103 protein-coding genes, 1 tRNA gene and 1 riboswitch (2 of these 105 running past the window's edge) are annotated in these 113,644 nt (G+C 63.0%); of the genes, 66 read left to right on the forward strand and 38 right to left on the reverse strand.

Going from position 1 to position 113,644, the window contains the following annotated elements; translation table 11 throughout:
* Positions 1-513 carry the 5' end (the start) of an efflux RND transporter periplasmic adaptor subunit gene (locus tag ACNKU3_RS04670; protein ID WP_418258254.1) on the reverse strand. It extends 582 nt beyond the left edge of the window, so only the first 513 of its 1,095 coding nucleotides appear in the window; the start codon lies at positions 511-513; the stop codon falls past the left edge of the window.
* A gap of 180 nt (positions 514-693) precedes the next feature.
* Here ACNKU3_RS04670 and ACNKU3_RS04675 point away from each other — a divergent pair, with 180 nt between their 5' ends.
* The gene (locus ACNKU3_RS04675) at positions 694-2,058 is read left to right on the forward strand and encodes a DUF2868 domain-containing protein (protein WP_418258255.1); all 1,365 of its coding nucleotides are present in this window, start codon (positions 694-696) and stop codon (positions 2,056-2,058) included.
* Positions 2,055-3,467: a DUF3482 domain-containing protein gene (locus tag ACNKU3_RS04680; protein WP_418258256.1), complete on the forward strand. Its 1,413-nt coding sequence runs from the start codon at positions 2,055-2,057 to the stop codon at positions 3,465-3,467. The genes ACNKU3_RS04675 and ACNKU3_RS04680 overlap by 4 nt, the downstream gene beginning before the upstream one ends.
* A gap of 8 nt (positions 3,468-3,475) precedes the next feature.
* On the opposite strand, the gene ACNKU3_RS04685 is transcribed toward ACNKU3_RS04680, so the two are convergent.
* The 3 genes from ACNKU3_RS04685 to ACNKU3_RS04695 form a co-directional block, all read right to left on the reverse strand.
* Positions 3,476-4,435: a YheT family hydrolase gene (locus tag ACNKU3_RS04685; protein ID WP_418258257.1), complete on the reverse strand. Its 960-nt coding sequence runs from the start codon at positions 4,433-4,435 to the stop codon at positions 3,476-3,478.
* Complete coding sequence (locus tag ACNKU3_RS04690) at positions 4,435-5,982, reverse strand: sodium:solute symporter family transporter (RefSeq protein WP_418258258.1); 1,548 nt, start codon at positions 5,980-5,982, stop codon at positions 4,435-4,437. Before ACNKU3_RS04690 ends, ACNKU3_RS04685 begins: the two co-directional genes overlap by 1 nt.
* Before the next feature lie 76 nt (positions 5,983-6,058).
* Positions 6,059-6,376: a DUF4124 domain-containing protein gene (locus ACNKU3_RS04695; RefSeq protein ID WP_418258259.1), complete on the reverse strand. Its 318-nt coding sequence runs from the start codon at positions 6,374-6,376 to the stop codon at positions 6,059-6,061.
* A 166-nt stretch (positions 6,377-6,542) separates the two neighbouring features.
* On the opposite strand from ACNKU3_RS04695, the gene ACNKU3_RS04700 reads away from it, so the two are divergent.
* The 7 genes from ACNKU3_RS04700 to ACNKU3_RS04730 all read left to right on the forward strand — a co-directional run bounded on the left by ACNKU3_RS04700 (position 6,543) and on the right by ACNKU3_RS04730 (position 12,081).
* On the forward strand, positions 6,543-7,205 hold the full coding sequence (locus ACNKU3_RS04700) for a RimK/LysX family protein (RefSeq protein ID WP_418258260.1): 663 nt from the start codon (positions 6,543-6,545) through the stop codon (positions 7,203-7,205).
* A gap of 10 nt (positions 7,206-7,215) precedes the next feature.
* Positions 7,216-8,745, forward strand: coding sequence for an inactive transglutaminase family protein (locus tag ACNKU3_RS04705; RefSeq protein WP_418258261.1), 1,530 nt, complete (start codon positions 7,216-7,218; stop codon positions 8,743-8,745).
* The gene (locus ACNKU3_RS04710; protein WP_418258262.1) at positions 8,742-9,695 is read left to right on the forward strand and encodes an alpha-L-glutamate ligase-like protein; all 954 of its coding nucleotides are present in this window, start codon (positions 8,742-8,744) and stop codon (positions 9,693-9,695) included. Before ACNKU3_RS04705 ends, ACNKU3_RS04710 begins: the two co-directional genes overlap by 4 nt.
* Positions 9,695-10,111, forward strand: a complete 417-nt coding sequence (locus ACNKU3_RS04715; RefSeq protein WP_418258263.1) for a PGPGW domain-containing protein — start codon at positions 9,695-9,697, stop codon at positions 10,109-10,111. The genes ACNKU3_RS04710 and ACNKU3_RS04715 overlap by 1 nt, the downstream gene beginning before the upstream one ends.
* Positions 10,112-10,270: 159 nt before the next feature.
* Entirely contained in the window at positions 10,271-10,624 is a 354-nt protein-coding gene (locus tag ACNKU3_RS04720) for a hypothetical protein (RefSeq protein WP_418258264.1), read from the forward strand.
* A 20-nt stretch (positions 10,625-10,644) separates the two neighbouring features.
* Complete coding sequence (locus ACNKU3_RS04725) at positions 10,645-11,934, forward strand: acetyl-CoA hydrolase/transferase family protein (RefSeq protein WP_418258265.1); 1,290 nt, start codon at positions 10,645-10,647, stop codon at positions 11,932-11,934.
* Between the two features lie 70 nt (positions 11,935-12,004).
* Positions 12,005-12,081: transfer RNA gene (locus ACNKU3_RS04730), tRNA-Arg, on the forward strand.
* Between the two features lie 401 nt (positions 12,082-12,482).
* Here ACNKU3_RS04730 and ACNKU3_RS04735 read toward each other — a convergent pair.
* From ACNKU3_RS04735 to ACNKU3_RS04770, 8 genes are all read right to left on the reverse strand, one after another.
* Positions 12,483-14,021: an arylsulfatase gene (locus ACNKU3_RS04735; protein ID WP_418258266.1), complete on the reverse strand. Its 1,539-nt coding sequence runs from the start codon at positions 14,019-14,021 to the stop codon at positions 12,483-12,485.
* A gap of 767 nt (positions 14,022-14,788) precedes the next feature.
* Positions 14,789-15,901, reverse strand: a complete 1,113-nt coding sequence (locus ACNKU3_RS04740; protein WP_418258267.1) for a hypothetical protein — start codon at positions 15,899-15,901, stop codon at positions 14,789-14,791.
* Positions 15,902-15,980: 79 nt separating this feature from the next.
* Positions 15,981-16,175, reverse strand: a complete 195-nt coding sequence (locus ACNKU3_RS04745; protein ID WP_418258268.1) for a hypothetical protein — start codon at positions 16,173-16,175, stop codon at positions 15,981-15,983.
* Between the two features lie 130 nt (positions 16,176-16,305).
* Positions 16,306-17,151, reverse strand: coding sequence for a cupin domain-containing protein (locus ACNKU3_RS04750; RefSeq protein WP_418258269.1), 846 nt, complete (start codon positions 17,149-17,151; stop codon positions 16,306-16,308).
* A gap of 194 nt (positions 17,152-17,345) precedes the next feature.
* Positions 17,346-18,173: a class I SAM-dependent methyltransferase gene (locus ACNKU3_RS04755; RefSeq protein WP_418258270.1), complete on the reverse strand. Its 828-nt coding sequence runs from the start codon at positions 18,171-18,173 to the stop codon at positions 17,346-17,348.
* Positions 18,173-19,210, reverse strand: a complete 1,038-nt coding sequence (locus ACNKU3_RS04760) for a phospholipase A (protein WP_418258271.1) — start codon at positions 19,208-19,210, stop codon at positions 18,173-18,175. The genes ACNKU3_RS04755 and ACNKU3_RS04760 overlap by 1 nt, the downstream gene beginning before the upstream one ends.
* A 188-nt stretch (positions 19,211-19,398) precedes the next feature.
* Positions 19,399-20,844 (reverse strand): alpha/beta hydrolase, encoded by a 1,446-nt coding sequence (locus ACNKU3_RS04765; RefSeq protein WP_418258272.1) that lies wholly within the window; start codon positions 20,842-20,844, stop codon positions 19,399-19,401.
* A gap of 195 nt (positions 20,845-21,039) precedes the next feature.
* Positions 21,040-21,978, reverse strand: a complete 939-nt coding sequence (locus tag ACNKU3_RS04770; protein WP_418258273.1) for a M14 family metallopeptidase — start codon at positions 21,976-21,978, stop codon at positions 21,040-21,042.
* A 193-nt stretch (positions 21,979-22,171) separates the two neighbouring features.
* Between ACNKU3_RS04770 and ACNKU3_RS04775 the strand changes: the two genes are divergently transcribed.
* The 3 genes from ACNKU3_RS04775 to ACNKU3_RS04785 are packed head-to-tail and all read left to right on the forward strand — an operon-like array spanning position 22,172 to position 25,565.
* Positions 22,172-23,350, forward strand: a complete 1,179-nt coding sequence (locus ACNKU3_RS04775) for a DUF1214 domain-containing protein (protein ID WP_418258274.1) — start codon at positions 22,172-22,174, stop codon at positions 23,348-23,350.
* Positions 23,351-23,364: 14 nt separating this feature from the next.
* On the forward strand, positions 23,365-24,546 hold the full coding sequence (locus ACNKU3_RS04780) for a sulfotransferase family protein (protein WP_418258275.1): 1,182 nt from the start codon (positions 23,365-23,367) through the stop codon (positions 24,544-24,546).
* A gap of 11 nt (positions 24,547-24,557) precedes the next feature.
* Complete coding sequence (locus ACNKU3_RS04785) at positions 24,558-25,565, forward strand: alcohol dehydrogenase catalytic domain-containing protein (RefSeq protein ID WP_418258276.1); 1,008 nt, start codon at positions 24,558-24,560, stop codon at positions 25,563-25,565.
* 35 nt (positions 25,566-25,600) lie between these two features.
* Here the strand turns inward: ACNKU3_RS04785 and ACNKU3_RS04790 are convergent, their stop codons facing one another.
* Positions 25,601-27,757 (reverse strand): patatin-like phospholipase family protein, encoded by a 2,157-nt coding sequence (locus ACNKU3_RS04790; protein ID WP_418258277.1) that lies wholly within the window; start codon positions 27,755-27,757, stop codon positions 25,601-25,603.
* A 316-nt stretch (positions 27,758-28,073) separates the two neighbouring features.
* On the opposite strand from ACNKU3_RS04790, the gene gnd reads away from it, so the two are divergent.
* From gnd to ACNKU3_RS04805, 3 genes are all read left to right on the forward strand, one after another.
* Complete coding sequence (gnd, locus tag ACNKU3_RS04795; RefSeq protein WP_418258278.1) at positions 28,074-29,543, forward strand: decarboxylating NADP(+)-dependent phosphogluconate dehydrogenase; 1,470 nt, start codon at positions 28,074-28,076, stop codon at positions 29,541-29,543.
* 54 nt (positions 29,544-29,597) lie between these two features.
* The gene (locus ACNKU3_RS04800) at positions 29,598-30,368 is read left to right on the forward strand and encodes an SDR family NAD(P)-dependent oxidoreductase (RefSeq protein WP_418258279.1); all 771 of its coding nucleotides are present in this window, start codon (positions 29,598-29,600) and stop codon (positions 30,366-30,368) included.
* A gap of 223 nt (positions 30,369-30,591) precedes the next feature.
* Positions 30,592-31,887 (forward strand): cation:proton antiporter, encoded by a 1,296-nt coding sequence (locus tag ACNKU3_RS04805; RefSeq protein WP_418258280.1) that lies wholly within the window; start codon positions 30,592-30,594, stop codon positions 31,885-31,887.
* Between the two features lie 77 nt (positions 31,888-31,964).
* On the opposite strand, the gene ACNKU3_RS04810 is transcribed toward ACNKU3_RS04805, so the two are convergent.
* Complete coding sequence (locus ACNKU3_RS04810) at positions 31,965-32,438, reverse strand: NADAR family protein (RefSeq protein ID WP_418258281.1); 474 nt, start codon at positions 32,436-32,438, stop codon at positions 31,965-31,967.
* A 199-nt stretch (positions 32,439-32,637) separates the two neighbouring features.
* On the opposite strand from ACNKU3_RS04810, the gene ACNKU3_RS04815 reads away from it, so the two are divergent.
* Positions 32,638-32,844 (forward strand): DUF2061 domain-containing protein, encoded by a 207-nt coding sequence (locus ACNKU3_RS04815; protein ID WP_418258282.1) that lies wholly within the window; start codon positions 32,638-32,640, stop codon positions 32,842-32,844.
* 10 nt (positions 32,845-32,854) lie between these two features.
* On the opposite strand, the gene ACNKU3_RS04820 is transcribed toward ACNKU3_RS04815, so the two are convergent.
* Positions 32,855-34,132 (reverse strand): MFS transporter, encoded by a 1,278-nt coding sequence (locus tag ACNKU3_RS04820; protein ID WP_418258283.1) that lies wholly within the window; start codon positions 34,130-34,132, stop codon positions 32,855-32,857.
* Positions 34,133-34,346: 214 nt separating this feature from the next.
* Here ACNKU3_RS04820 and cyoA point away from each other — a divergent pair, with 214 nt between their 5' ends.
* The 7 genes from cyoA to ACNKU3_RS04855 all read left to right on the forward strand — a co-directional run bounded on the left by cyoA (position 34,347) and on the right by ACNKU3_RS04855 (position 41,037).
* Positions 34,347-35,336: a ubiquinol oxidase subunit II gene (gene cyoA, locus ACNKU3_RS04825; protein ID WP_418258284.1), complete on the forward strand. Its 990-nt coding sequence runs from the start codon at positions 34,347-34,349 to the stop codon at positions 35,334-35,336.
* Positions 35,337-35,344: 8 nt separating this feature from the next.
* Positions 35,345-37,339 carry a cytochrome o ubiquinol oxidase subunit I gene (gene cyoB, locus ACNKU3_RS04830; protein WP_418258285.1) on the forward strand — a complete coding sequence of 665 codons (1,995 nt, stop codon included), beginning with the start codon at positions 35,345-35,347 and terminating at the stop codon, positions 37,337-37,339.
* Entirely contained in the window at positions 37,339-37,959 is a 621-nt protein-coding gene (gene cyoC / locus ACNKU3_RS04835; RefSeq protein ID WP_418258286.1) for a cytochrome o ubiquinol oxidase subunit III, read from the forward strand. Before cyoB ends, cyoC begins: the two co-directional genes overlap by 1 nt.
* Positions 37,956-38,315 (forward strand): cytochrome o ubiquinol oxidase subunit IV, encoded by a 360-nt coding sequence (gene cyoD, locus ACNKU3_RS04840; protein WP_418258287.1) that lies wholly within the window; start codon positions 37,956-37,958, stop codon positions 38,313-38,315. The genes cyoC and cyoD overlap by 4 nt, the downstream gene beginning before the upstream one ends.
* A 5-nt stretch (positions 38,316-38,320) precedes the next feature.
* Positions 38,321-39,064, forward strand: coding sequence for an SURF1 family protein (locus tag ACNKU3_RS04845; RefSeq protein ID WP_418258288.1), 744 nt, complete (start codon positions 38,321-38,323; stop codon positions 39,062-39,064).
* A gap of 105 nt (positions 39,065-39,169) precedes the next feature.
* Positions 39,170-40,492, forward strand: coding sequence for an ATP-binding protein (locus ACNKU3_RS04850; protein WP_418258289.1), 1,323 nt, complete (start codon positions 39,170-39,172; stop codon positions 40,490-40,492).
* Entirely contained in the window at positions 40,489-41,037 is a 549-nt protein-coding gene (locus ACNKU3_RS04855) for a response regulator transcription factor (protein WP_418258290.1), read from the forward strand. The genes ACNKU3_RS04850 and ACNKU3_RS04855 overlap by 4 nt, the downstream gene beginning before the upstream one ends.
* A 48-nt stretch (positions 41,038-41,085) precedes the next feature.
* Here ACNKU3_RS04855 and ACNKU3_RS04860 read toward each other — a convergent pair whose 3' ends face one another.
* The gene (locus ACNKU3_RS04860; protein WP_418258291.1) at positions 41,086-42,135 is read right to left on the reverse strand and encodes an aldo/keto reductase; all 1,050 of its coding nucleotides are present in this window, start codon (positions 42,133-42,135) and stop codon (positions 41,086-41,088) included.
* 175 nt (positions 42,136-42,310) lie between these two features.
* Here ACNKU3_RS04860 and ACNKU3_RS04865 point away from each other — a divergent pair, with 175 nt between their 5' ends.
* Positions 42,311-42,718, forward strand: coding sequence for a hypothetical protein (locus ACNKU3_RS04865; protein ID WP_418258292.1), 408 nt, complete (start codon positions 42,311-42,313; stop codon positions 42,716-42,718).
* A gap of 1 nt (position 42,719) precedes the next feature.
* Here the strand turns inward: ACNKU3_RS04865 and ACNKU3_RS04870 are convergent, their stop codons facing one another.
* Both ACNKU3_RS04870 and ACNKU3_RS04875 read right to left on the reverse strand, forming a co-directional pair.
* Entirely contained in the window at positions 42,720-43,490 is a 771-nt protein-coding gene (locus ACNKU3_RS04870) for a hypothetical protein (RefSeq protein WP_418258293.1), read from the reverse strand.
* Positions 43,490-44,395 carry an NAD-dependent epimerase/dehydratase family protein gene (locus ACNKU3_RS04875; RefSeq protein ID WP_418258294.1) on the reverse strand — a complete coding sequence of 302 codons (906 nt, stop codon included), beginning with the start codon at positions 44,393-44,395 and terminating at the stop codon, positions 43,490-43,492. Before ACNKU3_RS04875 ends, ACNKU3_RS04870 begins: the two co-directional genes overlap by 1 nt.
* 112 nt (positions 44,396-44,507) lie before the next feature.
* Between ACNKU3_RS04875 and ACNKU3_RS04880 the strand changes: the two genes are divergently transcribed.
* The 6 genes from ACNKU3_RS04880 to ACNKU3_RS04905 all read left to right on the forward strand — a co-directional run bounded on the left by ACNKU3_RS04880 (position 44,508) and on the right by ACNKU3_RS04905 (position 53,269).
* Positions 44,508-44,984 (forward strand): nuclear transport factor 2 family protein, encoded by a 477-nt coding sequence (locus tag ACNKU3_RS04880; RefSeq protein WP_418258295.1) that lies wholly within the window; start codon positions 44,508-44,510, stop codon positions 44,982-44,984.
* A gap of 322 nt (positions 44,985-45,306) precedes the next feature.
* Complete coding sequence (locus ACNKU3_RS04885) at positions 45,307-47,658, forward strand: TonB-dependent receptor (protein WP_418258296.1); 2,352 nt, start codon at positions 45,307-45,309, stop codon at positions 47,656-47,658.
* A gap of 264 nt (positions 47,659-47,922) precedes the next feature.
* A complete protein-coding gene (locus ACNKU3_RS04890; RefSeq protein WP_418258297.1) occupies positions 47,923-50,322 on the forward strand; it encodes a TonB-dependent receptor in 2,400 nt (799 codons plus the stop codon).
* Positions 50,323-50,473: 151 nt separating this feature from the next.
* On the forward strand, positions 50,474-51,715 hold the full coding sequence (locus ACNKU3_RS04895) for a cytochrome P450 (protein WP_418258298.1): 1,242 nt from the start codon (positions 50,474-50,476) through the stop codon (positions 51,713-51,715).
* A 117-nt stretch (positions 51,716-51,832) separates the two neighbouring features.
* Positions 51,833-52,417, forward strand: a complete 585-nt coding sequence (locus tag ACNKU3_RS04900; RefSeq protein ID WP_418258299.1) for a TetR/AcrR family transcriptional regulator — start codon at positions 51,833-51,835, stop codon at positions 52,415-52,417.
* Between the two features lie 192 nt (positions 52,418-52,609).
* Positions 52,610-53,269 (forward strand): TetR/AcrR family transcriptional regulator, encoded by a 660-nt coding sequence (locus tag ACNKU3_RS04905; RefSeq protein ID WP_418258300.1) that lies wholly within the window; start codon positions 52,610-52,612, stop codon positions 53,267-53,269.
* Here ACNKU3_RS04905 and ACNKU3_RS04910 read toward each other — a convergent pair.
* Complete coding sequence (locus ACNKU3_RS04910; RefSeq protein ID WP_418258301.1) at positions 53,266-55,080, reverse strand: cation:proton antiporter; 1,815 nt, start codon at positions 55,078-55,080, stop codon at positions 53,266-53,268. The genes ACNKU3_RS04905 and ACNKU3_RS04910 overlap by 4 nt on opposite strands.
* Before the next feature lie 164 nt (positions 55,081-55,244).
* Positions 55,245-55,385, reverse strand: a complete 141-nt coding sequence (locus ACNKU3_RS04915) for a hypothetical protein (RefSeq protein WP_418258302.1) — start codon at positions 55,383-55,385, stop codon at positions 55,245-55,247.
* 198 nt (positions 55,386-55,583) lie between these two features.
* Between ACNKU3_RS04915 and ACNKU3_RS04920 the strand changes: the two genes are divergently transcribed.
* From ACNKU3_RS04920 to pnuC, 3 genes are all read left to right on the forward strand, one after another.
* Positions 55,584-56,090 (forward strand): DUF4124 domain-containing protein, encoded by a 507-nt coding sequence (locus ACNKU3_RS04920; RefSeq protein ID WP_418258303.1) that lies wholly within the window; start codon positions 55,584-55,586, stop codon positions 56,088-56,090.
* 62 nt (positions 56,091-56,152) lie between these two features.
* Positions 56,153-56,257: riboswitch (TPP riboswitch) on the forward strand.
* 67 nt (positions 56,258-56,324) lie between these two features.
* Complete coding sequence (locus ACNKU3_RS04925) at positions 56,325-58,463, forward strand: TonB-dependent receptor (protein ID WP_418258304.1); 2,139 nt, start codon at positions 56,325-56,327, stop codon at positions 58,461-58,463.
* Between the two features lie 8 nt (positions 58,464-58,471).
* Entirely contained in the window at positions 58,472-59,068 is a 597-nt protein-coding gene (gene pnuC, locus ACNKU3_RS04930; RefSeq protein ID WP_418258305.1) for a nicotinamide riboside transporter PnuC, read from the forward strand.
* Here the strand turns inward: pnuC and ACNKU3_RS04935 are convergent.
* Complete coding sequence (locus ACNKU3_RS04935) at positions 59,065-60,378, reverse strand: MFS transporter (RefSeq protein ID WP_418258306.1); 1,314 nt, start codon at positions 60,376-60,378, stop codon at positions 59,065-59,067. The genes pnuC and ACNKU3_RS04935 overlap by 4 nt on opposite strands.
* A gap of 75 nt (positions 60,379-60,453) precedes the next feature.
* Between ACNKU3_RS04935 and ACNKU3_RS04940 the strand changes: the two genes are divergently transcribed.
* Complete coding sequence (locus ACNKU3_RS04940; RefSeq protein WP_418258307.1) at positions 60,454-61,281, forward strand: glycerophosphodiester phosphodiesterase; 828 nt, start codon at positions 60,454-60,456, stop codon at positions 61,279-61,281.
* Here ACNKU3_RS04940 and ACNKU3_RS04945 read toward each other — a convergent pair.
* Positions 61,248-62,012 (reverse strand): endonuclease/exonuclease/phosphatase family protein, encoded by a 765-nt coding sequence (locus ACNKU3_RS04945; RefSeq protein WP_418258308.1) that lies wholly within the window; start codon positions 62,010-62,012, stop codon positions 61,248-61,250. The two genes, ACNKU3_RS04940 and ACNKU3_RS04945, sit on opposite strands and share 34 nt — an antisense overlap.
* A gap of 427 nt (positions 62,013-62,439) precedes the next feature.
* Between ACNKU3_RS04945 and ACNKU3_RS04950 the strand changes: the two genes are divergently transcribed.
* The 4 genes from ACNKU3_RS04950 (at position 62,440) to ACNKU3_RS04965 (ending at position 67,881) form a co-directional block, all read left to right on the forward strand.
* Positions 62,440-63,462, forward strand: a complete 1,023-nt coding sequence (locus ACNKU3_RS04950; RefSeq protein ID WP_418258309.1) for a glyceraldehyde 3-phosphate dehydrogenase NAD-binding domain-containing protein — start codon at positions 62,440-62,442, stop codon at positions 63,460-63,462.
* Positions 63,462-64,460, forward strand: coding sequence for a type I glyceraldehyde-3-phosphate dehydrogenase (gene gap, locus ACNKU3_RS04955; protein WP_418258310.1), 999 nt, complete (start codon positions 63,462-63,464; stop codon positions 64,458-64,460). Before ACNKU3_RS04950 ends, gap begins: the two co-directional genes overlap by 1 nt.
* A 2-nt stretch (positions 64,461-64,462) precedes the next feature.
* The gene (gene ppc / locus ACNKU3_RS04960) at positions 64,463-67,093 is read left to right on the forward strand and encodes a phosphoenolpyruvate carboxylase (RefSeq protein ID WP_418259021.1); all 2,631 of its coding nucleotides are present in this window, start codon (positions 64,463-64,465) and stop codon (positions 67,091-67,093) included.
* Between the two features lie 221 nt (positions 67,094-67,314).
* Positions 67,315-67,881: a YSC84-related protein gene (locus ACNKU3_RS04965; protein ID WP_418258311.1), complete on the forward strand. Its 567-nt coding sequence runs from the start codon at positions 67,315-67,317 to the stop codon at positions 67,879-67,881.
* A 4-nt stretch (positions 67,882-67,885) separates the two neighbouring features.
* On the opposite strand, the gene ACNKU3_RS04970 is transcribed toward ACNKU3_RS04965, so the two are convergent.
* From ACNKU3_RS04970 to ACNKU3_RS04990, 5 genes are all read right to left on the reverse strand, one after another.
* Positions 67,886-68,608 (reverse strand): LutC/YkgG family protein, encoded by a 723-nt coding sequence (locus ACNKU3_RS04970; protein ID WP_418258312.1) that lies wholly within the window; start codon positions 68,606-68,608, stop codon positions 67,886-67,888.
* The gene (locus ACNKU3_RS04975; RefSeq protein ID WP_418258313.1) at positions 68,598-70,034 is read right to left on the reverse strand and encodes a lactate utilization protein B; all 1,437 of its coding nucleotides are present in this window, start codon (positions 70,032-70,034) and stop codon (positions 68,598-68,600) included. The genes ACNKU3_RS04970 and ACNKU3_RS04975 overlap by 11 nt, the downstream gene beginning before the upstream one ends.
* Positions 70,031-70,804, reverse strand: a complete 774-nt coding sequence (locus ACNKU3_RS04980; protein ID WP_418258314.1) for a (Fe-S)-binding protein — start codon at positions 70,802-70,804, stop codon at positions 70,031-70,033. Before ACNKU3_RS04980 ends, ACNKU3_RS04975 begins: the two co-directional genes overlap by 4 nt.
* A 37-nt stretch (positions 70,805-70,841) precedes the next feature.
* Positions 70,842-73,199 carry a hypothetical protein gene (locus ACNKU3_RS04985; RefSeq protein WP_418258315.1) on the reverse strand — a complete coding sequence of 786 codons (2,358 nt, stop codon included), beginning with the start codon at positions 73,197-73,199 and terminating at the stop codon, positions 70,842-70,844.
* A gap of 109 nt (positions 73,200-73,308) precedes the next feature.
* Positions 73,309-74,832: a peptide MFS transporter gene (locus ACNKU3_RS04990; RefSeq protein WP_418259022.1), complete on the reverse strand. Its 1,524-nt coding sequence runs from the start codon at positions 74,830-74,832 to the stop codon at positions 73,309-73,311.
* 267 nt (positions 74,833-75,099) lie between these two features.
* Here ACNKU3_RS04990 and ACNKU3_RS04995 point away from each other — a divergent pair, with 267 nt between their 5' ends.
* From ACNKU3_RS04995 to ACNKU3_RS05015, 5 genes are all read left to right on the forward strand, one after another.
* Positions 75,100-75,555, forward strand: a complete 456-nt coding sequence (locus tag ACNKU3_RS04995; protein WP_418258316.1) for a hypothetical protein — start codon at positions 75,100-75,102, stop codon at positions 75,553-75,555.
* Between the two features lie 98 nt (positions 75,556-75,653).
* Complete coding sequence (locus ACNKU3_RS05000; RefSeq protein ID WP_418258317.1) at positions 75,654-75,911, forward strand: OadG family protein; 258 nt, start codon at positions 75,654-75,656, stop codon at positions 75,909-75,911.
* A gap of 30 nt (positions 75,912-75,941) precedes the next feature.
* Positions 75,942-77,762 carry a sodium-extruding oxaloacetate decarboxylase subunit alpha gene (oadA, locus tag ACNKU3_RS05005; protein WP_418258318.1) on the forward strand — a complete coding sequence of 607 codons (1,821 nt, stop codon included), beginning with the start codon at positions 75,942-75,944 and terminating at the stop codon, positions 77,760-77,762.
* A gap of 1 nt (position 77,763) precedes the next feature.
* The gene (locus ACNKU3_RS05010) at positions 77,764-79,068 is read left to right on the forward strand and encodes a sodium ion-translocating decarboxylase subunit beta (protein WP_418258319.1); all 1,305 of its coding nucleotides are present in this window, start codon (positions 77,764-77,766) and stop codon (positions 79,066-79,068) included.
* Positions 79,069-79,102: 34 nt separating this feature from the next.
* The gene (locus ACNKU3_RS05015; RefSeq protein WP_418258320.1) at positions 79,103-79,492 is read left to right on the forward strand and encodes an acyl-CoA thioesterase; all 390 of its coding nucleotides are present in this window, start codon (positions 79,103-79,105) and stop codon (positions 79,490-79,492) included.
* 36 nt (positions 79,493-79,528) lie between these two features.
* Here ACNKU3_RS05015 and ACNKU3_RS05020 read toward each other — a convergent pair whose 3' ends face one another.
* From ACNKU3_RS05020 to ACNKU3_RS05030, 3 genes are read right to left on the reverse strand one after another with little or no spacing between them, the layout of a single operon-like run.
* Positions 79,529-80,293 carry a pyridoxine 5'-phosphate synthase gene (locus ACNKU3_RS05020; RefSeq protein WP_418258321.1) on the reverse strand — a complete coding sequence of 255 codons (765 nt, stop codon included), beginning with the start codon at positions 80,291-80,293 and terminating at the stop codon, positions 79,529-79,531.
* A 4-nt stretch (positions 80,294-80,297) separates the two neighbouring features.
* Positions 80,298-80,861 (reverse strand): peptidylprolyl isomerase, encoded by a 564-nt coding sequence (locus ACNKU3_RS05025; RefSeq protein ID WP_418258322.1) that lies wholly within the window; start codon positions 80,859-80,861, stop codon positions 80,298-80,300.
* Positions 80,862-80,900: 39 nt separating this feature from the next.
* Positions 80,901-81,569 (reverse strand): TIGR04211 family SH3 domain-containing protein, encoded by a 669-nt coding sequence (locus tag ACNKU3_RS05030; RefSeq protein WP_418258323.1) that lies wholly within the window; start codon positions 81,567-81,569, stop codon positions 80,901-80,903.
* A 193-nt stretch (positions 81,570-81,762) separates the two neighbouring features.
* Here ACNKU3_RS05030 and ACNKU3_RS05035 point away from each other — a divergent pair, with 193 nt between their 5' ends.
* Complete coding sequence (locus ACNKU3_RS05035) at positions 81,763-83,553, forward strand: acyl-CoA dehydrogenase (RefSeq protein WP_418258324.1); 1,791 nt, start codon at positions 81,763-81,765, stop codon at positions 83,551-83,553.
* Between the two features lie 13 nt (positions 83,554-83,566).
* Here ACNKU3_RS05035 and ACNKU3_RS05040 read toward each other — a convergent pair whose 3' ends face one another.
* On the reverse strand, positions 83,567-84,145 hold the full coding sequence (locus ACNKU3_RS05040; RefSeq protein ID WP_418258325.1) for a septation protein A: 579 nt from the start codon (positions 84,143-84,145) through the stop codon (positions 83,567-83,569).
* 189 nt (positions 84,146-84,334) lie between these two features.
* On the opposite strand from ACNKU3_RS05040, the gene ACNKU3_RS05045 reads away from it, so the two are divergent.
* From ACNKU3_RS05045 to rluB, 5 genes are all read left to right on the forward strand, one after another.
* Entirely contained in the window at positions 84,335-85,180 is an 846-nt protein-coding gene (locus tag ACNKU3_RS05045; protein ID WP_418258326.1) for a PHP domain-containing protein, read from the forward strand.
* On the forward strand, positions 85,177-85,800 hold the full coding sequence (locus tag ACNKU3_RS05050) for an L-threonylcarbamoyladenylate synthase (protein WP_418258327.1): 624 nt from the start codon (positions 85,177-85,179) through the stop codon (positions 85,798-85,800). The genes ACNKU3_RS05045 and ACNKU3_RS05050 overlap by 4 nt, the downstream gene beginning before the upstream one ends.
* Before the next feature lie 99 nt (positions 85,801-85,899).
* Entirely contained in the window at positions 85,900-86,772 is an 873-nt protein-coding gene (locus ACNKU3_RS05055) for a segregation and condensation protein A (RefSeq protein WP_418258328.1), read from the forward strand.
* Between the two features lie 11 nt (positions 86,773-86,783).
* Positions 86,784-87,782 carry an SMC-Scp complex subunit ScpB gene (scpB, locus tag ACNKU3_RS05060; RefSeq protein WP_418258329.1) on the forward strand — a complete coding sequence of 333 codons (999 nt, stop codon included), beginning with the start codon at positions 86,784-86,786 and terminating at the stop codon, positions 87,780-87,782.
* 9 nt (positions 87,783-87,791) lie between these two features.
* Complete coding sequence (gene rluB / locus ACNKU3_RS05065; RefSeq protein WP_418258330.1) at positions 87,792-88,715, forward strand: 23S rRNA pseudouridine(2605) synthase RluB; 924 nt, start codon at positions 87,792-87,794, stop codon at positions 88,713-88,715.
* Positions 88,716-88,754: 39 nt separating this feature from the next.
* Here the strand turns inward: rluB and ACNKU3_RS05070 are convergent, their stop codons facing one another.
* From ACNKU3_RS05070 to ACNKU3_RS05085, 4 genes are read right to left on the reverse strand one after another with little or no spacing between them, the layout of a single operon-like run.
* On the reverse strand, positions 88,755-89,513 hold the full coding sequence (locus ACNKU3_RS05070; RefSeq protein ID WP_418258331.1) for a YciK family oxidoreductase: 759 nt from the start codon (positions 89,511-89,513) through the stop codon (positions 88,755-88,757).
* A gap of 7 nt (positions 89,514-89,520) precedes the next feature.
* Complete coding sequence (locus tag ACNKU3_RS05075) at positions 89,521-90,201, reverse strand: HAD family hydrolase (RefSeq protein ID WP_418258332.1); 681 nt, start codon at positions 90,199-90,201, stop codon at positions 89,521-89,523.
* On the reverse strand, positions 90,198-90,908 hold the full coding sequence (gene ubiG, locus ACNKU3_RS05080) for a bifunctional 2-polyprenyl-6-hydroxyphenol methylase/3-demethylubiquinol 3-O-methyltransferase UbiG (protein WP_418258333.1): 711 nt from the start codon (positions 90,906-90,908) through the stop codon (positions 90,198-90,200). The genes ACNKU3_RS05075 and ubiG overlap by 4 nt, the downstream gene beginning before the upstream one ends.
* Before the next feature lie 6 nt (positions 90,909-90,914).
* Entirely contained in the window at positions 90,915-92,234 is a 1,320-nt protein-coding gene (locus ACNKU3_RS05085) for a TRZ/ATZ family hydrolase (protein WP_418258334.1), read from the reverse strand.
* 205 nt (positions 92,235-92,439) lie between these two features.
* On the opposite strand from ACNKU3_RS05085, the gene gyrA reads away from it, so the two are divergent.
* From gyrA to ACNKU3_RS05160, 15 genes are all read left to right on the forward strand, one after another.
* Positions 92,440-95,076 carry a DNA gyrase subunit A gene (gene gyrA, locus ACNKU3_RS05090; protein WP_418258335.1) on the forward strand — a complete coding sequence of 879 codons (2,637 nt, stop codon included), beginning with the start codon at positions 92,440-92,442 and terminating at the stop codon, positions 95,074-95,076.
* Positions 95,073-96,152 carry a 3-phosphoserine/phosphohydroxythreonine transaminase gene (gene serC, locus ACNKU3_RS05095; RefSeq protein ID WP_418258336.1) on the forward strand — a complete coding sequence of 360 codons (1,080 nt, stop codon included), beginning with the start codon at positions 95,073-95,075 and terminating at the stop codon, positions 96,150-96,152. The genes gyrA and serC overlap by 4 nt, the downstream gene beginning before the upstream one ends.
* A 3-nt stretch (positions 96,153-96,155) precedes the next feature.
* The gene (gene pheA, locus ACNKU3_RS05100; protein ID WP_418258337.1) at positions 96,156-97,283 is read left to right on the forward strand and encodes a prephenate dehydratase; all 1,128 of its coding nucleotides are present in this window, start codon (positions 96,156-96,158) and stop codon (positions 97,281-97,283) included.
* Between the two features lie 11 nt (positions 97,284-97,294).
* Positions 97,295-98,203, forward strand: coding sequence for a prephenate dehydrogenase/arogenate dehydrogenase family protein (locus tag ACNKU3_RS05105; protein WP_418258338.1), 909 nt, complete (start codon positions 97,295-97,297; stop codon positions 98,201-98,203).
* 74 nt (positions 98,204-98,277) lie between these two features.
* On the forward strand, positions 98,278-99,588 hold the full coding sequence (aroA, locus tag ACNKU3_RS05110) for a 3-phosphoshikimate 1-carboxyvinyltransferase (RefSeq protein WP_418258339.1): 1,311 nt from the start codon (positions 98,278-98,280) through the stop codon (positions 99,586-99,588).
* Entirely contained in the window at positions 99,585-100,271 is a 687-nt protein-coding gene (gene cmk, locus ACNKU3_RS05115; RefSeq protein WP_418258340.1) for a (d)CMP kinase, read from the forward strand. The genes aroA and cmk overlap by 4 nt, the downstream gene beginning before the upstream one ends.
* Before the next feature lie 139 nt (positions 100,272-100,410).
* Positions 100,411-102,084, forward strand: coding sequence for a 30S ribosomal protein S1 (gene rpsA, locus ACNKU3_RS05120; protein ID WP_418258341.1), 1,674 nt, complete (start codon positions 100,411-100,413; stop codon positions 102,082-102,084).
* Between the two features lie 284 nt (positions 102,085-102,368).
* A complete protein-coding gene (ihfB, locus tag ACNKU3_RS05125; protein ID WP_418258342.1) occupies positions 102,369-102,665 on the forward strand; it encodes an integration host factor subunit beta in 297 nt (98 codons plus the stop codon).
* A 72-nt stretch (positions 102,666-102,737) separates the two neighbouring features.
* Positions 102,738-103,043, forward strand: coding sequence for a lipopolysaccharide assembly protein LapA domain-containing protein (locus tag ACNKU3_RS05130; protein WP_418258343.1), 306 nt, complete (start codon positions 102,738-102,740; stop codon positions 103,041-103,043).
* Positions 103,036-104,229, forward strand: a complete 1,194-nt coding sequence (lapB, locus tag ACNKU3_RS05135; RefSeq protein ID WP_418258344.1) for a lipopolysaccharide assembly protein LapB — start codon at positions 103,036-103,038, stop codon at positions 104,227-104,229. The genes ACNKU3_RS05130 and lapB overlap by 8 nt, the downstream gene beginning before the upstream one ends.
* Before the next feature lie 28 nt (positions 104,230-104,257).
* Complete coding sequence (gene pyrF / locus ACNKU3_RS05140) at positions 104,258-104,959, forward strand: orotidine-5'-phosphate decarboxylase (protein WP_418258345.1); 702 nt, start codon at positions 104,258-104,260, stop codon at positions 104,957-104,959.
* Positions 104,960-105,063: 104 nt separating this feature from the next.
* Positions 105,064-105,405 carry a ComEA family DNA-binding protein gene (locus ACNKU3_RS05145; RefSeq protein WP_418258346.1) on the forward strand — a complete coding sequence of 114 codons (342 nt, stop codon included), beginning with the start codon at positions 105,064-105,066 and terminating at the stop codon, positions 105,403-105,405.
* A 56-nt stretch (positions 105,406-105,461) separates the two neighbouring features.
* A complete protein-coding gene (locus tag ACNKU3_RS05150) occupies positions 105,462-106,391 on the forward strand; it encodes an NAD-dependent epimerase/dehydratase family protein (RefSeq protein ID WP_418258347.1) in 930 nt (309 codons plus the stop codon).
* Positions 106,385-107,371 (forward strand): glycosyl transferase family 4, encoded by a 987-nt coding sequence (locus tag ACNKU3_RS05155; RefSeq protein WP_418258348.1) that lies wholly within the window; start codon positions 106,385-106,387, stop codon positions 107,369-107,371. The genes ACNKU3_RS05150 and ACNKU3_RS05155 overlap by 7 nt, the downstream gene beginning before the upstream one ends.
* Positions 107,372-107,449: 78 nt before the next feature.
* Positions 107,450-109,477, forward strand: a complete 2,028-nt coding sequence (locus ACNKU3_RS05160; RefSeq protein ID WP_418258349.1) for a polysaccharide biosynthesis protein — start codon at positions 107,450-107,452, stop codon at positions 109,475-109,477.
* A gap of 2 nt (positions 109,478-109,479) precedes the next feature.
* On the opposite strand, the gene ACNKU3_RS05165 is transcribed toward ACNKU3_RS05160, so the two are convergent.
* Positions 109,480-109,890, reverse strand: coding sequence for a DUF6524 family protein (locus tag ACNKU3_RS05165; RefSeq protein WP_418258350.1), 411 nt, complete (start codon positions 109,888-109,890; stop codon positions 109,480-109,482).
* A gap of 187 nt (positions 109,891-110,077) precedes the next feature.
* On the opposite strand from ACNKU3_RS05165, the gene ACNKU3_RS05170 reads away from it, so the two are divergent.
* Positions 110,078-111,694, forward strand: coding sequence for an EAL domain-containing protein (locus ACNKU3_RS05170; protein ID WP_418258351.1), 1,617 nt, complete (start codon positions 110,078-110,080; stop codon positions 111,692-111,694).
* Between the two features lie 40 nt (positions 111,695-111,734).
* On the opposite strand, the gene ACNKU3_RS05175 is transcribed toward ACNKU3_RS05170, so the two are convergent.
* Complete coding sequence (locus tag ACNKU3_RS05175) at positions 111,735-112,646, reverse strand: TIGR03619 family F420-dependent LLM class oxidoreductase (RefSeq protein WP_418258352.1); 912 nt, start codon at positions 112,644-112,646, stop codon at positions 111,735-111,737.
* A 192-nt stretch (positions 112,647-112,838) separates the two neighbouring features.
* Here ACNKU3_RS05175 and arfB point away from each other — a divergent pair, with 192 nt between their 5' ends.
* On the forward strand, positions 112,839-113,258 hold the full coding sequence (gene arfB / locus ACNKU3_RS05180) for an alternative ribosome rescue aminoacyl-tRNA hydrolase ArfB (protein WP_418258353.1): 420 nt from the start codon (positions 112,839-112,841) through the stop codon (positions 113,256-113,258).
* Between the two features lie 37 nt (positions 113,259-113,295).
* Here arfB and ACNKU3_RS05185 read toward each other — a convergent pair whose 3' ends face one another.
* Positions 113,296-113,644: the 3' end of an OmpP1/FadL family transporter gene (locus ACNKU3_RS05185; RefSeq protein WP_418259023.1), read on the reverse strand. It continues 875 nt past the right edge of the window; the window shows 349 of its 1,224 coding nt (coding positions 876-1,224); its start codon lies off the right edge, out of view — the gene reads right to left on this strand; its stop codon occupies positions 113,296-113,298.

Consider the following 113,644-nt stretch of genomic DNA (forward strand, 5'->3'; position numbering starts at 1 on the left):
GCTGTGGCGTTCGAGCAGGGCGTGCTGGTAGCCCGCGTCCGCGCTGGCCCGGTCGAGTGCGGCCTGGTCCTGGGCGACTTCGGCTTCCAGCGAGCGTACCGCGGTCTCGGCGATACTCTGTTGCGGCGCGAGGCGCTGGGCTTCGCGCAGGCGCCGCTCGGCATCGGCCAGTTCGCTGGCAACCTGCTTGCGCTGGGCTTCCGCGGCGCGCCACAGGTACTCGGCGGGTTCGCTGTCCAGTTCCAGCAGCAGGTCGCCGGCTTCCACCTGGCTGCCTTCGTCGACCAGCAGGCGCATCACCAGGCCACTGGTCGCCGGGGACAGCTGCGCAACATGGGGCGAGGTGACACTGCCGGTTACCCGTACTTCGCGGAATATGGCCTGTTGCCTGACGCTGTCGACAGCGACCGGAACGCCGTCGTCGGCGCTGCCGGCTGCAGGCAAGCCGAACAGGGCAAACAACAGGGCTGATGAGAAAAGCAGGCGGGACAGGCGGGAAGGAAAGGTGCTCATGCGGATGGCGACGGCCCGGTTATTGGAATTGGTCGGTCGACTACTTTAGCAGTGATAAGCGGCGCGTTGGAACCGGGTCGGTCCTGTTGCGCAGGGGATTTCGCCGATGTTCGACGGGTTGATTGCAGTTTGTCGCGACAGGCGACACTATTGTGGCCAACCTGGAAACGAGTGAGACGAATGTCCGCGAGTGCGCGTCCTCCGACACTGGATGACCTGCTTCACATCAGCCGCCGCCTGGAGGCGGACCGGTCGCTGAGTCCCGCAGTACTGCGCCAGCGTGACCATGCGATCGGCCAGCAGTGCCAGCAGCGCAAGCCTCTCGACGCGTTGCTGTTCTGGCTGGACAATGTCGACGACCGCACGGCACCGGAGCCACCGGCGCTCCACCTGCGGGAAAAGCAGTGGGCGCTGCTGTTCCGCCTGCTGGCGCTGGCCCTCGGCGCCAGTGGCATGGCCGGATTCCTGCTGGCCAGCGAACGGGCCCTGGTCAACGTACCCCTGTTTCTCCTGGTGTTCGTGCTGCTGCAATTCCTGCTCTGCCTGGTGGCGGTGTGGATGACATTCACCACCCTGCGCGGTCGACCCCTGCAGGGGCTGCCGTTCAACCCGGCACGGCTGCTATCGCGCAAGGCCCTGCCGCAAGGGCGGATACTGCGTGAAGCGGGCAGTGTGACCCGCCTGCTGGCGCTGCGTTACGGGCAGGAGTTGGGCGCGCTGTTTGCCGCCGGGGCGGTTGCGGCTTTGCTGCTGTTGCTGGCGGTGACCGACTTCAGTTTTGTCTGGGGTTCGACGTTCAGTATCAGTGACCAGGCGGTCGCCGGGCTGACCCGGGCGCTCGCAACCCCCTGGGCGCAGGTATTCCCCGAGGCCGTGGTGTCACCACAGCTGATCGCCGACACCCGTTTTCACCCCGCTCAGGCCGACCTCGGCGCGATGGCTGCGGCCAGCCGGCGCGGCTGGTGGCCCTTCCTGTTTGCCTGCCTGCTGTTCTATACCCTGCTGCCGCGGGTGCTGCTCTGGCTCGTCTGCCTGTGGGGATTTCGCCGCCAGTTGCGCGCCAGCCTGCTCGCCTGGCCCGGCGCCTCCTCGGTGCTGGCGCGGATGCGGGCGCCAGTCGTGGAGACGCGTGCCGAGGCCCCGGTTCACGGCGCGCATCCGCCGCCGCATTTCGACAATGCAGTTGTGATCGACTGGGCGGGGGCGCTGGAAAACGCGGGACCTGAAGTGCTGGCGGACCTTCCCCTCGCGGGCGCCCAGGTGGCCGGTCTGGGCTCGCCGGCGGAGGATGTCGCGGCAGTCAGCGCGGTGAACGGCTCCGGCGCACAAAAACTGCTGGTGGCCGTGCGCGGCTGGGAGCCGCCGATGGCCGACCTCGCCGATGTGCTGCGCGAAGTGACCGGCATCGACGATTGCACCCTGTTGCTGGTCAACCTGCCCGGTCGAACGCTCAGCGCGGCGCAGCTTGCCGACTGGCAGCGTTTTTCCAGTAGCCTGCCATTCTCCCGGAATACTGCGGAGCAACTCGACGAGGTCGCGGCGTGACCCGGCGAGAGTCCATCCCGGCCTTCGCCGTGGTCGGGCGGCCCAACAAGGGCAAGTCATCAGTGGTCGCGACACTGGCGCGGGACGACTCGGTGCACATTGCGGCGGCCGCCGGTTCGACCCGCGAGGTCCGCCGCTTTCCCATGCGGGTGGACGGGGAGACCCTCTATGAACTGGTCGACACGCCCGGAATCCAGCGTGCGCGCCAGGTGCTGGCGTGGTTGCGCGAACACTGCGGCGACGCCTCGGAGCGGCCCGCGACAGTGCGCGATTTCCTGCAGCAGCACGCAAAGGACCCGCAGTACAGCGACGAGGTGCAGGCTCTCGGGCCGCTGGTCGAGGGCGCCGGAATCATCTATGTAGTCGACGGATCGGTGCCCTTCGGCGCCGATTACGAGGCGGAAATGGAAATCCTGCGCTGGACCGGGCGACCCAGCCTGGCCCTGGTCAATCCCATCGAGAACAGCGATTTTGTCGAGCAGTGGACTGCGGGGCTCGGCCAGTACTTCCAGACGGTCCGGGTGTTCGACGCCCACCGCGCGGAGCACCGCAAGCAGCTGGAGCTGCTGACACTGTTCGGACACCTCGACCCCGAGTGGCAGCAGCCCCTGCAGCGCGCCGTCGAGGTGCTCGAGGCGGATCGCCAGCGCCAGCACCTCGAGGCCGCGGAGGCCATCTGCGAGCTGATCATCGACGGCATCACCTACAGCGTCAGCCAGGCGCTGCCGGACGGCGCTCCGGAGGCGCCAGTAAGGACCCTGCTGTTCAATCGCTACCAGCGCCACCTGATCCGCCGCGAACGGGAATGCCGGTCGCGGGTCGAGGAGCTGTTCTACTATCGCGACCTGAAAACCGCGGAGACCGGCATGGCATTCGACGAGGAGGAGCTGTTCGCCCAGGAAAACTGGTACCTGTGGGGCCTGTCCCAGCGGCAGCTGTTGCTGGCGGCGGGGGCCGCCGGGGGCATTGCCGGAGGCGGCGCGGGGGCGGTGGTGGACGGCATGACCGCCGGCTTGTCCCACGGGCTGGGAACCCTGTTGGGCGGTATCGGCGGCGCTGTCGCCTCGGCCCGGGGCGTGCTGAAACGCGGCGACGATATCGCCCGCTGGAAACTCAGTGGCGTCCCCACGGGGGGACACAAGCTGGTCTACGGCCCCTCGCGCAACCTCAATTTCCCCTTCGTGCTGCTGGGCCGCGCGCTACAGCATCACCGCATGGTGAGCCAGCGAACCCACGCCGTGCGCGGCACCCTTAAGCTCGCCGAGCCGGCGCTGGACTGGCTGGACGAGGCGGGCAGGCGCCAGCTCGCGGTGATCTTCGAGGACCTGCGCCGCGGGCGGAAGCTGGAGCAGCGCCGCGCCCAACTGGTGGGCCTGGTGCAGGGCTGGTGTACGGCGGTGGACAGCTGAGGCCTGGCTCAGGCCATCAACTCCCGCAGGCGCTGGTCGATCCAGCCGGTAAAGCGCCAGTTCTGGATAAACCCGCAATGTCCGCCGTGTTGCGGCGTCTCCAGCGTCAGGCAGGGCGACTGGGCCAGCTTGGGCAGGTCGACAGCGGGGATCATCGGGTCGTCCAGGCTGAGGATGATATGGGTGGGTACGGCGAGACCGGCCAGGGTGTCACCGGTTACCGCGTAGGCGTCGAAATAGCGGTCGACTGCGGCAAACTCGGTAAAACGCGGCACGAAGTAGTTGTTCATTGCCTCCAGGCTGTGCAGTTTGAGCAGGTCGCTGCCGTAGCCCAGGTCGGGGAAGTGCTGCAGTTTGAGGCTCAGGGACTTTTTCCAGCGGCGCAGGAAGTACTGGTGATAGATGAAACTGCCTTCCATCAGGCGCTGCATGGTATGGGCGGGTTCCAGCACCGGACAGATCGTCACGACCCGCTCCAGGGAGATACCGGCCGCGGGAGCCCGGGCGGCGACCCTCAGCGCAAAGTTGCCGCCGAGGGAATGGCCGGCCAGGAAGGTGCGTTCGTGGGGGAAGCGGCGCTGGATTTCCGCGACTGCATCGACCACTTCCTGCAGGCGCGCCGAGTGGTACAGCTCGCGGTTCAGCGCGTGGCTGGGGCCGTGATCGCGCAGGTGCAGGCGAAACACGGAGAACCCGGCGTTATACAGGGTCTGTGCGTTTGACAGGAGGTAGGGCGAGTTGCCGCTGCCTTCCCAGCCGTGCAGCAGGATGGCCAGCTTTTCGCCGCCCCGCGGGTTGAAGAAGCCGTGCAGGCGGACATCACCGCTGCAATCGAGAACGACATCCCCGGCGGCGGCGCGAAAGCCGCGGGTACGCCACAGCAGCGGCAGTTTGCGCGGTGCGGTGCTGGCCAGCAGGGTCTGGGCATGGGGATTGCGCAACAGCGCAGGCGGTGTGAAAGCGGACATCAGGCGAACTGGAGCAAGGTACAGACCAGCAATATCAAAACCGTCATCGCCGCCAATTGCAAGCCCTGTCGCCGGGGTACCCACAGCGGGAAGCCGGCGCTGGGCAGGATCAGCCTGCCCAGTCCCACTGCCACGGCGCAGAGCCACCCGGCGAGGAAGCCGCTGACGTTCCACCACAGCCATGAAACCTGGGGAAGCTGTGCCCAGATCAGCAGGTTGCAGGCGAGTCCGCCGAGAAAGCCCGCGATGGCGGCGCGCTGGCCGAGGGCCGGCCACAGGATCGCCAGGGTGAACAGCATCAGCAGGGGACCGTTGGCCATCGAGCCGACCTTGTTGATCGCCTCCAGCACGGTGGGGGCGATGCGCTCTACCTGGAAGGAAAAGGCCACCGCGAACAGGCCCCAGCCGAGGGTGGCGAGCTTGGACAGCAGGAACAGGCGCTTCTCCGGCAGTGGGCGGAAGCGGGCGATGAAATCCTCCACGGTGCCGGCGGACAGGCTGTTGAGCGCGGAGTCGATAGAGGACATGGCGGCTGCGAACAGGCCGACAATGGCGAGACCGGCGAGGCCCGCGGGGAAGTTGGCGGCGACGAAAGCCGGGAACACCAGGTTCAGGTTGGGGCTGCCGGCAGCGGTGTGCGGCAGCGCGGCGACAAAACCGGGGTGCTCCACGGCGTAGGCCGCCAGCCCGAGTCCGACCAGGCAGTAGGCCAGTACCAGCGGAAAGCGCAGGACCCCGTTGAGGACGAGAATCCGGTAGAGCTGGGACTCGTCGCGGGCGCTCTGCAGGCGCTGGGCCTGGCTCTGGTCGCAACCGTAATAGGCGGTGTACAGGAACAGTCCGCCCAGCAGCATCGGCCAGAAACCGTAGTTGTTGCCGGAGCTGAGACCCCAGTCGTCCAACAGGGGGCGGGTGCGGTCGGCCAGGCTGTGCCAGTGCAGGGACAGTGGCTCCGCCAGCCAGAACAGGGCCAGGAACACCGCCGCCAGCAGCAGTGCCATCTGCAGGACATCGGAGATCACCACCGCGCGCATACCGCCCAGCACGTCGTAGGTGATGGTAATCCCCATCAGGAGCAGGACCGCCGCAGTGAAGGGAATTCCGGTAATCAGGCCGATGACCGCGGCGACACCGTATACGGTGACCCCGGTCGCGACACCGCGAAAAAACAGGAAGCAGGCGCTGGCCAGCAGGCGGGCCTGCAGCCCGAGGCGCTTTTCCAGGTAGGCGTAGATGGAAATGGAGCGGCTGCGATAAATGGGCAGGAACAGTGCGCACAGCAGCAACATGGCCAGCGGCACCGCCAGTTCGTACTGCAACCAGAGCAGGCCACCGCCTGCCGAGAAACCGACGAACGCTGGCGCGCCGAGCAGGGAGTTGGTGGAGCACTGGGTGGCGATGATCGAACCCGCCAGCGCCCAGCCGGGGAGGCGGTGGCCGCCGAGGTAATAGTCTTCGCGTGAGGTCTGGCGCTGGCCCAGGTAAAAGGCCAGCGCCAGCATACCGGCGAGATAGGCGCCGAGCACTGTCCAGTCAAGGAATTGCATAGGGACAGTCTAGCGCAGAAAAGGTCCCCTTTGCCCGCCCGGGCACTGCCGCGGTGTTATACCCGGCGCTGGCAGCTCAATTCTGTTGCGGCAGGTAGCCGGTGGACTTGGCGGATTGCAGGCGGCGCTGGTTGGCGGAGGCGTAGTCGCTGCCGTCCTTGCTGGTGTCGCGGTCGCTGTTCCAGGTGCCGGTCTGTCGGGCTGTTGCGCCGCGATTGAAATTGACCGGGTCGACGCGGACTTTCTCGCCGGGAGCTGCGTCCGGGCAGGCCTTGTCGGTAAAGGTCTTTTTCCCGGTCTGGGGGTCGACACAGATAAACACGCCGGCGTGGGAGGCCAGTGGCAGGGCCAGTAGCGTTGCCAGGGCGATAAGAGTGATCCTGGGATAGCGCATCGGATAATCCCCATTTGTTGTAGACTTTGCAGCCACAGTAGGCCCGATTGTGCATACCGGTCCACCAAAAGACCGAGAAATATCCAGAAAGTTTGAAGCGGATCACTTACACTGGTCGATTAGCCTGCATATATACTTTGCCCGGTCGATTCATTACCCTGCAGCCATGAAAATTGCCCGCTACCCCCTGATTGGCCTGAGCCTGCTGGCCGTCAGCGCCTGTACCACCCTGACCACCGAAGCGCCGGTCGAGGGTGCCGCCACCTGTCCGGTTCCGGAAGTACTTTGCCCGGTGTGTGTCGAACCCCCGGAACCCGAGGTCTGTTCCACCGAGGTGGTCGAGCGCATCGTGGAGGTGCCGGCACCGCTGCCGCCCATGGCGACCACTGCCGGCAAGTTACACCTGCCGATTATCGGCGCCATCGAGAACGTCCTGGTGGAACCCGCCGGCCTGCTGGTCGAGGCGCGCATCGACACCGGCATGGAAACCACGGTGCTCCAGGTCGAGGACCTGAAGCTGGTCGAGAAGGAGGGCAAGCGCTACGTACGCTTCGACCTGGTCGGCGGCGACGACAGCCGGCAGTCCCAGGAGATGCCCCTGCGGCGGCGCGATACCCTGCATCTCGCCGGCGGTGAAACCATGCAGTGCCATGTCGTCCGTATGTGGTTGTCACTCGGCGAGATGCGCTCGCGCATCAATGTCTGCCTGAGCGACCACGCCGGCGACGGCGACCGCCTGTTGCTGGGGCGCAATTTCCTGCTGGATTCGGCAATAGTCGATGTCAGCCGGCACCACACCCAGCCGGACCCGGAACTTCCTTCACCCTGAGAACGCACACATGCTCTCAACCCGCCTTCGTATCGAACTGATTGCCGGTATCCTGATCCTCACCGGCGTCGGCCTGATGCTCTACAAGGTATTCACCATGGGCTTTCCGCTCCTGCCCGGCGAATCCCGCCAGGTGTGGACCATCGAGTCGAAAATCAGCTTTCGCCCGATGCCGGACCACGGGCCGGTGGAGATCGAACTGAAATTGCCCGAGCCGATGGGCGGCTGGCAGGTGCTGGATGAGCACTTTGCCTCGTCCGGCTTCGGTTTCTCGATCACCGAACGGCAGGGCGAGCGCTGGGCTGTGTGGACGCGGCAGGAATTACTGGAAGCGACCACGTTGTACTACAAATCCCAGGTGTTCCGGCCCAACCCCCGCGAACTCGCGGAACAAACGATCCCGTCGATCGATAAGGTCATGCTGGAAAAGGACCAGCAGACGGCCATGGACCGCATGATTGCCAGCCTGCGCGAGCGCTCCACCGGCCCGCGCACCTTTACCGCCCTGTTGATCCAGGCGCTGAACGGCAGTGTCCAGGACCCCGACGCCGAGTTCCTGCTGAGCACCTGGGAAGACGAAACCTCCCCGGTCCTGCTGGCCGCGCTGGCGCGGGCCGAGATTCCCGCCCGCGCCCTGCGCGGTATCCGCCTCGAGGACGGCCGCCGCCGCCAGACCCTGTCCTGGCTGGTGGAGGTCTACAACGGGATGGAGTGGCTGGTGTTCGACCCCGAGACCGCCCAGCGCGGGCTGCCCGACAATTTCTTCGTCTGGGAGCGCAGTGACGGGGAGATCCTCAACGTGATCGGCGCCCAGGATTCGCGCCTGGAATTTGCCCTGGTCAGCAACAGCCTGCCGGCGAAAACCGTTGCGGTGATGGACGAGCGGGTCAGGAAGTATGCGCTGCTGGACTTCTCCATCTATTCACTGCCGGTGGAACAGCAGGGTGTGTTCAAGGGCCTGCTGCTGATCCCGGTGGCGGCGCTGGTGGTGGTGATTGTGCGCCTGCTGGTGGGCCTGAAGACCTCCGGTACCTTCATGCCGATCCTGATCGCCCTGGCGTTCATGCAGACCACCCTGTGGGTGGGCCTGGCCATGTTCATCGTCCTGGTGAGTTTTGGCCTGTGGATCCGCTCCTGGCTCAGCCACATGAACCTGCTGCTGGTATCGCGGATCTCCGCGGTGGTCATCGTGGTGATTTTCCTGATGGCGGCGCTGGCCATCGCCAGTTACAAGCTGGGCTTCGACAAGGTGCTCACGGTGACCTTCTTCCCCACCATCATTCTCTCCTGGACTATCGAGCGGATGTCGGTGCTGTGGGAAGAAGAGGGCCCCCACGAAGTCCTCGTACAGGGTGGCGGCAGCCTGTTGGTGGCGGTCCTGGCGTATCTCGCCATGTCCAATACCCTGGTGGCGCACCTTACTTTCAATTTCCCGGAACTGATGCTGAGCCTGCTCGGCGTGATCCTGTTGCTGGGGAAATATACCGGTTACCGGCTCAGTGAGCTGTACCGCTTCCGCGCGCTGGGTGAGCCGAAGTGAAACTGTTTGCCTCGCCGTCGATGCTGCGGCGCAACGGCATCCTCGGCATGAACGAGCGCAATATCGGCCTGATCGGCAAATTCAACCCGCGGCGCAATTTCCCGCTGGTGGACGACAAGCTGAAAACCAAGCAGGCGGCCCAGGAGCAGGGCATCCATACGCCGGAACTCTACGGCGTCGTCGAGTACCAGTACGAGGTACGCGACCTGGTGCGCCGCCTGGAGCCCCTCGATGGCTTTGTCATCAAACCGACCCAGGGCAGTGGCGGCAAGGGCATCCTGGTGATTACCGGTCGCGACGGGCCGAATTACGTCAAGTCCAGCGGTGCGGTGGTGGATGAATCCTACGTGCGCCGGCATGTCTCCAATGTCCTGGCGGGGCTGCACAGCCTCGGCGGGCGCAACGACAAGGCCATGGTGGAGGCGCTGATCGACTTCGATCCCTACCTCGCCAATTACAGCTTCGAGGGCGTCCCGGATATTCGCGTCATCGTCCTCAAGGGCGTGCCGGTAATGGCCATGATGCGCTGCGCCACCCACGCCTCCGATGGCAAGGCCAACCTGCACCAGGGCGCGGTCGGCGTCGGCCTCGATATCGCCACCGGTAGTGCGGTCAGCGCCGTACAGCACGGCAGCCTCTGCGACCATCACCCGGACACCGGGGCGTCCTTCGAGGCCCTGCAGATCCCGTTGTGGGATGACATCCTGCACCTTGCATCGCGCTGCGTGGAAATGACCGGGATGGACTATATCGGCGCGGATATCGTCCTCGACCGGCAGTTCGGCGCTACCTTGCTGGAGCTCAACGCGCGGCCCGGCCTGTCGATCCAGGTGGCCAACCAGGCGGGCCTGCGCCACCGGCTGGTCACCGCCAACCGCATTGCCGAGTCCACTGACGACCTGGCGGAAAAGGTGGCGCTGGCACAGCAGGCGTTTGCCGTCAAACGCTGATGTCCTGGCTGGAACAGCATATCCCGGACATCGTGCTCTGGGTTACGCTGTTATCCGTGCTTACCCTGGTCGGCGCGATCGTGGCCGTCCCCTGGGTCATCGGTCGCCTGCCCGTGGACTATTTCACGACGCAGGAGCGCCAGGCCCTGTACCACCAGCGGGGCATTTCCAGCCTGCTTCTCGGCCTGCTGAAAAACATCCTGGGCCTGGCGCTCCTGCTGCTCGGCCTGCTGATGCTGTTTACGCCGGGGCAGGGACTGCTGACCATGTTGCTCGGCGTGCTGTTGATGAACTTTCCCGGGAAATATCATCTGGAGCGGGCCGTGGCCCGGCGCCGGGGCGTCATGAAGGCCCTCAACTGGATGCGCCAGCGGCGCAACCTGCCGCCCCTCGAAGCGCCGGATTCCACTACCTGACTGTCCCCGGCACAGCGCAGGCTCTATACTTCCCGCAGGTTTGCGATATCGCATTAATCAATCGTCCCGAAGTGAGTTTCGGGGTTGCATGGGAGTAAATTGACTGTGAAATGCCTGAGCAAAACGCTGGTCCCGCTGCTGTTTGCAGGTTCACTAGGAGTGCTTGCCCAGGAGGGCACCTCACTGTCCAGTGACTGGATCGACCTGGTCAAGGGCGAGCGAGAAAGCAGCATGGGCGTGCAACTCCGGGATATCCAGCCGGGCGAGGTCGAGGGAACGAGTACGGTGACCCTGGCCGTGCCGAAGAGCGCAGTCGCCAATCCGGATAACATCGAGGAGGTGATCGTCGTGGGCCAGAAGCCCTCGAAACCCGATGCGCCGGAGCCGCTGGACATCAAGTACAAGTGGGTGCGCGACTACGATGCGGACAACTACGGCCTGGTCATCACCATCGGGGAAGGTAACTGGCCGATCCGCCTGTACGTCAACTCTCGCCCCGGGTATATCAACTAGGCAGCAGTCCCGGGGGGACAATGATTCGCTATACGGATTCCGCCCTGGCCGCGGTCGCACCGGTCGGCAGTGGTGAGACCCTGTGGTGCCATTCGATGGCCGCCACGCCCACCGTCCTGCTCGAAGCCCTCGCCAGCCATGTGCAGTCGGCCGGCCTGCACGACCTGACCCTGATGCAATTGCACCTGGAGCACGCCGACGCAGTGGCGGTGCCCGAACTGGACGGACGCCTGCGCAATCGCTGCTTTTTCGCCGGCAAGACCACCCGGGGCCTGATCAACCAGGGCAGGGCGGACTACGTGCCGATCTTCCTGTCGGAAATCCCCAAGCTGCTGCGCAGCCACGAGCAACGCGTGGATACCGCGCTGGTCCAGGTTTCACCGCCGGACCGTCACGGCAACTGCTCGCTGGGTATCTCCGTGGAAGTCACCCGCGCCGCCTGCGAGGTGGCGGGGCGCATCATCGCGCACATCAACCCCAATATGCCGCGCACCCATGGCGAGAGCTTCCTGCACGTCCGCGACATCGACTTCGCCTTCGAGCACGCGGCGCCGCTGATTTGCCCCGAGCAGCGCGTCATTGGCGATGTGGAGCGGCAGATCGGCGAAAAGGTAGCCGGTTTGATCGAGGACGGTGCCTGCCTGCAGATGGGCATCGGCAGCATCCCCGACGCGACCCTGGGATTCCTGAAGGATCGCCGCGACCTCGGTATCCACACGGAGATGTTCTCCGACGGGGTGCTGGAACTGATCGAGACCGGGGTCATCACCAACGCGCGCAAGAAAATCAGCCGGGGCAGGACTGTGACCGGTTTCGTCATGGGTAGCGAGCGGCTCTACCGCTTCGTCGACGACAACCCGGAAGTGGTGTTCCTGGACATCGAATTCGTCAACAACCCGGTGGTAATCGCCAAGAACCCCCAGGTCACCTCCATCAACAGCGCCATCCAGATCGACCTGACCGGCCAGGTCTGCGCCGACTCACTGGGCCACAAGATCTATTCCGGGGTGGGCGGGCAGGTGGACTTCGTCCTTGGCGCCACGTTCTCCGAACGCGGCAAGTCGATTATCGCACTGCCCAGTACCGCCTCGGGCGGCCGCTACTCGCGCCTGGTGCCGATACTGGCCGAGGGCGCCGGGGTGGTGACAACCCGCGCCCAGGTCGACTACGTGGTGACCGAATACGGGGTCGCAGAACTGCGCGGACGCTCCCTCACCGAGCGCGCCCGCGACCTGATCAACATCGCCCATCCGGCGTTTCGCGAGGAACTGGCCCGCGAAGCCCGCGACAAGCTGGGGCTGCCTGTGTAATTGGTAAATTTTCACTGCTAAGCCCTTGACTCAAAAAGGCTTCATCCCTATAGTACGCGACCTCAACAACGCGCCTGTAGCTCAGCTGGATAGAGTACCTGGCTACGAACCAGGCGGTCGCACGTTCGAATCGTGCCAGGCGCGCCATCTATTCTCCCGGTTTGTATGACCTTTCTGGTTTCCTTACAAAACCTCCGCTCATAAGTGGCGGGTGATTCCGTAAAAATTTCCGAAAATCCATGGCTCAAGGCTCTACGGCTCGGCTCTACCCCATAAACGGGGGACGGGCACCCATGTCTACCCGATTGACAATACCATCCCATCCAAAGTTGGTCAGTACCCTCAACCGGTTAATGGGTATTCATTTGTCGTTGAAGCTATTGCACATCAAGAAAATCGTTTGAAAAGGCTCTTGGACTAGAGAGACCGCTTCCACCTGATAGTGGTCGTTTATGCAGAATCGATAATCCTGCTCTGATAGAAGGTTCTTTCAACTGTGCCAGGCCTTAAGCCAACCAAAAGAGCCTCCTATCGCGCGCCAGTCCTCCCTACTGCATGGATTTGTTGATGAACTCATCAACGACATTCGACATATCGAAAGACTTGCCACCCTGCACCGGCGGGTACTCCGCCAGAGACTTGAGGTGGGCGCCCATCAATTCGCCCATAGGCTGGATCAGCCAGGAGACTTTCTGCATCAGGTGGCCGTAGGAGTCGGGGCTGTCGTAGCTTTCATATGGGTCCATACGGATATTGAACACCAGCGGTACTGTGCGCGGGACCACGTTGGCGTAGTAGTTTTCCTTGGTGGAGAAATGGAATTTCCACGGGCCCATGCGCACGGCGGTCAGCCTGCTCTCGTAGTAGTGGAAAATATGGTTGCGGCTGGACGCATCCGCCTTGCCCATCCAGTAGTCGAGGTTGTTGACGCCATCGATGTACTGTTTTTTCTCTTTCATCATGCGCTCGGCGACGTCCGGTACGCCCGCTGCTGCAGCCAGAGTAGTGAACAGGTCCTGGTGACCCTGAATACCGTTGAGCTTGCTGCCGGCGGGAATCTTGCCAGGCCAGCGCGCCATCATCGGAACCCGCACTCCACCTTCATAGGTTGTCATCTTTTCGCCGCGGAACGGGGTCGTCGCGCCGTGTGGCCAGGAAGAGTGCTCGGGGCCGTTGTCAGTCGAGTACACCACGATGGTATTTGCGGCGAGACCGTTCTTGTCGAGCCAGTCCAGCACAATGCCCAGGTCGTGGTCGTGCTGCAGCATGCCGGCACCGTGGTAGTCCGCCTCGCTGGTAATGGTCTCAACCTTGCGCAGCCACTCGTCTTCGACGCGGGTGTAGAGGTGCATGCGGCTGGTGTTCAACCATACGAAGAAGGGCTCACCCGACTGCTGGGACTTCTCCATGAAGTCCAGAGCTTTGGGAATTACTTCACCGGCATCGAAGTTTTTCATCCGCTCCTGGGTCAGGGGGCCGGTATCGGTGATGGTCTGCCGGCCCACCACCCCGAAGCGCGGGTGCTTGGTGGTGTCGTTCCTGTCGGTGGCGAAAGAGTGGATTACGCCGCGGGTGCCGAACTTCTCCTCATATGCCTCAAGGCTGCCCGAGTAGGCCTTGCCGAAGTTCTGGTAGTCCCGCTGTTCGGCTTCTTCCTGGGTATTGAGGTGGTATAGGTTACCGAAGAATTCGTCGAAACCATGGACGGTGGGCAGGTGCTCGTTGCGGTCGCCCAGGTGGTTCTTGCCGAAGTGCCCGGTGCGGTAGCCCTCGGCCTTCAGTACCTCGGCCAGCGAAGGGGACTCTTTCTTCAAGCCTAGTGCGTCGCCCGGTTGCCCGACCGTGGTCATGCCTGAGCGGATCGGGTACTGGCCGGTGATAAAGGCCGCCCGCCCGGCGGTACAGGACGGTTGGGCGTAGTGGTCGGTGAACATCACGCCTTCTTCGGCGATTCTGTCGATATTGGGAGTCGAGTAACCCATGACAGCGTGGTTGTACGCGCTGAGATTCGACCAGCCGATGTCGTCGCCCCAGATCACCAGAATGTTAGGCTTCGCTGCGTAGGAAGACGCCGCAAATACCAACAAACATGTTACGAATATCCCGTTAACCCCCAATCTGCAAGTTCGCATTTTTCCTGACCTCGATATAAGGATGCTGGTAACGATGACTACGTTTGTTTCTCAAGTCTAGATCACTCAGTTACCGGGCGTGACAAATTGATTTATTCATCTGAGGATTGTTTGATCCCATTCGCTCACCCTCCCTTTCTTTTTCAGAGGGCAGTGGAACGATGCTAATGACTGCGATGAGGTGAGAGCGGACTTATGTGTCCTTGCAGATCAGGTACAAATTTCTCCCTAGCCCAGCCTAATCTTGACCCGTGAAGTTAGGTATTGGCCCCAGTTTAGGCGCAAACACCTTCCGAAAAAATGCTGCAAGTTATTGATAAATAACGGCTGATCTAGGCGTTTTTCCGAAAAAATGGACCCGTAAGCTATTGAATTTAAGGGAATGTCACCCTGACTACGAACCAGGCGTTCGCACGTTCGAATCGTGCCAGGCGCGCCATACAAACAAAGGCTTAGAGATTTATGTCTCTAAGCCTTTTTTGTTTTTTACGGTTTTTGCCGTTCCTGTACTCACACTGCACCCACAAATTCACCTGGTCGCAGTGGTCTACTGGAACTGGACACCAACCTGGGTGAATATCCAGGTCATCGGGAAAAGCGACAACCAGCGAACGCTGAACATGTCGAAAACGCGACCCAACTCCAAGCCGCCGAACCAGTGGATAAAGCGCAGTGCAGGTGAGGTTTGCATAACGGTCTGAGGCCCCCCTGGATTATTTTTGTCAGTTATCCAGGGCCCCCGCGTCAATCCAGTCGCGAATCAACTGGATATTGGCGCTACTGAGTGGCCCCCCTCCAAGCGGCATACGCAACCCGAAGGGCTGCGTGCCCTCGATTTTCCGGACCAGCAAGCTGTTATCGGCGTCGCCCGGGATTACCCGGATAAAGGAGGAGTTCTGGGAACTGGGTATATTGACCAGGTTGGCAAAGGACTGCCCCGCTTTCAGGTTCAGGCCTCCGGCGCCGCTGCCGTGGCAGCCGGAGAAGGCACAGGACACGTTGAACACCCTGGACTGAATCTCGCTGAGCGTGGCAGTGGGCGCCGGTGGCTGGTCTTCGCGGTCTTCGGCATTAAATTCGATCCCCTCCGCGGAGGTGCAGGTGTATTCCCGCTGGCCCTTCCAGGCGCCGCCGCCGGTGGTTCTCGGCAGGCCGTCGTCGGCGGGGCAGACCGCCCATACGACCTCCCCGGTCAGGCGGGTCACGTGTGTGGACTGCTTGAGGGCCTGCACCGTGACCGAGCAGCGGGAGGCACACTCACCCTCGTCGACCCAACTGACGAGCGCGGGAAAATCGCAGTTGTTGTTCCAGGCGGAAAAATCATCGGCATTCTTTGGAAACCTGGGAATCAGGCACTCGGACACGGCGTCGCCACCGCGACTGATGTCGCGCACGAAGACCGGTTCAATGACAAATTCCTTATCGGAGTCGAGAAACGCGAGCAGCAGGGCAAACTGGTCGAATCTGGTGGTAGCCAGCAAACATTGCGGATTGCGTGCCCCGCACAGGTAGATGTCGGTCTCGCCAGGGTATTTGTGCCGCCAGTGGGAGAATTGACGTTCATCGTCGATGGAATGGGCGATGAAGATTTCGCTGAAGTTGGTATCGCTCACGTCGATGGTGCATTCGTTCCCTGCCTCGCAGAGATAATCTCCCGAGACCGAATCCACGTAGCCGTATTCGGGGGTGTGAATGACGATCTTGCAGGCCGACAGGGCAAACAGGGTAGCGAGGACAAAGGCGGGGGCCGCGATGCGTGAGCAAGCTGCAGGCCGGGAGCGAGGGGTGCCTCTGTCAGGGCGGGATATTATTGCCGGGCGGGATATCATTTTCATAGCGATCTCCACGGATGCCGGGACACGCCGGCTCGCGTTACCGCACTAAAAATCAGGGCAGCGTAGATCGCGCAAAGTTCTACGCCCATTCCAGCCGGGCGTTCACCTCGATCTCATTCTTTATGATTTCGTCGAGCAAATGCGCAACGATCATGGTGGCGGCGAGCCGGGCAATGCCCGGTATTTTTTGAACACCGGCCAGCAGGGTTCGAAGTTGTCCCAGCAGGAAAGGTATAGTCGACGCGAACCACTCTGTCCAGACGGCTGCGGGCATGCAACTGGACATTTAGCGCAGGGGTATAAGGCAAGCTGATGTCCTACTGGCGAAGGTGGAAATCGGGAAACCCATCCTCGGCCAGCAGGGCGGCGGAATCGGCCATCAGCGGCAGCGGAACCGTCGGTGCTCAGTAGTTTGGCGCCGGACGAAACCGGCCCTTGCGCTCCATCCAGTCGGGGAGGACGGGCTGGTAGGGCGGGTTGTAGTTGAAGGCGTGTTGCTCGTCGGTCCAGATATTGACGTGTTCCCCCTCAACGAAGCGGATCAGCGACACACTGCCGCCGCGGGTGCCGAAGGGGCCGTGGGGAATGTGCGGTGGACGCCAGAAGTAGGCGCCGGCGTGCATGGTGCCCAGATGGCCGCTGAGATCACCGCTGATCTGGTAGGACTCCTCGGGGGTCGGGTGGGACTCCTGTAAACCGCGAAAATTGATTGGGTGTGACTGCGGCGAGGTCATGAACAGGAAGGTGCGCTGGCCGGTCACCGGGTCGATCCGCAGGTTCTTGCGGGCGAGGCCGAGGTGCGTCAGCCTGACGTCGTGCACGGTGGTATCCCAGGACATGCGGTAGGTGTCCAGGCAGGGAATCGCCTCCCGCCCCTGTGCGCGTGCATCGGCGCCCGCCTTGTCGCTGCTGTAGAGCGCCGGTTCGTGGTCGAAAAAGCGCAGCACCACTGCGTTTTCCGGCATGTAGCATTTGCTGCGCTCGAAGCCCGCAGGGAAAAATCCGTAACAGCCCGGCGAATAGACAAACTGGTTCAGGTAGAAACACCCTTCGAGAACAAAAAACTCCTCGTTGCAGGCGAGCCCCTGTGGGTCGCTGCGCTGGTAGCCTTCCGGGTAACGTTGTAGCTGGGTGCGCGCGCCGGTGTCGTGGTCCACACTGAGCAGTTTCCGCTCCAGGCCGGGAAACACCGGGTCCGCTTCCCAGGCAAGTTCCTGGGCCTGGACAAATTCGACGTGATCTCTACTCATGGCCCCTCCAGTGCCAGTCCCTGCGGTTCCCTGCAAGCATCTGTGATGTCGCCGGGAAGCAGGGGCCAGTGTCGCACTGAGAGGGCCCCAAGTGCATTGAGGAAGATCAAGCCAATCGCCGTCTTGAACGCGTCAGGCGGCGGGCACAGGCCGGGGAGGTCAGGCACCCCGTCGTGGTGATGGGCAAAGTTGCGCTAAGCGACCACATTCCGGGGGGCTGGCGAGGTGATCCGCCCCTTCGTCTGATCGAATGCTTTCACACAGGTGATCAGTTCGGGACTCCCGCTGCGCTCGAAGAGAAACTCCGAGTTGGCTTCTCCGGTACTCAGGTTTACAAGCCGGAAGCCGTGCTTTTTCTCGAGCAGGTCGACCGTTTCCTGGTCTCCGGCGTACTCCATGGGCCATCCGCCGAGCCAGTCCCTGATGTCGGCGAAGTAGCTCATTCCGCGCTTGAAACGGTAGCTGAAAATGCGTCTAACCTCTGCCGGCAAGCGTTTCAGGTCGCGCTGCATGGCGAAGCGCCATATGTACCAGTACACCATATAAAGCTTCTTCAACGAGCCGGCGTTGTTGTACGCCTGCTTGACCTCGAGCCAGAACTCCTTTGACGGTTGAAAGTCGGCATCGGCGGAGTAGAGGGCCAGGTAGAACAGCCCTCCATCGGCAACCGTCTTCTGTGCGTTTTCGATCGCGCGCCACATATCGCCGGTGTGATGCAGGACCCCCCACGAGTAGACGAACGACCATTTGCCCAGTCCTTCGACATAGGCGTCGTCGAGGATGTCTCCCCGCTCGAAGGTCCAGTTGTCCGGGCGTGCCGCGTGTGTATGGAGCGCGTCCGTCGCCCGCACCGAGTCGGGGTCGTAATCGAGGCTGTGAATCTTTCGAGCGCCTGCGCGGAGCGCCGCATAGGAGTGCAGGCCGCTGCCGCAACCTATGTCCAGGAAGTCCTCTCCTGCGAGCGAGGAACGTCCGGTGAAGGAGAGCATTTTCTCCGTCGCCGCCTGCGAACAGGCATCCATCAGAATCGCTGCAGATAGTCGTTCAGGGCGACGCCGATGCCGATACGCTCGATGTCCTGGTCGTAGTCGATCAGGCTCTCGCCGGGGCCGTTGTAGTACTGGGCATAAACGCGGAAGACCCGGTTAATCGGGTAGCTCCAGGTCAGCTCGTAGCCGGTGTCCCGGGTGCCTGGCCGGATCATCGCGGTGAAGGTATTGCGGTTCGGTGCCCAGACGGCGCGCAGGTCCCCATACCCGAGGTACTTGTACATACCGGGATTGTCGTCGTCCTCTTCGTCTTCCGGAATCCGGTACCACGCCCGCAGCAGGAAGCCCAGGTCGTTACCCACCCCGATCACCGCGCTGCCCATGATCCGGTTCCAGCTCCGCGAGGTCGGCTCCCCGCGGCCGTTGGACTGGTGATTGAAGCCCAGTGACCAACCGTCGAGACGTGCACCCGCCAGCGCGTAGCTTGTATAACTGCGAATGTAGACCTCCGGTTCGTAATTCGTTTCACGGAAGGGGGCGGAGAGATCGTCGTTGAAGAGTTGCCAGTAGGAGCGGGTGGTGTAGGACAGGTAGGTGTCGATGTTGCTGCCGAACATGTTGCGCCACACCGGCGCCTTTATGCTTACCTGGAACTCCATCTCGTTGTTCTGCACCGGATCATCCACCCCTGTGACTTCCTCGAAAGGTGCCTGGTTGGGTTGGTCCATGTGGGTCCAGATGAGGAAGTTAGGGCGATAGGGAGTGATCGCATACGGGCGCTCCTCTATGCCAGTCTCCTCCGCAAAGCGTGCCTCGATGGCATTCTGTTCGTACGCAAGTGCCGGTTTTACCGGTCTTTCGGCCATGTTGCCGGCAGGGGGCCCGGCTTGTATCTCGCAGTTCTTGCGCAGTTCCCCCACCGTGGTTGCCTCGCTGGCGGTCTTCAATGCCTCGAGCAGGCAGGCATCGACGCCGGAGTTGGCCTGCCCCGCAGCAATCGAACCCAATGGCGCGGCCAGCAGGGCAATGCCAAGGGCGCCGCGTTTGATCAAGCTTTCCATTGTCATCATCAGCTAGTCCTTTCGGTGTGAATCGGTGAAGGCATTGACCACGAGAACGATGACACGCTTCGGTGGATTGCTTTCATAGTGCAGGTAATCGCTTATTAATCCACCTTTCAGCAGGTAGTTCTGGTTATCGCTTGCTCCGTGGAATTGGTAGCGGTGCTTCCTGCACTCCCCGGATACGGCCCAGTTTGCTATTCGAGACCCAGAAAGGCCAGTGAGCGCGCCTCGAGATAGGAATAGAACGGGTTCCAGCGCAAGCGTAACAGCGTACTCTCGCTGATCGCCAGCGCACCCTTCTCGCCGCGCAGGGCGATATCGCCGAGCGCGATCCCCGGGCTGGGCTGATCGGGATCGCTACCGTAGACCGGGTCGTCCGGCGGGAATGGCAGGGCGACATGCGAAAGCGAGTAGACGTCGGGCGGCCAGCTGAGGTCCAGGGCTTCGTCGGCAAACCGCAGATGTTCCGGCTGCCAGTGTCGCGCGACGACCCGCGAGCTCTGCGCGGATTCATTGGCGACCAGCGTGAAATCGAAGGTGTCACCCGGTGCCTCGCGCAGCGCTTTCAGCATGGCGTCGGGCCGCCAACGCAGCATCTCCTCGATTCCCGCCTGGCGGTTGATGTCGAATAGCACGAGTTCATTACGTCCCGCCGGGAGGTGACTGAACAGGTGGCTCACCAGCGCCGGGGCCTGCACGGTTGCGTCGATAACCGAGGAAAACGCCAGGATCGGTGGCATTCCCCTGAGGCCCCCCGGGCCCCGCTTCAGGCGCATGATCTGTTCCTGTATTTGCGCGGTTATCCGGTAGGATACATCCCCGGCGTTTATTGCGAACGAACCGTATTTGAAGGGCTCGTACTCGGGAAGGATGTCGTTCCAGGCCAGCTTTTCCAGCCCGGGCAAATGGCCGAGGCGGGCCTGCCACACCGCCAGGGCCGCGGCCGGGGTGACACCGATTTCGGGGGAGTACAGTACCAACCCGGCGAGCCGGGGCGCTTCCGGGGCATCCAGGTTGGCCAGCGCATAGTGCACCGCCAGCGCCGCCCCGTTGGAGTAACCCACGATGTAGATCGGTAGCTCCGGCTGGTTCCGGGCCAGGTGATCCAGCGCCAGGCGCACCGCCGCGGCCATGTCCTGCCAGGTCACCTCCACCAGGCCGGAGGGCGCAGTGCCGTGACCCGGAACCCGCAGGCCGAGGACGTTGGCCCCCGCGGATTGCAGGCGCTCGCCGAGATGGTGCAGGCTGTAGGGCGCGTCGGAGAGCCCGTGCACCAGCAGTACCTGCATCCTGGGCGACTCCGCCGGCAGTAGGTAGCTGCGGTTCCAGTTGATCGGCCACCGCTGCGGATCAGCCAGGCTGCCGCGCTGGTAGCGGTTGATCCTGAAGCCGCTGGTGGGTGCTGTTTTGGCGTAAACCAGGTTGTCCAGTTGGGCAAACAGGCGGTCCTCCAGGGCGAGATATTCCTCGAATGTCTCGACAGGGGAATCCACGTCAAATTCTTCGTCCAGTCGGGCGGTGTGCCAGGCCTCCAGATCGGGCCTGGCATCGAGATAGCGTACGAAAACAACCAACAGCGTTAACGCGGCACCTGCCACGCAGTAGAACGCAATTTTGGCCACCGCTACGATCAGGCGCATTGCCAGTCCCCGAGTTTTATCTTTCCCAGTGCGCCTGACCCGTGTTGCTGTAGTGCAGTCTGGCTGTCCGGGCGCGAGTAGGATGATAGACCAGGTGGCACGGATCAGGCAGGGGCCAGAATCGTAGGAGAAGGTTGGTTTAGAACCAGAGCAGTCCTTTTCGTGGTTTTTGTTCTTCGACTGATGAAAGCATTTTTATTCCTGGCAAGGTTCCGGCTTCTGGCTCAAGGCGAATTCCAGCGCCGCTGTCACCGCAGCGACCTGTGCCTGGATACAGTTTTCCGGGTCCACTCGCGGACTGTCCGGATAGACTTCGGTGGTAGTGCGGAACGGGGCATTGGTCACGCCTGCACACAACCCGAGTTGGCGCACCGGGTAGTTGATTACGCCATGCTGGGCCATCGGGTCACCCAGCAGGTTACCGTCCTCGTCCGCCGGGGCGATGTGGGTGACTTTCGCTACGGCCTCGATGATCGCTTGCTGTAAGCCGGGGGCGGGCTGGGCGCTATCGCCAACCAGGTAAAAACCGTCGGGGATATGCCAGACGGCCTGGGTGATACCGTCCCGCGCTTCCAGGGCGGGGCGGAATTCACTGTTGTCCGTGTCGGTGGTTTCGTGCAGGTCGATGTGGAGCAGGAAATCGCCCTCGACGGTTTTCAGCCAATCCATCAGTGCTATCGCTTCCGGAGATTCGCTGCCGGCGCGAAAAGATCGGTTGGGGTCCACGGCTGCAGGGTTCCAGCGGTTGATGGTCTCGTAAGCCCAGGGGCTGACTGCGGGCGCCACCAGCAGGTTGCAGCGCTGCAGATAGTCTGTCGCACAGCTTTGCAGTAAACGCAGGGCCCCCTGAACGCCGCTGGTTTCATAGCCGTGGACGCCACCGGTCACCAGGGCACAGGGCTTTGCCGGGTCCCAGTCGCGGTTGCGCACTGCAAAGAGGGGATAGCGCCCGGGGTCGATGGGCAGCGCGCCGTACTGTTCCAGTCGCAGCGGGCTCGGCAGGTCGCGCAAGCTGTCGAGAACCTCTTCGGCATAGGACCGCCTGACCGCCTGCATGGCGAACCAGGCCTGCTTTTCGCTGCCGGACCAGGGAATACCGGGTGTCCCGATGGGGTACTGTGGAGAGTCGGCCACGATCACCTCTGCGCGCGGAGAGTCGGCGAATATTACTACAGCTGATTTCGTTCAGGGCGACTATCCGGTTCACGCGGATGAATCTGCCAATGTCCTGGCAGGGGAAGTCGCTTCGCCAGGTTGGCGCGCCTTGCACTCGTGGGCATCAGCGTATAATGTGAAACTATTATTTATAAAAACAATATCGCCTGTCATGTCCAATACAGACCCGCTCGCCCCCTGGGAAGAATACGTCGATCTGCTCAAACCCGGAGCCGGCCTGTTGCGCCGGACCTGGCGTCCTGACGACCCGGAGTATCGCGCGGATGTCTACCGCCAGCTGGCGATGAACCTGTCCTACGCCTATTTCCAGTATTTCCAGTCCGATCCGCTGCATCCCGAATTCATGCCGCTGTGGAATTCGGTCTACCTCCTGCAGCCCAACCCGGACGACGTCTACTACTACGCCCCCATTGACGGGCGGCGGCGCTACCGTATCGCAGGTGATCGCGGCGGCACCTTCCTCGTCCACTTCCAGTTCGGGGCGGGGATGATGGGGATGGTGTACCCACCGGGCAGGCAGATCAACTACCTGGATGCGCGTGAACTGGATGTCGGTGCCGATGGCAGCTTCGAATTTATCGCCAGTGCAGAGTGTCCCCCGGGTTATAGCGGTACCTGGCACCCACTGGACCCTGCCTGTGACTTCATGATGGTGCGACTGCGCTCCTACGACTGGGGCGGGGAGGCCGATACGCGGCTGGCAATCGAATGCCTTGATGCGCCGCCGCTAAAGCCCCGTATGACAGCGGGGGATATCGATGCCAGGCTGCGTTCGATGTTTACCCTGTCCGAGCGCTGGAGCCGTCTCTGGTTCGATTACCAGGTCGAACTGCTCGATCGCCTCGGCACGAATACTTTCGAGCTCAACCGTTTCGAGGGCATGGGCATCCAGAACCAGGACTACTGGACCGCGGTGTTCGACCTACAGGAGGGAGAGGCACTACTGCTGGAGTCGGACCTGCCTGAGCAGCGTCGCTACTGGAACGTGCAACTCAACGACCCGTATTTCAATGCCGTGGAGTTTGTCTACCGCCAGACCAGCCTCAACGGTCATACCGCCAGCGTCGACCCCGACGGGCGATTCCGGGCCGTCATCGCCATCGAGGACCCGGGTGTCGCCAACTGGCTGGATCCCGGCGGCTTTCGGCAGGGCACGGTGTTCGGTCGCTGGATGGAGTGCGACGCCGCCCCGGTGCCCACCCTGACCAGGATTTCGCTGGCGTCCCTGGAAACCGCGCTACCCGATGGCATGGCGCGGGTAACACCGGAGCAACGGGCGGCCGCTTTGCGCGCGCGCCGGATGGGCGCACAGTTGCGTCGTCGCTGGTAACGAAGGAGAAAGCCATGGCCTGGGACCCACAATGGAAAGCCCCCGAACGCTTTTATGGCAGCGAGGATTACCTGCATTCGGCGGCGAGCGCGATGACCGGGCTCGACGATTTTGGCGATGATGGTTACCGCTCCGGGCTGGCTGTTGTCCTGGCCTCCATGGATGCCGACCCGCGCTTTACCCTGCCCGGGCGACAGCTGGCGTGGGATGCGGTGCTGCTGACACTGATGGCGCGACTGTATGCCCAACAGGGCTGGCGGGACCACCCGGGCTGGCGCGATCGACGTATCGAGAAACCGGTGATTATCACCGGGCTGGTACGTTCGGGTACCACGGCACTGCACAAGCTGATGGGCGCAGACCCGCAGTTCCAGGGGCTGGAGCACTGGCTGACAGTGGCGCCGATGCCGCGACCCGCGCGGGAGACCTGGGAGTCACACCCCGCCTATCGGCGCGCACTGGATTACCTCGCCCGCCTGTTCGGGGTGTCGCCGGAGGCCGCGGCCACCCATAACATCGTCGCCCATGAGTACGACGAATGCCTCGAACTGCAGCGCCAGAATTTCGTCAGTAACCGCTGGGCCTGCACCTGGTATTCCGCGGGTTACGACGCCTGGTGGCAGACCCAGGACGAGCGCCCCAGCTTTGACCGCTACGTCGATAATCTCAAGCTGATAGGCTGTTACGACGAGCGCCGCTGGTTATTGAAGAACCCCGGCACCGCGGGGCATCTCGACTGGGTTTTCGAGCACTTCCCCGACGCCTGTATCGTGCAGATGCACCGGCACCCCCTGCGCGCGGTCCCCTCGATCAGCAGTACGATCCAGTTCATCCACAATGCCTTTGAAGGCGACGGTGCCCGGGTTACGGCGCCGCTGTTGGGTGTTCGCGAAATGCACAAGTGGATCGCGATGATCGAAGCGGGAACGCCGACACGCGATCGTCACCCGGACAGTTTCATGGACGTCTATCACAGGGACCTCCACGCGGACCCGATGAAAGTGATCAGGCAAATCTACGACCGTTTTGACCTGGACATGTCCGCGGAGGCGGAGCAGCTGATTGCCGCGCGGATCGCGGCCAATCCCGAGGGGCAGGTGGAACACCACTATGACCTGGCCGATTTCGGCCTCAGTGAACGGCAAATCCTGGCGCGCTACCACGGGTATATCGAGCGCTACCAGCCACAGTTGTAGGGAGAACTCGCATGCGTGCAGCAGTATTCGAAAAAGTCGGTGTACCGCTGGCGATTCGCGACCTGCCAGACCCGGTGCCCGGCCCCGGTGAAGTGCTGCTGCGAATTGAGCGCTGCGGTATTTGTGGTACCGACCTGCATTACACCGACGGCTCCGGCGCCACCTATGAGCCGGGCTTCATCCCCGGTCACGAGAGTGGAGCAGAAGTGGTTGCTGTGGGAAAAGGCGTGGATTTCCTGAAAGTGGGTGACCAGGTGGTGCCTCACCCGGTCAGCGGCTGCGGCGCCTGCGCTGAATGCCTGGGTGGATCACCGTTCTGGTGTCGCCAGTTGCGGTTCAACATGGGCGGCTTCGGGCAGTACAAGGTCTCCGCTGCACGCGCCTGTATTCCTCTTCCCGCCGGACTATCGCTGGCGGATGCGGCGATCGTGGAGCCATTGACCTGCGGCCTGCACGGCGTCAGTCTCGCCGGCCTGCGCCCCGGGGCTAAAGTGCTGGTCATCGGCGCGGGTCCCATCGGCCTTGCCGCGGTGTTCTGGGCGCGCCGACTCGGCGCGGGGCGCATTGTCGTCGCCGCCCGGTCGACGCGTTCCGCCGAGCGGGCGATGGTAATGGGCGCGGATACCTTCCTGGAAATGGATGAGGAATTCCCAGTGCGACTCGAGGAAGCGCTGGGCGAGGCGCCGGAATTGATCCTGGAGTGCGCCGGCGCGCCGGGCATGGTGGCGCGCTCGGTGGACCTGGTGCGGCCGCGCGGTACGGTCATGGTGCTGGGGATGTGCTTTCACGCGGAAACCCTGGTGCCAGCAACCGCGGCACTCAAGGAGGTGACGGTGAAATTTGCCGTCGGTACCCTGCTGTCGGAATTTCGCGTCGTCGCGGACACCCTGGCGGCGGGGCACCTGGAACCGCTGGCGATGGTAACTGACACGATTTCCCTCGCCGAACTACCCGAGACCTTCGAAGCGCTGCGCTCCCCGGGACACCAGTGCAAGGTGCTTGTCGACCCCTGGCGCTAGCCTCGCTCCGCCAGTCACCTGCCCGGAGAGCGGCCCTAGAACCAGCCTGTCTCGTTGTTAACGGCCAGCATCCGCTGTCCCAGTTGGTAGCCCAGTTCGCGATAGGCCTCGAACTGGGGTTCATCGAAAAACTGATCCGCGGTCGCCTGGTCGGGGAAACTCGGGTTGGCGGTTTTATAGCCGATGAGGTCGGCGGTAAGCCCCTTCACCAGCGTGGTTTTGAGGTAGATCAGCATACCCTCGCTGCCGTCGTGATAAGTAATCGTTGCCAGGGCAAAGGCGTTCTTCGCGCCCTTGTATTTGGAAACGAAATAGTCATCCGACTCGCTGCCGGGCAGCAGGTTTTCCAGGCAATACTCGTGTTCATCGAATTCGATGTGGGCGCCAAAATCCACCCGGGCACGTTCCACCAGGTTGGCGAGGTCGGAAAAGCGGAAATCGGGGTCCGCGCCCCCGTCGGTGCAGATGATGACCTTCAGCTTGCGGCGGATCAGTTCATAGAGGGCAAGGTTCTCGAAATGCCCACCGTCGGTCAGTTCGATGGCGCGTCGTGTTTCGCTCATACCGCCACTGAGCACGCCACCGGTGAGCGCCGGATAAATGAAATTTGGCGGGAACAGGAAGTGCTTGTCGGGGTCCGGGTGGGTCGCCCAGAAGCCGAGCCGCAGGTTCAGCACCGACAGCACCGTGGCGACAATGCGATCCCGGTTGATGCCTTTGCCGGCCACCGCGTCGTTGGGATTCACCGCGGCGCCCGAGATGGCCATCGCCGTTGCCAGGGCCATGCCCGAGCGGTAACCCTGCTTGAGGTAGTTTTCCGAACAGCGCCAACCCGTGGCGTCGCTACCGCAATACAGGGGGCTCAGGATGAAGTTGTCGCCGCCGCGCCCCCGGTATTTGGAGATCTTCGAGTCTACCAGCGTGATATTGGTATTCACGATATGGTAGGGGCGCCGGTTGTGCCGGCACAGCGTATCGATATTGGCGGTATCGGCCTCGGTCGCCATGCCCCAGCTGTCCGCCTGCACACTCGCCAGGTTGGGCATGAAGGTCTCCATCAATCGATCGCGGTACATGCGATGCAGGCCGAGATAGTTGATGTTGACGCACATGCTGACCAGCACGGCGACACATACCATGATCAAGGTCAGCCACCAGGTTGGCGAATGCGCCAGGATAATGGTTTCAGCCAGCCAGTAGGCCATCAGCCCGAGTCCATACAGCATCAGCGCGCCGGTGAGAACCACCATGAACTTGCTGGCGCGGGTGCCGCTCTGGACCAGGCGCCGGAACTGGCTCACCGCACCAATCAGGCCGGCGAGCACCGAAGTACTCGCCGCCGGCATCCTGAATTCCGCGGAGGTAAATTCCATAATGGTGAGGTGCACCACCTGGATACTGCCGAGGATCGCACTGGCAAACCCGATGATCATCAGGTAGCCATTCCAGCGCTGCACCAGGGTGCGCATCCGGTAGTGCCAGTTGGCGGTGCCGCCGTTGAAGCGGGTAAACAGGGAATATATGTAGCCAAAGAGCAAAAACAGGAAAAACGTGGCCAGCGAGAGGATGAAGAAGCCATTGCCAAGGCCGTATTCGACACCCGGCCACTGCTCGATGCCGCCGGGAAAATTGGAATAGAAGCCATACTGCTGGAACGCGACCATGAAGGTCGTCAGTAGCAGCAGGTAGGCTGTCAGCGAAATCAGCAGGGCACGCAGGGTATAGCCGATCATCGACAGGGCGGTGATCCCCTGTCCGGGTACCAGGTAATTGCCGTGCTGGCGGATGAAATCGAGAATCGCGTTGGGTCGGTAATCCGCAGAGGCAACGCGATTGCCGGAGGATTTCCGCCCCAGCGGAAAGTTCTCTGGCGAGGTACCGAAATATTCGTCCGCGGCGTTTTCAGGGCCCTGCATCCAGGGCGGAATTTTCTGGTCGAGGAACCAGGTGAGCGCCGAACCGATGTAGCCACCGCCGGATACCGTCGACAGGTAATCGATGTGCTTGAGCTTGTCGCGAGCCACCAGTGCCTGCAGCACCCCGAGGGCGAAGGAGGCGGAGCGGATACCGCCGCCGGAAAAGGCCAGTCCGACCGGTTTGTCGGTGTTGCAGTGCGGGTCCCGGGCAATATGCCGCTGTTCTGCCGCAATCACATCTTCTGCGGCGCGGGTGTAATCCACGTGTTCAGACATTCCATGTCCTTCCCTGTTACGCCAGGGGTTCCGGGTCAATGGCAGTGTGCCCGCTCGGGCGCGGGGCGAAGGCAGGTGCCCGGTTGAGGGCCAAAACCACCTTGCCGACCTGCCTCCACTATTGACCGGTAGCGGCGAAATTTCCACAGATAGCGGGCGAAATATGCGGTTTTTCACCCTGAGCCCGGGTGGGATCGCGGGGCTTGGTGGCGCCGCCAGGCGGCCCCGGGATACTGGCCGCGGGAATTATCCGCTAGCATAGTGTTTTATCCGGCAGTTTCGCGACGCAATCACCAAGGGTATCCAGGGGGCGTGCATGGCAGTTCATGATTTCGGTCTGGTCGGGTTGGCCGTGATGGGCCAGAACCTGGCCCTCAACATAGCCAACCACGGTTTTTCCATCGGTGTATTCAACCGCACTGCCAGCGTCACCGAGGCTTTCATCGACGGCCTGGCCGGCGCGGGTGAGGAGCGGGCAAGCGCGGAAGCGCAGGATCGCCTGCAGGGCTACGCCAGTCTTGCCGGTCTGGTCAGCGCCCTGAAACGGCCGCGCCGCGTGATGCTGATGGTCAAGGCAGGCGCTGCGGTGGACGCCGTCATCGACAAACTTGTCGGCCTGCTGGAACCCGGGGATATCATTATCGACGGCGGCAATTCCCACTTTGCCGACACCAATCGACGGGCCAGCGCCCTGGCGCAGGCGGGCTTCCTGTTTGTCGGCGCCGGTGTTTCGGGGGGCGAGGAGGGCGCTTTGAAGGGGCCCTCGATCATGCCGGGGGGCGATGCCCGGGCGTGGCCCCACCTGCGCGATATCCTGCAGTCGATTGCCGCCAAGGTCGGGCCGCAGGCGGACATCCCCTGCTGCGATTGGGTCGGCGAGGCGGGGGCGGGCCACTACGTCAAGATGGTGCACAACGGCATCGAATACGGCGACATGCAACTGATCTGCGAGGCCTACTACCTGCTCCGGCAGTTGCTGGGCATGGATAACGCCCAGCTCTACGAGGTCTTCCGGGACTGGAACGCGGCGGAGCTCGACAGTTACCTGGTGGAGATCACCCGCGACATTTTCACGGTGATCGACCCGGATACCGGGAACGCCCTGGTGGACATGATTCTCGACACCGCCCAGCAAAAGGGGACGGGGAAATGGATGAGCCAGCACGCGCTCGATCTCGGCGTGCCCACAACACTGATCACCGAGGCGGTCTACGCCCGCTGCCTGTCCGGGCAAAAGGAGGCGCGCACGCGCGCTGCCGCGGTCCTGACTGGTCCGGAGCTTCACTTCGAAGGCGATCCCGGGCAGTTTGTAGAGGACCTCAAAGGTGCCCTGTATGCGTCGAAACTGGTCAGCTATGCCCAGGGTTTCGTCCAACTCGATGCCGCCGCCGCGGAGTTCGGCTGGCAACTGGACAACGGCGCTATTGCCATGCTCTGGCGCGGTGGCTGCATTATTCGCTCGGCCTTCCTGGAGGATATCAAGCGCGCCTTTGACAGCAACCCGGAACTGGAAAACCTGTTGCTCGACGGCTTCTTTCGCGCGGCGATCGAACGCGCCCAGGACGGCTGGCGGCGGGTCGTCGCGACCGCCATAAATAACGGCATACCGGTCCCGGGGCTGTGCGCCGCCCTCACGTACTACGACGGCTACCGCCAGGCCCGCCTGCCGGCGAACCTCCTGCAGGCGCAGCGCGATTATTTCGGCGCGCACACCTATGAGAGAATTGACCGCGAGCGCGGCGAAACTTTTCATACCGACTGGCTGCGGCTCCGCCAGTTGCGCTGACAGGCGCGCGGCACACCGCCGTAGAATACACAGCTAAAATCAGGAGAGGGTGAGATGGAGAAACGCCTGGAGGGCAGGGTCGCATTTATCAGTGGCTCCTCGCGGGGAATCGGCGCCGCCATTGCCCGGCGCCTCGCCGCGGATGGTGCCAGGGTGATCCTGCACGGGCGGGACAGCGGCGATAGACTTGAACGCCTGTGTGCCGAAATTGCCGCCCAGGGGGGGGCCGCGGACTTTATCCTCGGCGACCTGGCCGAGGGCAACACGGCCATCGACCTGGTGCAGCGGGCATTTGCCGCCCACGGTGCGCTCGACATCCTCGTCATGAACGCCGGCGGCGGCAGGGGCGGGCTGGTCGGCGACCTGCCCCTCGAGGACATCGACCGGGTGCTGGCGCTCAACCTGCGCTCGACAATCCTGGCCAGCGCCGAGTTCGCCCGCCTGACCCGCAGCGAGCACGGCCGCATCGTTTACATCTCTTCGGGCATGGCTACCCATGGAGCCCCGGGGGTTTCCGTGGGCGCGGCAGCCAAGGCCGGCGGCGAGGGATTCATGCGCAGCATGGCGCAGGAACTGGGGCCGCGTGGCATCACCTGCAATTCCGTGGCGCCTGGCTGTACCCGCACCGAGATGATTGCGGACCAGGCCTGGCCGCAGCAGGTGCCGCCGTGGACGGCGCTGCGGCGCCTGGGAGAGCCCGCCGACATCGCCGACATCGTCGCCTTCCTCGCTTCCGACGAAGCGCGCTGGCTGACCGGGGCGACCCTGCCAGCCAATGGGGGACTGGTCACCACAGCTGCCAATATCCTGGCGCGGGCGACCTGAGGCGAGCCGGTTCATGTGAATTTGCACATAGAGTCAAGTAAGCTGCCGGGGTAAACTACGCGCCATTGCGGTAGCGGGTCTTCGCGCCGTTTCGCTACACCTATTCACGAGTTATGCCGGCCTGGTTCCTCTGGCGCAGCCCTGGCAATGCGCGCCGCTGTAGTCGACTACAGTTCCCGGTATTTCGAGCACGCCCCTGTGCTCCGGAACGACAAGACACGCTATGACCACCTGGTACCTGATCTGTTTCCTGGTTGCACTGGCTGTGCAAATCGCCTTTCTCAACCAGTTCCTGTTCAAGCTGCAGACCACGATAGCAATCACCAGTGGCTCCATGCTGATTTCGCTGGCGTTGATTCTCTCGATCAACTGGCTGGATACGCCACTGGCGGTAGAGCTGAAACAATTGGTAGCGGGGATCGATTTCAACCAGTTCCTGCTCAAGGGGATGCTCGGTTTCCTGCTGTTTGCCGGCGCGCTGGAGATCGACCTGCACGCCCTGCGCAAGCAGAAGTGGGAAATCGGCATACTGGCCACGCTGTCCACCGTGATCTCGACGGCTGTCGTCGGCTACCTGAGTTACTGGCTGCTCGGCGCCCTCGGCTGGCCTGTCCCCTTCATCTACTGCCTCCTGTTCGGGGCCCTGATCAGCCCCACCGACCCCATCGCGGTGCTGGCGATCATCAAGAAGATGCGCGCCCCGGAAGGCGTCTCGATCCAGGTGGAAGGGGAGTCACTGTTCAACGACGGTGTCGGCCTGGTGATTTTCACCACGATCTATGCCGTCGCTTTTTCCGGTGTCGAACCGAGCGTTGGCGAAGTGACCAAGCTGTTCCTGGTGGATGCCATCGGCGGTATCGTGTTCGGCCTGCTGCTGGCGGTGATCGGCCACTACCTGATCCTGCACAGTCCCGACGGCAACATCCGCCTGATGCTGACCCTGCTGTACCCCACTGCGGGCTTCGCCCTGGCCAATATCCTGGAAATTTCCGGTGCGCTGGCGATGGTCGCCAGCGGCATTTTTATCGGTAACATCACCCGGCAAAAGTCGGCGGCGATCGAGGGCAGGGCGCCAGCGGTCGAGGTCGTGCGCAACTTCTGGCACGCCCTGGACAGCGTTCTGAACGCGCTTCTGTTCCTGCTGATCGGGCTGCTGCTGGTCACATTCCCGGTGACCTTCGCAGAAATCGGCCTCGGCCTGCTGCTGGTACCGTTGGTGCTGTTTGCCCGCTTCGTCAGCGTCGGGACACCGTTCGTACTGTTCAAGCGCTTCCGCCGTTACGACATCAACTCCGTGCGCATCCTGACCTGGGGCGGACTGCGGGGGGGGCTGGCACTGGCCATGGCGGCGGCGATTCCGGGGCGCACGGTCTCAGTCAACGGTGTGGACCTGCACAACCTGATCCTGATTCTTACCTACGTGATCGTGATGTTTTCCATCCTTGTCCAGGGTTCGACGATCTCCCCGATGGTGCGCAAAAGCATCAAGTATGCCCGGCGGCTGGAAAACCAGCAGTAAGTCGGTCAGTTCCCGCAGGCCAGCGTCACTGCCAGTGCGCCATTACCGGTGGACAGGCCTCAGTTCCCGGCGCTACCTCAACCTCTAGCGTCGCGCAGTTTTTTCCGCACGTTCATCAGGATTTGCCCGTAGTGGTTGTAGCCCCGGCGGTCCCGGCCACAGCCCCAGTAGTAATCGTACTGGCTGTTTTCCATGAGGTTCTGGTCCCCGGTGGCCAGTAGCTTCTCGGCTATCGCCGGGTAGGTATTGCACTTGGTCCATACGGCGCGGGTCATGTACACCCGCTTGACCTTGTCCCAGTCCCGGCGAATCCGGCGCAGGCGACTGCGGCCCATGCGGCGCGCCTTCCTGGGATGCGCCGCCCGGCGGATTTTTTCCTGCTCCTCGGCAGATTCGAATTTCATCGCCTGGTAATAGTGCTCGACCGATGGCCATTCGCGCCCCTCCAGTTCGAAACTGTGGCGCGAGTGGGTGCCGAGTTCCTCGTTCACGTCAGAGCGGGAAAGGTAGTGGTTGCGGGCGTCGAAATCGGGAAACAGGCTATTGCTCATACGGTCGGTTTGCGGGGATTGGGAAGGTCGCGGCTATCTTACCAAGAAATCGCACTGTGGCCCCCGACGAAGTCTGCGGTTTTCGCCTGTTCACGTTCAAATAAATCGAATGCAGTCGTAATGAGAATCGTTTTTATCTGTGCGCCCGAAACGCCGATAATGATTCCATGCAGCCAGCAATAGCACAGGAGAATGTGAAATGGCCAAAACAATGAGCTTCGCCGCAGTGCACTTTACCGTGGCATTCAGCGTGGGTTATGCCCTGAGCGGCAGCCTGGCTGTCGGGAGTGCGATTGCGCTGGTGGAACCGGCAGTCAATACCGTTGCGTACTACTTCCATGAACTGTGCTGGAAGCGGATGGCGGAGCGCTCTCCACCTCCAGCACCGATGGCGTTGAACGCCTGAGTGCCGCGGATCAGTCCGCGGCTTCGAGGTGGCGGTTGATGCGCAGGGCGACCAGGGTACAGATCGCGCCGGAGACGAGGTAGAGGCTGACCGCGGTCAGGCCGAACTGCACGGACAGGCCCAGGGCGATCAGGGGAGCGAAGGCGGCACCCAGCAGCCAGGCGAAGTCGGAGGTCAGGGCCGCGCCGGTGTAGCGGTAGCGACGCTCGAAATTGGCGGTCACGGTGCCGGAGGCCTGGCCGTAGGAAAGGCCCAGCAGGACGAAGCCGATCAGGATAAAGGCGTTCTGCAGTGCCGGCCCGCCGTTCATCAGGAAGGGCGAGAAGAGGGCGAAAATACCGATCACGATTGCCATGGCGCCCACCAGCCTGCGTTTGCCGATGCGGTCGGCGATGATACCGGACAACAGGGTGGCGAAAATGCCGAGAATCGCGCCCACCATCTGGATCGACAGTACTTCGTCGATGACCTGTGACTCGTTGAGTGAAATCCACGACAGCGGGAAAATGGTCACGATGTGGAACAGTGCGTAGCTGGCCAGCGCGGCGAAGGCGCCGAGGAAGATGTTCGGGCCCTGTTTGTCGAGCATTTCGCGGGTGCTGATGGGGGTCAGTTCGCTCTCTTCAAGGGCCAGGGTGTACTCCTCGGTCAGCACCAGACGCAGGCGGGCGAACAGGGCCACCACGTTGATGGCGAAGGCCACGAAGAAGGGGTAGCGCCAGGCCCAGTTCTGGAAGTCCTCGGTGCTCACGTTGAGTACGAGATACAAGAACAGGACGTTGGCCAGCAAAAAGCCCAGCGGGGCGCCCAGTTGGCCGAACATGGTGTACCAGCTGCGTTTCGCCGGTGGCGCGTTCAGTGCCAGCAGGGAGGGCAGGCCGTCCCAGGAACCGCCCAGTGCAAAACCTTGCAGAGTGCGGAAGAAGATCAGGAATACGATCGCCATCGTGCCGAGCGTGTCATAACTGGGCAGGAAGGCGATACCCGCGGTGGCGGTGCCCAGCAGGAAAAGGGAGGCGGTCAGTTTGACGCTGCGTCCCCAGCGGCGCTGGATGGCCATGAACAGTGCGGTGCCGAAGGGCCGCGCGACAAAGGCCATGGCGAAAATGGCGAAGGAATACAGGATACCGTCCAGGCGGTCCGCGAAGGGGAAGAACACGCTGGGGAAGGCCAGTACACAGGCGATACCGAAGACAAAGAAGTCGAAATGCTCGGACGCGCGCCCGATAACTACCCCGATGGCTATTTCCCCCGGTGCCAGAGGGGAGTGACCTGCCGGAGTATCCATTTCGCCGCCCCGCGGGACAGCATAAGTGGAGGAGGGGGTGCTTGCGCTGGATTGGCTCATTGAAGGGCGCTCTTCTACAAATTGGGACTACACTACAAAGCGTACTCCGGATATCCGGAGGGTGCCATAGGACAAATTGTCCAATTCTCGGCTCCAGATATCTGTCGTACAGTGTAGACCCTCCAATCATTTATTTCCGGAACTGCGAGTGGTGATGCCAGCTACCAGAAATCCCTGTAAGCTCCTTCTCACTGCGTCTGTCGCAGCCCTCTTGAGCGGCTGTGACGCTGTGGTGATGTCTCCTTCGGGGGATATCGCCGCGCAACAGGCAGACCTGATCATCTGGTCCACGATACTGATGCTGATCATTATCGTACCGGTGATCTTCCTGACCCTGCTGTTTGCATGGCGCTACCGTGAGTCAAACAAATCCGCGACCTACAAGCCCGACTGGGACCATTCCACCAAGCTGGAACTGGTTATCTGGGCCGCGCCGCTGGCGATTATTATCGCCCTCGGGGCCCTGACCTGGGTAAGTACGCACAAGCTGGACCCCTACCGTCCGCTGGATCGCATCGACGAGGGCCGCCCGGTGCCGGAAGGCGTCGAGCCGCTGATTGTGGAAGTGGTCGCGATGGACTGGAAGTGGCTGTTCTTCTACCCCGAGCAGGGCATCGCCACGGTCAACGAACTGGCGGCGCCGGTGGACCGGCCGATCAAGTTCAAGATCACCTCCACCACCATGATGAACTCCTTCTATATCCCGGCACTGGCGGGCCAGATCTACGCCATGGGCGGGATGGAAACCCAGTTGCACGCGGTGATCAACGAACCCGGCAGCTATGAAGGCTTCTCCGCCAACTACTCCGGACAAGGTTTCAGCCAGATGCGTTTCGAGTTCGTCGGCATGCCCGAAGGCGAGTTCGAACAGTGGGTGCAGAAGGTCAGGACAGAGGGCGAATCGCTCAGCCGTCCGCGCTACAGCGCGCTGGCCAAGCCCAGTATCGCCGACCCGGTACAGCTGTTTGGCGATGTGGCGCCCGGTCTTTACGACGCCATCCTCAACCGCTGCGTCGAGCCCGGCCAGGTGTGCATGAAGGACATGATGAAAAGCCACCACGGCCACGGTGGCGGTCACGACAGCAAAGCAGAACATGACAGCCCGGCGCAGCACGATGCACATGCGCAACACGGCGACAAGTGAGTTCCCCAATGACTGAACAGATCGATGTAACCAAACTGATTTTCGGTCGGCTGACCTGGGAATCCATTCCGTACCACGATCCGATTATCATCGGCACCTTCGCGGTTGTTGCCATTGGCGGCATCGCGCTGCTGGCGGCCCTGACCAAGTACAAGGTCTGGGGCTACCTGTGGAAGGAGTGGTTCACCTCCATCGACCACAAGCGCATCGGCGTGATGTACATGATCCTCGGCATCATCATGCTGCTGCGCGGCTTCGCCGACGCCATCATGATGCGGATTCACCAGGCCATGGCCTTCGGTGACAACATGGGCTACCTGCCGCCGGATCACTACGACCAGATCTTCACCGCCCACGGCGTGATCATGATCTTCTTCGTCGCCATGCCCTTCGTGGTGGGCCTGATGAACTACATCGTGCCCCTGCAGATCGGCGCGCGCGACGTGGCCTTCCCCTTCCTCAACAACTTCAGCTTCTGGATGACCGCCTGCGGCGCCATCCTGATCATGGTGTCGCTGTTCGTCGGTGAGTTCGCCAAATCCGGCTGGCTGGCCTATCCACCGCTAACGGGGATACTACAGAGTCCCGGGGTAGGGGTGGATTACTATATCTGGGCGCTGCAGATCGCCGGTGTGGGCACGCTTTTGTCCGGCGTCAACTTCACCGTGACCATCATCAAGATGCGCGCGCCCGGCATGACCATGATGAAAATGCCGGTCTTCACCTGGACCGCGCTGTGTACCAACATCCTGATCGTCGCCGCGTTCCCGATTCTCACCGCGGTACTGGCGCTGCTGTCCCTGGACCGCTACCTGGATATGCACTTCTTCACCAATGACATGGGCGGCAACGCCATGATGTACATCAACCTGATCTGGATCTGGGGTCACCCGGAAGTGTACATCCTGATTCTGCCGATCTTCGGTGTGTTCTCGGAAATCGTCGCGACCTACAGTGGCAAGCGCCTGTTCGGTTACTCTTCCATGGTTTACGCGACCGTGGTGATCACCGTGCTGTCCTACCTGGTCTGGCTGCACCACTTCTTTACCATGGGCTCAGGCGCGACGGTGAACAGTTTCTTCGGTATCACCACGATGATCATCTCGATCCCCACCGGTGCGAAGATCTTCAACTGGCTGTTCACCATGTACCGCGGCCGCATCAAGTTTGACGTACCGATGCTGTGGACTGTCGGCTTCATGGTGACCTTCGTCATCGGCGGCATGACCGGCGTACTGCTGGCCGTACCGCCCGCGGACTTCGTGCTGCACAACAGCCTGTTCCTGATCGCCCACTTCCACAACGTGATTATCGGCGGCGTTGTCTTCGGTGTGTTCGCGGCGATTACCTACTGGTACCCGAAAGTCACCGGCTACAAGCTCGATCCCTTCTGGGGCAAGATGTCCTTCTGGAACTGGCTGATCGGTTTCTACCTGGCCTTCATGCCGCTGTACGTGCTGGGCCTGATGGGCGTCACCCGCCGCGTCAGCCACTTCGAGGACACCTCGCTGCAGATCTGGTTCCAGATCGCGCTGGTTGGCGCCGTCCTGGTGGGTATCGGCATCATCAGCTTCATCATCCAGCTTTATGTCAGCTACAAGAAGCGCGACTCCCTGCGCGACGAGACCGGCGACCCCTGGAACGGCCGTACCCTGGAGTGGTCCACCACTTCACCGCCGCCGCAGTACAACTTCGCCTTCACCCCGCAGGTGCATGATGGCGACGCCTGGTGGCAGATGAAGCAGCACGGTTACCAGCATCCGAAGGAGGGCTTCGTGCCCATCCACATGCCGAAGAACACCGCCGCGGGCATGGTGATCTCGGGCTTCGCCACCGCCGTAGGCTTCGCCCTGATCTGGCACATGTGGTTGATCGCGGGACTGTCCTTCGCCGGCATGATGGCGGCGATCATCATCCACACGTTTAACTACAAACGTGACTACTACATCCCTGTTGAGGAAGTGGAACAGGTGGAATCACAGCGCGCGGAGGTAATAGCGTAATGGGCGGCGCAACTGCAACTGCAAACGGTAAGCTGGAGTTTATCGTACCCGGTGAGTACCACGTGCCCAATGGCACCCTGCTGGGCTTCTGGATTTACCTGATGAGCGACTGCCTCATCTTCGCATCCCTGTTCGCCACCTACGGTGTCCTGAGCATGAACTTCGCCGGCGGCCCGTCCGGCGGTGACCTGTTCGACCTCAAGCTGGTGGCGCTGAACACGGCCTTCCTGCTGTTTTCGTCCATCACCTACGGCTTTGCGGTGCTGCAGATGCAGGCCAACAAGCTGCGCGGCACCCAGATCTGGTTGATCATCACCGGCATCTTTGGTGCGGCCTTCCTGGGGGTTGAACTGTACGAGTTCTATCACCTGATCCGCGAAGGCGCCGGTCCCCAGCGCAGTGGCTTCCTCTCGGCCTTCTTCGCGCTGGTCGGCACCCACGGCCTGCACGTGACCTTCGGCACCATCTGGCTGATCACCCTGCTGTTCCAGCTGAACAAGCACGGCCTGACCGGCGCCAACCGTCGCCGTGTGTTCTGCCTGTCCATGTTCTGGCACTTCCTGGACGTCGTCTGGATCGGCGTATTCACCTATGTTTACCTGATGGGGTCATTAGTATGAGCAGCGAACATCACGACGAAACCCATGTAGAAGGCGCGCCCCACAGCAGCTTCAGCGGCTACATGATCGGGTTCCTGTTGTCGATCTTCCTGACCGCGATTCCGTTCTGGCTGGTCATGGGCGACGTGCTGGATTCCCGCAACGCCACCATCATCACCATCCTGATCTTTGCGGTAGTGCAGATCGTTGTGCACATGGTGTACTTCCTGCACATGAACTTCCAGTCCGAGGGTGGCTGGACCATGTTGTCACTGATATTCACCGTGGTACTGCTGTTCATCACCCTGTTCGGCTCTCTCTGGGTGATGTACCACATGAACGTGAACATGATGCCCTCGATGATGGGTGGTTCCTGACAGCCGTGGCTGACACCACAACAGCCAGCAAGGGGTCGCAGCGCGGCCCCTTTTTGCATGTGCTGCTCGCCGTGCTGGGGCTCGCTGCATTTGCCGGGTTTGTGGCGCTGGGCGTCTGGCAGATGGAGCGGCGGGTCTGGAAGCTGGAGCTTATCGACGCAGTCAACCAGCGCGCGACCGCCGCCGCGGTCAGTGCGCCAGGCATGCCCGACTGGGCGCAGGTCTCCCGCGACCGGGACGAGTATCGCCACGTCAGCGCCAGCGGAGAATTCCTTTCAGAGGGCGATATCCGTGTCGCCACCGCGAGCGAGCTCGGTACCGGTTACTGGATCATGACGCCGCTGCGGCGCGCTGACGGCAGCCTGGTGTTTATCAATCGCGGCTTTGTCGAGCAGGGCCAGGCACCGACCCCGGTGCCGGCCGGCCAGGTTGAAGTGGCTGGCCTGTTGCGCATGGGGGAACCCGGTGGTGGCGTCCTGCGCGACAACCAACCCGGCGCCGGACGCTGGTACTCCCGGGACGTCGTCGCCATGGCCAGCCAGTACGGCCTCGCCCCGGTGGCTCCCTATTTTATCGATGCGCAGGCCAACGCCCCGGGCAGCCCCGGCGGCACCGGGCCTGTCGGCGGCCTGACGGTGATTACCTTCCACAACAATCACCTGGTCTACGCGCTTACCTGGTTCGCGCTCGCAGCGCTGGTGGTCATCGCCGCCTGGATCGTCTGGCGCGAGCCCGCGGGCAAGCGCTGAGTCCTGGCGGCGCCGCTCGCGGGCGCGGGTCCCGCGCGCTTTACCGTTTGCCAGCTGCCATGGCAGCGCTCGCCGCGTATACTGTGCGCCGATGGAGCACAGACGATGACAAGCAACCAGGCCGCCCTCGCGCCAGCGGAGGTATTCCGGCCGCCCCGATCCGAACGCGACGCCACTGTCGGCAAGAACATGCGCCTGCTGGTCCAGCTGCGCTGGATGGCGGCGCTCGGCCAGTTACTGACGATCCTTACCGCGCAGTACGGTTTCGGCGCCCATTTGCCGCTGCGGCAGATGTTCCTGGGAATTGGCGTGCTCGTGGCCTTCAATCTCCTCGCCGAGATCAGCCTGCGCATGCGGCGGCGCAAGCTGCGCCTGGAGCTGTTTGTCGGCCTGCTGGTGGATATGGGTACGCTGACCTACCAGCTGTATCTCAGTGGCGGCGCCACCAACCCCTTTGTCTTTCTCTATCTGCTGCAGGTCGGACTGGCCGCGGTATTGCTCGCGCCGAAATATGCCTGGACACTGCTGGTGGTGGCGACCGCGAGTTTCCTGTGGCTGGCGGTCGCCGGCAAGCCCATCGACCTGCCACAGGATTACCACCTGGGCCTCGGCAGCGTCTATGTGCAGGGCATGCTGATTTGCCTGGTGTTGAACGGCGTGCTGCTGCTGGTGTTCCTGAGCCGGATCATCCGCACCCGGCGGGAGCACGACGCCCGGCTGGCGGAGTTGCGCCAGCGTGAAGCGGAAGAGGACCACATCATGCGCATGGGTCTGCTGGCTTCCGGCGCAGCCCACGAACTCGGTACCCCCCTCGCCACCATCGCGGTGATCCTCGGCGACTGGCGCTATATGCCGGCGTTTACCTCGGACCCGGACCTCTACCAGGAAATCCAGGAAATGCAGGCCCAGGTCAAGCGCTGCAAGACCATTGTCAGCGGCATCCTGCTGTCCGCCGGGGAAACCCGGGGCGAGTCTTCCGGGGAGGCCACGGTCCACGAGTTTTTCGAGGAACTGGTGTCGGAGTGGCGTGAAACCCGCGGGGCCAGATGCCTGCAGTTCCGCAATCACTTCGGCGAGGATATGGACATCGCCTCGGACTCCGTAATCAAGCAGACAATTGCCAACCTGCTGGACAATGCACTGGAGGCCTCGCCAGCGTGGATCGCGCTGGAGGTGGGCCGGCGCGATGACAGCCTGCTGGTGAAGGTCACGGACCGCGGCAAGGGCTTCGACAAGGCGGTATTCGAGCGCCTGGGCCAGCCCTACCAGTCCACCAAGGGGCGCGCCGGCAGCGGCCTGGGCCTGTTCCTGGTGTTCAATGTCGTGCGCACGCTGGGCGGCAATGTCAACGTCAGGAACCTCGCCGAGGGCGGCGCCGAGGTGCAATTGACCCTGCCGCTGGATGCCCTGGTACTGAAGGAGGATTGACGCTGGAAACCGATGAAACGCGGACATTGTTGCTGGTCGAGGACGATGCCGCCTTCGCCCGCACCCTCGGGCGTTCCTTTGAGCGCCGCGGGTATACCGTGTGGCACGCCACCAGCCTGGAAGGCGCCTTGCCCCTGCTGGACGAGTACAAGATCGGCTATGCCGTGGTCGACCTCAAGCTGGAGGGTGAAGCCTCCGGCCTGGCCTGTGTGAAAGCCCTGCACCGGCACGATCCCGATATGCTGATCGTGGTGCTGACCGGCTACGCCAGTATCGCCACCGCGGTGGAAGCGGTAAAACTGGGCGCCTGCCACTATCTCGCCAAGCCCTCGAACACCGACGACATCGAGGCGGCGTTCAACAGCGCCGACGGCAATACCGAGGTGGCGATCACCGGTCGCGCGACCTCGATCAAGACCCTCGAATGGGAGCGCATTCACCAGACCCTGGCGGAAACGGATTTCAATATCTCGGAAACGGCGCGCCGCCTCGGCATGCACCGCAGGACTCTGGCGCGCAAGCTCGCCAAGCAGCAGGTCAAGTAGCGGACTGCGGCCCGGGCCGCAGTCCGCGTAAACCTGCCAGCGCTGCGCTCAGCGGCGCTCCACCCTGACATTACCCAGCATCATCTCGCCGGTGGGGGTGTGCATCATGGTGTGCGGGAAGGTCTCGGGCAGCGCGCTCACCGTATCCAGTCGCTGCAACTGCTCCGCACTGAACTCGACATCCAGCGCGCCGAGGTTGCTTTCCAGCTGGGAGAAGGTGCGGGCGCCGATGATCGGCGAGGTGACGGCCGCGTGCTGCAGGGTCCAGGCCAGGGCTACTTCAGCTGCACTGCGCCCCTGTTCCCCGGCGACCTCGGCCAGTACTTCGGCTATATCCAGCGCCTTCTCCGTCAGCCGGCCGGTGGCCAGGTTGATGTTCTTGCGGCTGCTCATGTCGGCGGGTTCGCTGGCGAGGTCCGCGCGGCTGTATTTACCGGTGAGTACACCGCCGGCCAGCGGCGACCAGGGCAGGACGCCGAGGCCCAGCTTGTGCGCCATGGGCAGGAAGTCCGCCTCGACGATCCGCTCGGTCAGGTTGTAGGGCACCTGCAGGGCGACGAAGGGCGACCAGCCGCGCAGGTCCGCGATGGCCTGCATGCGCGAAATTTCCCATACCGGCGTGTCGGAAATTCCGGCGTAGAGTATCTTCCCGGCGCGCACCAGGTCGTCGAAGGCGCGCAGCACTTCCTCCGCCGGTGTGCGGTCATCCCACAGGTGCAGGTAGAGGAGGTCGATGTAATCGGTGTTGAGCCGGCGCAGGCTGGCTTCCACTGCCTGCACCATGTTCTTGCGCTGGTTGCCGCTGGCATTGGGATCGCCGGGCCCCATGGTCAGGCTGTACTTGGTGGCGATGACCCAGCGCAGGCGGTGTTCGGCGGTGAGTTTGCCCAGCATGCGCTCGGATTCTCCGGCGGCATAGAAATTCGCGGTATCGAGGAAGTTGCCGCCCAGTTCCCGGTAGTGGTTGAGCATGCGTCCCGCTTCTTCGATATCGGTGCCCCAGCCGGCCATGCCGAAGGTCATGGTGCCGAGGGAGAGAGGGGAGACACGCAGGCCGGAACGGCCGAGCAGGCGGTAGTCGTCCAGTTGCAGACTCATTGCACGATTCTCCTGATCATTATTGTAAGGGCCAGTGGGCCAGGTTCGATCTTGTCAAAAAAAAGCATATCAGAAGCCCGGCCTTGCGACAGCGCCGATTGATGACGGAAAATGACCGCTGCTTGACCCTGCCCGCCATGCGGTCCCGGTTCGTTCAATGAAGGAGAACAATAATATGACTGACAGCCTCAGCGAGAGTGTCAATACCCTGGTCAATATCATGAAGGGACTGGTCGATCGCGGCGTCGCCCGAGCGGACGTGACGGCGGCGGACTGGGACGCCCTTGCAGACGTCGTGGATACCGCCAGTTTCCAGCGAATCGGCCCCTTTCACGATATCGTCGACTGGGCCGGCTACACGGCCCTGCTGACCGAGTGGGTCAACCAGTCAGAGGGCTGGGACCCGGTGGTCAAGCGGCTCAGTGAAAGCGCCGACGCCGTGTTTATGCAGTGCGAGGAAATGATCACCAGCGGGGATACGGTTTTCCCGTTCTATTCCCTGTCCATGTACGAATTCAACCCCGCGGGCAAGATCCAGCGCATCAGTGTCTACATGCAGAAAGAGGGGCCGGTGGAGTACTGATTCAGGGCAGGTAGCGATCCCACTCGTAGGCTACGATGCTGAAGTAGGGCGCTGCCAGCAGCGGCGTCAGTGAGGTATCGCTCCAGCGCTCCCGCAGGTAAGGCTCGATAGTCCGGGCTACCTCAATCGGGTCTTGATCGAGGAAGCACAGGGTCAGGTGCTGGCCCGGCGCGACACTGGAAATCTCCGACGCTACCGAAGATGAGGTCAGGGCACCGGCCACACCGGGAATTCCCTGCGGCAGCGGGGCTGCCTCGCCACCCTGTTCGACCAGCAGGTACATGCCGCGGATCGGCAGCCAGGGCAGGACGTCGGCGCCGGTGCGGATGCGCGGCTCCGCAACTACTTCGCCCAGCGTATACACTCCGCGTTCCACCGGCGGCATGATGAAAGGCGAACGTCCCGCCTCGTGCAGCGCCAGGCCGAGGTCGTAAAATTCCCCCAGCCCCTCCTGTCCCGCGAAGAAGTAGATCATCACGTGGTCCACGGCGCTGTGGGAATCGGCATCCGCAGCCCGGGCGGCGCGGCACTGCGGGGTGGATACCAGGCGGGTGGAGGTGCGTATGCTGGCCAGCCGCTGCTGTTCCGGGCGGTGGTCCAGGCTGTGCCAGCGCAGGTAGTCGGCGTCGTGGCCCTGCTCGTGCTTGCGCGACATGGAGACGAAGAGGGTGGTGATGTCGCTGCGGCCGGTGGCGAGGATCGCCGGCACCGTATCCGAGGGTTCCCCGACCAGGTCCCGGTAGGCGTTGATGCTCATGTCGTGATCGTCCATCAGGCGTCCCTCAGCTCCAGTTCCGGGTGCAGGGCTTCCACCATGCGCCGCATGCCCTCGCGCCAGGGTACCCGGGTCCTGCCGAGTGTCGCGTGCATATGCGTGGTGTCCGGCCACAGCGGGGTGTGGGTGTGCTCGGTGTACTCGAAAATCGGTTCGATGCCGACCAGCTTGCCGAGGTAGCTGCAGTAGTCCTCCAGGCTCACGGTTTCGCTGCCGGACCAGTTGACCACCAGTGGCGGGACAGCCGCCTGCTGCATCGCGCTGATACCGAGTTCGACGTAGTCATCCTCGTAGATCGGGTTGTAGTTGTTGGGTGAATCCGGGTACAGCTTGATCGGTTGGCGGTTCAGGATGGCCTCGAGCCGCATGGCGGGTGCGCCGCCCAGCGGTCCGTAAGTGGAGCAGATGCGGATGATGGTCAGGGGAATGGCGTATTGCTCCGCCACCCAGGTACAGACCGCTTCTCCTGCGACCTTGGAAAAACTGTAGTTGGCCCGGTCGGGGACGCCGGGCGGGTCGGACTCCAGCAGCGGGCGTTGCCCCTGGTAGGCGTAGATCGAGCCGGTGGAACAGTACACGAAACCCTTCGCTCTGCGGCAGTGATGCAGCAACTTGCCGGAGTTGTGGGCGTTGGTGCGCACGCAGTCCCGCCACTGGCCGAGCCCGGGGTCTACAGCGGCGTGGAAGACATGGGTGAAATCGTCGGGCAGGCTGGAAAAATCACCGCCAGCCATGTCCAGAGCGACCGCTGTGATGCCGGCCTGTTCGAGCCTCTGCCGGTCCCCGGGTGACTGCAAGCGGGCCATGCCCCAGACGTCGTTGTCCCGGGCGAGTTCCCGCGCAATAGGAAAGGCGATCTTGCCGGTGACGCCGGTGATGAGTATTTTTTCGTTCTTCAGCATTGCGGGCCATTGTTTATCAGTATTATGTTTGCCCCAATCTAACCGCTCGGGAAAATCCTGTCCACAGCGGTGTTGATCAGTAGTCGAAACGTCAGGCGGGAGGAGGGTGGCAATGATCCTGGAGGAAATGCTGGCTCGCGAGGCCATCCGCGATACCATGGCTCGCTATACGGTGGCCGGGGACGGTCTTCGCCTGGCGGATTTTCTCGCCGTATTTACCGACGACGCAATTCTCGAATCCGAGGGAGTCCCGGAAGCCGACCGGTTTCGCTATGCCGGCAAGGGAGAAATCGGCAACTGGATTACCCGCTGGTCCGAGCGCGCCAGGGACGCCAGTTCGCCGACCCACGCTGCGACCTTTGTACGTCACCATCTTGCGACCAGTAAAATCGACTTGCTCGACAGCGAGGTCGCCCGGGCGCGGACCTACTGGACGGCATGGACAGACATCGGCCCGGATCACTGCGGCTACTACCTCGATGAGTTCCGGCGCTGCGGAGATGCCTGGTTGATCGCGCACCGGCGTATTCGCCTGGACTGGCGGGCGCCGGAGAGTCTTTTTGTTACCGCTATTGCCCACAGCAATTAGAAAAATATTTACATAACGTCGAATAAAAAAGACAAAAAATGGAAACAGGAATCATCAAGTAATTATAAAAAACTTTACACTCCATAGTCGGTATAATTCAGAAAAATTTACAAATATCCGATAGTTACGGTTAATTTTAACTGTTCGGAATTCCTTTTTTTTTAATTTTTTTTCGGTATTCTTGTCCCGCGCTTTTCGGGCTGATCCATGCGCCCGTAAAAATAAATAAACCCTGATTAAATAATATGGGGAGAGATTAGCTGTGAAAAGAAACCTGTATTACTCGTCTTTGCTGTTCGCAACTACCGCGCTTGGTGGTGGTATGCAGGCACCCGCTGTGCTCGCCCAGGAAGGGAGCGGAGAGCGGGGACTCGCACTCGAGGAAGTCGTTGTTACCGCCCGGCGTCGTGAGGAATTCCTGCAGGATGTTCCCGCCTCGCTGACCGTGTTCAACCAGCGCCAGATCAACGACGCCAATATTACCAACCCCTCCGACCTGGCCACCTATACGCCAAACCTTTCGGTCAATAATCGCTTTGGCGGTGACAACACCACCTTTGCGATCCGGGGCTTTTCCCAGGAGTTGCGTACCACCGCGTCAGTCGGGGTGTATTTTGCGGAAGTGGTCGCCCTGCGCGGCGCCAATTCCCAGCAGTCCGGTGACGGAGCAACCCCCGGTGACCTGTTCGACCTGGAGAACGTCCAGGTCCTGAAGGGTCCCACGGGCACGCTGTTCGGCCGCAATACCACTGGTGGTGCCGTACTTCTGACCCCCAAGCGCCCGACCGATGACTTCGAGGGATACGTCGAGGGTTCTGCGGGCAATTTCGACATGCTGCGCGGCCAGGCGGTGTTGAACCTGCCGGTCACCGAGAGCTTCAAACTGCGCCTCGGTGTCGACCACAGCGAGCGCGACGGCTACCTGAACAATATTTCCGGTATCGGCCCCGACGATTTCGCCGACCAGGACTACACCGCCTGGCGCGCCAGTGCCCTGTGGGAGATCACCGGGAGCCTGGAGAACTACACCATCGTACGGGGCGTGGATTCCTCCAATAACGGTTATCCCGGATCAGTATTTGGCTGCAACCCCAATGCACCGCTTGCCTTTCTCTGTACCCCCGATCTGGAGGAGCGTGAGGCTAACGGCGACAATGGTTTCTACGATGTCTACAGTTTCGTGCCCAAGCCGGTCAACGAACAGAACATGTGGCAGGCTATCAACACCACCACCTGGGAAATCAGTGACGCCTTCCTGGTCAAGAACATCCTCGCTTACGGGGAACTGGAAACCAAGCAGCGCGGCGCGGTATTCGGCACCAACTGGTCGTTCCAGGGCGAGGACCTGATTTTCCAGCAGGTTGGTCTTTCCTCGGGTTTCCCGACTACCGACCAGGAAACGCTGGTAGAGGAACTGCAGATCCAGGGCAGTGCCTTTGACGATGCACTGTCCTACCAGGCGGGCGTGTATTACGAGCACAGCGAACCGGGTAGCGACTACGGCGCCCAGTCGCCCGCCATCATCGCCTGTGACCAGGCGTCCATCACGGGCAGCAACCCGGACGATTTCCGCTGTAACAACCTGCTCCTGCAGGGTGCCCTGCAGTCGGTTCCCGGAGGTGTGGAATACACCAACATGGCCGTCTACGCCCAGGCGACCTACAGTTTCACCGACACCCTGAGCATCACCGGTGGCCTGCGGTATACCGATGACGAAACCAAGGGGCATACCGAGGATACGGTGTACTACTTCCCGCGGGTAACGCCCGGCACCTACGCCCCGCCGAACAGGGTCTTTGTGGAGTCGCGCAACCCGACATCGGAAAGTGATGAGCCGACCTGGCTGGTGGGCCTCGACTACACCCCGAGCGACGACCTGCTGCTGTATGGCAAGTACAATCGCGGCTATCGCCAGGGCAGCGTGAATATCGGCGGCAGTACCGGTGCCGACATTCACGGTCCGGAGACTGTGGATACCTATGAAATCGGTTCCAAGTTCTCCTTCCACGGCGCCTTCCCGGGCACCCTGAACATTGCCGCGTTCTACAACGACTTCCAGGACCAGCAGGTCCAGTACGGCTATTTCAAGGCGATCTCCAATGTGGGTACCACCGCGATCATCAACGCCGGTGCGTCTACCATTTACGGGGCGGAAGTCGAGGCAACGGTACAACTGACCGAAAGCCTTATCCTGAACGCCAGCTATGCCTACCTGAATACCAAGATCGATGATCTCGAGTTCCCCAACCTGGTCGAGTCGGGCATCGCGGTACCGGGCACCATTTCCAACACGACGCAGGAGGGCGACCCACTGTCCTTCGCGCCGGAAAACTCCGCGGTGGTTTCCGCGATCTGGATGCTGCCGACGCCGGTTGCAATGGGCGACATGCGCCTGTCCGCAACCTGGGTATACACCGATGAACAACAGGCAGTCACCGAGGCGAGCTCACCGCCATTCTACCTGATCGATTCATACGACCTGTGGAATTTCAATTTCAGCTGGAATGCGGTCATGGGCAGCCCGATCGACTTCTCGGCGTTCATGACCAATGCCTTCGACGAGGAATATGTGACCTATGTGTCCGGTCTATACAATTCAGGTGGCCTGGAGTCCGGGCAGGTAGGGATGCCGCGTATGTACGGAGCCCGTTTCCGCTACAATTTCGGTATGTAAAAACACGTCGCGCTACTGCAACGGGCGCCAGATGATTTCTGGCGCCCGTTTTTTGTTCAAATTCACAGTGTAAAATTAGTTGTCAGACCCTGACACAAATCGCTAGTATCACCATCAGGGCCCACTTTCCGGCAGCGATCCGCCGGAATGTTGGGCCCTCATCAGGTCCGGAGGCCATCCCCAGAGCTATAAACACTTTAAACGTTCTCCAAGTGTCCGGACATTAACAATACCCCTAGTTTAATAATAAAGGGAGTAAGCACTGTGAAGAAACACTGGCACTATCCGTCATTAATTGTTGCCGCAACCGCACTGGGCTCAGGCCTGCAGGCGCCACCCGCGCTGGCCCAGGAAGGCAGTGGTCAACGTGCGATGATGCTGGAAGAAGTGGTGGTCACCGCTCGCCGGCGCGAGGAATTCCTGCAGGACGTTCCCGCCTCGCTGACCGTTTTCAACCAGCGACAAATCAACGAAGCCAACATTACCAACCCCGGCGACCTTGCCACCTATACGCCTAACCTGTCGGTCAATACCCGCTTTGGCGGCGATAACACCACCTTCGCCATTCGCGGCTTTTCCCAGGAATTGCGCACCACGGCCTCTGTGGGTGTCTATTTTGCGGAAGTCGTCGCCCTGCGCGGCGCCAACTCCCAGCAGTCCGGTGACGGCGCGACCCCGGGCGACCTGTTCGACCTGGAAAACGTACAGGTCCTGAAAGGACCGACGGGTACGCTGTTCGGCCGCAACACCACCGGCGGTGCGGTCATCCTGACGCCCAAGCGGCCGACCGACGAGTTCGAGGGCTATGCCGAGGCGTCTATGGGTAATTACGACATGTTACGCGGACAGGCCGTGTTGAACCTGCCGGTCAGCGACAGCTTCAAGCTGCGTTTCGGTGTCGACCACAGTGAGCGCGATGGCTACCTGCACAATATTTCCGGTATCGGTCCCGAGGACTTTGCCGACCAGGACTACACCGCCTGGCGGGTCAGCGCCCTGTGGGAAATTTCCGACAGCCTGGAAAACTACACCATCGTGCGCGGCGCGGAATCCTCGAACAATGGCTGGCCGTTCTCGGTTTTCGCCTGTAACCCCACTGCGGGGCTCGGCAGCTTTTGCCAGGCGGACCTCGATCGACGCGCTGAAGCCGGCGATGACGGTTTTTACGACATCTACAGCTTCGTCAACAAGCCAGTCAATGAACAGGACACCTGGCAGGCGATCAACACTACGACATGGGAAATCTCCGATGATTTCCTGGTCAAGAATATTATTTCCTACGGTGAACTGGAGACCAAGCAACGCAGCTCCATCTATGGCACCGACTGGCGCATCGGCCCCGAAATGCTGATTTTCCAGCAGGTCGGTCTCACCAGCGCCTACCCGACAACCGACCAGGAAACCTTTGTCGAGGAACTGCAGATCCAGGGCAGTGGCTTTGACGACCGGCTGACCTACCAGGCGGGTTTGTACTACGAGAAAAGCGAACCTGGCCAGGACTACGGCGCGCAGTCCCCCGCATTGATCATCTGCGACCAGGACAGCATCGTCGGCCCCAACCCGGATGACTATCGCTGTAACAACATTATCGGTGTCGGTGCGCTGCAGCGCGTTCCGGGCGGTGCCGAATACACCAACATGGCAGTATACGGCCAGGCTACTTTTGAACTGACCGATTACCTGAGCCTGACCGGTGGCCTGCGGTACACCGATGACGAGACCAAAGGTTACGCCAACGAGTTGATCTTCTACTTTCCACGCCTGGCGCCGGGACAGCTTGCGCCGCCGGAGGCACAGTTGGCGGAAACGCGTACGCCCTCAAGCGAGAGCGATGAGCCGACCTGGCTGCTGGGTGTGGACTTCACACCGAGCGAGGACCTGCTGGTCTACGCCAAGTACAATCGCGGCTATCGCCAGGGCAGCGTCAACATCGGTGGTTCCTCCGGACTCGATGTGCACGGCCCGGAGACCGTGGATGCCTATGAGATCGGCACCAAGTTCAGCTTCCAGGGCGCGGTACCCGGCACGCTGAATACGGCGTTCTTCTACAACGACTTTACCGACCAGCAAGTGCAGTTCGGCTACTTCAAGCCGACCGGCGTAGGCACTACCGCGATCATCAACGCCGGCGCCTCCACCATCTGGGGCGCGGAGGTCGAGGCCACCCTGCAGTTGACGGATAACCTTATCCTGAACGCCAGCTACGCCTACCTGAACACCGAAGTCGATAAACTGGAGTTCCCGCCTTTCCCGCCCAATGCGGTGGCCTCGGAGCCCACCACGACCACGGCAGAAGGGGAGCCGCTGTCCTATGCGCCGGAAAACTCGGTGGTGGTCAGTGCGACCTACATGTTCCCGGTGGATGCGGAGCTGGGTGATATGCGTCTGTCTACCACCTATGTCTGGACCGATGAGCAGCAGGCAGTCTCGAAAGAGTCGTCTATTTACGCAACACTTCCGGACTACGACCTGTGGAACTTCAATTTCAGCTGGTCCAGTATCATGGGCAGCCCGATCGACTTCTCGGCCTTCGTGACCAACGCCATGGACGAGGAGTACGTGACCTACCTGACAGGGAACTGGAACAGCGGCTTTGAACTCGGCCAGGTGGGCGTTCCACGCATGTACGGAGCCCGTATCCGCTACAACTTCGGCGCGGACTGATACTCCGTCCGGACTCAGGAAACGCCCGGCCATCCCGGGCGTTTTTTTTTGCCCGACAGAAACCCGCTGCAACGGATGTTTTTGTCCTGCCGGGTCCAGCTCCCTATGCTCCACTGCCTGACGATAACGATAAGCGCGAGGTAGCCGGAACATGCAACGTCCTGAAGACCTGGAACTCACTTACCTGGCCATGGAAAGCCCCGGGTTTGCCGCCAATCCATTTGTTCACTTCGAGGCGGCACGTGCACAGCATCCCTGGCTGGCGAAGTGCGCCTACGGTTATGTGATTCACGGCTTTCACGCGATCAAGGATCTGCTGATTCGCGATGACATCATGCGCCCGGACCACGACGGCGTCGTGGCCGCCATGGGGGCAGGGGACAGCCAGTGGGGACGCTTCGAAATTGAAAGTATTCTCGCGCTCTCGGGTATGGACCACAAACGGATTCGCGACATCCTCGCGCCGATGTTCACACCCAGGCAGGCAAACAGGAACCGGGCGCTGATGCGCGAGGTAGTGAATGGGGTACTCGACCAGTGGGCGCCCAGGGAGAGTTTCGATTTCGAGGAGTTCGCCTCCTATTTCCCCGTGGCGGTCATGACCGCGATGATCGGCGCGCCGCTGGAGGCGATTCCCGGCCTGCGCAAATCCATGGAGGACCTGGGGCTGAGTTTCAGCATGGACGTGAATCATCTGCCCGCACTGGAGGCTGCCGTTGGCAGGATGGACAGCTTCGTCCAGTCACTCGTGGCGGAGCGCCGGCAACAGGGGTCCGACAGCAGCGATCCGGATTTGCTCGATACCATGCTGGCGGCCAATACCCGCGGGGAGATATCGGACCGGGAACTGTACGATATGCTGATTTTCCTGTTTGTAGCGGGATACGATACCTCCAAGAACATTCTCACCCTGGCCATGTACTCCCTGCTGGAGCACCCGGAGTACTATCAACGGTGCGCAGCAGATCACGAATTCTGCAATGCCGTCATCGAGGAGACCTTTCGCCTGAACAGCCCCGCGACCATACCCCGCCTGTTGCTGGAAGACCTCGACTATGAGGGCGTTACCCTGCCCAGGGGCAGCATGCTGTTTTTCCCGGTCGGCATGTCCGGTCGCGACCCGCGCGCCTGGGACGACCCGGATACCTTTAATCCGGACCGCGAAAAATCCCAGGAGTATCGCCACATGGCCTTCGGCCGCGGTGTCCACCTCTGTCTGGGGCAGTACATCGCCCGCGCCCAGTTGCAGGAGGGGCTGCACCAGATTGCCCGCCGTATCCGCAATCCCCGCCTGGCTGGCGAGGTGGGCTTTCGACCCTTCTTCGGCGTCTGGGGTTTGCGCGGATTGCCGATCAGCTTCGAGGATGCCGGGGCAGACGCCAACGCCGCCTAGGGGGTCTCCACATCTCGTCCGCTCTCATCGGCGGACGGCGCCGTACCCGCTATGCCTGTACACACGCTTTCGCCTGCGCTATAACCCATGTCCTGTTTTCTGGCTGGTAGGAAATCGATGCAGATCAGCGAAATGGAGCGGCGCAGGCAAGCAGTTGCCCGTGTGGCGGCCGACCTCATCGCGCGGGAAGGGCGGGAAGCCGCCACGGTGCGGCGGATCGCCGAGGAACTCGGCTGCAGCACCACCATGATTACCCATTACTTCGACGACAAGGACGAGGTTCTGTCGCTCGCCTACCTGCACATCGCCGAGCAGGGGCGGGACCGGTTTCTGCAAACCATCGAAGGCCCCGCGGTGGACCTGCTCGAAGTCCTGCTGTCGATGACTATCTACGACGAGGAAAGCCTGCGCCGCTGGCGGGTTTACATGGCTTTCTGGGAGCGCGCCAGTCACGACCCGGTGTTTGCCGAGGTGCAGCGGGAGTGGACCGAGAAGACCCAGGAAGATATCAGCAGGGTTATCTGCCAGTGCTACGGCCAGCGCGAGGAGGCCCCCGGCATCGCCCAGCAACTCATCGCCCTGGTACACGGCATCTCCCTGCAGACGCTTTTCGGGGAAACCAGCTGGAGCTCTGCGCGAACCCGCTCGGTGCTCGGTGGCGAAATACAAAGCCTGCTGGGCCCGCGCAAAAAATCGCAGTAACTTCCGGTAACGTCACAGCCCGCGCATCACAACACCCCGGCACGCCGCCCCGATGGTCCTGGCGCGATAGCCGTGCCGGGCGCGCGTTGCAATTCTCCCGTATAGTAGTATCCACTATCATGGCCACACTGGCGCTTTCTTCCGGGGAGCGCCGGCAGACTGGACCGGCTCGGCTAACCCGATGGGGAGTACATGGCACAAGCGTCACGCAACAAGGTATCCGGCGGCGAACGCAGGCGCCGCCGCTCCGCCGGGGAATTGCGCTCACGGATTCTGGCGGCGGCAGCCGGCGAGTTCCAGGACCGCGGCTACAGCGGCGCGACCACCGCGGCGATCGCGCGAGGGGCCGAAGTGACCGAGGCCCAGTTGTTCCGCTATTTTTCCTCCAAGGCGGAATTGTTCCACGAGGCGGTGTTCAAACCACTGGAAGAAGACTTTCTCCGTTTCAACGTGGAACACCTGCGGGCGGAAAACTCCGCGGAAGATCACCGCAGCGCAGCGCGCGACTACATCTCGGATTTGCAGGCGTTCATCCGTGCCCACTCCGGATCCTTTCTTTCACTGATCGTCGCACAGGCCTATGAAAACCAGGGCATCAACGGCCTCGGTGAGATCGATGGTTTGCGCGCCTACTTCGATTACGGGGCGGAGGTGATGAGCGGGCGACTGGATGGCGACAGTACCCGCGTAGCGCCGCGCCTGATGGTACGGGCATCCTTTGGCGCCGTGCTCGCGGCGGTGCTGTTTCGCGACTGGATGTTCCCCTCGAGCCTGGCCGATGAAAAGGCGGTCAATGAGGCGCTGATCGATTTCGTACTCGACGGTATCAACGCCAATCCCCACCTGGTCTAGGCGGATTCCTCCGGGCTGCTGGCCGAAATGCTGGCTATGGTCCAGCCAGGCTCCAGGGTATTCGCCCAGCGCTTGGACCAGGGCAGCAGTTTGCCGCGTTCATTCCAGGCAACCAGCAGGATGCGCTGTTTGTCCCCGTCCTCGAGAAACTGACTGTAGCCGTAGCTCTCGCTCAGCCGGGTAGCCCGGATCTCCGCGCCGCGACTGACCGAGCTCAGGAGTTTTGACAGGCTGGCGTTGTCCGTGAACAGCCGCCGTCCGGGCATTTCGCTCGAGGGCTTGCGCTTGCTGTTGCTTGCTTCCCCGGACTCCAGGTTGACCGGCAGCATGTACACGCCCTGTCTGCCGAACGGGTGGGCGAAGTAGGTACAGGCCAGGCGGTTCAGTTCGCTGTTGCGGGAGAGGGCGAAAAGATAGCCGATGCCGGTCAGGTCCAGCGTGCGTTCCGCGTGATCGGACATCGGGTTGCCGTAGTAGGTTCGCAGGCCCGACATCCGCGCCCTGCGCAGGCTGTCCCAGTCGTTGTCGGCGATCACCACGTTGAAGCCGGCGTCATTGAGCGTATTGGCCAGCGCGATGGAAAATGCGTTGGCGCCGAGCATCAAGACACCTTCCGGCGCCGGTGCCGAGGCATTCAGCGCCCGGGCCAGCGGTCGCGCTGTCAGGCTCTGCAGCGCGACCGTGCCAACGATAACCGCAAAGGCCAGCGGCACCAGCAACTGGGCGCCTTCCACCCCGGCGCTCTCGAGGCGTTCGGCGAAGACCGCGGTAATGGCCGCAGCGACAATGCCGCGCGGCCCGATCCAGGCCAGCAGGGCCCGTTCACGCCAGTTGAGGCTCGAACCGAGGGTGCACAGCGCGACCTTCAGCGGGCGGGCAAAAAACTGGATGCCGAGCATCAGTACCAGTGCCGGCCAGCCCACCACCTGCATCTGCTCGAACTCGAGGCGCGCGGCAAGCAGGATGAACAGGGCCGATATCAGCAGGATGCTCAGGCTTTCCTTGAAATCCAGCAGGCTGCGGATGTGGATACCCGGTGTATTCGCCAGCCAGACGCCCATGACGGTCACCGCAAGCAGGCCGGATTCGTGGGCCAGGGTGTCGGAAAACGCGTAGATCGCGAACACCACCAGCAGGGTGGCCACATTGTGCAGGAATTGCGGTATCCAGTAGCGGCGCAGCGCCATACCCCAGAGGAAGCCGCCGAGACCACCCGCCAGGAAACCGGTGCCCAGGATGCGCAGCAACTGCAGGGGCAGGTCAGCCCAGTCGTGGCTGTCCTGGCTGGCAACCACCACCGAAAACGTCAGGACCGCGAGAATGGCGCCGATCGGGTCGATCAGGATTCCCTCCCAGCGCAGGATATTGGCGACCGGCCGGGTTGGCCGGACCGCCTGGATCATCGGCATGATCACGGTCGGCCCGGTCACCGTCATGATGGCGCCAAACAGGAAAGACAGGCCCCAGCTCAGGCCGATCAACCAGTGCGCCATCAGCGCCACCAACAGCCAGATGATGACGATACCCCAGCTGATCAGGCGCCGGACGACATCGCCGTGACCGCGGATTTCCTCCCGATTCAGGGTCAGGCTGCCTTCGAAGATGATGACAGCTACCGCCAGTGCAATGAAGGGAAACAGCAGATCGCCGAACAGGGCGTCGGGTTCCAGGATGCCGGCCACCGGGCCCAGCAGTAGTCCCGAGGCGAGCAGGAATAGAATCGCGGGAACCCGTATGCGCCAGGCGAGCCACTGGGAAAACAGGGAAAGCAGACCGATGCTGACAAGGATCGACAGTGCGGAAAGTTGCATTGAGGCTATTCCGGCGGCGCAGTGTTATCTGTGCATGGTACGTGAGCCGGGGCAGTGGTTGAAGCCCGGTTGGGGATGGTGGCAGTGAAGGAGTAAAACGGGTAGGGCGGGGCAGGTGGCCGGCCGGCCGACCCGGAAAGGGCCGGCAGGCCGGTTTGCTACGCTTATACGATCAGTCCGCTGACTGCGATGACGGCGACAATCCCCAGAGTCAATGTCGCCAGAGCGAGACTGGTCGGCCCCCCGGCCGGTTCCTGCTTCCCATTGAGCAGGTAAGCGCTGGTTTTCTTGCTGTTGTTTTCCATATCATTGTCCGCGTTAAAGGACCCCAACAGGGTTGATTCTAGGCAGCCTGTACGTGACTGCCAGCGGCAATTGCTGTATCTGTGAACCAGGTCGCGTTTTCTTTATGGCGGGGCGCTGTATTCGCTGCGTGCGTGCTGCCTCTCGCCGCACGGGGCCTGGGTTATACTGGACATGGTCGATTGCAGGGAGTTGCAGGTATGAGGTTCCCCCGGGTGATATTCGCCCTGGTGCTGGTGGCAGCCAATGCCGGTGCCGACAGCCAGCAGACCACGGTGTACCGATCCGTTGACGAGCGCGGCGTTGTAACTTTTTCCGATACGCCCCCGGAAGACACCGCCCAGGCGGAGACGCTGACCCTCCGGGTCAATTCGCCCGATGTCGATCCGGATGCGCAACAGCGCCTGGAAGCCATGCGGGAGACCACTGACCGCATGGCCGCCGACCGCCGGGAGCGGGAAAAACACCGGGCGGAAATTCGCGAGTTGTCCCAGCGCTCACCGGCGCCTGCTGGCTACCAGCCAGCGGATCAGGAGCAACAGGACTACTGGTATTCCCCCTACTGGGGTAACTACTATCCGCGCCCGATACGCCCGCCGTACCACGACCGGCCACCGCCCCTGCGACCGGGCGTCGATCCCGAGGCCTGGTCGCGCAGCCACAATTCGCAGTTGATGCGGCCGATATTGCTGCGGCCCGTCCGTTGACTCCCCGCCCCGGCCGGGTATCGCGGGTGATTGCCCGGGGAAGGGCATTGATCTAGAATCCCCGCTCTCCTGAGGGGAGGCCTGCGTGCCTGAGACGTCGCCGACGCGACGAACCCTTTGAACCTGATCCGGATAATGCCGGCGTAGGGATAGGTGCAAAGTTCTGTTTTTGTTTGTCTGTCGCCTTTTCGCGCCGCTGCCGGATTGCCAACTGGAATAACCCGGGAGCCTGCGATGTTCGCGCGCCGTCGAAGCTGTTTACTGTCACTTGCCCTTGCCGGCACCCCCTGTGCCGTTTTCGCCCAGGCGCTCGAAGAGGTTGTCGTTACCGCCGATTTCCGCCCGGTTGACCTGATGACCTCCGCCGCCAGTGTCAGTGTGATCGGCGAGCCGGAAATGGCACAACGCAGCGCGCGTCACCTGGAAGATATCCTCAGCGCGGCGCCCAATGTCAGCTGGTCCTCGGGTGCCTCGCGCAGCCGGTTCGTGCAACTGCGCGGCATCGGCGATCTCGAGCAGTATGCTGAACCCAAGTACTACCCCTCCGTCGGCCTGGTGATCGACGACCTCGAACTCGGCGCAGTGGCCAGTGCCGGGATGCTCTTCGATACCGCGCAGGTCGAGGTGTTGCGCGGACCCCAGGGCACCCGCTACGGGGCCAGCGGGCACGCCGGTATGATCCGCATCGGAACGCGTGTCCCCAGCGACAGCTTCGAGGCGCAACTGGAGGGCGGCGTCGGCAACTACGGCAGCTACCACATGGGCGCGGTACTCAGCGGGCCGCTGGGTGAGAGCCTCAAGGGGCGTATCGCGGTACAGCAGAATACCGGCGACGGCTACATCGAGAACGCCTATACCGGCGATGACACCGCGGATTACGACGAACTGACCGGTCGCGTCCGCCTGGTCTGGGAACCGGGCAGCAACGGCAGCTACGATTTCAGCTACCAGCACTTCGAAAGTGATAACGGCTACGATGCCTTTTCGCTGCAGAACAACCGCACCACCTGGAGCGATGAGCCCGGCAGCGACGAGCAGGATCTGGACGGTTTCAGTGCCCGGGGTGAATGGCGGCTGGGTCAATCCACCCACCTCCAGGCTATCGCCACCTGGCTGGACGGTGATTCGCTCTACGATTACGACGTCGACTGGGTCTCGGCACCGGTCTGCGAAATCGCAGTTTGCAGCTACGGTTACGACACCGCGCGCGAAATATTCGCCCGGGATCGCAGCCAGGGCACGCTGGAATTGCGCCTGCTCGGCGGTGACGACGACCGTTCCCGCGGCAGCCTGCGCTACGTGATTGGCCTGTATGCCAATCACAACGAAGAGCGACTGCACTACGCCTACCCGAGTGCCTGGTACGGCCTGTACGAAAGTGATTCCGACTACGATACCGATCGCTATGCGGTCTACGGCGAACTGGAATACGGCCTCGGCGAGCGCTTGGGAGTGAGTGCCGGCCTGCGGGTCGAGCAGTTCAACGACGACTACAGCGACAGTAACGGCGTCTCCGGGGACAGCGACGACCAGTTGTTCGACGCGGAGCTGAGCCTGCAATACGATCTCAATGACACGACATTCCTCTATGCGACGCTCGCCCTGGCCAACAAGCCGGGCGGGGCCAATGTCGCCGCCGGTTCACAGTACGCCTTCATGAGCGCGCCGTTCCAGCAATTCATGCAGGGCAAGCTACGCTTTGGCAACGAGACCCTGTTCAGTCGCGAACTCGGCCTGAAAGCCACCGCCTTCGAAGACCGCCTGTCACTGCGCAGCGCGCTATTTTACGCGACCCGCGAGAATGCCCAGCTGGAAAGCTGGATGTGGGACGCTGCCGCCGGGCTCTGGGTGGGCTATCTCGACAGCGGATCGGACGCGACCAGTTACGGCCTGGAGTTGGAGGCGGACTACGCCCTTACCGCGGCGGTACAACTGTATGGCAGCATCGGCTGGCTGGAGACCGAGGTCGATGAAATCAATACCTTCGATCTCGACCTGAACCAGTTTGTCAGCCACAAAAACCGCGCCCAGGCCAAGTCGCCCGAATACCAGTACAACGCCGGCGTGCGTGTGCAACTGCCCCGCGGGTTTACTGCGGCGCTGGAAGTGGAGGGCAGGGATGACAGTTATTACGGGTACTACCACAACGGCAAGCTGGACAGCTATGACCTGCTGAATGGCAGCCTCGGCTGGTCCGGCCAGCAACTCGATATCCGCCTGTGGGGGCGCAACCTCGGCGACGAGGACTACGCAGTGCACGGCCTTTATGTCGGCGCGGACCCCCGCGACGACTTCGGCGCCTGGGCCAACCAGACCTATTACCAGTTCGGTGCGCCGCGTACTTACGGCGTCGACGTCACCTGGCGGTTGTGAGTTGAGCGATGGCGTTTAATACCCTGGTCGAAATCGCCGCCACCCTGTGCGGGCTGGTCTATATCCTGTTCATGATTCGCGAGCGGATCATCTGCTGGCCCTTCGGGATTGCCGGCTCAATGTTGTCGATCTACCTGTTCGTGGAAAATCACCTGTACTCCGAAGCCATCCTGTACCTGTTCTACGTGGTAATGGGTTTCTGGGGCTGGCAGCGCTGGGCGCGCAGGGAAACACTGGCGCACAACAATCCGGTGGTGCACTACAGCTTCCTGCAGCACCTGCCGTTGCTGCTGGCCTCCGCCCTGGGCAGTTTCGCCCTGGGCTGGTTTTTCAGTACCTTCACGGATGCCGCGCGTCCCTGGTTCGATGCCACGACTACCGTGTTCAGTTTTACTGCGACGTATTTTGAAGTGAAAAAAGTGCTGGAAACCTGGCTCTACTGGATCGTACTCAACGCCGCTTCAATCTGGTTGTATGCCGATCGTTCACTGGATATCTACGCGGCGCTGATCTGTGTCTACACCGTGCTGTCGGTGTGGGGGCTGGTGCAGTGGTGGCTTGCCTGGCGCCGGGAGAATTGCCTGCAGGCACAGGCCGCGGACTAGCCGGCCGCGAGTGCGGCCGCCCGCCCGCGCCGCTCGTTGACGCTGAACAGCAGCAGCAACCCGGCGACAAAAAACGCCAGCGGCGCCAGCAGGGATATCCGGTGGTCGCCGGCCCACAGGTGATTGAGCAGCCCGTAGGCGATCGGACCCACGATTGCCGCTGCGCGGTTGGCCATGCCCCAGAGGCCGAAAATTTCACCGTTGCGCGCCTGCGGCGTGAGATTGCCGATCAGCGCGCGCCCGCCGGCCTGGGTGGCTCCCATGGCCAGACCGATCAGGTTGCCGCACAGCCACACGTCGCCGGTGGCATTGGCGGTGGCGCCGACCGCGATGGCCACGATCCAGGTAAGCAATGCCCCGGCCAGTGTCGGTACTGAACCGAAGCGGTCCTGGGCGTGGCCGAAACCGAAAGCGCCGGCGGCCGCGGTCAGGTTGACCACCATGATCAGCATGATCAGTTGCTGGCTGTCGAAACCGAAAACCTCCTGGGCGAAAATGGCGGCGATGACCACCACGGTGGACACCCCGGCCTGGAACAGGCTGAGGCAGCCGAGGAAGCGGAACAGGTCGGGCATGCGGCGCACGTGCTGCAGCGTATCGAGGACCTGGCCGAAGCCGGCGTGCAGCCAGCTGCTTCCCGGGGGCAGGGGGCGGGGCCGGGCGCGCTCGCGCAGGAACAGGAAGGTCGGGGTGGCGGTGATGGCGAAAATCACCGCAGTGATCAGCAGCGTGACCGGCACGTAGCCGCTGGCAGGCATGCCGGCGGCGGCAGCGTACTGGATCCAGCCCAGGCAGCAGGCCAGTGTAAGCACCCCGCCAAAGTACCCCAGCCCCCAACCGTAGCCGGATATCCGGCCCATGTTGTCTTCCGTCGCGATCTCCGGCAGGAAAGCCGCGATCAGGTTTTCACCCAGGGAAAAGGCGGTGGCGGAGATTACCAGCATGGTGATCGCCAGCCAGAGTTGGGCGGGGCCCGCAAAGGCCAGTCCCGCGGTGCCTGCAATGCAGCACAGGGTGGTGAGCAGCAGGAACCGTTTCTTGCTGGCGTGGTAGTCCGCCAGGGCGCCGACCACGGGGCCCGCCAGCAACACGACGAAGTTGGAAAGGCCAATCGCCAGGGTCCACAGCAGGGTGGCCATGCCCGGCGAGGCCGCGCCGATTTCAGCCGCAACCACGCCGACGAAATAGGCGCTGTAGATGGTGGTCAGCACCACGGTGGTATAGCCGGAGTTGGCGAAATCGTAGAAAGCCCAGGCCAGGATCTCGCGTTTGGCGACCGCGGCCGGCGGATCTCCGGGGATTTCCTTCACGCCAATTTACCCTTTGCCCGGGGAGAGGCTAACATGCGCCCAACGCGGAGCAGGGCGACTGCACAGGGGCGATGAATGACCGAGACACTGCAGGACCTGGTAATGGCAATGGCGGATACTTGGATGGCGGCGATTCCCCGGTCGGTGCCCGACAAGACAGCGTTGCAGCGCTGCCGGCTGGTATCCCACCGCGGCGAGCACGATGGCAAACTGGTGAGGGAAAATACCCTGCAAGCCTTCGCCGATGCAAGTGCCGCCGGCGTCTGGGGTATCGAATGTGATATCCGCTGGAGCGCCGATGGCCAGCCGGTGATCTGCCATGACCCGGATTTGCAGCGCGTGTTCGGCGCGCAGCAGCGTGTCGCTGAATGTACGCTCGCCCAATTGGGTGGCATCGCGCCGGACCTGCCCACCCTGCAGGCCCTGGTGGCGCAGTTCGGCGGTCGCAACCACCTGATGCTCGAACTCAAGGCCGACAGCAGGGGCGCCACGCTGGCCCGGCGACAGAGCCTGCAGCAACTGCTGTCGCCACTGGAGCCGGGAAGGGACTTCCATATACTTGCGCTCGATCCGGCGCTTTTCGAACTGGTCAGCTTCCTGCCGCCCTCCGCCTGCCTGCCCGTGGCCCAGACCAATACCCGCAAATTGAGCGAAGTGGCATTGCAGCGGGGCTATGCCGGTCTCGCCGGACACTACCTGTTGCTGGGGACAGACCTGCAGCATCGCCACCAGGCGGTCGGCCAGCGCGTGGGCAGCGGGTTTCCCACGTCGAGCAACTGCCTGTGGCGGGAGATCAATCGGGGCATGGACTGGATATTCAGCAATCACGCGGTAGCGCTGCAGCGCGCCATCGCAGCGCTGCTGGAGGATCAGAACCGGAACACGCCGAACAGGGCGGCGTGATCCGACAGGTCGCGCCAGTGGCCGCTCGCCAGCTTGCGGCAGGAGATCGGTTTGAGCCCGCGATAGTAGACCCTGTCAACCGGCAACAGGGGCGCCCACACGGGGAAGGTGCGCGCGTGCCGTCCCTCCAGTGTCACGAACAGTTCCTTCAGGTTCAGGTCGTCGTGGAAATGGCGTTCGGCGCGCCGGCGCCAGTCGTTGAAATCCCCCGCGATGATCATGGGTTCATCTTCCGGCACGTGCTCGGCAATCCGCCAGGTCAGCGCCTGTAACTGTTCGCGCCGCTCCTGTTCCAGCAGCCCGAGATGCACGCAGAGCGTATGCAGGCGCGTTTTCGCCGGTCCCAGTTCGATGACGCCGTGGAGAATGCTGCGACTGGAGCGGGGGAACAGCGAGACATCGATATTCTCCCAACTGACGAAGGGATGCATGCTGAGAATGGCGTTGCCGTGATCGCCCTTGCGGTAGATGGCGTTGCGCCCATAGGCATAGTGCGGCCAGGCCTGGTCGGCGAGGAACTCGAAGTGAGGCTGTTCCGGGTAGGACAGCCGGCCCATTTTTTTTTCCGACTTCTGTGCAAGCCCGTGCACTTCCTGGAGGAAGACGATGTCCGCGCCGGTTTCCGCGATGCGCTGGCGCATGCTGTCGAGTACGAAGCGGCGCTTCCCGGTGCAATAGCCCTTGTGGATGTTGTAGGTCAGGATATGAATTTCCCTGCCGGCTGTGGACATCGGGCGCTCTCAAATGAACAGGAAAGGACAGCAGTATAGTTGAGCCTCCAGTTTGACAGCATCGCCGGGATTTCGCTGCAACCATCCGGCGGAAAATCCGGTTTGCTTGCGTGCCCGCCACAAAAGCTCTAAATTGAAATGACTACAGCAGGTAAAAACCTGCGCCTTCGGGTCTGTAACTCAAGAACACAACAGTAACGCTCGTCACGGAACCATTGCTTCGGTCCATGGTTCGGTGGCATCTGTCACCAGTCGTGCACAGCCTTCCGGGGCGTGTGCCCGGGCCTGGAGTGTTGCCAGGTGTCTACAGTTGGGATTCCGGCAATGTCCTCGCAAGGTGGCATACAGTTCACGGGAAAGTGCAGTGCGCAAGCAGGCGCGCTCCACGTTCCTGAATTGGGCACTAACGCTTCTGCGGAGGTCTGCGATGACACGGCAAAAGCCCATTCGGGTGGGCATCATGGGGTTCGGCCAGATCGGCCGGCAAATCTACGAGCTTGCTGCCTGCAGCGACGATGTCGATATAGTCGCCATCGCCGATATCGGCAAGCCGCACATCCTGCATTACCTGCTGCGTTCCGAGGTGGAAAATCCCCAGGACTACCTGCTGGAAGGCAATTTCCTGGTCAATCCCCGGTTTCGCTCAAGGCTGGTTGAGATCGACCGCCCCGCGGAGGTGCCCTGGGATATTTTCGCCGTGGATGCCGTCATTGACGCTACCGGCAAGTTTCGCGACGGCCAGTCCATGCGCGACCATCTCCACAGCGGCGCGCCGCGGGTCATCCTGCGCACGCTCCCCACCGACGAGATCGACCGCATCGTTATTCCCGGCCTCAACCACGCCAGTGTCGAGGCGGGCGACCGTATGATCTCCGCCGGTTCGGCGACTACCGGCGCCCTGGCCCTGCTGCTCGACAGCCTCTCCCGCAGCTTTGCAATCGAATGTGGCAGCATGACCACGGTACATGCCTACACCTCGGACCAGGCCCTGCAGGACTATGCGGGTTCGGATTTTCGTCGCAGCCGCTCCGCCGCCAAGAACATCATTCCCAACAACCACGAAGCCAGCGACTGGCTGGGGCGTCTACTGCCCGGGTTCGAGGGCAAGATCCTCACCTCGGCGCTCAATGTGCCGGTGCAGGAGGGTTGCCTGCTGGACGTCAACCTGGTCATGGCCGACCCCGCGGTGGACGCCGAGGCCGTCAATGCCGTGATGCGCGAGGCGGCGCAGCGCAACCCGTCCATAATCGGTGTCGCCGAAGACCCGATCGTATCCTCTGACGTGATCGGCAGTCCGCTGTCGCTGTTGTTTGACCTCAAGGGCACGATCAAGGCGGGAGGCAGCATCATCAAGACCCTGAGCTGGTACGAGACCCGCGGCCACGCCGCGCGCCTGCTCGACGTGGTGCGCCTCTACGATACGCTGGACAGCCAGCGGGAGGTGGCCTGATGAAAGTCGGTATCAATGGTTTCGGCCGCATCGGTCGCTCGGTCTTCCGGATCCTGGAGAATGTTCCGGGCGTGGACGTCGTCGCCATCAACGACCTGTTCGACAATGAGGCACTGCGCTACCTGCTGAGCTACGACACGGTGATGGGCCCATTCCGCAAGCCGCTGAAACTCGAGGACGAATATTTCGTCACCGACAAGAGCCGCGCCCTGCTGCTCAATGAACGCAACCCGGTCGATATTCCCTGGGGCCGGCTCGGCGTGGATGTGGTGGTCGAGTCCACCGGCGTGTTTCGCGCGCGTGAGCAACTGGAACAGCACCTGCGCGCGGGGGCGGAGCGGGTAGTTCTCACTGTCCCCTCCAAGGACCCGGTGGATTACACGGTAGTGCTCGGGGTAAACGACGACGGCCTGTCGCCGGAGCACCGCATCATCTCCAACGCCAGCTGTACCACCAATTGCCTTGCACCCATGGCCAGGGTCCTCAACGACGCCTTCGGCATCGAGGAGGGCGTGATCAATACCGTGCACGCCTACACCAACGACCAGCGCCTCGCGGATGTGCCGCATTCCGACTGGCGGCGCAGCCGCGCCGCCGCGGAAAACATCATCCCCACATCCACCGGCGCCGCCAAAGCGGTCGGGGAAGTACTACCCCAGCTGAAGGGCAGGCTGCACGGTATTGCCGCCCGGGTGCCGGTACCGGACGGTTCCGTGGTGGACCTGTTCGTCAAACTGTCGCGCGCAGTCACCCTGGAGGAGGTCAACGCTACCGTGCGTGAGGCGGCAGCCTCAGAGCGGTTGCGCGGCATCCTGCAGTACAGCGACACGCCGATCGTATCCTCGGATATTATCGGCAACTCCCACTCGTCCATTTACGACGCGGGGTTCAGTGCGGTCACCTGTGATCGCTACCTGCGGGTACTCAACTGGTACGACAACGAATGGGGCTACTCATCCCGCGTCTGCGACCTGCTGGGGAGGATTGGTTCCTGGTGAGCATGCAACCGGACTACACCAGCCTGCGCAGCAATGTCAGCTACCTTGGCAGGGTGCTCGGTGAAACGGTCGCCGCTGCCGAGGGCGAGGACGTTTTTGCACTGGTCGAGCGGATCCGCGGCCTGTCCAAGTCCGCGCGCGACAACAATGCCGAGGATCGCGCGGCGCTGCTGGCACAGTTGCGCTCGCTGGAAACCGGCCAACTGGTGCCGGTGGCGCGCGCGTTCGCCCAGTTTCTCAACCTCGCCAATATCGCCGACCAGCGGCACATGGTCTCGCGGGAGATGGACGAGCTGGTCTCCGCTTCGCTCAATCTCGCGACCTGCCTGCGGGAATTGCGCGAGGAGGGCGTGTCGATGACGGCGATTAGGGAGACCATCGGCGCACTGCGCATCGACCTCGTGCTCACCGCCCACCCGACAGAAATCACCCGCCGCACACTGATCCACAAGCACAGTGAAATCGGCCGCTGCCTCGGCCAGCTGGAACTCTCCGGGCTGACCCCCCGGGAAGAAGAGAGCCTGCGCAGTCGCCTGCGCGAACTGATCGCGCAGATCTGGTACGGCGACGACTTCCGCAGCGAGCGGCCGAGCCCGGTAGACGAGGCGAAATGGGGCTTCGCGGTGGTCGAGGAATCGCTGTGGCGGGCGGTACCGGAATTCCTGCGGCGCCTGGATGGCGCCCTGCTGGAAAATTGTGGCGAGCGGCTGCCGCTGGATGCGGCGCCAGTGACCTTTGCCTCCTGGATGGGCGGCGACCGCGACGGCAATCCGAATGTCACGGCGAAGGTCACCCGCGAGGTCCTGCTGCTGTCCCGCTGGCAGGCGGCGGACCTCTATCTCGGCGATATTACCCAGTTGCTCGAGGAACTTTCCGTCACCCGGGCCACGGCCAGCCTGCGCGACTATTCCGGCAACGCCCATGAACCCTATCGCGCCATCCTGCGCCAGCTGCGCGAACTGCTGCGCAATACCCTGGCGGCACTGGAGGCGGAACTGGACGGCAATACCCCCGCTGAAGTGGAGATACTCGAACGCGAGGAGCAGTTACTGGAGCCCCTCGAAGCCTGTTACCAGTCGCTGGTGGCATGTGGCATGCAGATTATTGCAGATGGGGCGCTGCTGGATGTCCTGCGCCGGGTGCGCTGTTTCGGCGTACACCTGGTGCGCCACGACGTGCGCCAGGACAGCGCGCGGCATACCGCCGCCATCGCCGAGCTCACCCGCTGGCTGGGACTCGGTGACTACGCCGGCTGGGACGAGGATACCCGCAGGGCCTTCCTGTTGCAGGAACTGACCAGCAGGCGGCCCCTGCTGCCGCGGGACTGGTCGCCCAGTGCGGATACCCGCGAGGTGCTGGATACCTGTGAGGTCATAGCCGCCACGCCGCGCAAGGCCCTCGGCGCCTACGTGATCTCCATGGCCCAGCAGGCATCGGATGTGCTGGCGGTACACCTGCTGCTCAAGGAGTGCGGGGTGGGTTACCACCTGCCGGTGGCGCCGCTGTTCGAAACCCTCGACGACCTGTCGCGGGCCCGCGAGGTGGTCGGCGACCTGCTGCAGATGAACTGGTTCCGGGGCCAGGCCGGCGGCGAGTTGATGGTAATGATCGGCTATTCCGACTCGGCCAAGGATGCGGGGGTGCTGGCGGCGTCCTGGGCCCAGTACCGCGCCCAGGAAGAGCTGCTGGCGCTGTGCGCCCGGCACGCGTTCGACCTGACCCTGTTCCACGGCCGCGGCGGCACGATCGGCCGGGGCGGGGCGCCGGCCCGGGAAGCCTTGCTGTCGCAGCCGCCGGGTTCCCTGAAGAACGGGCTGCGGGTGACCGAGCAGGGCGAAATGATCCGCACCAAGCTGGGCTGGACCTCGCTGGCGGTAAAAACCCTGGCTCTCTATACCGATGCCATCTGCCGCGCCAACCTGATGACCCCGCCGGCGCCCGAGGACGACTGGCGGGCGATGATGGACGAACTCGCCGCGGATTCCTGTAGCGCCTACCGGGCGGTAATCCGCGAGGAACCGGACTTCGTGCCGTACTTTCGCGATGCCACGCCGGAACAGGAACTGGCCAAGCTGCCGCTGGGATCGCGCCCGGCGCGGCGCAAGGCTGGCGGGGGTATCGAGAGCCTGCGCGCAATCCCGTGGATATTCGCCTGGTCGCAGAACCGCCTGATGCTGCCGGCCTGGCTGGGCGCCGGTGAGGCCCTCGCCAACGCGGTGGCCGGGGGCAAGGCGGAGCTGTTGCGCCAGATGGTCGCCAGCTGGCCATTTTTCGAGGTGCGCCTGTCGATGCTGGAGATGGTGTTTGCCAAGACCGACACCGGCCTGTCCGCTTACTACGACGAACTGCTGGTACCCGAGGCGACCCGGCACATCGGTGAGCGCCTGCGCAACCAGCTCGGCCTCGACATCCAGACCATACTGGGCATTCACGGCAGCAGCAGCCTGCTCGCCGACCAGCCATGGACGGCGGAATCCATTCATTTGCGCAATATCTACACCGACCCACTCAACTACCTGCAGGCCGAACTGCTGCAGCGCCACCGGGCCAGTGACACCGCCGAGGCGGACGTCGAACGGGCTATCATGGTGACCATCGCCGGGATTGCCGCGGGGATGCGCAACACCGGCTAGACTGCCGTCGCCGGCAACCGCTGGCCATTCACCGTCGCCCTGCTGTATCGAGGGCGGCGACGCGACTTGAAAAACCCCCATGCACTGCCACAATGAATTCGCGTGGCGAACCATTGCCCGTCGCGGCAGTCACCCGTGCTGCCGTACCGGTTCGTCGACAGCACAACCCGTTCCAGGTCACGTTGGCTCAATAAGATGAGGTACACAAGATGCAAAGGATGATGAAAGCAACCCTGATAGTGGCATTCATGGCGTTTTTCACCCAGCTGGCCTGGGCGGAAGACGACAGCTATGCCAATGCACTCAAGTCGTTCAAGGAGGCGGGGGAATCCGCGGAGTATTTCAATTCCGCCTACGGCTATGCGCTGTTCCCGACCATTGGCAAGGGCGGTATCGGCATTGGCGGCGCCCACGGCAAGGGTCGGGTATATGCCGGCGGCAACTATGTCGGCAACAGCAGCATGACCCAGGTAACGGTCGGTTTCCAGCTCGGCGGCCAGGCCTACAGCCAGATCATATTCTTCAAGGACAAATCCGCGTTTGAGGACTTCACCTCCGGCAACTTTGAATTCAGCGCCCAGGCCACAGCCGTTGCGATCACTGCGGGTGTTTCCGCCGAGGCGAATACCGGCGGCGGCACCTCGGCAGGCGCCAGCGGCGGCAGCAACAATGCTTCCACGGTATCCGCCGGCTACCGCAAGGGTATGGCGATCTTCACCATCGCCAAGGGCGGGCTGATGTACGAGGCCGCACTGGGCGGGCAGAAGTTCACCTACGAATCCCTGTAGGTTTTCAGTCCCGGGGGCGATCGCCCGGAGCTTCGGCAGCCCGTGCCAGCTCCAGGGCGGTTTCCAGTAACTGTGGCGGGGTCTTGCCAATCACGATGACGTGCCATGCCTGCGGGCCGTGGGCGCCGTAGACCAGCCTGGCCTCGATATCGCCGGTGCTCGAGGGGCCGGCGATGCAGTAGATGCCCCGCGGTCGCTGGCCCCTGTGCCAGTCCTGGCGTGACCAGAAACTTTCCATATCTGGCAGGATGCGCGCCCTCTCCACCAGTACGATATGGTGCTCCGGCAGGAGGTGGTTGGCTGGCGGGTTGTGTTTGCCGCTCAGCAATACGGTTGCGCCGGTTTCGGCGATGCCCCAGTCGGCGTAGCTCAATGCGGCCTTTTCCCCCGGCTCCAGCTCGCCGAAGCGGGGCAGTACACCGCCTTCCCGCCAGGGCATCGCGGCCAGGTGGGGCTCGTTGCCGGCCACCAGTCGATGTGCGCGAAAGTGTTTGTAGAGGTACTGTCCTATTCCCTTCACGGCCTCCCGCCGGTCCTCGGCAAGGGCCAGGGTGCCGTGGTTGCGCAGGACGTTGGTCATGAAATTGACCACACTGTCCGCATCCAGCTGGTGAGCCGCGGGTGAGCGGCCGAGCCCGGCCAGTTCCCTGGCTACGGCATCAGCACCCATGCCTCGCGCTGCACCGCGCACCCGGGCCAGTATCCGCTTGCGATTTTCACTGCTCATGTTCGCGGTGCCGCTCCCGGGCTGCGTACTGTTGCATGAAGGTGCCGCGCTGAGGGCTGGGGAAATCCCGCTGCCCGGTCCAGCCGCTGGCGAAGGGCAGGCGGTGAAAGACACCCCTGCGCCGCCCCAGCCAGTTCAGGCTGCGTATGGCCAGCCCGGTGGCCCACCGGTAGAGCGCCGGATGGCAGGCCAGCCAGGCGTGCAGCCGCAAGCCGAGCCGCCAGCGGCTGCTGCCGATTCCGCGCTGGCTCTTTTCGCGGCGCAGTTCCCGCAGCAGGCCGGGCAGGGGGATCGACGCCGGGCACACCTCTTCACAGCGACCGCAGCTGGTGCAGGCATCCGGGAGCGCCGCATGGGTCTCCAGCGATTCCAGCAGGGGCGCCAGTACCGAACCCATTGGCCCGGGGTAGACTGAGCCGTAGGCCTGGCCGCCGGCCGCGGCGAATATCGGGCAGTGATTGAGGCAGGCGCCACAGCGAATGCAGTCGAGCATTTCGTGGAAGGGGCCGTCGAGCAGGTCGCTGCGATGGTTGTCGAGCAGGATGATATGGGTTTCCACCGGCCCGCTGCCCTCGACTTCCCGGCGCGGCCCGGAATAGTAACTGGTATAGCAGGTCTGCCGCTGGCCGGTCGCGGACCGCGCGAGCAGGCGCTGCAATGCGGCCGCGTCCTCGCCCCGGGGCAGGATGCGATCGAAGGTGGTACAGACAATCAGGGTGCGGGGCAGGTTGGCACAGAGGTCGCCGTTACCCTCGTTGGTCACCAGCATACTGTAGCCGTTCTCGGCGATCAGGGCGTTGGCGCCGATGATGCCCACTTCGGCCTCGAGGAAGTGCTTGCGCATGATCTGCCGCGCTTCCGCCACCAGTGATTCCGCGCTGTCGAGTTCGCGGCTGCCGAGCTTGTGGTGGTCGAGGAAAAGTTGGCGAATCTGGGCAATGGTTTTGTGGCGCGCGGGGCCGACGATGTGCGCGGGTTTTTCCCCGGCCAACTGGATGATGTATTCCCCGAGGTCGGTTTCCACGACCTCCATGCGTTCGCGTTGCAGGGCCGCGGCGAGCTCGGTCTCCTCGGTTACCATCGACTTGCCCTTGGCGATCCTGCGCGCGCCGTGCTGGCGGCAGATGTCCAGGACGATGGCGTTCATCTCATCGCCGGAGTCCGCGAAATGGACCTGGTTGCCATTGCGAATGGCTTCCAGTTCAAAGCGCGGCAGGTAGTGGTCGAGATTCTCCAGGGTGTGCCGCCGCACCCGTTTCAGGTGCTGGCGCAGGGCTTCGAATTCGCCGAACTCGGCAACCGCGTGCTGGCGCAGCAGGGGAGTGGCGCGGGCCAGCATGTCGCGCTGGCTGACCGCGGCCGGGTCGGTGAGGGCGGACTCGGCGGCGCGGATGAAATCGTTGACGGGATGCTCGGTCGCGATCATTCGGGTTCGCCGATGGCTGGCGTGTCGAGATCGCCGTCGAGCAGTTCCGCGACGTGGCGAAACTGCAGCTGCCGCCCTTCGCGGCGGGCGCGACCGGCGAGGTGCAACAGGCAGCCGAGATCTCCGCCGGTGACCAGTGTCGCCCCGCTGGCCTCGGCGGCGGCCAGTTTGTCGTCGGCCATCTTGGCGGAAATCGCCGGCATCTTCGCGCAGAAAGTGCCGCCGAAGCCACAACAGACCTCGGTCTGCTCCATCTCTGCGATGCGGACACCGCAGAGCGATCGCAGCAATTTGCGCGGTTGGGATTTTATCCCCAGCTCCCGCAGTCCGGCGCAACTGTCGTGGTAGGTAATCGCCGGCAGGCTCTGATCGAGTTGCGTCCGGTGATCGATGCGCATGACTTCGGCCAGGAAGCTGGTCAATTCCCAGGTGCGCGCCGCGAGGTCGAGGGCCCGCTGGCGCCATTCACCACTCAGCAGGGCGGGGTAATGGTGACAGATCATCCCGGCGCAGGAGCCGGACGGGACGACGACGTACTCGGCGTGCTCGAACAGTTCGATAGTACGCTTGACCAGCGGCAGGCAGGCGTCGGCTTCACCGCTGTTGTACGCGGGTTGGCCGCAACAGGTCTGTTCCTGGGGAACGTCGACAATGCAGCCGGCCCGCTCGAGCAGGCGGATACTGGCAAAGGCTACCGAGGGGCGTAGCAAATCCGCCAGGCAGCTGACAAAGAGCGCTACACGCGGAGGCTGTGGGTCGGTGGATGTCACGGCGACAGTATAGCCAAATCACCGCTGACTTGTCGGCTTACCACGGCAACTGTCCGAACAGCACGACAAGCAAGGCGGTCGCGGTGGTGGCCAGCCCGGTCAGCGCCGCACGGGCCAGCGGGTGCCGGCTTTCCAGCAGGCGGATGACCACTTCGCCGCTGGGCACGTGGCGAATCCCCTGGCCGGCCACCGCGAGGGATTGCAACAGGGGCAGGGATGCCAGCGCCGGGATCAGCGCAGTGCCGGTGAATACCACGATGTCATCGATGAACAGGAAGGGTCCGCAGCGCTTGACCCGGGCTGCGCCGCCACTGTGATAGCGTTCGAGGTGATCCACCAGCACACACTGGCCCTTCAACAGCCCGATGCGATCCAGCGGGCTGCGCTTGAGTATCTGCAATGCCAGGAATGGTCCCCCGAGAAACACCAGCAGCGCCAGCAGGTGCAGCACCGGAATCGAAAACGCCAGGGCCAGCAGTAACAGGCCGGCACTCACCCAAAGCCAGCCGAGCGTGTCGCGGCGCAGCTGTGGGGATCGATCCGGGTTCTCCGGTACCCAGGCGACCTGGTCGAGAACCGCGTCCAGTGGCTCGGCGCCGCGGGGTTTGCTGCTGGAAAATACGCGGCTGCGCAAGCGCTCGAATTGCAGGTAGGCAACGCCCGCCACCAGCGCCACCACACACAGTGTCAGTGCCAGGCGCCAGGCCAGTGTCTGCCAGTGGCGCAGCTGTTCATCCCTGGCGAGCCGCTCCTCCAGCAGGGGGGAACTGAACCCGGCTTCCGGGTCACCCGCGGCATTGTAGCGCTGGATGCTGGCCTGTTGTGGACTGCTCAGCAGGACCTTGTCTTTCCACGGGATCAGCCGTGCACCCGCGAACGCGGCGGGGCGGGGCACCTGGCGCAGGAAATTCCACTGGCTGTCGAACAGGTAGAGACCGCTGGACCCGGTTCCCGGGTTGCGCATGGTGACCCACCAGTTGTCGCCCTGGCGCAGGAAGTCCACTACCGTAGTCTGCTCCGCTTCGAGTGCCGGGGGCGGGAGCAGTAACAACTCATCGATCTGCTTGCCAAAGGCCTCCGGCTCGATCCGGAATACGCCGATGGCGGGTGCCTCCGGGCGATTGATCAGCAGCAGGCCGGTATCCAGCTGCAGCACGCTGGGGGTCGGCAGTTGAACCTCGGCGCTGGCGATAAATTCGCCATTGCTGCTGATGCGCAGGATGCGCGAGTTGTCCAGGCTGGCCAGTACCAGGTCGCCGGTCAGGTGATGACGGGTAATGGCATCGAAACCGGTGGCGGCATACTCTCCGGGAAGCGCGCGGCACAGCTTTTCAACCGGTTGGCAGCGCCACAAGCGCAGGGGGCTATCCGGTTTGCCATGTGCTCGCGCCCGCAGGAGCAGGGTGCCGTCGCCGTCAGCCAGCAGGGGGGGGAGAGCATCGCCGATGCCCCAGTCTTCGAGGGCATAGGCTGATTCCGGTACGCCGGCCCGGTCGTGCTGCAGTAACTGCTGACCGACGAGGATGTACAGTTTGCCATTGGCGGTAGCGGCGACTGCCGCAGGCCCCAGGGCCAGCGGGGTGGGCCGTTGGGCTATATAGCTGCCCAGCAGGATCAGCAGCAGGGCCAGTGCCCCACCGGCGACCAGTTGGCCGCGCCGGGCCTTGTGGCGGGCATCCCGGGCGCGTTGCCGGACCCGGGCGGTGCTGCGAAATGGCTGCAACCGGTAGGGGTTCGGTCCCCGGCGCTGTGGCGGCTGGGGCGCGAAGGCGAGGGCCTGGGAAAGGCCTGTGAGCTTCAGTCTGGAGCGAATTCGCGAGCGTGACGGGGCGACTGCTGCGGTTGCGTCCGGAGTATCATCGGGCGGCGGCGTCGTCTCCGCAACGCGGCTCGGCGGGGATTCCGCGGGAGTGGCCGGAACGGCCTGCGCGGCGCGGTCGTCCTCTTCGCGCTGGCGCCTGGCGGCGACCTCACGCTGCCGCTGCTGGCGCTTGGCGTCAATGCGCGCCTGCTTGCGTGCCGTCGCCGTTGCCTTGCGGGCGCGCTTGCGCGTACTGGCCTGCGCCTGGCGCTCGGGTCTTGCACTGTCGCCGGGCGATTGCTCCGCTGCTGCCCCGCCCCGGGTAGGCTGGGCGTCCCCGGCAGAGGCCGCAGGGGGCTCCTCGATGATCTTGACCAGGGTGGCCTCGAGGCCGTGTTTGCGCATACGCGCGTAGTACTCTCCGCCTTCCTTGCGTTCGAGGTTGCGGCGCAGAATGATGGTCTCGCCGGAGAAAAACTGTTCCAGGCGTTCCCGGTCATGGATGTCAAAGATTTCAGCGAAGCGCGCGCGGGCGCGCTCCGGGTCCCGTCCCCTGGAAATAACACCCGAAAAGGTGAGGTTGAACTTGTTCACCCCGGCCCCGAATCCCCTGGTATTTGTTGTTTTCTGCTGCGGTATGTTCGGTGATCGCCAGGGCTTTGCCAAGCAATGATCGGGCTTTTAGTGAACTCCTGGTGAACGACTAGTGCACCCCGTGCATCAGGCGCTTCAGCAATGGTGAAAAAACCAGCAGCACCACACCGACAACGAGACCGGTGTGGAAAAGACTGGTGAACAGGTCAGTGTAGGTTTGTAGCGCCGCTGTGCCGTCGGCAACCACCCCGTCGGTGGTTGTAACCGCGGCCAGCTTGGAAATCTGTGCCGCGAGCATCTCGGAGTAGGCGGTGGCGAGGAACCAGGCACCCATCATGACGCCGACCACGGAGGGAACCGACAGCCGGGTGACGGCGGACAGGCCCACCGGCGACAGGCACAATTCCCCCGTGGTATGCAGCAGGTAGGCCAGCACCATCCAGTAGCCGGCTACCAGTCCGGAAGCCTCCGGGTGAGTCGCACCGTAAACCAGCGCGCCGAAGCCGAGACCCGCCTGGATTGTGCCGAGGGCGAATTTTACCGGTGTCCTCGGCTCCAGCCCGCGGCGTCCCAACGCGGTCCAGAGCCAGGCGAACAGGGGAGCGAAGAGGAATATAAACAGCGAATTGAGGGAGCCGAACTGCGCCGCGGTCAGTTCAACGCCGAAGATCGTCCTGTTCATGACCCGGTCGGCGAACAGGGTCATCGAGGCGGCGGCCTGTTCGAACAGGGCCCAGAAGACGACGCTGGAGAGGGTCAGCAGAATCAGGGCGATCATCCGTTCCCGCTCCACCCGGTTGCAGCGCGCGACGATAAACCACAGCAGCCCCAGCAGCACGACAACCGATAGCAGGTTGAGCAGGATACCCACGGCGCCGTGGAACTGCAGCATCTGCCAGACCACGGCGATGCCACCGATCGCGCCGAGGTAAATGGTCGCTTCCATGCTGATGCCGAGCGCGGATTTCCCGCGCAGGCGCGCCGGGTCCGCGGGTTCGGCGTGCCCCTGCAGGTGGCCCTGGAAGACGATGAAAGTCACCAGCCCGATCACCATCCCCACACCCGCCGTGCCGAAGCCCCAGGCCCAGCCGAGGGTCTCGCCGAGATAGCCACAGAGCAGCGTGGCGGTGAAAGCGCCGATGTTTATGCCCATGTAGAAGATGGTAAACCCGGCGTCCCGCCGCGGGTCCTCCTCGCTGTAAAGCCGGCCGACGATGGTCGAGATATTGGGTTTGAGGAAGCCGACGCCCATCACGATCAGCGCCAGTGACAGGTAGAACACCTGGATCGCCGATTCGTCGCGTACCACCTCGCCGGCGATCCGGCGCGCCTGCTCGCCTTCGACCGCCATTCCCAGGTGACCGAGGACCAGCAGGATGCCGCCGAACACGACCGACTTGCGCATGCCGAGGTAGCGGTCGGCGAGCAGCCCGCCAATGATCGGCATGCCGTAGACCAGTCCGGCATAGGCGCCGAGCACGTCGAGGCCGAGTTCGTCGGTAAACAGGTGGTACTTGGTGAGGTAGAGCAACAGCAGGTACTTCATCCCGTAGAAGGAGAAGCGCTCCCACATTTCGGTGGCGAAGCAGACGAACAGGCCGCTGGGGTGGCCGAGGAGGGTCCTGGAGGGGATCGCGGGGCTATTGTCCGGGTGGGTCACGGAGCGGGTACGCCAGTTGCCGGGGATGGCGCCATTATAGGGACAAAGGTTTGCATCGGTCCAAACGCCTGTCACGGGATTTTTGCGGTCACCATTGCCCGGCCGCAAAGCCGGTTTCCTCCAGGGGATTGCAGCCAATGGCGCGAGAAGCAATGCCCGTGGCGCAGCGGGCAATGGGGCAGGGGGATGAATTCAGGTGAAATGGGCGGCAAATTCATTCGGTATTTCCCGGAGTGTGACATGACCGCAGCCCCCCCCGGGACCTTGTCCGGCCACCAGTTTCGGCAGCGTTTTGACGAAGCGCGGCATATCGTCGATGACTACGCCCGATTCCTGGCCCAAAGCGGTCCGATGCCAGGGCAGGTCATGGATGCCTCACTGTTGCCCCACCCCAAGCACCGAATCCGGTCGGCGGTGCTGCTGTGCCTGAATTGCAATCTCGACCCGGTCCTCGGCGAACACCTCGAGGCCGGTTACCTGCTGCTGTCCGCGTTCCAGGACGGCGTCGGCCCCCGGGCCGTGGGAGAGGTGTTTGCCCACCTGGAACTGGAAGCCGATCCCCATGCCATTGACGCGATCCTGAAGCGCGAGTACCAGGCCGCAGATCCCTTCCGCAACCGCGCCCGCCAGGAACTGCAGGAACTGCATCGCGACCTCGAGTCCCTGCGCCGCGCTATCGCTCCCGCTTCCCACTAGCCTCCCCGCAAGGGTTAGCAGGCATGGCGCCGGCGCTATGCCTGTTTTATGCTTAGACTTGCAATCGCAGCCGCCGCAGGCGGCGTCACGGGGATGCCATGCACGAAAGCCTGTTTGTCCAGGGTCTGGAACTTATGCTCTATGGCATGGGTACCGTGGTGATTTTCCTGTCCCTGCTGGTACTGGCGACATCGGCCATGTCCCGGTTCATCAGTCGTCATTTTGCCGAGACCAGCGCGATTACTGTTTCCGCCAGGCCCCCAGCCACCGGCAAGCCGCAAGCGGTTGACGACAGCGAACTCGTCGCGGTGATCAGCGCCGCCGTACAAAGCCACCGCCAGCGCCGCGGGCGTTGACCGGGAATTCAATGACCAAGAGGTATGACAATGAGTGAAAAGCGGCAGCCTTTGGGAATAACCGATGTCGTCCTGCGCGATGCTTCCCAGTCGTTGCTCGCCACCCGGGTGAGGCTCGACGACATGTTGCCGATCGCCGCCAAACTCGACGAGATCGGCTTCTGGTCGCTGGAGTCCTGGGGCGGCGCCACCTTCGACGCCTGTATCCGCTACCTCGGCGAAGACCCCTGGGAGCGCATTCGCGAACTGAAAAAGGCGATGCCGAAAACCCCGCAGCAGATGCTGTTCCGTGGCCAGAATATCCTCGGTTACCGCCATTACGCGGACGACGTCGTGGCGAAATTCGTCGAGCGCGCCGCCGTCAACGGCGTGGATGTATTCCGGGTATTCGATGCCATGAACGACATGCGCAATATCGAGGTGGCGCTGAAAGCGGTGAAAGACGTCGGCAAGCATGCCCAGGGCACGATCTCCTACACCCTGAGTCCGGTGCATACGATTGATACCTGGGTGGAACAGGGCAAGCGCATCGAGGACATGGGCGCGGACTCCATTGCGATCAAGGATATGGCCGGCCTGCTGCACCCCTATGATGGATACGAACTGGTCACCCGCCTGAAGGCGGCCTGCGCTATCCCGATTCACATGCAGTGCCACGCGACGACTGGCCTGTCCACCGCGACCATCCTGAAATGTGTCGAAGCGGGCATCGACAACGTCGACACCTCCATTTCCTCGATGTCGATGACCTACGGCCATTCACCCACCGAGTCCGTGGTGGCCATCCTCCAGGGCACCGGACGGGACACCGGGCTGGATATCCATGCGCTGGAAGAGGTTGCCGCCTATTTTCGCGAGGTGCGCAAGAAATACGCCAGATTCGAGGGCTCACTGCGCGGGGTGGATTCCCGCATTCTGGTTGCCCAGGTTCCCGGCGGCATGCTGACCAACATGGAAAACCAGTTGAAGGAGCAGGGTGCGGCGGACAAGCTCGACCAGGTGCTGGAGGAGATCCCCCGGGTACGCGAAGACCTCGGCTTTATTCCCCTGGTGACGCCGACTTCGCAGATTGTCGGCACCCAGGCGGTGATCAACGTATTGACCGGTGAGCGTTACAAATCCATTTCCAGGGAGACCGCCGGGGTCCTGAAAGGCGAATACGGCGCTACCCCGGCGCCGGTGAATGCGCAGTTGCAGGCACGGGTACTGGAGGGAGCCGAACCCATCACCTGTCGTCCCGCGGACCTGATCGAGCCGGAGCTCGATTCCCTGGTAGCCGAACTGCGCAGTCTCGCCGGGGAAAAAAATATCCGCCTCAGCGCCGGGGAGGGTGAGATCGACGATGTCCTCACCTACGCGCTGTTTCCCCAGGTCGGCCTCAAGTTCCTCGAGAACCGCGGCAATCCCGCCGCCTTCGAACCCGCTCCGGGCAGTGAAGCCGCCGCCGCGCCGAAGGCAGAGCCCGCGGCAGCGCCGGCACCGGTCAGCGCTGCGGTAGCGGGCAGCGACGTCTACACGGTAACGGTCAACGGCAAGCGCTATGTGGTCGAGGTGGCCGAGGGCGGTGAGCTTGCCGCCGTCGCTGCGGCCGCTGCACCGGCCGCGCCTGCCGCCGCGGCCCTCCCGGCCAGTGAAGAGGGCGAGATACTGGCGGCGCCCCTGGCCGGCAACATATTCAAGGTCAATGTCGCCGTAGGCGATGTGGTCAGTGCCGGCGATGTGGTGATCATGCTCGAAGCGATGAAAATGGAGACCGAGGTGCGTGCCGCGCAGAGCGGCAAGGTCACCGCCGTCAAGGTCAAGGCCGGAGACGCGGTGGCGGTGGGTGATCCACTGATCGTGATCGCCTGATATGGACGAGCTGTTGCGCCTGTGGGCCTCCTCTGGCCTTGCCCAGTTCAGCTTCGGCCAGGGTTTCATGATCCTGGTGGGCTTGCTGCTGCTGTACCTGGCCATCGAACGCAAATTCGAGCCGCTGCTGCTGGTGCCGATCGGCTTCGGCGGTATTCTCGCGAACATTCCGGGGGCCGGGATGGCCTATTCAGCGGTGGAAAACGCGATCCTGGCCGGGGACCCCGCCATTCAGCAGTCACTGGCTGCACTGTTCCAGGTACCCGCGGATACCGCGGCCAAGACGCTGTTGGCAGCCTATGACGGCGACCTCGCCGCCACCCGCAGTGCGGCTACCCAACTCGCCCTGGATGCCGGCTACAGCAACGGCATGCTCTACAACTTCTATTCCGTGGCGATTGCCAGCGGCGTCGCCCCGCTGGTGATTTTCATGGGCGTGGGAGCGATGACGGATTTCGGTCCCCTGCTGGCCAACCCGAAAACCCTGTACCTGGGGGCTGCTGCGCAGTTCGGGATTTTTGCCACCGTGCTCGGAGCGGTGGGGCTCACCCACTTCGGTATCATGGATTTTTCCCTTGCCGATGCCGCTGCGATCGGCATTATCGGCGGCGCCGACGGCCCCACGGCAATCTACGTTTCCAGCCTGCTGGCGCCGGACCTGCTCGGCGCCATTGCGGTAGCCGCTTATTCCTATATGGCCCTGGTGCCGATGATCCAGCCACCGATCATGCGCGCGCTGACCACGGAAGAGGAGCGGCGGATAGAAATGAAGCAACTGCGCCACGTGTCGCGCCTGGAAAAGATCGTTTTCCCGCTGATCCTGCTGATCCTGGTGGCGTTGCTGCTGCCGGCAGCCGCGCCGCTGCTGGGAATGTTCTGCTTCGGCAACCTGATGAAGGAATGCGGGGTAGTCGACCGCCTCTCGGATACCGCGCAGAATGCCCTGATCAACATCACCACCATATTCCTCGGCCTCTCGGTTGGCTCCAAGCTGGTCGCCGACAAGTTTCTCGATATCAACACCCTCGGCATTCTTGGCCTGGGTATCATCGCCTTCGCCATCGGCACCGCCAGTGGCGTGCTGATTGCCCGCCTGATGAACCGCTACGGCAGTACGCCGGTCAATCCCCTGATCGGTTCCGCCGGGGTCTCCGCTGTGCCAATGGCAGCCCGGGTCAGCAACAAGCTCGGCCTTGAAGCTAACCCGCACAACTTCCTGTTGATGCATGCCATGGGGCCCAATGTCGCCGGGGTGATCGGTTCCGCCGTCGCCGCCGGGGTGATGATCAGCCTCGTCGGCGGTTGAACCGCCATCCAGTTCCTACCTTGGAGTCAATTGCTTGAACCTGTTTGAAACCACGATAAAACCGCGCTTCTACGAGACCGACGGTCTTGGCCATATCAGTAATACGGTGATTCCCGCCTGGTTCGAGATCGGTCGCACGGAATTTCTCAGCAGCCTGGCCGGTGAAAAACGCACCTGGCTGACCGCCTCCGTACAGATCGATTATGTCGCCGAGACCTTTTACGGCACCGACGTGACAGTGCGCATCACCGGCGCCAAACCCGGCAACAGCTCGCTGACGCTGTACTGCGAGATACTGCAGGAGGGCAGGGTGACCGTGAGGGGAAGTTCAGTTCTGGTGCACATGAGTGATGATCGCAGCGGTTCCGCGCGGATTCCCGACGCAGTTCGCGAGGCGCTGGCCAGCGCGGGTAACAGTACCTGATGACGCAGGCCGGGGTGCAGCCTGCAATTCCGGACGCTATTTCCCCAGCGCCTGCTGGTAGGCGGCGATGGTAGCCGCGAGCCCCATACGCAGCGCATCCACGGTCAGGGCGTGGCCGATCGAGACTTCCAGCAGGCCCGGAACCTCGGCGGCGAAACGCGGCAGGTTGTGCAGGTCGAGGTCGTGGCCGGCGTTGATGCCGAGGCCGGCCTCGCCGGCGGCCTCTGCCGCACGCACAAACTCCGCCAGCACGGCATCTGCTGCAGCGCCGGATTTACAGGCCGCGGCATAGGTTTCCGTATAGAGTTCGATCCGGTCTGCGCCGACCTGGGCGGCGAGACGAATCTGCTCGGGTACCGGGTCCATGAACAGGCTGGTGCGAATACCCAGTGATTTCAGCTCTTCCACCAGCGGGGCCACGCGGTCGCCGTCTTTTTTCAGGTCGAAGCCGTGGTCCGATGTGAGTTGGCCGTCGCCATCGGGGACCAGGGTGCACTGGGCCGGCCTGATCGCCTTGACCAGTTCCATGAACCCGGGGTAATCGGACACTCCGGCACGCTCGCTGCGGCGCGGGCCGGTCATCGGGTTGCCCTCGATATTGAACTCGACGCTGAGCATCGCGGCGAGGTCAAAGCAGTCCTGAACGCGTATGTGGCGCTGGTCCGGCCGCGGGTGCACGGTGATACCGTCGGCGCCGGCGTCGATGCACATCTGCGCATGCAGGGGTATATCCGGGTTGGTGGTGTCCCGGGAGTTGCGGATCAGGGCGATTTTGTTGAGGTTGACAGAGAGGGCGATCATCGGGTTATTGCCGCACCACATCGAGAATCTCGATAGGCTCCACGGGAACGTCCTGCTGGCCGTTCATCGCCTGGGTCGGCGCGGTGACGATGTAGTCGACGACGCTCATGCCATTGATCACCTCGCCGAACACGGCGTATCCGTCGCGCCCCGGCATCCAGTCCAGGCGCATATTGTTGCGGACGTTGATGAAAAACTGGGCGGTGGCGGAATCCGGGTCATCGGTGCGCGCCATGGCAATGGTGCCGCGGGTATTGTGCAGGCGGTTGCGCGATTCGTTGACGATGGCATCCCCGGTCTCCTTTTCGCTCATGTCCGGCAGGAAACCGCCGCCCTGGATCATGAAGTCGGGGATGACGCGGTGGAAAATCGTGCCCTTGTAGAAACCCTCGTCCACGTAGCGAAGGAAGTTTTCCACGGTCACCGGGGATTTATCCGCATACAGGCGCAGGGTGATGTCGCCTTCACTGGTCTTGATCAGGACGACCGGGTCCCCGGGAGACGCCTGTGCCAGGGCGGCCACGGGGGCCAGGAGGAGTGTGAGACTCAGTATCAGCTTGCGCAGCATGGTGACTCCTGTGAGTAATCGCGGCCGGGAACCAGTCCCTCAGCCCCATTCGGACATGCGCCGGCGCCGGGGCCACAACCGCGGGACGACCAGCGTGATAACCACCCCGAGCAGAACTGCCAGGGCACCATTGATAAAATCGCCGCTTTGCAGCTTGTCGGTGAGGCGCTGATTTTCTGCCTTCAGCATTTCGGTCTCGGAGCGCAGGTTCTCGGCCTCCTCGACCAGGCGGCGGTTGTCCGCATCCAGTTGCACCGCATTGCCGGATATCTGCTGTAGTCGCGCCAGTTCCGACTCTACCTCGTCGAGTTCGCCCCCGGTATCGCCCAATTGCTCGGAGAGATTGGTTTTCTCCGAACGCAGGGTTTCGAGCTGCGCCGTCAGTTCCTGGTTCTTGGCGGCCAGTTGCTCGGCGCGGGCCTCGGCCGCGGGCAGGCGCACCTGGGCGGGCGCCTGCTGGGTGAGGAATTCGGTGCGGACCCAGCCGTCGATGCCGCTGTCGGTAGTGACTTCGACCCATTCGCCGTCCTCTGCCGTCGATTTCAGGCTCATCTTTGCTCCCGGGGTGAGTTTGCCCAGCCAGCGGTACTCGTTGCCGGGTCCCGAGTGCAGGACGATGAACACCTCGTCGCTGACATAACGGGTGCCCTGGGCGAAGGCGGGCAGGGAAGCGGAAAGGATGGCAAGGATGAACAGCAGGTGTCGCAAAAGTGGTTCCTCGGCGGTGGTGGTCGATCGGGTTTCAAAAGCGGCGCTAGTTTACCCCCGATGGGCGGTGATTTGAATTGTGCCGTCATTTGCACCAAATGGTCATTGCTGGCATTGGGCACCGGGGCTAGCCTTACTGCGCCTGGGAGCTATCTGCCGACCCGGAGCCAGTACGCATGACAAGGGGAGACGCATGGCTGCACTGCTCAATGAGCGCGATATCGCATTCCAGCTCTACGAGGTATTGAACACCGCGGCACTGCTGGACCGCGAGCGCTACAGTGACCAGACCCGCGAGGATTTCGACGCGGTACTGGCGACCGCGCAGGCCATCGCCACGGAGAAATTTGCCGACCACAATGCCCGCGGCGACGCCAACGAGCCACAATTCGACGGCCGGCAGGTCAGGTTGATTCCCGAGGTCAAGGCGGCCTGGGACGCCTTTGCCGAAGCGGGGTTCCTGGCCGCGGCACCGGATGTGGAGGAGGGCGGGCTGCAGTTGCCGGAGATCGTGTTGCGCGCCGCAATGGCCTGGTTCAGTGCCGCCAATATCAGCTCTGCAGGCTATCCCTTCCTCACGATTGGCGCCGCCAACCTGCTGCGTACCTTTGGCGACGAGGCGCTGAAACAGCGCTTCCTGGCGCCGATGATGGCTGGGCGGTTTTCCGGCACCATGGCGCTGACCGAACCCGGTCAGGGTTCCGCGCTGGCGGACATTCGCACCCGCGCCGTGCCTGCCGAGGACGGCAGCTTCCGGATTTTCGGCAACAAGATGTTTATCTCCGCTGGCGACCATGAACTGACCGAGAATATCGTGCACATGGTACTGGCGCGCATCGAGGGTGCGCCTCCCGGCGTCAAGGGCATTTCGCTATTCCTGGTGCCCAAGTTCCTGGTCGACGAGCTGGGCCAGTGCTGCGCGCGCAATGATGTCGTCCTGGGCGGCTTGCTGCACAAGATGGGCTATCGGGGCACGACCTCGACAGTGCTCAATTTCGGCGAGCAGGGCGGCGCCACCGGCTATCTGCTGGGGAAGCCCCATCACGGAATGCAGCACATGTTCCAGATGATGAACGAAGCGCGTATCGGTGTTGGCCTGGGCGCAGCCTGCATCGCCTATCGGGGCTACCTGGCCGCACTGGAGTATGCCCGTGAACGCCCCCAGGGCAGATTGCCGGGCAACCGCGATCCGCTGTCACCCCAGGTCAGGATTATCGAACACGCCGATGTCCGGCGCATGCTGCTGGCGCAAAAATGCTATGCCGAGGGCGCGCTGTGCCTCTGCCTTTTTGGCAGTGCCCTGTTTGAAGACAGCCGCACCGCCGCCACCGGGACATCGCGTGCGCGGGCCCATGCACTGCTGGAACTGCTCACCCCGGTGATCAAGTCCTGGCCGTCCAGGTACGGTTGCGCAGCCAATGAACTGGCGATCCAGGTTCACGGCGGAGCGGGTTATACCCGGGAGTACCTGGTGGAACAATTGTATCGCGACCAGCGGCTCAACCCGATCCACGAGGGTACCGAAGCCATTCACGGGATCGACCTGCTGGGCCGCAAAACAGGACAGCCGGGTTATTCCCTGCTGTTCGACTTTGCTGGCGTGGACATCGAGCGAGCCAGCGGCCTGCTGGAGTGCAGGGCCTTTGCTGAGCCCCTGCGGCGGGCGCTCGACCTGCTCGACGCGGTCACCGGCAGCTTGCGTGACCAGATCGCGGCGGATCCGGATCGGGGCCTGGCCAACGCCACCGTCTATCTGGACCTGTTCGGGCGCGTGGTGATGGCCTGGATCTGGCTGAAACAGGCAATCAGTGCGGAAGAGGGCCTGGGCCGTTCGGTAACGGCTGGCGAGCAGGCTTTCTATCGCGGCAAACTGCAGGCGGCCCGCTATTTCTGCGAGTGGGAATTACCGCAGATGGACGCGCAGGCGCACTTGCTGGGTGGCGCCAATCCCGTGCCCTTCGCTATGCAGGACGACTGGTTCTGACTGTGCCCGCCGCTCAGCTCTCCTCTTCCTTGAGGTGGGGGCTGATCAGCACGGCGGTAAGAATGGTGACCACCAGGGTGAACCCTATCGACGAATACAGCTTGTAACTCACCCAGGTAGCCTCGGAGAAACTGTAGGCCACCACCAGGTTCAGGGCGCCGACGATGACGAAATTAGCCACCCAGAGCAGGTTGAGCCGGGTCCAGACGAATTTCGGCAGGCGTACCTGGCTGCCGAGCGTCCGTTCCATCAGGTTCTTGCTGCCGATAAACTGCGAGGCGCCGAAGGCGATGGCGAGCGCCCAGTTGAAGATCGTCGGTTTCCACTGGATGAAGAGTTCATTGCGCAGCGCCAGGGTGGCGCCGCCAAACACCAGTACCGCGGCCAGCGTCCACAGAGCGCGTTTCTCCACCTCCCGGGTGAACAGGTAAACCAGGCCGACCTGCAGCACAGTGGCGACCATCAGGACCGCGGTCGCGCTGAATATACCATCGAAGGTGTAACTGAACCCGCCCAGCGAAAGGGTGTGTTCATCGAGCTGGTAGACGATAAAAAACAGCGCGAGTGGAACGAATTCTGCCAATTGCTTCATAGTGTAGGACTGGTCCGGACTGTTAACATGGGGCGTAACTGAGACAATTACCTGAAATCGGCGCCCTGGCGGCGTGTCTTCCTGACTGAATGACGCTGGCTTCGAACCGATTGGAAGCTGCGCCCCGGGAGTTCCGCACCGCGTTGCAGTGAACTGGCCGCCCGCCGAAGAGTGCCAAGTGTAAAGACTGTGTTGATCGACTTCCATACCCATTCCACCGCTTCCGATGGCGCGCTCACACCCGGTGAATTGCTCGCGCGGGCGCGCAGCCAGGGTGTCAGGCAGTTCGCCATCACCGATCACGACACTGTCGAGGGATACCGCGAGGCGGTAGGCCTGCTCGCTGGCAGCGATTTGCAACTGGTACCCGGGGTGGAGCTGTCCTGCCAGTGGTCCGGCGCCAATATCCACGTGGTCGGGCTGGGCATGGACTGCGACCATCCGGCCATGCGTGAGGGACTGTCGATACTCGATGCCGCACGCCTGCAACGCGCCCGGCGCATCGCTGAAGTGCTCGAGAAACGCGGGTTTCCCGGGGCGCTCGAGGGCGCGATGGTCGAGGCCGGCGGCAGCCAGCTGGGGCGGCCGCATTTTGCCCGCTGGATGGTGGCACAGGGATACGTCAGCGAATTTCCCGCGGCCTTCGACAAATATCTCGGTCGCGGCAAGGCCGGCGACGTCAAGGCGTTCTGGCCGGAACTCAAGGAGGTGGTCGACTGGATCGTGGCCGCCGGCGGCGTCGCCGTGGTGGCACACCCGCTGCATTACGAATTTACCCGCAGTAAACTCCGCCGCCTGCTCGCGGATTTCCAGGCCGCCGGAGGCACCGCCATGGAAATACTGAGTGGCCGGCAGGCCAGCGACCAGACCCGGCACCTGTGCCGGCTGGCGGCAGAATTCGGCCTCGAGGTGTCTGCCGGCAGCGACTTTCACCGCGACGCGCCGTACAACGCGCCGATCGGGGTGACCCTGCGCGACAGCGACGACCTGCCCGCCGTGTGGCGGCGCTGGCAACCAGAACAGGAAACAGCATGAGCCAGTTTTTCCAGATACACCCGGATAATCCCCAGGCGCGCCTGGTCCGTCAGGCGGTAGAAATCGTCCAGGGGGGCGGGGTGATCGTCTATCCGACAGATTCGGCCTACGCCCTGGGCTGCCACCTCGGTGACCGCGCCGCACTGGACCGTATCCGTCGCATCCGCAAGCTCGACGATGGCCACAATTTCACCCTGGTGTGCCGGGACCTCTCTGAAATCGCCACCTATGCGCGAGTCGACAACGGCGTCTACCGGCTGCTCAAGCACGTGACGCCGGGACCCTATACCTTCATCCTGCCGGCCACCTCCGAGGTGCCGCGCCGGCTGAAACACCCGAAGCGCAAGACCGTCGGCCTGCGGGTACCGGAGAACAATATCGCCCAGGCGTTGCTGGCGGACCTCGGCGAACCGATGATGAGCGTCACGCTGATCATGCCCGGTGATGAATTCCCCCTGATCGACCCCTACGATATCCGCGAAACCCTGCAGCACGAAGTGGACCTGGTGATCGACGGCGGGTTCTGCGGCATGGAACCCACCACCGTGGTCGACCTGGTCGACGAGAGTCCGGTGATTATCCGGGTCGGCAAAGGTGATCCAGCGCCGTTTGCAGACTGATTGCGCCCCGCCGGCAGGCGGTCGCCGATTGGCCGATCGCCCTTGCCTCAGGAGGGCCGCAATCAGGTATACTGGCGCGATACCCAGGCAGGTGAGCATGTGAAAGAGTCCAACCCCCAGCCAGACCCCGCCGGGGAGGCGCAAGCACAGCCCCCGGAGGCAGCCACACCCGCTGCCGGAGCGCGCCCGCAACAGGCCGAGATGCCCTTCGCCGTGGTGATGGGCAAGGCCATGACCGAACTGCCCAGGGACCTGTACATCCCGCCGCAGGCGCTGGAAGTGTTCCTCGAGGCCTTCGAGGGTCCGCTCGACCTGCTGCTCTACCTGATCAAGCGCCAGAACCTCGACATCCTCGAGATCGATGTCTCCGAGATCACTGAACAGTACATGCACTACGTCGATCTCATGGACGCGATGCAGTTCGAACTCGCGGCGGAATACCTGTTGATGGCGGCCATGCTGGCCGAGATCAAGTCGCGCATGCTGCTGCCGCGCTCCACCGACGTCGAGGAAGACGAGGAGGACCCGCGCGCCAAGCTGATCCGCCGCTTGCAGGAATACGAACGCTTCAAGAAAGCGGCGGAAGACATCGAGGAACTGCCCCGGGTCGAGCGCGACACCTGGATTGGCAGCGCCCAGCCGCCGGATATCCAGCGCGCCCGGGCGGAACCGGATGTCGACATGCGGGAACTGCTGGTGGCGCTGTCCGAAGTGCTGCGCCGGGCCGACATGTTCGAGAGCCACCATGTCCAACGGGAGGCCCTGTCCACCCGCGAGCGCATGTCCGAGGTGCTGGAAAAGCTTTCCGGGCGCCAGTTCGTGCCTTTCGTGTCGCTGTTCAATGCCAAAGAGGGTCGCCTCGGGGTGGTTGTCACCTTCCTCGCGGTGATGGAACTGATCAAGGAGTCGCTGGTGGAGATCGTGCAAACCGAGGCGTTTGGTCCGATTCACGTGAAGGCGCGAGGGGAATAGAGCGGAACAGGATGTCGGATACCAGTCTGCCCAATATTATCGAAGGCGCCCTGCTGGCAGCGGGGAAGCCGATGACCGTCGCCCAGATCTGCGAGCTCTTCGAGGAACACGAAAAGCCGGATACAAAAGAGGTGCGCGAAGCTTTGCAAGAAGTTGCAAGCCGTTGCGAGGGGCGCGGGTTCGAGCTCGCCGAGGTCGCCAGCGGCTTTCGCTTCCAGGTGCGCCAGTCACTCAGCCCCTGGGTTGGCCGGCTGTGGCAGGAACGCCCAGCCAAGTATTCCCGGGCCCTGTTGGAAACCCTCGCCCTGGTGGCCTATCGCCAGCCGATTACCCGCGGCGAGATCGAGGAGATCCGCGGCGTGGCGGTCAGCTCCAATATCATCAAGACCCTGCATGAGCGGGAGTGGATCCGGGTTGTGGGGCACCGCGATGTGCCCGGCCGCCCGGCCATGTATGCCACTACCCGCCAGTTCCTCGACTACTTCAACCTGAAGAGCCTGGACCAGTTGCCGGCCCTGGCGGAGATTCGCGACCTGGAAACGCTAAACGCCGAACTGGGCTTCAGCGATCCGCTGCCGGAATCCGCAGGCGATGCCGCGAAAGTCGCGCCTGGACTGACCGTAGTCGGCGGCACTGAACACCGGCCGGCCGCAGGTCCGGAGGCGGCAGGGGGCGATGCAGCGCAGGCCGATGAGCCCGATCCCGCAATGGACCCGGCACAAAACCTGTTTGACGGCGAAGGCGAGGGCGCCGTACCGGCGCAATCCACCCTCGGTGCGAACCCGGAGGATATCCGGGACGAATCCCCGCAACCGGACGACGTGGCCGGAGATCCCGCCACGACAGAAGACGCGAGCATGGCAGACAGCGCGGCAGAGGCGCAAATCGAGCCAGAAAACGCTGACGATCTCGCCTCGGCCATGGCCGGCATGCACGGGGAACCTGCGCCAGACGAGGATGCCGACGAGGCATCGATGACCGACCCTACCCGCCCGGAAAGCCAGGGCTGACCTGAAATTATGGTATCTGATACTACCGCCGGTGCCGACGACGGCGTACCGGCAGAAGCACTCCCCGGCGAAAAGCTGCAGAAAGTACTGGCGCGCACCGGCCTCGGTTCACGGCGAGAAATGGAGCGCTGGATCGAGGAGGGGCGGGTGGCCGTCAACGGCCGCACCGCGGCACTCGGTGACCGGGTCGAGGCCGAAGACCGCATCGCCGTCGACGGCAAGCCGCTGTCCGCTGCGCCCGCCGAAGAAGTGCGCTGCATCCTCTACCACAAGCCCACCGGTGAAGTCTGTTCGCGCAAGGATCCGCAGGGTCGTCGCACGGTATTCGAGCGCCTTCCGCGCCTCAGCAGTGGTCGCTGGATTTCCATCGGTCGCCTCGATTTCAACACTTCGGGGCTGCTGCTGTTCACCACCGATGGCGAACTGGCCAACAAGCTCATGCACCCCTCGTCCAATATCGAGCGCGAGTACCTCGTGCGCGTCATGGGCGAGTGGAGCGAACAGACGCTGCAGAACCTGCTGGAAGGGGTGATGCTGGAAGACGGCGTCGCCCGTTTTACCGATATTCAGGACGGCGGTGGCGACGGCATCAATCACTGGTTCTACGTGGTACTGATGGAGGGCCGCAACCGTGAGGTTCGGCGCCTGTGGGAATCCCAGGGCCTGACCGTGTCGAGGCTGAAACGGGTTCGCTATGGCGAAGTGTTCATTCCCTCCCGGGTCAAGCAGGGCCAGTGGGTGGAACTGGATCCGAAGGAGGTCCAGTCCCTGTATCGCATGGCTGATCTCCCGACCAAGAAATTGCGCCGGCCGGCAGGCAAGGAGCGGGAAAAGATGGAGCGCCAGTTCAACAAGCGCGACGGCAGCCCGCGCAAGGCGAAATCCACCAACCGGCCTGCGAGCAAATCCGGGCGCGGCAAGCGGGAGCGCTGACCAGCGCTTCCCGGCGATTCCGGTCCAGCCCGCCAGGGCTTACTGCGCGTTGAAGGAAACACCGGTTACCCCGGCACTGTCATCGCTCATCAGGTACAGGTAGACCGGCATGATGTCCGCGGGGAAGGGGTTGTCTGTCGGGGTCTCCGCGGGATAGGCGGCGCGGCGCATGGCCGTATTGGTCGCCCCGGGATTGATGCAGTTCACCCGTATTTTCGATGTATTTTCGAGTTCCGCCGCCAGCACCTCCATCATGCCTTCGGTCGCGAACTTGGAGACGGCGTAGGCGCCCCAGAAGGCTTTGCCGACCCGGCCCACGCCGGAAGAGGTGAAGATCACCGAGGCGGAGGGCGCCGCCTGCAACAGGGGCAGTAGTTCCCGGGTGAGCAGGAAGGCGGCGTTGACGTTGACCTGCATGACTTCCTGCCATCCCTGCCAACTGGAACTGGCCATCGAGCGCCGTTCGCCGAGCAGGCTGGCGTTGTGCAGCAGGCCGTCCAGGCGGCCGAATTCCGCCTGCAGTTCCGCGGCCAGGTCCGCCGCCTGCTGTTCACTGATACTGCCCAGGTCGACAGGCACCAGCGCAGGCACCGGGCCTCCGGCCTGTTCGATCGCGTCGTAGACCGCTTCCAGTTTTGCCTCGGTGCGGCCGAGCAGGATGACCGTGGCCCCGTGGGCCGCGTACGCCAGGGCCGCGGCGCGGCCGATGCCGTCACCCGCGCCGGTTACCATGATGACCTTCCCCAGCAGGGCCTGTGCTGCGGGCTGGTAGTGTTCAGGGGCCTGTCGAATCAGCATGCGCTGCCTATCCTGTTGTGGTTGCCGGGGCGAGGATGACCGCGGCGAGATCGGCGCTGTGGCTGACCAGCGCGTCGGCGCCCCAGGCGCCGGGTTCATCGCCCGGTTCGATATAGCCGTAAGCGGCCGCAACGGTAAACATGCCGGCCCGGCGCCCCGCCTCGATATCGCGCCGGTGGTCGCCCACATAGATCGCCTCATGGGGACTGCAACCCAGCTCGCGGCAATTGAGGTAGAGCGATTCCGGGTGTGGCTTGCGGTCGCGAACGTCGTCCGGACACACCAGGCTGGGGCAGGGCGGCAGGGCGATGCGCTGCAGCAGGGGCTCGGCGTAGGCGCGCGGCTTGTTGGTGGCGACCCCCCACTGAATCCCCCGGCTCTCGAGCGTTTCCAGTAGAACCGCGATGCCCGGATAGGGTTGCGCGGAACTGCCCAGTACCTGCCCGTAGATCTCCAGCAGCCGCAGCCGTTTTTCCTCGAATTCCGGCGCTGACTCGTCGATTTCCAGCCCCAGTGCAACCAGCGCGCGGGCGCCGTTGGACACCGAGGCGCGGATGCGCTCGGCGGACATCTCGGGCATGCCGTGTTCCGCACGCAAGGTTTGCACCACCACCACGAATTCGTCCGCCGTATCCACCAGCGTGCCGTCGAGATCGAAGAGGACGGCCTTGAGGTTTTTTGGTTTCATGCGGGTTTCACCGCGTGCAGCATGTAATTCACGCTGACGTCCTTCGGGTTGAGGCGGTAGTGGCGGGTCAGCGGGTTGTAGGTCAGTCCGGTCATGTCCTGCAGTTGCAGTCCGGCGTCGCGCAGCCAGCCGGCCAGCTCCGAGGGGCGGATGAACTTGTCGTATTCATGGGTGCCCGCGGGCAGCATGCGCAGGATGTGCTCAGCCCCGACGATGGCGAACAGGAATGCCTTCGGGTTGCGGTTGATGGTGGAGAAGTACAGCGCGCCGCCGGGCTTCGCCAACCGGGCGCAGGCGGCGATGACCGAGCCGGGGTCCGGCACGTGCTCCAGCATCTCCATGCAGCAGACGATGTCGAAGGCGCCGGGGCGCTCGTCCGCCAATGCTTCGGCAGTGGATTGCAGGTATTCCGCCTCGACACCGGATTCCAGCTGGTGCAGCCTGGCCACGGAAAGCGGCGCTTCGCCCATGTCGATGCCGGTCACCTCGGCACCGCGCTGGGCCATGGACTCACTGAGGATGCCGCCACCGCAGCCGATGTCCACCAACTTCCTGCCCGCGACCGGGGAGTGGCCGTCGATGTAGTTGGCACGCAGTGGATTGATGTCGTGCAGGGGCTTGAACTCGCTGCCGGGGTCCCACCAGCGGGAGGCCAGTGCCTCGAACTTGGCGATTTCCGAAGGGTCGACGTTACTGCTGGAATTCATGGGAAATTACTCTTCGCGGGCGATACGGGCCTGCCAGTTCGCGCTGCTGCGCAGCACCTCGGCAAGGTCCAGGGTAACAAGTTCGCGCTGTACCATCAGCGGATTGCCGGCCACCCAGCTGTGGGTGACCTGGCTGCCGTTGCAGGCGTAGACCAGTTGGGACAGGGGGTTATAGAGCGGCTGGCATTCCGGGCCGGACAGGTCCACGGCGATCATATCCGCCAGTTTGCCGACCTCGAGGCTGCCGATGCGATCCTCCTGGCCCAGTGCGCGGGCGCCGCCCATGGTGGCCATATAGAGGATATCGCTGGCGGGCAAGGCCGCGGCATCCCCGGCCTGCAGCTTGCCGAGCAGGGCGGCGGCCTGCATCTCGCCGAACAGGTTGAGGTCGTTGTTGCTGGCGGCGCCGTCGGTGCCGAGGGACACGTTGACACCGCGCGCAAGCAGCTTGCCGGTCGGGCAGGCGCCGGAGGCCAGTTTCATGTTGGATTGCGGGCAGTGGATGACATGGGCGCCGGTCGCCGCCAGCAGGGCCATGTCCTGGTCGCCGAGGTCGGTCATGTGTACACACTGGGTGCGCGGGCCGATCAGGCCAATGGCGTTGAGACTGTCGAGCGGTCGCTCGCCGTGCTGTTCCACCGCCGCCAGCACCTCACCGCGGGTCTCGTGCAGGTGAATCTGGATCGCCACGTCGAGTTCCGCCGCGAGGGTGGCTACCTTCTCCAGTGCGGGGCGGGAGACGGTATAGGGCGCGTGCGGGCCGAAGGCAATGCTGACCAGCTCGCGGTGCTTGAGGTCGTCGCGCAGCCGCAGGCCCTTGCTGATGTAGTCGTCAGGGCCAGAGCCCCAGGCCGTGGGAAAGTCGAAAATCGGGAACGCGAGCTGGCAGCGCATCCCCGCTTCCAGGGCGGCCCGGGCGGCGGCCTCCGGGAAAAAATACATGTCGCTGAAGGTTGTGGTACCGGCGCGGATCATCTCCGCGCAGGCGAGCAGAGTGCCGTCATGGACGAACTCGCTGCTGACATGCCGGCCCTCGGCGGGCCAGATGTGCTTTTCCAGCCAGGGCATCAGCGGCAGGTCGTCGGCGTAACCGCGCAGCAGCGACATCGCCGCATGGCCGTGGAGATTGACCAGGCCCGGCATCAGCGCGTGGCCGGGCAGCTCTATCTCCTGCGCGGCGGATACTGCTCTGGCCTCTGCCCGAGGCAGGATCGCCTGGATGCGCCCCCCGCTAACCAGCAGGCTGTGGCCGGCCAGGACTACTCCCCTGGGGATGACCGGCACAACCCAGTCGGCGTGGATAACAATGTCTGCCGCGAGCGTCATGACGATGGCTCATTCTCCGGTCGGGTAAATGCTGTTTCCGGGTGCGGGAATGCACCGGGAGCCGCAGTATAACCGTAAAACATGGCGGCGGGCAGGACAGTTCCGGTATAATGCGCCGTTTGGGCCGGGCCGGCTTTCTCGCCTACAGGGGTGGCGTAGGGCCCGGTAAAACGCGCTACAGCGGGTAGTTCAGGAACAGCAATAAATGGGTGATCTAGCCAGAGAAATTCTTCCGGTCAACATCGAAGACGAGATGCGCCAGTCCTACCTCGATTACGCCATGAGCGTGATCGTGGGCCGGGCCCTGCCGGATGTGCGCGACGGGCTCAAGCCCGTGCACCGCCGGGTGCTGTTCGCCATGAACGAGCTCAACAACGACTGGAACAAGGCCTACAAGAAGTCCGCCCGCGTGGTCGGTGACGTCATCGGTAAGTACCATCCCCATGGCGACTCCGCGGTCTACGACACCATCGTGCGGATGGCCCAGCCCTTCTCGCTGCGCTACATGCTGGTGGACGGGCAGGGCAACTTCGGTTCCATCGACGGCGACAACGCCGCTGCGATGCGCTACACCGAAATCCGCATGCAGAAAATTTCCCACCAGATGCTCGCCGATCTGGACAAGGAAACCGTGGATTTCGTCGACAACTACGACGGCACCGAACGCATCCCCGAAGTCCTGCCGACGCGGGTGCCGAACCTGCTGGTCAACGGTTCCTCCGGCATCGCGGTGGGTATGGCCACCAACATCCCGCCGCACAACCTGCGCGAGGTGGTCAACGGCTGCCTGGCCTTGCTGGCGGAGCCCGCACTGGACGTCGACCAGCTGATGGAATACATCCCCGGCCCGGATTTCCCCACCGGGGCGATCATCAACGGCCGCGCCGGGATCATCCAGGCCTATCGCACCGGCCGCGGTCGCATCTACGTGCGCGCCCGCGCGGAGGTCATAACCGACGAGAAAAAAGGCCGCGATGTCATCATCGTCCATGAAATCCCCTACCAGCTGAACAAGGCGCGCCTGATCGAGCGGATCGCCGAACTGGTCAAGGAAAAGAAAATCGAAGGCATCTCCGAGCTGCGCGACGAGTCCGACAAGGACGGCCTGCGGGTGGTCATCGAGCTGCGCAAGGGCGAGGTGGGCGACGTGGTCCTCAACAACCTCTATGCCCAGACCCAGCTGCAGTCGGTCTTCGGCATCAACATGGTGGCGCTGGTCGACGGCCAGCCGAAGGTGCTCAACCTCAAGGAAATCCTCGAGTGCTTCATCCGCCACCGCCGCGAGGTGGTCACCCGGCGCTCGGTTTACCTGCTGCGCAAGGCGCGCGAGCGCGGGCATATCCTCGAAGGCCTGGCCATCGCACTGTCCAACATCGACCCGATCATCGAGCTGATCAAGGCCTCGCCGAGCCCGGCGGAAGCCCGCGAGCAGCTGATCGCCCGCGCCTGGACCCCCGGCGACGTCATCGGCATGCTGGAACGGGCCGGCGAGAACGCCTGCCGCCCGGACGACCTCGAGCCCCAGTTCGGCCTGCGCGACGGCCAGTACCACCTGTCGCCGGCCCAGGCACAGGCCATCCTGGAACTGCGCCTGCACCGCCTGACCGGCCTCGAGCACGAAAAGCTGCTCAACGAGTACGAGGAAAAACTGCGCGAGATCGCCGATTACCTCGAAATCCTCTCCGATCCGGAGCGCCTGAAGGCGGTCATCCGCGAGGAACTGGAGGAGATCGCCACCGAGTACGGCGACGAGCGCCGCACCGAGATCAACGCCTCGCAGCTGGACCTGACCGTGGAAGACCTGATCACCGAGGAAGATCGCGTGGTCACCATCTCCCACGGCGGCTACGCCAAGACCCAGCCGCTGTCTGACTACCAGGCGCAAAAGCGCGGCGGCATGGGCAAGTCGGCCACCGCGGTGAAAGACGAGGATTTCGTCGAGCACCTGCTGATCGCCAGCACCCACGCCACCATCCTGTGCTTCTCCAACCTCGGCAAGGTCTACTGGCTGAAGGTTTACCAGATACCCCTGGCCGGGCGTGGTTCCCGCGGGCGCCCCATGGTCAACCTGCTACCCCTGGAAGAGGGCGAGCGGGTGACCTCCATCCTGCCGGTGGAGGAATACACCGAGGGCTACTACATCTTTATGGCCACCGCCGGCGGCACGGTGAAGAAAACCGCGTTGACCGACTTTTCCCGCCAGCGCAGCGTGGGCCTGCGCGCCCTGGAGCTGGACGAGGGCGACGTACTGGTGGGCACCGCCATCACCAAGGGCAGCGACGATGTCATGCTGTTCTCCAGCGAGGGCAAGGCGGTGCGTTTCGGTGAGGGCGAGGTCCGCGCCATGGGCCGCACCGCCCGCGGCGTGCGCGGCATCCGCCTCAGTGAAGGCCACCAGATGATCTCCCTGATCGTGCCCCGCGAGGGCGGGCGCATTCTCACCGTGTCCGAGAACGGCTACGGCAAGCGCACCGAGGTCAGCGATTTCCCCACCAAGGGTCGCGGCATCATGGGCGTGATCGCCATGCAGACCTCCGAGCGCAACGGCCAGCTGGTCGGCGCCGTGCAGGTCTTCGACGGCGACGAGCTGATGCTGATCTCCAACCAGGGCACCCTGGTGCGCACCCGCTCCGACGAGGTGTCGGTGCTCAGCCGCAACACCCAGGGTGTACGGGTCATCCGCACCCGAGAGGGCGAACGCCTGGTGAGCGTCGAGCGCATCGACGAGCCCGAGGACGACAACCTGCCGGAGGCGCTCGCGCCCGAGGAAACAACCGCAAGCGACGACAACAATACCGGCGTGCAGGACGCCGCCGGCGAAACCGAGGATTCAGCAGAATGACCCGTTGTTATAACTTCTGTGCCGGACCGGCTGCCCTGCCGGAGTCTGTACTGGAACAGGCGCGCGACGAGATGATCGACTGGCACGGCAAGGGCCTGTCGGTCATGGAAATGAGCCATCGCAGCCCCGAAGTGGTCGGTATTTTTGAGACCGCAGAGGCCACGCTGCGCGAGTTGCTCGGGATCAGCGATGACTACGCGGTGCTCTTCCTGCAGGGCGGCGCCAGCACCCAGTTTTCCGCCGTGCCGCTGAACCTGCTGGGCGAGGGCGGCAGTGCCGATTACGTGAACACAGGGCAGTGGTCGAAAAAAGCCATCGCCGAAGGCAAGCGCTTCGGCAAGGTAAACGTTGCCGCCAGCTCCGAGGACACCAACTTTTCCACCATTCCGCCGCAGGACACCTGGCAGCTGGGCAGCGATGCGGCCTATCTTCACTACACGCCCAACGAGACTATCGGCGGCGTCGAGTACTTCTGGACGCCGGAGGTAAGCGCACCGCTGGTGGCGGACATGTCGTCGACCATCCTCTCGCGCCCCCTGGACGTGTCGAAATTCGGCGTGATTTACGCCGGCGCGCAGAAAAATATCGGACCCGCCGGCCTGACCCTGGTCATCGTGCGCCGCGACCTGCTCGGTCGCACCAGCGGGTCCTGTCCCGCGATGCTGGACTGGAAGATCGCCGCCGACAACGAATCCATGTACAACACCCCGCCGACCTACGCAGTGTACCTGGCAGGCCTGGTATTCGAGTGGCTGAAGGCCCGCGGTGGCCTCGCCGCCATGGAAACCGTCAACCGGCGCAAGGCGGAGAAACTCTACGGCTATATCGACGCCTCCGGGTTTTACGCGAACCCCGTGGAAGTGCCCAGCCGTTCCCTGATGAACGTGCCGTTCACCCTGGCCGACGAAGCCCTGGACAAGGCCTTCCTCGCCGGCGCCGACGAGGCCGGACTGCTCAACCTGAAGGGCCACCGCTCGGTGGGCGGCATGCGTGCCAGCCTCTACAACGCGGTCCCCGAGGCCGCCGTCGACGCGCTGATCGACTATATGCGCGACTTCGAGGCGCGCAACGGGTAAGTCATGGCCGACGGGAAAGACATCAGGACACTGGATGAAGTCCGGGTCGACATCGACAGCATCGACAGCCAGATCCAGGAGCTGATCAGCCGCCGCGCGGAATGCGCGCAGCGCGTGGCGGAAATCAAGCTGGCGGAAGTCAATGCCGCCGGGGAGGGCGCTGCCGGCGATACCGAGGTGGTTTACTACCGGCCGGAGCGCGAGGCCCAGGTGTTGCGCAAGATCATCGAGCGCAACCGCGGCCCGCTGGGCGGGGAAACCGTCGCCTATATCTTCCGCGAGATCATGTCTGCCTGCCTGGCCCTGGAAAAGCCCCTGCAGGTCGCCTATCTCGGGCCGGAGGGCACCTTCACCCAGGCCGCTGCGACCAAGCACTTCGGCCACGCGGCGGTGTGCGTGCCCCAGGCCACCATCGATACCGTGTTCGCCCAGGTGGAATCCGGCGAGTGCAATTACGGCGTGGTGCCGGTGGAGAACTCCACCGAGGGCATGGTCAGCCACACCCTCGACAATTTCATGGACTCGCCGCTGAAAATCTCCGGCGAGGTAGAACTGGCCATCGCCCACCATCTGCTCGCGGCCAGCCACACCCCGCGGGAAAAGATCACCCGTATCTGCGCCCACCAGCAGGCCCTGGCCCAGTGCCGCAACTGGCTGGACCGCCACTGGCCGGATGTCGAGCGGCAGGCGGTAAGCAGCAACGGTGAAGCGGCCAGGCTGGCGGCCCAAACCCCCGGTATCGCCGCGATCGCCGGCGAGACCGCGGCCGAGCTCTACGGTCTGGAGAAGCTTGCCGAGCACGTCGAGGATTGCGCCGACAATACCACGCGCTTCCTGATCATCGGCCGCGAGGAAGTGCCGCCCTCGGGCCGGGACAAGACCTCGATCATCGTCTCCAGCCGCAACAAGCCCGGCGCGCTCTACCAGTTGCTGGACCCCTTCCGCAAGGCCGGGGTCAGCCTGACCCGGATCGACACCCGGCCTTCGCGCACGGAAAAGTGGGCCTACGTCTTCTTCATCGAGTTCGAAGGCCACCTGCAGGACGCCAATATCGCCGCCATCATCAACGAACTGGAAGAGCAGTCGATCCTGCTCAAACCCCTGGGTTCCTATCCCCGGGCCGTACTGTAGGCGTGCCGGGGATGAGTTACCGCGTCGATACCGTCGCTATCGCCGGGCTGGGGTTGATTGGCGGCTCCCTTGCCGCGGCACTGCGCGCAAGCGGCTTTGCCCGCCGGGTCATTGGCTGGGGACACCGCGAGCAGTCCCTGCAGCGCGGAATCGAACTTGGCGTGATCGACGAATACACGCTGGACCTCGACGCAGCGCTGTCCCAATCCGACATCCTGGTCCTGTGCACCCCGACACTGGTCGCCTCGCAACTGCTGCGCGAAATCTTGCGCAGGCCCCTCGGCGATACCATTATTACCGATGCCGCGAGTGTGAAGGGCGACCTGTACCGCGCCGCGCTGGAAACCTGCAATGGGCAGTTCCCGCCGCGCCTGGTGCTCGGTCACCCGATCGCCGGTTCCGAGCAGAGCGGGGTCGAGGCGGCGCGCGCCGACCTCTACCGCAACCACCGGGTGATCCTGACACCCGTGGCGGGCAACGATGCCGGTGCCGTGGCCCAGGTGCGCGACATGTGGGCGGCAACCGGCGCCGAGGTAGTCGATATGGAAGTCGAGCGCCACGACGCCGTGCTGGCCGCCACCAGCCACCTGCCCCACGTACTCGCCTATGCGCTGGTGGACGCTCTTGCCCAGTCCGACGCCAGTGAGGCGATTTTCCGCTTCGCCGCCGGGGGCTTCCGGGACTTTACCCGGATCGCGTCCTCGGACCCGGTGATGTGGCGCGACATCGCACTGGCCAACCGGGAGGCCCTGCTGGCGTCCATCGACATGTTCAGCGAACACCTGGGCAGTCTGCGCAAGGCCGTCGAGGACAGTGACGCGGACACGCTCGAAGCGACCTTCCGCCGCGCCAAGTCCGCCCGCGACGGATTCGCGGCCCTGCTGGCAGAGCGGGGCCTGTCCCGGGGCGACAAAGACTAGTACGCGCTCCCGTTCCCGCCCGGGAGCGGCGGTGAAGACAACATACAAACAGATCCCTGCCAGAGAGTTAGCATATGGAATTCAGGTTATCCCCCGGGGGAAGCATCAACGGTGAAGCACGGGTTCCGGGCGACAAGTCGATGTCGCACCGCTCAATCATGCTCGGCGCGCTGGCCGAGGGTACCAGCCGGGTTACCGGTTTCCTCGAGGGCGAGGATGCGCTGGCGACCCTCGCCGCATTCCGCGCCATGGGTGTCGATATCCAGCGCCACGGCGCCGGTGAAGTGGTGGTCAACGGTGTCGGCCTGCACGGCCTGAAAGCGCCGGCCCAGCCCCTCGACCTCGGCAATGCGGGCACCGGCATGCGGCTGATGGCGGGCCTGCTGGCGGGCCAGCCCTTCGACAGCACCCTGACCGGCGACGCGTCCCTCTGCTCCCGCCCCATGGGCAGGGTGATCACCCCCCTGGAACTGATGGGCGCACACATCGAATCCAGCGAGGGCGGTCGTCCTCCCCTGCATATCAGCGGTGGTCGCCGGCTGCAGGGCATCCACTACGACCTGCCCATGGCCAGCGCACAGGTCAAATCCTGTGTGCTGCTGGCAGGACTGTACGCCGAGGGGCGCACCTCGGTCACCGAGCCTGCACCTACCCGCGACCATACCGAGCGCATGCTGCGCGGCTTTGGCTACGAAGTCCTGAGGGAGGGTGAGGTCATCAGCCTCGAAGGCGGCGGCACCCTCAAGGCCTGTAACATCGATGTGCCGGGCGACATTTCTTCCGCTGCATTTTTCCTGGTGGCGGCGAGTATCGCACCCGGCTCCGATGTGCTGCTCAACCACGTCGGCATCAACCCTACCAGGGTCGGGGTGATCAACATTCTCCAGGCCATGGGGGCCGACATTACCCTGAAAAACCAGCGTGAAGTCGGCGGCGAACCGGTGGCGGATATCCACGTGCGCCACGCCCCGCTGCACGGTATCGAGATACCCGAGGACCAGGTGCCGCTGGCGATCGACGAATTTCCGGCCCTGTTCATTGCCGCGGCCTGCGCCGAGGGGCGCACCGTGCTGCGCGGCGCCGAGGAACTGCGGGTCAAGGAGAGCGACCGCATTGCCGCCATGGCCGAGGGCCTGACCACGCTGGGTATCACCAACGAGGTCCTCGAGGACGGTATCGTGATCGACGGCGGAACCCTCGGCGGGGGCAAGATCCGCACCTTCATGGATCACCGCATCGCCATGGCGTTTGCCATCGCGGCCCTGCGAGCGCAGGAGGAAATCCTGGTGCTCGATTGCGACCACGTCGCCACCTCCTTTCCCGGTTTCGACGCGCTGGCGCGCGGCCTCGGCCTGCAGATCACCGTGCAGCGGGAAGAGGCATGATCCCGGCGCCGGTCATCACCGTCGACGGGCCCAGCGGAGCCGGCAAGGGCACCATCAGTCACCTGCTGGCGGAGCGCCTCGGCTGGCACCTGCTGGACAGTGGGGCGCTGTACCGGGTGACCGGCCAGGCCTGCCTGATCGAAGGCGTGAGCTGGGATGACCACCCGGCGGTCACCGAGATCGCCCGGCATCTCGACGTGCGCTTCACCGTGGATGCGCGGGGGGAGGTCCGGGTAGCTTATAAAGGCACCGATGTCTCCGCTGCGATACGCACGGAGGAGGGTGGTCGCGGGGCGTCCACCGTGGCCGCCATACCCAGCGTGCGCGACGCCCTGCTGGCGCGCCAGCGCGATTTCCGCCAGCCCCCGGGCCTGGTCGCCGACGGCCGCGACATGGGCACCGTGGTGTTCCCGCAGGCCGAGCTCAAGTTCTTTCTCACCGCGAGCGCCGCAGAGCGTGCGGAGCGTCGATATAAGCAGTTGATTTCAAAGGGTGAAAGTGTTACTCTCGCGCGCCTTCTGCAAGACATTGAGGAGCGTGACCAACGGGATTCCACCCGCGCAGTTTCCCCCCTTGTTCCGGCAGAGGATGCCATCGTCATCGACAGCACGGCCACGCCCATCGAAAGGGTTTTCGAAGCGGTCATGCAAGCGGTGACAGATCGCGGACTTGCCTCGAAGTAATCCCCGCAAGTTCCTGATTTTAATGGCAAATACATCGCCGAAATAGCCGACACCAGCCAGGGCTATCGACGCGGTGGACCATGAACGAACCCCGTTCCCGGCTGGGGGCACGGATGAACTACTCTACAGGTAATGTGTAATGAGCGAATCTTTCGCCGAACTCTTTGAAGAAAGCCTCAAGACCGTCGACATGCAGCCCGGTGCCATCGTAACCGGCGTGATCATCGACATCGACAGTGACTGGGTTACCGTTCACGCGGGTCTCAAGTCCGAAGGCGTTATCCCCCGTTCCCAGTTCATCGATGCCAACGGCGACTGCAAGCTGAGCATCGGTGACGAAGTACAGGTAGCCCTGGAGTCCGTAGAAGACGGCTTCGGTGAGACCCGCCTGTCCCGCGAGAAGGCCAAGCGCGCCGAAGCGTGGAAGGAACTGGAAGCCGCTTACGAAGCGGACGAAGTGGTCAAGGGCATGATCAACGGCAAAGTCAAAGGTGGCTTTACCGTCGACCTGAACTCCATCCGTGCGTTCCTGCCCGGCTCCCTGGTGGATGTGCGCCCGGTGCGCGAAACCACCCACCTGGAAGGCAAGGACCTCGAATTCAAGGTCATCAAGCTGGACCAGAAGCGCAACAACGTGGTCGTCTCCCGCCGCGCGGTGATGGAAGCCGCCAACAGCGAGGAGCGCGAAGCGCTGCTGGAAACCCTGCAGGAAGGCATGACCGTCAAGGGCATCGTCAAGAACCTCACCGACTACGGCGCCTTCGTCGACCTCGGTGGCGTGGACGGCTTGCTGCACATTACCGACATGGCCTGGAAGCGTATCAAGCATCCTTCCGAGATCGTCGAAGTCGGCCAGGAAATCGACGTCAAGATCCTCAAGTTCGACCGCGAGCGCAACCGGGTTTCCCTGGGCCTCAAGCAGCTGGGCGAGGATCCCTGGGTGGAAATCACCCGTCGCTACCCGGAAGGCAGCCGCGTTGCCGCGCGTATCACCAACCTCACCGACTACGGCTGCTTCGCGGAGCTGGAAGAGGGTGTGGAAGGCCTGGTACACGTTTCCGAAATGGACTGGACCAACAAGAACGTCCACCCCTCCAAGATCGTCCAGCTGGGCGACGAGGTGGAAGTCATGGTCCTGGACATCGACGAAGAGCGTCGCCGTATCTCCCTGGGCATCAAGCAGTGCCAGCAGAACCCGTGGGACGCCTTCGCTTCCCAGTTCGCCAAGGGCGACAAGGTTTCCGGTGCGATCAAGTCGATCACCGACTTCGGTATCTTCATCGGCCTGGAAGGCAACATCGACGGCCTGGTTCACCTGTCCGACATCAGCTGGAACGAAGCTGGCGAGGAAGCGGTGCGCAATTACAAGAAGGGCGATGAAATCGAGACGGTTATCCTCTCCATCGACCCCGAGCGCGAGCGCATCTCCCTGGGCATCAAGCAGTTGGAAGACGACCCCTTCGGCAACTACGTATCCACCAACGACCGCGGCGCGATCGTGACAGGTGAAGTCGTGGAAGTGGACGCCAAGGCGGTTATCGTCAAGCTGGCCGACGAAGTCGAGGGCGTACTGAAAGCCTCCGACATCTCCCGCGACCGCGTGGAAGACGCCCGCAACAGCTACAAGGTCGGCGACACCGTGGAAGCCAAGATCATCTCCGTGGATCGCAAGAACCGCAGCGTTGGTCTGTCAGTGAAAGCCAAGGACTACGAAGACGAGCAGGAAGCTGTGAAGTCTCTGAAAGACCAGGACGAAGCTGCTTCTCCGGGCACCATCGGTGACCTGATCAAGGCGCAGATGGGCGAGAAGTAATCGCCCCCTGTAGCCAGTGGAAAAGGCCCGCCTCGGCGGGCCTTTTTTATTGCCGCAAGAAATGCTGCGGGCGCATGGCTGCGGCCTGCCGGGCGAGGCCGCTACTGCCTCCGGGCGCCGCTGGATCCTTCGGAGGCGGGTCCCAGGGCCGCCCGAGCACCCAGCCCTGAACTGTGTGCGATACGCCCAGTTATTGACCAGTTTTTCCGTTATAAAATAATAACTTGCGCGATTCGGTAAGTTGGGCAAAAATAAGCTCTGGTGAAAAAACAATCGATAAGCCAATGACAAAGAGCGAACTGATAGAGACCATTGCCGCCCGGCAGTCACAATTGTCGGCGAAGGACGTGGAACTGGCGGTAAAAACCATCCTCGAACACATGGCGCAGGCACTTGCCAGCGGCGAGCGTATCGAGATTCGTGGCTTTGGCAGCTTCTCACTGCATTACCGGGAGCCCCGTCGCGGTCGCAATCCCAAGACCGGGGATGCCGTCCAGCTGAGCGGCAAGTTCGTGCCGCACTTCAAGCCGGGCAAAGAATTGCGCGAGCGTGTTAACATGGGCCTGCAGGCGGGGTTATAGTTTCCCCCGAGTGCCTGCGGCGGCCCGATGCGTTGATCGGGTTGCCATTAACGCCCGGCCCCGGATCACCCGATGACTTTTTTGCGCAAAATCCTGCTTCTTGTCGTGCTGCTGGCGATGCTCTCAGTCGGCGTCCTGTTCGCCGTGCAGAACGAAGTGCTGGTGCCCCTGGATCTCCTGGTATACCGCTTCGAAGCCCATAGCCTTGCACTCTGGCTGCTGCTGGCCTTCGCCCTTGGCGGTATCTTCGGCCTGCTGGCCTCCAGCCTGATCCTGCTGCGCCAGCGCACCTCGCTGGGTTCTACCCGCCGGCAACTGAACCAGGCCCGTGCGGAGGTCGACAGGCTGCGCACTGCCGGCCTGCAAAGCGGTGAATGATTTTCTCGTATTCGGCCTGCTGTTCGCTGCGGTAGCCATTGGCTGGTATCTCGGACGCCGCAGTCGCGATGATAAATCCGAACTGCCGGGGGAGTACTACCGCGGCTTTCGCTTCCTCCTCGACGGCGGCCACGACAACGCGATAGACGCCTTTATCGACGCCCTCGAAGTCAACAGCGATACCCTCGAAACCCATATCGCCCTCGGCAAGTTGCTGCGCCAGCGCGGCGAGGTGGCCCGCGCCATCCGGGTGCACCAGAACCTGTTGGCGCGTCCGAGCCTGCCGCGGGCGCAGGTTGAACAGGCCCACCTGGAACTCGCCAGGGACTACATTTCCGCGGGACTTCTCGACCGGGCAGAGCGCCTGTTGCTCGACCTGGGCACCGAATCCCGGGAATTGCGCCGCAAGGCCTGGCGCTACCTGCTGGAGATCTACCAGAGCGAGCGCGACTGGGGCCAGGCCATCGAAGTGGCCCGCAAGCTTCTCCCGCGCAAGGGCTTCCTCGGTTCCGGTGTCGAAGTCGACGAACCCGGGCAGGCGGTTCCGGTGATACTCGCGCACTATTACTGTGAACTCGCCGAGGACAAGCGGGACAAGGGCGACATCGATGCCGCCAGGGAATTGCTGCAACTGGCGCTGGAATATGACGCCGACTGTGTGCGTGCCTCGATCCTGCTGGGCAGTGTCGAACGCCAGTCCGGCCGATACCGGCAGGCGATCAAGGCCCTGCGGCGGGTGCAGCGCCAGGACCCGGATTACGTCTACGAAACGGTGCCGGCCCTGCGCGACTGTTACCAGGCCCTCGGCGACAGCCGCTCCCTGCGGGTCTACCTGCGGGACTGCCTCGACGAACATCCCTCGCCACCGCTGGTGCTGGCGGTGACCGAGGCACTGCAGCAGGCCGACGGGCCGGAAGAGGCCTACCGCTTCCTGGTCACCGAACTGGAGCGCCTGCCGTCCCTGCGCGGTGTCGAAAAACTGCTGCAACTCGAAGCCGGCGCCACAGCGGGCGAAAAGCGCGCCGGACTGCAGCGCCTGCAGGGGCTCGTCCGTCGCCTGCTCGAACAACGGCCGACCTATCGCTGCAGCCACTGTGGTTTTTCCGGCAGGCAGTTGCACTGGTTCTGCCCCGGATGCCGTTACTGGGGTACCCTGAAGAATATACGTGGCACGACTATGGAATAGTCGGCGCACAGCAATTTGTGGAGGAACAATGTCTGATAATCCGGTGATCGTCGCCCTCGACTATCCCACTGCCGAACCGGCGCTGCAGCTTGTACAACAGCTCGACCCGGCACTCTGCCGCCTCAAGATCGGCAAGGAACTGTTTACCCGCTGCGGACCGGCGCTGGTGGAAGATATCCAGTCCCGCGGGTTCCAGATTTTTCTCGATCTCAAGTTCCACGATATACCCAACACCGTCGCTGGTGCGGTGCGCGCCGCCGCCGGCCTGGGCGTGTGGATGGTGAATGTCCATGCCTCGGGCGGTCGGCGCATGATGGAGGCCGCCGCGGAAACACTGGCCGGCCTGCAGCAGAGGCCGCTGCTCATCGCCGTTACCGTGCTGACCAGCATGACCGAACAGGACCTGCAGGAAACCGGTTGCGAGGAAAGCCTCGAACAGCGGGTCAGCCGCCTCGCCGGGTTGACCGCGGATAGCGGGCTGGATGGGGTGGTTTGTTCGGCCCGTGAGGCCACCCGACTGAAAGCTGAACGGGGCGCCGGCTTCGCACTGGTCACGCCGGGGATACGCCTGGCTGGCGACAGCGCCGGGGACCAGCGCCGGGTGCTCACCCCGGCGGACGCGCTGGCGGCGGGGTCGGACTACCTGGTGATCGGCCGCTCGATTACGGCAGCGGCCGACCCGCTGGCGGCACTGCAGCGGGTGCACGCGGAACTCTCGCAGGTTCAATAGCATCAAATACGGGCAAGCGGCTCCCGGCGCAATCCGGCCTGCTAAACTGACTCCCTGATACGGATGCCTGCAAGGATGCAGTTAACTGATCAGGGAGATCACCTATGAATACAAACCGACTCGTAAATACCAAGGCGGATTCCGGGCGCACTGTCAGCGGCCGGCTGTTCGCAGTTCTCGTATTGCTTTGCAGCCTCAGTTTGCTGCCCGTTCAGGCGGTTTACGCGGAAACGGCCCAGGAAACTGCCAGCGTTGTAAACATCAACGTCGCCGATGCGAAGGCACTGGCGACAGCATTGAAAGGCGTGGGCCTGAGCCGCGCCGAGGATATCGTGAAATACCGCGAGGAATATGGGCCCTTTACCACGGTCGAGCAACTCGCCGAGGTCAGGGGTATCGGCCTGGCTACCGTTGAAAAAAACCGCGACCGGATAACACTGGAATAACGCCGCGGCATCCGTATCATCTGGGGGCTTATGCCCCCAATCCAAGTTTATATTGCATGAAAGCCCTGGTAACCGGCGCGAGCGGTTTTATCGGACAGCAACTCTGCGCCCGCCTGTCGGGGCAGGGCAGGGAACTCCTGCCCTTCAGCCTGGGTGGCGGCAGCCTGCCCAGCGGCCAGCGAATCCTTCCCCTCGACCTCACCAATGAATCAGTCTCAGCGCGACACCTGCGCGAGGCACACACGGTTTTTCACCTGGCGGGCATTGCCCACCGGGCAGCTGCTGGACAGGCTTACGACGCCGTAAATCATCGGGCAGTAATAGAACTCGCCACACGGGCAGCGGACGCGGGCGTGCGCAGTTTTATCTTTCTCAGCAGCGTCAAGGCTATGGGGGAGAGTGCCACAGCCGCCCCCCGGGATGAAGATGACTGCATTCGGCCCGACGAGCCCTACGGCCTGTCCAAGTGGCAGGCGGAGCAGTCGCTGCGCGCGGCCTTTGCCGATACAGGTATGGCGGTCTACATTCTGCGCCCGGCACTGGTGTACGGGCCGCAGGCGAAGGGCAACCTGCACCTGCTCGGACGCCTGGTGGCAGCGGGCCTGCCGCGACCTCCCGCTCTCGGCGCCCGCTCCATGGTCGCGCTGGCCGACCTGGTAGAACTGATGTTACTGGCGGAGCGCGAAGCCCGGCCCGGCGTACATACGCTGATCGCCGCGGACGGGGAATCCTACAGTACCCGGCGCATCTACGACGCCCTGCGCATGGCCGCTGGCAAGGCGCGGGCGCACAGCTGGCTGCCGCAATGGGCCTGGCGCGGTGGTGCGGGCCTCGTCGATATTCTCCGGCCCGGCCCGGAGCCCACCTGGCAGAAGCTTTTTGGCACCGAGCTCTACAGCAACCAGCGCGCCCGGCAACAGCTCGGCTGGGTGCCGCAGCAAACCTTTGAAGCGATGCTGGCTGCAGGCGGCGCCGCTGCATGTTGAGCCTCCCACTGATCGCGATCTGCCTCTCCGCTGTGGCCTGTGGCGCCTACCGCTACGCGGCACTGCACTGGCGCATTCTCGACCAGCCCAATCACCGCAGTTCCCACGCAACCCCCACACCCCACGGCGGGGGACTGCCGATGATGCTGGCGCTGTGTGCAACAGCCCTGGTGGCAGTTTTGACAGGCTGGGACATAGGCGGGAACTACCTGTGGCTCCTCGCCATTGCCATGGGGCTCGTCGTCGTCGGGGTCGTCGATGATATACAGGGTTTGCCGGTACGCGTGCGGCTGGCGATTTACCTGCTCGCCTGCCTGCTCGCGCTGCCGCTGGCGCTCGGCGCGCCTGGGACCTGGCCGCCTGCCATCTGGTGGGCGTCGCCACTGCTGCTGGTCGGCCTGCTCTGGCTGGTCAACCTGTACAATTTCATGGACGGGATCGATGGTCTGGCGGCAACCCAGTGCATCCTGGCGGCCGGCACCGCCGCATTGCTGGTGCTGCTGGGCGGGGGCGATGCGGGTTATGCCCTGGCCTGCCTGTCGCTTGCCGGGGTGCACGCGGGCTTCCTGGCCTGGAACTGGCCACCCGCCCGCCTGTTCATGGGCGATGCCGGCAGCGTGTCCACCGGGTTCCTGCTCGGTGCCCTGGCGTTGCTGGGCGCCGGACAGGGGGCTCTCCCGCTGGCCTGCTGGCTCATCCTGCTGGCGGGGTTCATTACTGATGCCAGCGTAACCTTGCTCTGGCGGGCGTGCACCGGCCAGGACATAGCCAGCCCGCATCGCCTGCACGCCTACCAGCGGCTCAGCCGGGTTTTCGGCGGGCACCGCCCCGTGGTTTTCCTGCTGCTCGGGCTGCACCTGATCTGGCTGGCGCCACTCGCCACGCTCGCGGCGAGTTTTCCGGAGATAAGTTCCTATTTGGTAATTTTGGCATATATTCCGCTTCTGCCTGGCATGGCTAAAGCACTGCGATTGGGCTAGTATCATTCTTGGGCCGCAATACCTACAAAGTTCCATTTTCCAGTGGCCCCGATCAGACCAGAAGAGTGAGGAAGGGGCTTGCTGAACTTTTGTGGCCGTTTAGTGACGCGCTCGGTTTCCGGAATTATCGGAGGCCTGCGGGACGGTCTTGAACGCATAATCCAGCTCCCCCGAAACATCAAACAGGCCTGCCTCCTCGCCATCGACATGAGCTTCGTCGCCTTTGCTATCTGGGCGGCAGTGGCCTTCCGCTATGGCAGTACCGACTTCCTCTTCGGCCCTGTGGAAATTTTCTGCGCCGGGTTCACGGTCATTGTCAGCGCATTTATTTTCCTGCGCCTCGGACTCTATCGCGCGGTCATCCGCTTCATGGGCCAGCAGGCCATCTGGGCGGTCATTACTGCCGTCAGTTACTCGACCCTGATTCTCGGCGCCACCATTTTCTTCACCCAGGCCCAGGTGCCCCGGTCGATGCCCTTTATCTACTGGGGTATCGCCCTGCTGGGAATCGGCGGCATGCGCCTGAGCGTGCGCGCCTACTATCAGGCCAAGCTGCGCTCCATGTCGGAGAACGTGCTGATCTACGGCGCCGGTGAATCCGGCAGGCAGCTCCTCACAGCGTTGAACCACGGGGACCAGTACCGGGCGGTGGCCTTCGTCGACGACGACCAGCGCCTGCACTATTCGGTGATCAACGGGCTCCAGGTGGTGCCTCCGGTAGAGATCGAACAACTGATCGCCCAGCACGACATTACCCAGGTGCTGCTCGCCGTACCCTCGGCATCTCCCGAGCGGCGCAAGGAGATCATCAACTCGCTGGTCGGCCTGCCCGTCTATGTGCGCACCGTCCCGCGGATTACCGAACTGGTGACCGGGGAGGCCAGCGTCAACCAGATCCAGGATATCGACCTCGACGACCTGCTGGGTCGCGACCCTGTCCCTCCGCACCCCGAACTGATCGATCGCTGTATCACCGGCAAGGTGGTGATGGTGACCGGGGCAGGTGGCTCCATCGGTTCCGAGCTGTGCCGGCAGATCGTGCTCTCCAGCCCCAGTGAACTGATCCTGCTCGATAACAGCGAGTACGCGCTGTACAACGTCGAGCGCGAACTGCGCGAGCTGATGAGCCCAGCCAACCTCGATTTCAAGATGGTGGCGCTGCTCGGTTCGGTACAGGACGGGCGTCGCCTGGAGAGTATTTTCCGCACCTTCCGGGTGGACACGGTCTACCACGCGGCCGCCTACAAGCACGTGCCGATGGTTGAGTACAACGTGGCCGAGGGCGTCGCCAACAATGTTTTCGGCACCTGGTATTCCGCCCAGGCGGCGCGCAAGGCCGGTGTGGCGACCTTCGTCCTGGTGTCTACCGACAAGGCAGTCCGGCCCACCAACATCATGGGCGCATCCAAGCGCTTCGCGGAGATGATCCTGCAGGGCCTCGCCCAGCGCGATACCAAGACCCGCTTCTGCATGGTGCGCTTTGGCAATGTGCTGGGTTCGTCCGGCTCGGTGGTTCCCCTGTTCCGCGAACAGATCGAGAACGGCGGCCCGGTCACCGTGACCCACCCCGAAGTCACCCGCTATTTCATGAGCATCAAGGAAGCCGCCCAGCTGGTATTGCAGGCCAGTGCCATGGGGACCGGCGGCGATGTTTTCGTGCTGGACATGGGTGAACCGGTGCGCATCGTCGACCTGGCGCGGCGCATGATCCGCCTCAGCGGCTACGAAACCGACCACGACTCCCATGTCGGCGAGCACATCGACATCGAGTTCATCGGCCTGCGGCCCGGTGAAAAGCTCTACGAGGAATTACTGCTCGGCAGTAACGTGGCCGGCACGGGACACCCGATGATCATGCGCGCCGAGGAAGAGTGTCTCAGCTACGGCCAGATCCACAGCTATGTCACCGACCTGATGCACTACTGCGATGCCCTGGATTGTGTCGGCATTACCTCGGTACTGCGCAAGGCGGTCAGCGGCTTCAGCGACCACGAGGTTCGCCACGACCATATCTGGAACCGCCAGTCAGAGATCGGCGAGGTGCCCCGCGCGCCCGCCCGTGCGGTGTCCAACGTCAAGGAACTGTTCCCCGAAAAATCCTCCTGAGGTCAGTCCTCGATATCGTCCACATCGACCTGCCCGGACAGGCGCCGGCGGATATGCGACCAGGACATTCCCACACCCAGTATCAGCGATATGAGTATCAGTACTACCCAGCTCATCGTGCTGCTGGAATCCAGGCTGAGCCAGCCAATATCCACCAGCAACCAGACCACACAGGCAAAAAATACCGCCCCGAGGATAATGCCCAGCCAGCCGAGGGAGAGAAATGTCGCGCGCAGGAAGATGATCCAGCCGATGAGCAGGACAACCCCGACCAGTGCCGGTATCGGACCAAACTCGGTATGCATCACCCAGGACACGTAGCAGTAAGCCGTGGGGTTGTAGGTGCCGAGCACCAGTAACAGGGCAAACAGCCAGCGGCTGACGATACTCAGGGCGTTGAAGTCCTTGGCCATTTGTTGGTCCCTCGGGTATGGAATCTTACCGGGTCAGAATAGAAGAGACCCTCGTGTTTAGGCAAGCCGACATCGGCCCGGTAATCCCGGGCTTTGTGCCGCCACCGTTTCTGGCGACACTTCAGGGTTATGGTGCGCCCGGGTGCTTCCGGCGTATCCTACGGGTCCATTTTCCCGTTTCCAGCCCATGGTCAAACTGAACTCGCTGCTGCTTACCTTGCTGATTGCCGTGCTCGGCTTTGCCGTCCCCACGGCCTTCGTATTCTGGTTTGCCCAGCAGCAGGGGATGGAAGCCGAGCAGGAGCGCTCGCTGGTCTACGCATCGGAGGTGCTGGCAAAGTCAGAGACGGTCGTCACCAGCTTTACCGACCTGGTAACCCGGTTGTCACCGCTGATGGTGGGAAATCCCTGCGATCCAGAAAATCTCGACCTGATGGAGTACGCGTCGCTTTCGGCCCGGGACATCAAGGCTCTCGGCTACGTTGAAAACAACCAGTTGCTGTGCTCCTCCCTGAACATTCCCGGGCGCACGTTCGACATGGGCACAGCGGACTATGTTCTGCCCCTGTCGCCGCCGCTCATGGTCCGCAGCGATGTTTTTATCCCGCGTATCGGCGATATGGAATTCGTGGTTTTCGAACAGGGCGGTATCTCCGGCATTATCCAGGCGCAGCAACCCCTGGAAGCCGTCGCCGACAGCGAAGACATCCTGGTGGCGGTCTACGGCATTGGTCGCGAACGTTCCCTGTTCGAGAATGGCGCTATTGGCCTGGACTGGCAGTCACACCTCCCGGAACCCGGAACCTCCGCCAGTTTTGTCGAGGACAACTATATTGTCGCCATCGCCCGGTCCGTGGACTTCGGGCTGATCGCGGTTGCCGCCCGGCCGACGACCTACCTGCAGGCCTATTCCCAGGAATTGCTGGCCTACCTGCTGCCCATCGGCCTGATTGCCGGTGCTGTCCTGATCTGGGCTATCGCCTTTCTCTCCCGCCACCAGCTGGCGATGCCGCAGGCGATCAAATCGGGCCTGCGACGTGGCGAGTTCTACCTCGTCTACCAGCCCATCATCGACCTGAAAACCGGGCGCTGGACAGGCGCGGAGGCCCTGATGCGCTGGCGCCGCTCCAACGGCGAAGTGATCAGCCCGGAAGTGTTCATGGCGGTGGCAGAGGAGTCCGGGCTGATCCACCTGATGACCGAGCGGCTGTTCGAACTGGTGGAACAGGATGCGCGCAAACTGTTCGCGCTCCACGATACCTTTCACCTCTCACTCAACCTCGCCGCCTCCGATATTCACGATCCCGCGGTGGTCCCCCGCCTGCAGCAACTGATGCGCAGCTGCAGGGCCCGCCCCGGCCAGTTGTTCGCGGAAGTCACTGAACGTGGCCTGACCCGGCCAGATCAGGCGATCGACATCATTCACCGACTGCGGGAAGAGGGCATTCCGGTCGCGGTCGACGATTTCGGCACCGGGTATTCCAGCCTTTCCTACCTCGAGACCTTCGATCTCGACTACCTGAAAATCGACAAGTTCTTTGTCGACTCTATAGAGGCGGACGCCAGTGTCGCGACCAGTACTGTTCTCCTGCATATCATTGAAATGGCAAAGAGCCTGAAACTGCAGATGATTGCCGAGGGGGTCGAAACTGAAGCACAGCGCGCCGCGCTGCTGGAATATGGCGTGGATTACGCCCAGGGCTGGCTGTTCAGCAAACCGATGAAATGCTCACTGCTGCTGAAGCGCCTGCGCAATGAAATGAAGCAGGCACCACCTGCCTTGACCGGTATGCACATTCCCTAGTCAGGGGGAGGGGCTGCCTGCAGCGCCAGGCCCCCGGTTCTCACACCAGGGTAAGCGCGACGGCCGCCTGCTCGATACGCTTGAACGCGGTGTCGTCGGTCATGTCGTCGAGGCCCAGGATAAGGCGTGTTACTCCCGCCTCGGCATAGGCAGGCAGCAGGTCGCGGGCATCGCCGAGGCTGGTTTCCAGCGCCCAGGGCGGGCGTTCGCCGATGTTGATATAGGCTGCCGGAACCAGCAGGCTGATGTCCATGGCACTGGCGTCACGACCCGCTTGCGCGCAATACTCGCGCAACTGGGCCAATTGTTCGCGAACCTGCAGCGGGCTGAGCATCGAGGGTAACCAGCCGTCGGCGATGGCGGCCACCCGCTTCAGGGCGCGGGTATTGTCGGTCTTGTCGTTGCCGGAACCGAGCAGTACCGGCGGATGGGGTTTCTGCCAGGGCTTGGGGTTGGAGTGCAGGGGCGGGAAGTTGTAGTAGTCGCCGCTGAATGACGCCACCTCCTCCGTCCAGAGGGTTTTCAGCGCCTGCACGGCTTCGGTGGCCATTTTTACCCGCAGCCGGTAGGGCGCGCCCATGATCTCCGATTCTTCCTCGATCCAGCCGTGGCCCACACCCAGTACGAAGCGACCCCGTGCGATCCGGTCGAGTGTTGCGACCTCCTTGGCCAGCACCAGTGGATTGCGCTGGCTGACCAGGCAGATATCCATGCCAAATACGAGGGTCTCGGTGACCGCCGCAGCAGCCGCCATGGTCACGAAGGGGTCGGGCATATGCCGATAGTTCTCCGGCAGCGGAACACCGTAGCGCTGGGGATCGGCGATGTTGGCGGGAATGACGATGTGTTCCCCGGTCCACATGGACTCGAAGCCCAGGGCTTCGGTATGCTGGGCAAGCTCGGTAAAGGCGGGGCCAAACCAGGGGTAGTTCGCTGAAGTTCCTATTTTCACGTAGTTCGCCTGTTGTTATGGTGTTGCGTGCCTCCCGGGGGAAGCCACGGCGATTGAAAAGCCAAGTTTCACTCTAGCCGACACCGGCGTCAGGGTAAATGGCGCGCGGGCGCCAGTAGAGCGCGAGTAAAGTTCTCGTGCCATGAGAGTACAGACCCTTGCCGAAAACCCGCAATAAAGTAGATCCTGGAAATGCCGGACCTGATCGTTACCCCCACATTGTCGATTCCTGAACGCGAGATCGAAATCACCGCTATCCGTGCCCAGGGCGCCGGCGGGCAGAATGTGAACAAGGTCTCCTCTGCCTTGCACCTGCGCTTTGATATCAGTTCATCGTCGCTCCCCGCGCTCTACAAGGAACGCCTGCTGGCGTTGCGCGACCAGCGGATCAGCAAGGACGGGGTGATTGTCATCAAGGCGCAGCAATTTCGCACCCAGGAAAAAAACCGCGACGATGGACTGCGGCGTCTCGCGGACCTGGTGAGGAAAGTTACCGTCGTCGCCAAAACCCGGCGAGCGACAAGGCCGAGCAGGGCGGCGAAAGCCCGGCGGATGGACAGCAAGACCCATCGCGGGAACATCAAGTCGCTGCGCGGAAAGGTGACCGACTGAATCCCATGGGCTTCAGGCAAGGGGAGACACTACGCCATTAACCGCCATACTTCAGGCTGACCTGTAGCAGGTAGGTAGCGCGACTGACATATTTACCACTGAATGTACCGAGCCCCGGTATCGGCTCCGTGCTTACCGGTGAGTCACCAAAATCCATATAACTGAGTGAAGCCTCGATGCAATAATCCGGCTTCCATTGCCATTCGGCGGCAACGCCCAGCGACGCGATCGAGTCCAGTCGCAGCGACATGGTGCGCTCCTCGTCATCAATCATCTGGCTGGTGACCATGCCGCCAATACCCAGCATCCAGCGCTCCGCGACCGGCCAGGAGTAGCTGACAGCGAGGGCGAGGATATCCTTGAACTTCTGCTCTGAAGCAAGAAAT

Source organism: Haliea sp. E17 (assembly GCF_048323675.1).
In the GTDB taxonomy this organism is placed as follows: Bacteria; Pseudomonadota; Gammaproteobacteria; order Pseudomonadales; family Halieaceae; genus Mangrovimicrobium.

Coding starts and splice junctions, on each gene's coding strand:
- ACNKU3_RS04675 (WP_418258255.1), top strand. CDS start 694: ATGTCCGCGAGTGCGCGTCCTCCGACACTGGATGACCTGCTTCACATC.
- ACNKU3_RS04685 (WP_418258257.1), bottom strand. CDS start 4,435: ATGTCCGCTTTCACACCGCCTGCGCTGTTGCGCAATCCCCATGCCCAG.
- ACNKU3_RS04690 (WP_418258258.1), bottom strand. CDS start 5,982: ATGCAATTCCTTGACTGGACAGTGCTCGGCGCCTATCTCGCCGGTATG.
- ACNKU3_RS04695 (WP_418258259.1), bottom strand. CDS start 6,376: ATGCGCTATCCCAGGATCACTCTTATCGCCCTGGCAACGCTACTGGCC.
- ACNKU3_RS04700 (WP_418258260.1), top strand. CDS start 6,543: ATGAAAATTGCCCGCTACCCCCTGATTGGCCTGAGCCTGCTGGCCGTC.
- ACNKU3_RS04705 (WP_418258261.1), top strand. CDS start 7,216: ATGCTCTCAACCCGCCTTCGTATCGAACTGATTGCCGGTATCCTGATC.
- ACNKU3_RS04715 (WP_418258263.1), top strand. CDS start 9,695: ATGTCCTGGCTGGAACAGCATATCCCGGACATCGTGCTCTGGGTTACG.
- ACNKU3_RS04725 (WP_418258265.1), top strand. CDS start 10,645: ATGATTCGCTATACGGATTCCGCCCTGGCCGCGGTCGCACCGGTCGGC.
- ACNKU3_RS04740 (WP_418258267.1), bottom strand. CDS start 15,901: ATGAAAATGATATCCCGCCCGGCAATAATATCCCGCCCTGACAGAGGC.
- ACNKU3_RS04745 (WP_418258268.1), bottom strand. CDS start 16,175: ATGCCCGCAGCCGTCTGGACAGAGTGGTTCGCGTCGACTATACCTTTC.
- ACNKU3_RS04750 (WP_418258269.1), bottom strand. CDS start 17,151: ATGAGTAGAGATCACGTCGAATTTGTCCAGGCCCAGGAACTTGCCTGG.
- ACNKU3_RS04755 (WP_418258270.1), bottom strand. CDS start 18,173: ATGGATGCCTGTTCGCAGGCGGCGACGGAGAAAATGCTCTCCTTCACC.
- ACNKU3_RS04760 (WP_418258271.1), bottom strand. CDS start 19,210: ATGATGACAATGGAAAGCTTGATCAAACGCGGCGCCCTTGGCATTGCC.
- ACNKU3_RS04765 (WP_418258272.1), bottom strand. CDS start 20,844: ATGCGCCTGATCGTAGCGGTGGCCAAAATTGCGTTCTACTGCGTGGCA.
- ACNKU3_RS04775 (WP_418258274.1), top strand. CDS start 22,172: ATGTCCAATACAGACCCGCTCGCCCCCTGGGAAGAATACGTCGATCTG.
- ACNKU3_RS04780 (WP_418258275.1), top strand. CDS start 23,365: ATGGCCTGGGACCCACAATGGAAAGCCCCCGAACGCTTTTATGGCAGC.
- ACNKU3_RS04785 (WP_418258276.1), top strand. CDS start 24,558: ATGCGTGCAGCAGTATTCGAAAAAGTCGGTGTACCGCTGGCGATTCGC.
- ACNKU3_RS04790 (WP_418258277.1), bottom strand. CDS start 27,757: ATGTCTGAACACGTGGATTACACCCGCGCCGCAGAAGATGTGATTGCG.
- gnd (WP_418258278.1), top strand. CDS start 28,074: ATGGCAGTTCATGATTTCGGTCTGGTCGGGTTGGCCGTGATGGGCCAG.
- ACNKU3_RS04800 (WP_418258279.1), top strand. CDS start 29,598: ATGGAGAAACGCCTGGAGGGCAGGGTCGCATTTATCAGTGGCTCCTCG.
- ACNKU3_RS04805 (WP_418258280.1), top strand. CDS start 30,592: ATGACCACCTGGTACCTGATCTGTTTCCTGGTTGCACTGGCTGTGCAA.
- ACNKU3_RS04810 (WP_418258281.1), bottom strand. CDS start 32,438: ATGAGCAATAGCCTGTTTCCCGATTTCGACGCCCGCAACCACTACCTT.
- ACNKU3_RS04815 (WP_418258282.1), top strand. CDS start 32,638: ATGGCCAAAACAATGAGCTTCGCCGCAGTGCACTTTACCGTGGCATTC.
- ACNKU3_RS04820 (WP_418258283.1), bottom strand. CDS start 34,132: ATGGATACTCCGGCAGGTCACTCCCCTCTGGCACCGGGGGAAATAGCC.
- cyoA (WP_418258284.1), top strand. CDS start 34,347: ATGCCAGCTACCAGAAATCCCTGTAAGCTCCTTCTCACTGCGTCTGTC.
- cyoB (WP_418258285.1), top strand. CDS start 35,345: ATGACTGAACAGATCGATGTAACCAAACTGATTTTCGGTCGGCTGACC.
- cyoC (WP_418258286.1), top strand. CDS start 37,339: ATGGGCGGCGCAACTGCAACTGCAAACGGTAAGCTGGAGTTTATCGTA.
- cyoD (WP_418258287.1), top strand. CDS start 37,956: ATGAGCAGCGAACATCACGACGAAACCCATGTAGAAGGCGCGCCCCAC.
- ACNKU3_RS04850 (WP_418258289.1), top strand. CDS start 39,170: ATGACAAGCAACCAGGCCGCCCTCGCGCCAGCGGAGGTATTCCGGCCG.
- ACNKU3_RS04860 (WP_418258291.1), bottom strand. CDS start 42,135: ATGAGTCTGCAACTGGACGACTACCGCCTGCTCGGCCGTTCCGGCCTG.
- ACNKU3_RS04865 (WP_418258292.1), top strand. CDS start 42,311: ATGACTGACAGCCTCAGCGAGAGTGTCAATACCCTGGTCAATATCATG.
- ACNKU3_RS04870 (WP_418258293.1), bottom strand. CDS start 43,490: ATGGACGATCACGACATGAGCATCAACGCCTACCGGGACCTGGTCGGG.
- ACNKU3_RS04875 (WP_418258294.1), bottom strand. CDS start 44,395: ATGCTGAAGAACGAAAAAATACTCATCACCGGCGTCACCGGCAAGATC.
- ACNKU3_RS04880 (WP_418258295.1), top strand. CDS start 44,508: ATGATCCTGGAGGAAATGCTGGCTCGCGAGGCCATCCGCGATACCATG.
- ACNKU3_RS04885 (WP_418258296.1), top strand. CDS start 45,307: ATGCAGGCACCCGCTGTGCTCGCCCAGGAAGGGAGCGGAGAGCGGGGA.
- ACNKU3_RS04895 (WP_418258298.1), top strand. CDS start 50,474: ATGCAACGTCCTGAAGACCTGGAACTCACTTACCTGGCCATGGAAAGC.
- ACNKU3_RS04900 (WP_418258299.1), top strand. CDS start 51,833: ATGCAGATCAGCGAAATGGAGCGGCGCAGGCAAGCAGTTGCCCGTGTG.
- ACNKU3_RS04905 (WP_418258300.1), top strand. CDS start 52,610: ATGGCACAAGCGTCACGCAACAAGGTATCCGGCGGCGAACGCAGGCGC.
- ACNKU3_RS04910 (WP_418258301.1), bottom strand. CDS start 55,080: ATGCAACTTTCCGCACTGTCGATCCTTGTCAGCATCGGTCTGCTTTCC.
- ACNKU3_RS04915 (WP_418258302.1), bottom strand. CDS start 55,385: ATGGAAAACAACAGCAAGAAAACCAGCGCTTACCTGCTCAATGGGAAG.
- ACNKU3_RS04920 (WP_418258303.1), top strand. CDS start 55,584: ATGAGGTTCCCCCGGGTGATATTCGCCCTGGTGCTGGTGGCAGCCAAT.
- ACNKU3_RS04925 (WP_418258304.1), top strand. CDS start 56,325: ATGTTCGCGCGCCGTCGAAGCTGTTTACTGTCACTTGCCCTTGCCGGC.
- pnuC (WP_418258305.1), top strand. CDS start 58,472: ATGGCGTTTAATACCCTGGTCGAAATCGCCGCCACCCTGTGCGGGCTG.
- ACNKU3_RS04940 (WP_418258307.1), top strand. CDS start 60,454: ATGACCGAGACACTGCAGGACCTGGTAATGGCAATGGCGGATACTTGG.
- ACNKU3_RS04945 (WP_418258308.1), bottom strand. CDS start 62,012: ATGTCCACAGCCGGCAGGGAAATTCATATCCTGACCTACAACATCCAC.
- ACNKU3_RS04950 (WP_418258309.1), top strand. CDS start 62,440: ATGACACGGCAAAAGCCCATTCGGGTGGGCATCATGGGGTTCGGCCAG.
- gap (WP_418258310.1), top strand. CDS start 63,462: ATGAAAGTCGGTATCAATGGTTTCGGCCGCATCGGTCGCTCGGTCTTC.
- ppc (WP_418259021.1), top strand. CDS start 64,463: ATGCAACCGGACTACACCAGCCTGCGCAGCAATGTCAGCTACCTTGGC.
- ACNKU3_RS04965 (WP_418258311.1), top strand. CDS start 67,315: ATGAAAGCAACCCTGATAGTGGCATTCATGGCGTTTTTCACCCAGCTG.
- ACNKU3_RS04970 (WP_418258312.1), bottom strand. CDS start 68,608: ATGAGCAGTGAAAATCGCAAGCGGATACTGGCCCGGGTGCGCGGTGCA.
- ACNKU3_RS04975 (WP_418258313.1), bottom strand. CDS start 70,034: ATGATCGCGACCGAGCATCCCGTCAACGATTTCATCCGCGCCGCCGAG.
- ACNKU3_RS04995 (WP_418258316.1), top strand. CDS start 75,100: ATGACCGCAGCCCCCCCCGGGACCTTGTCCGGCCACCAGTTTCGGCAG.
- ACNKU3_RS05000 (WP_418258317.1), top strand. CDS start 75,654: ATGCACGAAAGCCTGTTTGTCCAGGGTCTGGAACTTATGCTCTATGGC.
- oadA (WP_418258318.1), top strand. CDS start 75,942: ATGAGTGAAAAGCGGCAGCCTTTGGGAATAACCGATGTCGTCCTGCGC.
- ACNKU3_RS05010 (WP_418258319.1), top strand. CDS start 77,764: ATGGACGAGCTGTTGCGCCTGTGGGCCTCCTCTGGCCTTGCCCAGTTC.
- ACNKU3_RS05020 (WP_418258321.1), bottom strand. CDS start 80,293: ATGATCGCCCTCTCTGTCAACCTCAACAAAATCGCCCTGATCCGCAAC.
- ACNKU3_RS05025 (WP_418258322.1), bottom strand. CDS start 80,861: ATGCTGCGCAAGCTGATACTGAGTCTCACACTCCTCCTGGCCCCCGTG.
- ACNKU3_RS05035 (WP_418258324.1), top strand. CDS start 81,763: ATGGCTGCACTGCTCAATGAGCGCGATATCGCATTCCAGCTCTACGAG.
- ACNKU3_RS05040 (WP_418258325.1), bottom strand. CDS start 84,145: ATGAAGCAATTGGCAGAATTCGTTCCACTCGCGCTGTTTTTTATCGTC.
- ACNKU3_RS05050 (WP_418258327.1), top strand. CDS start 85,177: ATGAGCCAGTTTTTCCAGATACACCCGGATAATCCCCAGGCGCGCCTG.
- scpB (WP_418258329.1), top strand. CDS start 86,784: ATGTCGGATACCAGTCTGCCCAATATTATCGAAGGCGCCCTGCTGGCA.
- rluB (WP_418258330.1), top strand. CDS start 87,792: ATGGTATCTGATACTACCGCCGGTGCCGACGACGGCGTACCGGCAGAA.
- ACNKU3_RS05070 (WP_418258331.1), bottom strand. CDS start 89,513: ATGCTGATTCGACAGGCCCCTGAACACTACCAGCCCGCAGCACAGGCC.
- ACNKU3_RS05075 (WP_418258332.1), bottom strand. CDS start 90,201: ATGAAACCAAAAAACCTCAAGGCCGTCCTCTTCGATCTCGACGGCACG.
- ubiG (WP_418258333.1), bottom strand. CDS start 90,908: ATGAATTCCAGCAGTAACGTCGACCCTTCGGAAATCGCCAAGTTCGAG.
- ACNKU3_RS05085 (WP_418258334.1), bottom strand. CDS start 92,234: ATGACGCTCGCGGCAGACATTGTTATCCACGCCGACTGGGTTGTGCCG.
- gyrA (WP_418258335.1), top strand. CDS start 92,440: ATGGGTGATCTAGCCAGAGAAATTCTTCCGGTCAACATCGAAGACGAG.
- serC (WP_418258336.1), top strand. CDS start 95,073: ATGACCCGTTGTTATAACTTCTGTGCCGGACCGGCTGCCCTGCCGGAG.
- pheA (WP_418258337.1), top strand. CDS start 96,156: ATGGCCGACGGGAAAGACATCAGGACACTGGATGAAGTCCGGGTCGAC.
- ACNKU3_RS05105 (WP_418258338.1), top strand. CDS start 97,295: ATGAGTTACCGCGTCGATACCGTCGCTATCGCCGGGCTGGGGTTGATT.
- aroA (WP_418258339.1), top strand. CDS start 98,278: ATGGAATTCAGGTTATCCCCCGGGGGAAGCATCAACGGTGAAGCACGG.
- cmk (WP_418258340.1), top strand. CDS start 99,585: ATGATCCCGGCGCCGGTCATCACCGTCGACGGGCCCAGCGGAGCCGGC.
- rpsA (WP_418258341.1), top strand. CDS start 100,411: ATGAGCGAATCTTTCGCCGAACTCTTTGAAGAAAGCCTCAAGACCGTC.
- ihfB (WP_418258342.1), top strand. CDS start 102,369: ATGACAAAGAGCGAACTGATAGAGACCATTGCCGCCCGGCAGTCACAA.
- ACNKU3_RS05130 (WP_418258343.1), top strand. CDS start 102,738: ATGACTTTTTTGCGCAAAATCCTGCTTCTTGTCGTGCTGCTGGCGATG.
- pyrF (WP_418258345.1), top strand. CDS start 104,258: ATGTCTGATAATCCGGTGATCGTCGCCCTCGACTATCCCACTGCCGAA.
- ACNKU3_RS05145 (WP_418258346.1), top strand. CDS start 105,064: ATGAATACAAACCGACTCGTAAATACCAAGGCGGATTCCGGGCGCACT.
- ACNKU3_RS05150 (WP_418258347.1), top strand. CDS start 105,462: ATGAAAGCCCTGGTAACCGGCGCGAGCGGTTTTATCGGACAGCAACTC.
- ACNKU3_RS05155 (WP_418258348.1), top strand. CDS start 106,385: ATGTTGAGCCTCCCACTGATCGCGATCTGCCTCTCCGCTGTGGCCTGT.
- ACNKU3_RS05165 (WP_418258350.1), bottom strand. CDS start 109,890: ATGGCCAAGGACTTCAACGCCCTGAGTATCGTCAGCCGCTGGCTGTTT.
- ACNKU3_RS05170 (WP_418258351.1), top strand. CDS start 110,078: ATGGTCAAACTGAACTCGCTGCTGCTTACCTTGCTGATTGCCGTGCTC.
- arfB (WP_418258353.1), top strand. CDS start 112,839: ATGCCGGACCTGATCGTTACCCCCACATTGTCGATTCCTGAACGCGAG.